Annotated in this window: 110 protein-coding genes and 2 pseudogenes (2 of these 112 only partly in view); 64 read left to right on the plus strand and 48 right to left on the minus strand. The window is 69.7% G+C overall.

Going from position 1 to position 112,010, the window contains the following annotated elements:
• The 3 genes in view from M3Q35_RS00875 to M3Q35_RS00885 are tightly spaced (at most 1 nt apart) and all read right to left on the minus strand, a layout consistent with a single transcriptional unit that may run on beyond the window.
• Window positions 1-522 carry the 5' portion of a DinB family protein gene (locus M3Q35_RS00875; RefSeq protein ID WP_273939629.1) on the minus strand. 27 nt of this gene lie to the left of the window's left edge, so only the first 522 of its 549 coding nucleotides appear in the window; its start codon is at window positions 520-522; the stop codon falls past the left edge of the window.
• Window positions 519-1,328, minus strand: coding sequence for a DinB family protein (locus M3Q35_RS00880; RefSeq protein WP_273939630.1), 810 nt, complete (start codon window positions 1,326-1,328; stop codon window positions 519-521). The genes M3Q35_RS00875 and M3Q35_RS00880 overlap by 4 nt, the downstream gene beginning before the upstream one ends.
• A 1-nt stretch (window position 1,329) precedes the next feature.
• Window positions 1,330-1,749 (minus strand): nuclear transport factor 2 family protein, encoded by a 420-nt coding sequence (locus M3Q35_RS00885; RefSeq protein ID WP_273939631.1) that lies wholly within the window; start codon window positions 1,747-1,749, stop codon window positions 1,330-1,332.
• A 177-nt stretch (window positions 1,750-1,926) separates the two neighbouring features.
• Here M3Q35_RS00885 and M3Q35_RS00890 point away from each other — a divergent pair, with 177 nt between their 5' ends.
• Both M3Q35_RS00890 and M3Q35_RS00895 read left to right on the plus strand, forming a co-directional pair.
• A complete protein-coding gene (locus M3Q35_RS00890) occupies window positions 1,927-2,628 on the plus strand; it encodes an SDR family NAD(P)-dependent oxidoreductase (RefSeq protein WP_273939632.1) in 702 nt (233 codons plus the stop codon).
• Between the two features lie 2 nt (window positions 2,629-2,630).
• Complete coding sequence (locus M3Q35_RS00895; protein ID WP_273939633.1) at window positions 2,631-2,978, plus strand: nuclear transport factor 2 family protein; 348 nt, start codon at window positions 2,631-2,633, stop codon at window positions 2,976-2,978.
• Here M3Q35_RS00895 and M3Q35_RS00900 read toward each other — a convergent pair.
• Entirely contained in the window at window positions 2,957-3,655 is a 699-nt protein-coding gene (locus tag M3Q35_RS00900; RefSeq protein WP_273939634.1) for an alpha/beta fold hydrolase, read from the minus strand. The genes M3Q35_RS00895 and M3Q35_RS00900 overlap by 22 nt on opposite strands.
• A gap of 280 nt (window positions 3,656-3,935) precedes the next feature.
• On the opposite strand from M3Q35_RS00900, the gene M3Q35_RS00905 reads away from it, so the two are divergent.
• On the plus strand, window positions 3,936-5,792 hold the full coding sequence (locus M3Q35_RS00905; protein WP_273939635.1) for a hypothetical protein: 1,857 nt from the start codon (window positions 3,936-3,938) through the stop codon (window positions 5,790-5,792).
• Between the two features lie 295 nt (window positions 5,793-6,087).
• Window positions 6,088-6,672, plus strand: a complete 585-nt coding sequence (locus tag M3Q35_RS00910; protein WP_273939636.1) for a CGNR zinc finger domain-containing protein — start codon at window positions 6,088-6,090, stop codon at window positions 6,670-6,672.
• A gap of 573 nt (window positions 6,673-7,245) precedes the next feature.
• On the opposite strand, the gene M3Q35_RS00915 is transcribed toward M3Q35_RS00910, so the two are convergent.
• Window positions 7,246-7,572 (minus strand): MazG-like family protein, encoded by a 327-nt coding sequence (locus tag M3Q35_RS00915; protein WP_273939637.1) that lies wholly within the window; start codon window positions 7,570-7,572, stop codon window positions 7,246-7,248.
• Window positions 7,573-7,837: 265 nt separating this feature from the next.
• On the opposite strand from M3Q35_RS00915, the gene M3Q35_RS00920 reads away from it, so the two are divergent.
• Together M3Q35_RS00920 and M3Q35_RS00925 are read left to right on the plus strand one after the other, a co-directional pair.
• A complete protein-coding gene (locus M3Q35_RS00920; protein ID WP_273939639.1) occupies window positions 7,838-9,262 on the plus strand; it encodes an alpha/beta fold hydrolase in 1,425 nt (474 codons plus the stop codon).
• The gene (locus M3Q35_RS00925; RefSeq protein ID WP_273939640.1) at window positions 9,259-10,425 is read left to right on the plus strand and encodes a serine hydrolase domain-containing protein; all 1,167 of its coding nucleotides are present in this window, start codon (window positions 9,259-9,261) and stop codon (window positions 10,423-10,425) included. The genes M3Q35_RS00920 and M3Q35_RS00925 overlap by 4 nt, the downstream gene beginning before the upstream one ends.
• On the opposite strand, the gene M3Q35_RS00930 is transcribed toward M3Q35_RS00925, so the two are convergent.
• The 3 genes from M3Q35_RS00930 to M3Q35_RS00940 all read right to left on the minus strand — a co-directional run bounded on the left by M3Q35_RS00930 (window position 10,404) and on the right by M3Q35_RS00940 (window position 12,571).
• Window positions 10,404-10,826: a VOC family protein gene (locus M3Q35_RS00930; protein WP_273939641.1), complete on the minus strand. Its 423-nt coding sequence runs from the start codon at window positions 10,824-10,826 to the stop codon at window positions 10,404-10,406. The genes M3Q35_RS00925 and M3Q35_RS00930 overlap by 22 nt on opposite strands.
• A 107-nt stretch (window positions 10,827-10,933) precedes the next feature.
• A complete protein-coding gene (locus M3Q35_RS00935) occupies window positions 10,934-11,836 on the minus strand; it encodes an acetoacetate decarboxylase family protein (RefSeq protein ID WP_273939642.1) in 903 nt (300 codons plus the stop codon).
• 129 nt (window positions 11,837-11,965) lie between these two features.
• Entirely contained in the window at window positions 11,966-12,571 is a 606-nt protein-coding gene (locus tag M3Q35_RS00940) for a TetR/AcrR family transcriptional regulator (RefSeq protein ID WP_273939643.1), read from the minus strand.
• Window positions 12,572-12,644: 73 nt separating this feature from the next.
• Here M3Q35_RS00940 and M3Q35_RS00945 point away from each other — a divergent pair, with 73 nt between their 5' ends.
• The gene (locus M3Q35_RS00945; protein ID WP_273939644.1) at window positions 12,645-12,872 is read left to right on the plus strand and encodes a hypothetical protein; all 228 of its coding nucleotides are present in this window, start codon (window positions 12,645-12,647) and stop codon (window positions 12,870-12,872) included.
• Here the strand turns inward: M3Q35_RS00945 and M3Q35_RS00950 are convergent.
• Window positions 12,869-14,734 (minus strand): ABC transporter ATP-binding protein, encoded by a 1,866-nt coding sequence (locus M3Q35_RS00950; protein ID WP_273939645.1) that lies wholly within the window; start codon window positions 14,732-14,734, stop codon window positions 12,869-12,871. The two genes, M3Q35_RS00945 and M3Q35_RS00950, sit on opposite strands and share 4 nt — an antisense overlap.
• A 61-nt stretch (window positions 14,735-14,795) precedes the next feature.
• On the opposite strand from M3Q35_RS00950, the gene M3Q35_RS00955 reads away from it, so the two are divergent.
• Window positions 14,796-15,677 carry an N-acetylglucosamine kinase gene (locus M3Q35_RS00955; RefSeq protein ID WP_273939646.1) on the plus strand — a complete coding sequence of 294 codons (882 nt, stop codon included), beginning with the start codon at window positions 14,796-14,798 and terminating at the stop codon, window positions 15,675-15,677.
• Between the two features lie 70 nt (window positions 15,678-15,747).
• Here M3Q35_RS00955 and M3Q35_RS00960 read toward each other — a convergent pair whose 3' ends face one another.
• From M3Q35_RS00960 to M3Q35_RS00970, 3 genes are read right to left on the minus strand one after another with little or no spacing between them, the layout of a single operon-like run.
• Window positions 15,748-17,349, minus strand: a complete 1,602-nt coding sequence (locus M3Q35_RS00960; RefSeq protein WP_273939647.1) for a phospholipase C — start codon at window positions 17,347-17,349, stop codon at window positions 15,748-15,750.
• Window positions 17,350-17,369: 20 nt separating this feature from the next.
• Window positions 17,370-18,563 (minus strand): iron uptake transporter deferrochelatase/peroxidase subunit, encoded by a 1,194-nt coding sequence (efeB, locus tag M3Q35_RS00965; RefSeq protein ID WP_273939648.1) that lies wholly within the window; start codon window positions 18,561-18,563, stop codon window positions 17,370-17,372.
• On the minus strand, window positions 18,560-19,702 hold the full coding sequence (locus tag M3Q35_RS00970; protein ID WP_273939649.1) for an EfeM/EfeO family lipoprotein: 1,143 nt from the start codon (window positions 19,700-19,702) through the stop codon (window positions 18,560-18,562). Before M3Q35_RS00970 ends, efeB begins: the two co-directional genes overlap by 4 nt.
• Before the next feature lie 141 nt (window positions 19,703-19,843).
• On the opposite strand from M3Q35_RS00970, the gene M3Q35_RS00975 reads away from it, so the two are divergent.
• The 3 genes from M3Q35_RS00975 (at window position 19,844) to M3Q35_RS00985 (ending at window position 24,663) form a co-directional block, all read left to right on the plus strand.
• Window positions 19,844-22,123 carry a hypothetical protein gene (locus M3Q35_RS00975; RefSeq protein ID WP_273939650.1) on the plus strand — a complete coding sequence of 760 codons (2,280 nt, stop codon included), beginning with the start codon at window positions 19,844-19,846 and terminating at the stop codon, window positions 22,121-22,123.
• Entirely contained in the window at window positions 22,120-23,172 is a 1,053-nt protein-coding gene (locus M3Q35_RS00980) for a glycoside hydrolase family 88 protein (RefSeq protein ID WP_273939651.1), read from the plus strand. Before M3Q35_RS00975 ends, M3Q35_RS00980 begins: the two co-directional genes overlap by 4 nt.
• A gap of 279 nt (window positions 23,173-23,451) precedes the next feature.
• Window positions 23,452-24,663: an acyltransferase gene (locus M3Q35_RS00985; protein ID WP_273939652.1), complete on the plus strand. Its 1,212-nt coding sequence runs from the start codon at window positions 23,452-23,454 to the stop codon at window positions 24,661-24,663.
• A gap of 162 nt (window positions 24,664-24,825) precedes the next feature.
• Here the strand turns inward: M3Q35_RS00985 and M3Q35_RS00990 are convergent, their stop codons facing one another.
• A complete protein-coding gene (locus M3Q35_RS00990) occupies window positions 24,826-24,963 on the minus strand; it encodes a hypothetical protein (RefSeq protein ID WP_273939653.1) in 138 nt (45 codons plus the stop codon).
• Window positions 24,960-25,619: a methyltransferase domain-containing protein gene (locus tag M3Q35_RS00995; protein WP_273939654.1), complete on the minus strand. Its 660-nt coding sequence runs from the start codon at window positions 25,617-25,619 to the stop codon at window positions 24,960-24,962. The genes M3Q35_RS00990 and M3Q35_RS00995 overlap by 4 nt, the downstream gene beginning before the upstream one ends.
• Before the next feature lie 99 nt (window positions 25,620-25,718).
• On the opposite strand from M3Q35_RS00995, the gene M3Q35_RS01000 reads away from it, so the two are divergent.
• Entirely contained in the window at window positions 25,719-27,542 is a 1,824-nt protein-coding gene (locus M3Q35_RS01000; protein WP_273939655.1) for a glycoside hydrolase, read from the plus strand.
• On the opposite strand, the gene M3Q35_RS01005 is transcribed toward M3Q35_RS01000, so the two are convergent.
• Both M3Q35_RS01005 and M3Q35_RS01010 read right to left on the minus strand, forming a co-directional pair.
• A complete protein-coding gene (locus tag M3Q35_RS01005; RefSeq protein WP_273939656.1) occupies window positions 27,532-28,263 on the minus strand; it encodes a hypothetical protein in 732 nt (243 codons plus the stop codon). The genes M3Q35_RS01000 and M3Q35_RS01005 overlap by 11 nt on opposite strands.
• Window positions 28,251-28,865: an RNA polymerase sigma factor gene (locus M3Q35_RS01010; protein WP_273939657.1), complete on the minus strand. Its 615-nt coding sequence runs from the start codon at window positions 28,863-28,865 to the stop codon at window positions 28,251-28,253. Before M3Q35_RS01010 ends, M3Q35_RS01005 begins: the two co-directional genes overlap by 13 nt.
• Window positions 28,866-28,875: 10 nt before the next feature.
• Between M3Q35_RS01010 and M3Q35_RS01015 the strand changes: the two genes are divergently transcribed.
• Window positions 28,876-29,547, plus strand: coding sequence for a L,D-transpeptidase family protein (locus M3Q35_RS01015; RefSeq protein ID WP_273939658.1), 672 nt, complete (start codon window positions 28,876-28,878; stop codon window positions 29,545-29,547).
• Between the two features lie 158 nt (window positions 29,548-29,705).
• Window positions 29,706-30,140, plus strand: coding sequence for an OsmC family protein (locus tag M3Q35_RS01020; protein WP_273939659.1), 435 nt, complete (start codon window positions 29,706-29,708; stop codon window positions 30,138-30,140).
• Window positions 30,141-30,199: 59 nt separating this feature from the next.
• Here the strand turns inward: M3Q35_RS01020 and M3Q35_RS01025 are convergent, their stop codons facing one another.
• From M3Q35_RS01025 to M3Q35_RS01035, 3 genes are read right to left on the minus strand one after another with little or no spacing between them, the layout of a single operon-like run.
• Window positions 30,200-33,817, minus strand: coding sequence for an ABC transporter ATP-binding protein (locus M3Q35_RS01025; RefSeq protein WP_273939660.1), 3,618 nt, complete (start codon window positions 33,815-33,817; stop codon window positions 30,200-30,202).
• Window positions 33,810-34,232 (minus strand): MarR family winged helix-turn-helix transcriptional regulator, encoded by a 423-nt coding sequence (locus M3Q35_RS01030; RefSeq protein WP_273939661.1) that lies wholly within the window; start codon window positions 34,230-34,232, stop codon window positions 33,810-33,812. The genes M3Q35_RS01025 and M3Q35_RS01030 overlap by 8 nt, the downstream gene beginning before the upstream one ends.
• Window positions 34,233-34,273: 41 nt before the next feature.
• Window positions 34,274-34,849, minus strand: a complete 576-nt coding sequence (locus tag M3Q35_RS01035; protein ID WP_273939662.1) for a class I SAM-dependent methyltransferase — start codon at window positions 34,847-34,849, stop codon at window positions 34,274-34,276.
• Window positions 34,850-34,961: 112 nt separating this feature from the next.
• Between M3Q35_RS01035 and M3Q35_RS01040 the strand changes: the two genes are divergently transcribed.
• A complete protein-coding gene (locus tag M3Q35_RS01040; RefSeq protein ID WP_273944215.1) occupies window positions 34,962-35,636 on the plus strand; it encodes an AraC family transcriptional regulator in 675 nt (224 codons plus the stop codon).
• Here the strand turns inward: M3Q35_RS01040 and M3Q35_RS01045 are convergent.
• The 5 genes from M3Q35_RS01045 to M3Q35_RS01065 all read right to left on the minus strand — a co-directional run bounded on the left by M3Q35_RS01045 (window position 35,624) and on the right by M3Q35_RS01065 (window position 40,746).
• Entirely contained in the window at window positions 35,624-36,565 is a 942-nt protein-coding gene (locus M3Q35_RS01045) for an NAD-dependent epimerase/dehydratase family protein (RefSeq protein WP_273939663.1), read from the minus strand. The two genes, M3Q35_RS01040 and M3Q35_RS01045, sit on opposite strands and share 13 nt — an antisense overlap.
• Window positions 36,562-38,187, minus strand: a complete 1,626-nt coding sequence (locus M3Q35_RS01050; RefSeq protein WP_273939664.1) for a DUF885 domain-containing protein — start codon at window positions 38,185-38,187, stop codon at window positions 36,562-36,564. The genes M3Q35_RS01045 and M3Q35_RS01050 overlap by 4 nt, the downstream gene beginning before the upstream one ends.
• Complete coding sequence (locus M3Q35_RS01055; protein WP_273939665.1) at window positions 38,184-39,137, minus strand: S1C family serine protease; 954 nt, start codon at window positions 39,135-39,137, stop codon at window positions 38,184-38,186. The genes M3Q35_RS01050 and M3Q35_RS01055 overlap by 4 nt, the downstream gene beginning before the upstream one ends.
• A gap of 72 nt (window positions 39,138-39,209) precedes the next feature.
• Window positions 39,210-40,193: a Gfo/Idh/MocA family protein gene (locus M3Q35_RS01060; RefSeq protein WP_273939666.1), complete on the minus strand. Its 984-nt coding sequence runs from the start codon at window positions 40,191-40,193 to the stop codon at window positions 39,210-39,212.
• Between the two features lie 37 nt (window positions 40,194-40,230).
• Window positions 40,231-40,746 carry a hypothetical protein gene (locus M3Q35_RS01065; protein ID WP_273939667.1) on the minus strand — a complete coding sequence of 172 codons (516 nt, stop codon included), beginning with the start codon at window positions 40,744-40,746 and terminating at the stop codon, window positions 40,231-40,233.
• A gap of 150 nt (window positions 40,747-40,896) precedes the next feature.
• Here M3Q35_RS01065 and M3Q35_RS01070 point away from each other — a divergent pair, with 150 nt between their 5' ends.
• The 3 genes from M3Q35_RS01070 (at window position 40,897) to M3Q35_RS01080 (ending at window position 44,273) form a co-directional block, all read left to right on the plus strand.
• Window positions 40,897-41,655, plus strand: a complete 759-nt coding sequence (locus tag M3Q35_RS01070; RefSeq protein ID WP_273939668.1) for a phosphatase PAP2 family protein — start codon at window positions 40,897-40,899, stop codon at window positions 41,653-41,655.
• 69 nt (window positions 41,656-41,724) lie between these two features.
• Window positions 41,725-43,743, plus strand: a complete 2,019-nt coding sequence (gene thrS, locus M3Q35_RS01075; protein ID WP_273939669.1) for a threonine--tRNA ligase — start codon at window positions 41,725-41,727, stop codon at window positions 43,741-43,743.
• Window positions 43,740-44,273: an HIT family protein gene (locus M3Q35_RS01080; protein ID WP_273939670.1), complete on the plus strand. Its 534-nt coding sequence runs from the start codon at window positions 43,740-43,742 to the stop codon at window positions 44,271-44,273. Before thrS ends, M3Q35_RS01080 begins: the two co-directional genes overlap by 4 nt.
• 94 nt (window positions 44,274-44,367) lie before the next feature.
• Here M3Q35_RS01080 and M3Q35_RS01085 read toward each other — a convergent pair whose 3' ends face one another.
• Window positions 44,368-44,907 carry a YceI family protein gene (locus M3Q35_RS01085; RefSeq protein WP_273939671.1) on the minus strand — a complete coding sequence of 180 codons (540 nt, stop codon included), beginning with the start codon at window positions 44,905-44,907 and terminating at the stop codon, window positions 44,368-44,370.
• A gap of 98 nt (window positions 44,908-45,005) precedes the next feature.
• Here M3Q35_RS01085 and M3Q35_RS01090 point away from each other — a divergent pair, with 98 nt between their 5' ends.
• From M3Q35_RS01090 to M3Q35_RS01110, 5 genes are all read left to right on the plus strand, one after another.
• Window positions 45,006-45,488, plus strand: a complete 483-nt coding sequence (locus M3Q35_RS01090) for a MarR family winged helix-turn-helix transcriptional regulator (protein WP_273939672.1) — start codon at window positions 45,006-45,008, stop codon at window positions 45,486-45,488.
• A 91-nt stretch (window positions 45,489-45,579) separates the two neighbouring features.
• Window positions 45,580-46,191, plus strand: a complete 612-nt coding sequence (gene pgsA, locus M3Q35_RS01095) for a phosphatidylinositol phosphate synthase (protein WP_273939673.1) — start codon at window positions 45,580-45,582, stop codon at window positions 46,189-46,191.
• Window positions 46,192-46,244: 53 nt separating this feature from the next.
• Window positions 46,245-47,072: a phosphatidylinositol mannoside acyltransferase gene (locus M3Q35_RS01100; protein WP_379793828.1), complete on the plus strand. Its 828-nt coding sequence runs from the start codon at window positions 46,245-46,247 to the stop codon at window positions 47,070-47,072.
• The gene (locus tag M3Q35_RS01105) at window positions 47,069-48,127 is read left to right on the plus strand and encodes a glycosyltransferase family 4 protein (RefSeq protein WP_273939675.1); all 1,059 of its coding nucleotides are present in this window, start codon (window positions 47,069-47,071) and stop codon (window positions 48,125-48,127) included. The genes M3Q35_RS01100 and M3Q35_RS01105 overlap by 4 nt, the downstream gene beginning before the upstream one ends.
• 6 nt (window positions 48,128-48,133) lie before the next feature.
• Window positions 48,134-48,559 (plus strand): hypothetical protein, encoded by a 426-nt coding sequence (locus M3Q35_RS01110; protein ID WP_273939676.1) that lies wholly within the window; start codon window positions 48,134-48,136, stop codon window positions 48,557-48,559.
• 58 nt (window positions 48,560-48,617) lie between these two features.
• On the opposite strand, the gene M3Q35_RS01115 is transcribed toward M3Q35_RS01110, so the two are convergent.
• A complete protein-coding gene (locus M3Q35_RS01115; RefSeq protein WP_273939677.1) occupies window positions 48,618-49,244 on the minus strand; it encodes a DUF4360 domain-containing protein in 627 nt (208 codons plus the stop codon).
• 251 nt (window positions 49,245-49,495) lie between these two features.
• Between M3Q35_RS01115 and M3Q35_RS01120 the strand changes: the two genes are divergently transcribed.
• On the plus strand, window positions 49,496-50,455 hold the full coding sequence (locus M3Q35_RS01120; RefSeq protein WP_273939678.1) for an NUDIX hydrolase: 960 nt from the start codon (window positions 49,496-49,498) through the stop codon (window positions 50,453-50,455).
• A 19-nt stretch (window positions 50,456-50,474) separates the two neighbouring features.
• Here the strand turns inward: M3Q35_RS01120 and M3Q35_RS01125 are convergent, their stop codons facing one another.
• Window positions 50,475-52,601: an elongation factor G-like protein EF-G2 gene (locus M3Q35_RS01125; RefSeq protein WP_273939679.1), complete on the minus strand. Its 2,127-nt coding sequence runs from the start codon at window positions 52,599-52,601 to the stop codon at window positions 50,475-50,477.
• Between the two features lie 186 nt (window positions 52,602-52,787).
• Between M3Q35_RS01125 and pdxS the strand changes: the two genes are divergently transcribed.
• Window positions 52,788-53,687 (plus strand): pyridoxal 5'-phosphate synthase lyase subunit PdxS, encoded by a 900-nt coding sequence (gene pdxS, locus M3Q35_RS01130; RefSeq protein ID WP_273939680.1) that lies wholly within the window; start codon window positions 52,788-52,790, stop codon window positions 53,685-53,687.
• Between the two features lie 65 nt (window positions 53,688-53,752).
• On the opposite strand, the gene M3Q35_RS01135 is transcribed toward pdxS, so the two are convergent.
• Window positions 53,753-54,256 (minus strand): maltokinase N-terminal cap-like domain-containing protein, encoded by a 504-nt coding sequence (locus tag M3Q35_RS01135; RefSeq protein ID WP_273939682.1) that lies wholly within the window; start codon window positions 54,254-54,256, stop codon window positions 53,753-53,755.
• Window positions 54,253-55,818: an L-lactate permease gene (locus M3Q35_RS01140; protein WP_273939683.1), complete on the minus strand. Its 1,566-nt coding sequence runs from the start codon at window positions 55,816-55,818 to the stop codon at window positions 54,253-54,255. The genes M3Q35_RS01135 and M3Q35_RS01140 overlap by 4 nt, the downstream gene beginning before the upstream one ends.
• 91 nt (window positions 55,819-55,909) lie before the next feature.
• Between M3Q35_RS01140 and M3Q35_RS01145 the strand changes: the two genes are divergently transcribed.
• A complete protein-coding gene (locus M3Q35_RS01145; protein ID WP_273939684.1) occupies window positions 55,910-56,659 on the plus strand; it encodes an enoyl-CoA hydratase/isomerase family protein in 750 nt (249 codons plus the stop codon).
• Between the two features lies 1 nt (window position 56,660).
• Here M3Q35_RS01145 and M3Q35_RS01150 read toward each other — a convergent pair whose 3' ends face one another.
• The 3 genes from M3Q35_RS01150 to M3Q35_RS01160 all read right to left on the minus strand — a co-directional run bounded on the left by M3Q35_RS01150 (window position 56,661) and on the right by M3Q35_RS01160 (window position 59,794).
• Window positions 56,661-57,305: a polysaccharide lyase family 7 protein gene (locus M3Q35_RS01150; protein ID WP_273939685.1), complete on the minus strand. Its 645-nt coding sequence runs from the start codon at window positions 57,303-57,305 to the stop codon at window positions 56,661-56,663.
• Between the two features lie 99 nt (window positions 57,306-57,404).
• Window positions 57,405-58,865 carry an adenosylhomocysteinase gene (gene ahcY / locus M3Q35_RS01155; protein ID WP_273939686.1) on the minus strand — a complete coding sequence of 487 codons (1,461 nt, stop codon included), beginning with the start codon at window positions 58,863-58,865 and terminating at the stop codon, window positions 57,405-57,407.
• Between the two features lie 371 nt (window positions 58,866-59,236).
• On the minus strand, window positions 59,237-59,794 hold the full coding sequence (locus M3Q35_RS01160; protein ID WP_273939687.1) for a helix-turn-helix domain-containing protein: 558 nt from the start codon (window positions 59,792-59,794) through the stop codon (window positions 59,237-59,239).
• A gap of 66 nt (window positions 59,795-59,860) precedes the next feature.
• On the opposite strand from M3Q35_RS01160, the gene M3Q35_RS01165 reads away from it, so the two are divergent.
• The 14 genes from M3Q35_RS01165 to M3Q35_RS01230 all read left to right on the plus strand — a co-directional run bounded on the left by M3Q35_RS01165 (window position 59,861) and on the right by M3Q35_RS01230 (window position 73,622).
• On the plus strand, window positions 59,861-60,547 hold the full coding sequence (locus M3Q35_RS01165; protein ID WP_273939688.1) for an AzlC family ABC transporter permease: 687 nt from the start codon (window positions 59,861-59,863) through the stop codon (window positions 60,545-60,547).
• Window positions 60,544-60,852, plus strand: a complete 309-nt coding sequence (locus M3Q35_RS01170) for an AzlD domain-containing protein (protein ID WP_273939689.1) — start codon at window positions 60,544-60,546, stop codon at window positions 60,850-60,852. The genes M3Q35_RS01165 and M3Q35_RS01170 overlap by 4 nt, the downstream gene beginning before the upstream one ends.
• 239 nt (window positions 60,853-61,091) lie before the next feature.
• Window positions 61,092-62,447: an amino acid permease gene (locus M3Q35_RS01175; RefSeq protein WP_379793829.1), complete on the plus strand. Its 1,356-nt coding sequence runs from the start codon at window positions 61,092-61,094 to the stop codon at window positions 62,445-62,447.
• Window positions 62,448-62,489: 42 nt separating this feature from the next.
• A complete protein-coding gene (gene pdxT / locus M3Q35_RS01180) occupies window positions 62,490-63,107 on the plus strand; it encodes a pyridoxal 5'-phosphate synthase glutaminase subunit PdxT (RefSeq protein ID WP_273939691.1) in 618 nt (205 codons plus the stop codon).
• Between the two features lie 50 nt (window positions 63,108-63,157).
• Window positions 63,158-63,910, plus strand: coding sequence for a YebC/PmpR family DNA-binding transcriptional regulator (locus M3Q35_RS01185; RefSeq protein WP_273939692.1), 753 nt, complete (start codon window positions 63,158-63,160; stop codon window positions 63,908-63,910).
• Between the two features lie 82 nt (window positions 63,911-63,992).
• Window positions 63,993-64,517 carry a DUF4262 domain-containing protein gene (locus tag M3Q35_RS01190; RefSeq protein ID WP_273939693.1) on the plus strand — a complete coding sequence of 175 codons (525 nt, stop codon included), beginning with the start codon at window positions 63,993-63,995 and terminating at the stop codon, window positions 64,515-64,517.
• Window positions 64,518-64,691: 174 nt separating this feature from the next.
• Complete coding sequence (ruvC, locus tag M3Q35_RS01195; protein WP_273939694.1) at window positions 64,692-65,264, plus strand: crossover junction endodeoxyribonuclease RuvC; 573 nt, start codon at window positions 64,692-64,694, stop codon at window positions 65,262-65,264.
• Complete coding sequence (gene ruvA / locus M3Q35_RS01200; RefSeq protein WP_273939695.1) at window positions 65,261-65,860, plus strand: Holliday junction branch migration protein RuvA; 600 nt, start codon at window positions 65,261-65,263, stop codon at window positions 65,858-65,860. Before ruvC ends, ruvA begins: the two co-directional genes overlap by 4 nt.
• A complete protein-coding gene (gene ruvB / locus M3Q35_RS01205) occupies window positions 65,857-66,906 on the plus strand; it encodes a Holliday junction branch migration DNA helicase RuvB (protein ID WP_273939696.1) in 1,050 nt (349 codons plus the stop codon). Before ruvA ends, ruvB begins: the two co-directional genes overlap by 4 nt.
• 77 nt (window positions 66,907-66,983) lie before the next feature.
• Window positions 66,984-67,361, plus strand: a complete 378-nt coding sequence (yajC, locus tag M3Q35_RS01210) for a preprotein translocase subunit YajC (protein ID WP_273939697.1) — start codon at window positions 66,984-66,986, stop codon at window positions 67,359-67,361.
• Between the two features lie 185 nt (window positions 67,362-67,546).
• Window positions 67,547-69,313 (plus strand): protein translocase subunit SecD, encoded by a 1,767-nt coding sequence (secD, locus tag M3Q35_RS01215; protein ID WP_273939698.1) that lies wholly within the window; start codon window positions 67,547-67,549, stop codon window positions 69,311-69,313.
• Between the two features lies 1 nt (window position 69,314).
• Window positions 69,315-70,547 (plus strand): protein translocase subunit SecF, encoded by a 1,233-nt coding sequence (gene secF / locus M3Q35_RS01220; RefSeq protein ID WP_273939699.1) that lies wholly within the window; start codon window positions 69,315-69,317, stop codon window positions 70,545-70,547.
• Window positions 70,544-71,071, plus strand: a complete 528-nt coding sequence (locus M3Q35_RS01225; protein WP_273944217.1) for an adenine phosphoribosyltransferase — start codon at window positions 70,544-70,546, stop codon at window positions 71,069-71,071. The genes secF and M3Q35_RS01225 overlap by 4 nt, the downstream gene beginning before the upstream one ends.
• Before the next feature lie 250 nt (window positions 71,072-71,321).
• Window positions 71,322-73,622, plus strand: a complete 2,301-nt coding sequence (locus M3Q35_RS01230; protein WP_273939700.1) for a RelA/SpoT family protein — start codon at window positions 71,322-71,324, stop codon at window positions 73,620-73,622.
• A gap of 49 nt (window positions 73,623-73,671) precedes the next feature.
• On the opposite strand, the gene M3Q35_RS01235 is transcribed toward M3Q35_RS01230, so the two are convergent.
• Entirely contained in the window at window positions 73,672-74,529 is an 858-nt protein-coding gene (locus M3Q35_RS01235; RefSeq protein WP_273944218.1) for a peptidylprolyl isomerase, read from the minus strand.
• Window positions 74,530-74,659: 130 nt separating this feature from the next.
• On the opposite strand from M3Q35_RS01235, the gene M3Q35_RS01240 reads away from it, so the two are divergent.
• From M3Q35_RS01240 to hisS, 3 genes are read left to right on the plus strand one after another with little or no spacing between them, the layout of a single operon-like run.
• On the plus strand, window positions 74,660-75,355 hold the full coding sequence (locus tag M3Q35_RS01240) for an MBL fold metallo-hydrolase (protein WP_273939701.1): 696 nt from the start codon (window positions 74,660-74,662) through the stop codon (window positions 75,353-75,355).
• 3 nt (window positions 75,356-75,358) lie between these two features.
• A complete protein-coding gene (locus M3Q35_RS01245) occupies window positions 75,359-75,991 on the plus strand; it encodes a hypothetical protein (RefSeq protein ID WP_273939702.1) in 633 nt (210 codons plus the stop codon).
• Between the two features lie 30 nt (window positions 75,992-76,021).
• Complete coding sequence (gene hisS, locus M3Q35_RS01250) at window positions 76,022-77,275, plus strand: histidine--tRNA ligase (protein WP_273944219.1); 1,254 nt, start codon at window positions 76,022-76,024, stop codon at window positions 77,273-77,275.
• Here the strand turns inward: hisS and M3Q35_RS01255 are convergent, their stop codons facing one another.
• On the minus strand, window positions 77,276-78,874 hold the full coding sequence (locus tag M3Q35_RS01255) for a YibE/F family protein (protein ID WP_273939703.1): 1,599 nt from the start codon (window positions 78,872-78,874) through the stop codon (window positions 77,276-77,278).
• 87 nt (window positions 78,875-78,961) lie between these two features.
• Between M3Q35_RS01255 and M3Q35_RS01260 the strand changes: the two genes are divergently transcribed.
• A complete protein-coding gene (locus M3Q35_RS01260; protein ID WP_273939704.1) occupies window positions 78,962-80,890 on the plus strand; it encodes an intein-containing Rv2578c family radical SAM protein in 1,929 nt (642 codons plus the stop codon).
• 3 nt (window positions 80,891-80,893) lie between these two features.
• On the opposite strand, the gene M3Q35_RS01265 is transcribed toward M3Q35_RS01260, so the two are convergent.
• Window positions 80,894-81,709, minus strand: coding sequence for an SAM-dependent methyltransferase (locus tag M3Q35_RS01265; protein ID WP_273939705.1), 816 nt, complete (start codon window positions 81,707-81,709; stop codon window positions 80,894-80,896).
• Window positions 81,710-81,928: 219 nt separating this feature from the next.
• On the opposite strand from M3Q35_RS01265, the gene M3Q35_RS01270 reads away from it, so the two are divergent.
• The 4 genes from M3Q35_RS01270 to M3Q35_RS01285 all read left to right on the plus strand — a co-directional run bounded on the left by M3Q35_RS01270 (window position 81,929) and on the right by M3Q35_RS01285 (window position 84,903).
• Window positions 81,929-82,834: a helix-turn-helix domain-containing protein gene (locus tag M3Q35_RS01270; RefSeq protein ID WP_379793787.1), complete on the plus strand. Its 906-nt coding sequence runs from the start codon at window positions 81,929-81,931 to the stop codon at window positions 82,832-82,834.
• A 245-nt stretch (window positions 82,835-83,079) separates the two neighbouring features.
• Window positions 83,080-83,406 carry a hypothetical protein gene (locus M3Q35_RS01275; RefSeq protein WP_273939707.1) on the plus strand — a complete coding sequence of 109 codons (327 nt, stop codon included), beginning with the start codon at window positions 83,080-83,082 and terminating at the stop codon, window positions 83,404-83,406.
• A gap of 97 nt (window positions 83,407-83,503) precedes the next feature.
• Window positions 83,504-84,436, plus strand: coding sequence for a lysylphosphatidylglycerol synthase transmembrane domain-containing protein (locus M3Q35_RS01280; RefSeq protein WP_273939708.1), 933 nt, complete (start codon window positions 83,504-83,506; stop codon window positions 84,434-84,436).
• Between the two features lie 125 nt (window positions 84,437-84,561).
• Entirely contained in the window at window positions 84,562-84,903 is a 342-nt protein-coding gene (locus M3Q35_RS01285; protein WP_273939709.1) for a DUF4259 domain-containing protein, read from the plus strand.
• Here the strand turns inward: M3Q35_RS01285 and M3Q35_RS01290 are convergent.
• The 7 genes from M3Q35_RS01290 to M3Q35_RS01320 form a co-directional block, all read right to left on the minus strand.
• A complete protein-coding gene (locus M3Q35_RS01290; protein ID WP_273939710.1) occupies window positions 84,885-86,075 on the minus strand; it encodes an RNA polymerase sigma factor in 1,191 nt (396 codons plus the stop codon). The two genes, M3Q35_RS01285 and M3Q35_RS01290, sit on opposite strands and share 19 nt — an antisense overlap.
• The gene (locus M3Q35_RS01295; protein ID WP_273944220.1) at window positions 86,072-86,410 is read right to left on the minus strand and encodes a YciI family protein; all 339 of its coding nucleotides are present in this window, start codon (window positions 86,408-86,410) and stop codon (window positions 86,072-86,074) included. The genes M3Q35_RS01290 and M3Q35_RS01295 overlap by 4 nt, the downstream gene beginning before the upstream one ends.
• Before the next feature lie 77 nt (window positions 86,411-86,487).
• Window positions 86,488-87,093 (minus strand): maleylpyruvate isomerase family mycothiol-dependent enzyme, encoded by a 606-nt coding sequence (locus tag M3Q35_RS01300; RefSeq protein WP_273939711.1) that lies wholly within the window; start codon window positions 87,091-87,093, stop codon window positions 86,488-86,490.
• A gap of 44 nt (window positions 87,094-87,137) precedes the next feature.
• On the minus strand, window positions 87,138-87,554 hold the full coding sequence (locus M3Q35_RS01305) for a MarR family winged helix-turn-helix transcriptional regulator (protein WP_273939712.1): 417 nt from the start codon (window positions 87,552-87,554) through the stop codon (window positions 87,138-87,140).
• Window positions 87,555-87,567: 13 nt separating this feature from the next.
• Complete coding sequence (locus tag M3Q35_RS01310) at window positions 87,568-87,996, minus strand: SRPBCC family protein (RefSeq protein ID WP_273939713.1); 429 nt, start codon at window positions 87,994-87,996, stop codon at window positions 87,568-87,570.
• 30 nt (window positions 87,997-88,026) lie between these two features.
• Entirely contained in the window at window positions 88,027-89,148 is a 1,122-nt protein-coding gene (locus tag M3Q35_RS01315; protein ID WP_273939714.1) for an MFS transporter, read from the minus strand.
• Window positions 89,149-89,151: 3 nt separating this feature from the next.
• Entirely contained in the window at window positions 89,152-90,354 is a 1,203-nt protein-coding gene (locus M3Q35_RS01320; RefSeq protein ID WP_273939715.1) for a metal-dependent hydrolase family protein, read from the minus strand.
• A 156-nt stretch (window positions 90,355-90,510) separates the two neighbouring features.
• Here M3Q35_RS01320 and M3Q35_RS01325 point away from each other — a divergent pair.
• The 7 genes and pseudogenes from M3Q35_RS01325 to M3Q35_RS01355 all read left to right on the plus strand — a co-directional run bounded on the left by M3Q35_RS01325 (window position 90,511) and on the right by M3Q35_RS01355 (window position 99,358).
• Window positions 90,511-91,121, plus strand: a pseudogene (locus M3Q35_RS01325) (TetR/AcrR family transcriptional regulator).
• On the plus strand, window positions 91,118-91,975 hold the full coding sequence (locus tag M3Q35_RS01330) for a TIGR03084 family metal-binding protein (protein ID WP_273939716.1): 858 nt from the start codon (window positions 91,118-91,120) through the stop codon (window positions 91,973-91,975). Before M3Q35_RS01325 ends, M3Q35_RS01330 begins: the two are co-directional and overlap by 4 nt.
• Complete coding sequence (locus M3Q35_RS01335) at window positions 91,905-93,551, plus strand: acyclic terpene utilization AtuA family protein (RefSeq protein ID WP_273939717.1); 1,647 nt, start codon at window positions 91,905-91,907, stop codon at window positions 93,549-93,551. The genes M3Q35_RS01330 and M3Q35_RS01335 overlap by 71 nt, the downstream gene beginning before the upstream one ends.
• A complete protein-coding gene (locus M3Q35_RS01340) occupies window positions 93,548-94,690 on the plus strand; it encodes an acyl-CoA dehydrogenase family protein (protein WP_273939718.1) in 1,143 nt (380 codons plus the stop codon). Before M3Q35_RS01335 ends, M3Q35_RS01340 begins: the two co-directional genes overlap by 4 nt.
• Window positions 94,690-96,288, plus strand: a complete 1,599-nt coding sequence (locus M3Q35_RS01345; protein ID WP_273939719.1) for an acyl-CoA carboxylase subunit beta — start codon at window positions 94,690-94,692, stop codon at window positions 96,286-96,288. Before M3Q35_RS01340 ends, M3Q35_RS01345 begins: the two co-directional genes overlap by 1 nt.
• A 5-nt stretch (window positions 96,289-96,293) precedes the next feature.
• Window positions 96,294-98,204 (plus strand): ATP-binding protein, encoded by a 1,911-nt coding sequence (locus tag M3Q35_RS01350; RefSeq protein WP_273939720.1) that lies wholly within the window; start codon window positions 96,294-96,296, stop codon window positions 98,202-98,204.
• Complete coding sequence (locus M3Q35_RS01355; RefSeq protein WP_273939721.1) at window positions 98,201-99,358, plus strand: acyl-CoA dehydrogenase family protein; 1,158 nt, start codon at window positions 98,201-98,203, stop codon at window positions 99,356-99,358. Before M3Q35_RS01350 ends, M3Q35_RS01355 begins: the two co-directional genes overlap by 4 nt.
• Window positions 99,359-99,412: 54 nt before the next feature.
• On the opposite strand, the gene M3Q35_RS01360 is transcribed toward M3Q35_RS01355, so the two are convergent.
• The 3 genes from M3Q35_RS01360 to M3Q35_RS01370 are packed head-to-tail and all read right to left on the minus strand — an operon-like array spanning window position 99,413 to window position 101,466.
• Window positions 99,413-99,922, minus strand: coding sequence for a hypothetical protein (locus M3Q35_RS01360; protein WP_273939722.1), 510 nt, complete (start codon window positions 99,920-99,922; stop codon window positions 99,413-99,415).
• Window positions 99,923-99,942: 20 nt separating this feature from the next.
• Window positions 99,943-100,821: an SMI1/KNR4 family protein gene (locus M3Q35_RS01365; RefSeq protein ID WP_273939723.1), complete on the minus strand. Its 879-nt coding sequence runs from the start codon at window positions 100,819-100,821 to the stop codon at window positions 99,943-99,945.
• Between the two features lie 60 nt (window positions 100,822-100,881).
• Window positions 100,882-101,466, minus strand: a complete 585-nt coding sequence (locus tag M3Q35_RS01370) for an ATP-binding protein (RefSeq protein ID WP_273939724.1) — start codon at window positions 101,464-101,466, stop codon at window positions 100,882-100,884.
• A gap of 163 nt (window positions 101,467-101,629) precedes the next feature.
• Between M3Q35_RS01370 and M3Q35_RS01375 the strand changes: the two genes are divergently transcribed.
• From M3Q35_RS01375 to M3Q35_RS01385, 3 genes are all read left to right on the plus strand, one after another.
• On the plus strand, window positions 101,630-102,220 hold the full coding sequence (locus M3Q35_RS01375; RefSeq protein WP_273939725.1) for a dihydrofolate reductase family protein: 591 nt from the start codon (window positions 101,630-101,632) through the stop codon (window positions 102,218-102,220).
• 107 nt (window positions 102,221-102,327) lie between these two features.
• Window positions 102,328-102,978, plus strand: a complete 651-nt coding sequence (locus M3Q35_RS01380; protein WP_273939726.1) for an alpha/beta hydrolase — start codon at window positions 102,328-102,330, stop codon at window positions 102,976-102,978.
• A 113-nt stretch (window positions 102,979-103,091) separates the two neighbouring features.
• A complete protein-coding gene (locus tag M3Q35_RS01385; protein WP_273939727.1) occupies window positions 103,092-104,831 on the plus strand; it encodes a sigma-70 family RNA polymerase sigma factor in 1,740 nt (579 codons plus the stop codon).
• Here the strand turns inward: M3Q35_RS01385 and M3Q35_RS01390 are convergent.
• A complete protein-coding gene (locus M3Q35_RS01390) occupies window positions 104,828-105,337 on the minus strand; it encodes an SMI1/KNR4 family protein (RefSeq protein WP_273939728.1) in 510 nt (169 codons plus the stop codon). The two genes, M3Q35_RS01385 and M3Q35_RS01390, sit on opposite strands and share 4 nt — an antisense overlap.
• A gap of 119 nt (window positions 105,338-105,456) precedes the next feature.
• On the opposite strand from M3Q35_RS01390, the gene M3Q35_RS01395 reads away from it, so the two are divergent.
• The 3 genes from M3Q35_RS01395 (at window position 105,457) to M3Q35_RS01405 (ending at window position 109,263) form a co-directional block, all read left to right on the plus strand.
• Window positions 105,457-106,692 (plus strand): styrene monooxygenase/indole monooxygenase family protein, encoded by a 1,236-nt coding sequence (locus M3Q35_RS01395; RefSeq protein ID WP_273939729.1) that lies wholly within the window; start codon window positions 105,457-105,459, stop codon window positions 106,690-106,692.
• A 60-nt stretch (window positions 106,693-106,752) separates the two neighbouring features.
• Window positions 106,753-108,489: a carbohydrate-binding module family 20 domain-containing protein gene (locus M3Q35_RS01400; protein ID WP_273939730.1), complete on the plus strand. Its 1,737-nt coding sequence runs from the start codon at window positions 106,753-106,755 to the stop codon at window positions 108,487-108,489.
• 123 nt (window positions 108,490-108,612) lie between these two features.
• Window positions 108,613-109,263 (plus strand): hypothetical protein, encoded by a 651-nt coding sequence (locus M3Q35_RS01405; RefSeq protein WP_273939731.1) that lies wholly within the window; start codon window positions 108,613-108,615, stop codon window positions 109,261-109,263.
• A gap of 106 nt (window positions 109,264-109,369) precedes the next feature.
• Here M3Q35_RS01405 and M3Q35_RS01410 read toward each other — a convergent pair whose 3' ends face one another.
• Entirely contained in the window at window positions 109,370-110,098 is a 729-nt protein-coding gene (locus M3Q35_RS01410; RefSeq protein WP_273939732.1) for a hypothetical protein, read from the minus strand.
• Window positions 110,099-110,318: 220 nt separating this feature from the next.
• Between M3Q35_RS01410 and M3Q35_RS01415 the strand changes: the two genes are divergently transcribed.
• The 3 genes and pseudogenes from M3Q35_RS01415 to M3Q35_RS01425 all read left to right on the plus strand — a co-directional run bounded on the left by M3Q35_RS01415 (window position 110,319) and on the right by M3Q35_RS01425 (window position 111,974).
• Window positions 110,319-110,795 carry a hypothetical protein gene (locus tag M3Q35_RS01415; protein WP_273939733.1) on the plus strand — a complete coding sequence of 159 codons (477 nt, stop codon included), beginning with the start codon at window positions 110,319-110,321 and terminating at the stop codon, window positions 110,793-110,795.
• Between the two features lie 376 nt (window positions 110,796-111,171).
• Window positions 111,172-111,450: pseudogene (locus M3Q35_RS48725) on the plus strand (lanthionine synthetase LanC family protein); the annotation flags it as partial.
• Window positions 111,451-111,548: 98 nt separating this feature from the next.
• A complete protein-coding gene (locus M3Q35_RS01425) occupies window positions 111,549-111,974 on the plus strand; it encodes a lanthionine synthetase LanC family protein (protein ID WP_273939735.1) in 426 nt (141 codons plus the stop codon).
• A 1-nt stretch (window position 111,975) separates the two neighbouring features.
• Here M3Q35_RS01425 and M3Q35_RS01430 read toward each other — a convergent pair whose 3' ends face one another.
• Window positions 111,976-112,010 carry the end of an acyl-CoA dehydrogenase family protein gene (locus M3Q35_RS01430; RefSeq protein ID WP_273939736.1) on the minus strand. 1,114 nt of this gene lie beyond the right edge of the window, so 35 of the gene's 1,149 nt are visible here — the last part of the coding sequence; its start codon lies beyond the right edge, outside the window — the gene reads right to left on this strand; its stop codon occupies window positions 111,976-111,978.

Consider the following 112,010-nt stretch of genomic DNA (forward strand, 5'->3'; position numbering starts at 1 on the left):
GTCGATCGTCTCGCGGATCAGGTCGGCGTGCCCGGTGTGCCGGGCGTACTCCTCGATCATGTCGGTGAGCAGCCGGCGCAGGCTCGGCGTGCCCCAGCCGGGGAATTCGTGCCCCTTGGCCCGGTCCAGGCCGCCGTCGGCCAGCGCCTCGGCGACGAGTTGCCGCGAGCGCGAGACGGCGGCGCGCCAGTCCGTCCAGGTCTGCTCGACGTCGCTGTCCGGACCCCATTCCCAGTCGGAGGCCCATTCCGCGGGGGTGGGGGCCGGGCCGCCGTTGAGCTTCCACACGAAGGTCGACGCCTCGCAGCGGGTCAGGTGCCGCAGCAGCCCGCCGAGCGTGATCGCCGACGTGCCGACACGGGTCGACAGGGCCGTGGCGTCCAGGTCGGCGCACTTCCAGGCCAGCGTCCTGCGGTTGCGTTCGAGGGTGCCGACCAGCGTGGCCAGCTCGTCGCCGTCCACCGGCGGCTCGGCTTCCACGCCGTCGAACAGGACGTCCTCGAAATGCGCGGTCTCGGTCATGCCGACACCGTAGGACCAGTTCCGGACGATCCGCTGCCGGAATTCAAGGCGGTCAGATCCCGTTCGGCGTACAGCCGGTGCTCCCACTCCTCGTTGAGCACGGTCAGCAGGCACTCCCGCACCGGGAAGCTGCGCCCGGCCGGCGGCCAGCCGACACCGTCGACCGGCTCGGTGTCGCCGGCCAGGAACTCCTCGGTCAGGTCGTCGACCAGCTCGCGCACCGTGGCCATCCGGTCCCGCCGCAGCTCCAGCACCTCGTCCAGCGACGGCCGCACGGCGCGGTCACGGGGCACGCCCGGGGTGTCCGGCATCTCGTCCCATGGCAGGGAAAGCTCGTGCCACGGCGCCGGCTGGCCGAGAATGCCGCGGTATATCCAGCACTCGGTGGCGAACACCAAGTGCCGCAACGTTTCGATGAACGACCACTCGCCGTCGACCGACTCGTGGAGCAGCGCGGGGTCGACGCTGCGGGCCCGTTGCACGGTGCCGTCCCACAGCCGTTCGACGGTGTCCCAGGCGAGGCGGAAACCGGCCGGGTCGGTCGGCCGCATCTTCGCCCGATCGGGGTACCGGCGGTCCAGTTCGGCCTCGACCAGCGGGCCGATGTCGACCCCGTTCACGGTGACGCCGACCAGCTCGCCGGTGATGTCCACATTGCACAGTTCCAGGCCGTGCAGGGTGGCGTCCTTGACCAGCGCGCCGCGGATCCGCACGTCGGTCAGGTTCACGGCACGGAATTCGGCCCCGATCAGCCGGACACGCTCGAACCGGGAGCCGCTGAGGTCCTCGCGGATGAACTCGGGCATGTCAGGACTGTAGGTGCCGGCTCAAGTCCCCACGGAGGTGGATGCTCACCTCCCGCCGCGCGAACCGCCACCGGCCGTCGGCCCGCGCGAAGCGGTCGCGGTAGCGGCCGGCGGCGACGCATTGCAGCGGAAAGTCCGGCAGGGCCTGGAAAATCGTCACGTACGCCTGCGTGGTCGCGGTGTCCCGGTCGACCTCGATGATCAGGTTGGTGGTGGCGTGCTGGGTACCGGGCGTGCCGTCCGCGTAGCGGATGACGGAGCGCTCGAGCATGCCGGTGACGGCCTCGCGGCCGGTGAACTCGGCCGCCCCGACGAAGGTGGCGTCGGCGAACAGGTCGCCGACGCCGGCGAAGTCGCCGGTGTCGACCAGGAGGGCGTAGCGGGCGATCAGGTTCTGGATCGCCACGTGATCGTCGGACATGCCGCCATCATCGTCGACCGGGCATCGGCCGCTCCTTGGCCACGCGAAGTTGGCGCGAAGTGAGCGGCCTGGGAGGTTGCGGCTAGCACAGCCTAGAAAAGTGGTCGTGGTAACCGGAATCTTGTTGGAGCACCATCGAACTAGTCAGGGAGGAACCGCTCGGAAAGCGAGATTCACATGAGCAAGGTCGCTGTTGTCACCGGTGCTTCGCAGGGCATCGGCGCGGGTCTGGTCACCGCCTATCGCAAGCTCGGCCACCGCGTCGTCGCCGTTTCCCGGAGCATGCCGGAATCGGACGATCCCGAGGTGCTGGCGATTCGCGCCGACCTTTCGGAAGCCGGTCGGGGCGTCGAGGTCGTCGAGCAGGCGCTGGCCCGGTTCGGTCGGATCGACACGCTGGTGAACAATGCCGGCATATTCGTGGCCAAGCCGTTCACCGAGTACACCGCCGAGGACTACGACGCGGTCACCGGCATCAACCTGCGCGCATTCTTCGACGTCTCCCGCGGCGCGGTGGCGGCGATGGTCGAGCAGGGCGGCGGACACGTCGTCACGGTGTCGACCACGTTGGTCGATCACGCCCTCGCGGCCGTGCCGTCGGCCCTGGCCTCGCTGACCAAGGGCGGCCTCAACGCCGTGACCAAGGCGTTGGCCATTGAATACGCGGCCCGCAACGTGCGGGTCAACAGTGTGGCGCTGGGCATCATCCGCACCCCGATGCACGCCCCGGAAACGTACGACTACCTGGCCGGCTTGCACCCCGTCGGTAGGCTGGGCGAGATCGACGAAGTTGTCGACGCCATTCTCTTCTTGGAGCACAACCGGTTCGTCACCGGCGAGATCCTGCACGTCGACGGCGGCCAGAGCGCGGGGCACTGAGCATGAACGCAGAAGAGCAGCTCCTGACCACGGTGCTGAACCGGTGGAAGGACGCGGTCGACTCGCACGAACCCGAGCGCGTGGCCGAGAACTTCACCGAGGATGCCATTTTTCAGGGCCTGCATCCTTACACGATCGGCCCCAAGGGTGTCGCCGAGTACTATCATTCCCAGCCGATCGGTATGAAGGCGAACTACGAGATCCAGGAAACGCGCCGGCTGAGCGAGAACCTGGTTCTAGGCTACCTGCACGTCGATTTCACCTTCACCGATCGGGACACCGTGAGCGTGCAGCTGAGCATTCTGCTCGACGGTGAGAAGATTCGGCACTACCAGGTATCGCGGCTCTGAAGAAACGGCACCACCACATCGCGGAACTGGTTCGGGCACCGGCTGTGCACGCGGTGCCCGGCCGCGATCGCCACCAGCCGGCCGTGCGGCAGCCGCCGGGTCATCTCGGTGATGTGGTCCAGGCGCACGTGACTGCCGGGTCCGCCGTGCACGAGCAGCGTCGGCGCGACGACGGCCGGCAGCCGTGACCACCAGTACGGGTCCGGCGTGCGGATCTGCGTGATCACCGACGGCGCCATGGTCCGGTCGAACGTCCGCCACCAGAACGTCGGTGTGATCGGCGGATCCGGTTCGTGCGGCGGCGGGGCGGTGTCCTCGAGGACCAGCCGCCGCACCCGGGCCGGCGATTCCAGCGCGATCATCGCCGCCACCCGGCCGCCGAGGGCATGACCGACCAGGTCCACCCGGCCTAGGCGCAGTTCGTCCAGCAGGCCGACGATGTCGTCCCGGAATCCGGCCAGCGGATAGCCGGCCACGCGGGAACTCCGGCCGTGGCCGCGCAGGTCCGGCATGATCACGCGGCGGTCGGCCAGGCACGCCGCCAACCGCCGCCAGGTGGTTCCACGACTGGCCATGGCGTGCAGCAACACCACCGGCGTCCCGTCCCGGCAGCCGGTTTCCCGGTAGGCGATGTCCACGTCCCCGACGCGCACGGTCGGCAGCTCGGTGACGGGCATCGACCAACTCTAACGGTGACCGCCCGATCGCGGTGCGTGGTCACTCGAACGCCGCAGCGGGGCCTTCCGGTCGGTAAATCGCGGCGACCGTGGCGTTACGGCGACCGACGGGGTAGAACTAGCCAACCTCCCATCACAACACCACATGCGGACCCGTCCGGCCGTTCGAGAGAGCGCTCCCACCGGATCAGGTCCAAGGCTTGGAAGGGGCCTTCCTCCACTCCGAGTGGAGGAAGGCCCCTTCCAAGCCGAACTTGGCCCCCGAGACAAGGACGACTCGATGACCATGGCCCGAAGACTTGGCCGGGCGCTCGTGCTCGGCATCGCGCTGGTGGCGGCCCTGCCCGCCATGGCCCTGCCCGCTGCGGCGGCCGGGGCTGCCGCGCCGCAGTACCACCCCGGCGGCGCCCAGGATCTCGGCCCGAACGTGACGGTGTTCGACCCGTCGATGCCGGTCGGTCAGATCCAGGCGGCGCTGGACGCGGCCAGCACGCAGCAGGTCGACAACGAGATGGGCACGCAGCGCTTCGCGTTCCTGTTCAAGCCGGGCACCTACGGCACCGCGACCCAGCCGCTGCAGATCAAGGTCGGCTACTACACCGAGATCGCCGGCCTCGGCGCGTCCCCGACCGACGTCGTGATCAACGGCAAGATCGAGACCTACAACCGCTGCCTCGAGGGCGGCGGCACCAGCAACTGCCTGGCGCTGGTGAACTTCTGGCGCACGGTGTCCAATCTCTCGCTCAACATCAACGCCACCGGCCAGGACGGCTGCCGGGCCACGGCCAACTTCTGGGCCGTGTCGCAGGCCGCGTCGGTGCGCCGGGTCAACGTCACCGGCAACACCCTGTCGCTGATGGACTACTGCACCGCCGGCCCGCAGTACGCCAGCGGCGGCTTCATCGCCGACTCCAAGCTGCCGTCGGTGGTCAACGGCTCGCAGCAGCAGTGGCTGATCCGCAACAGCGAGGTCGCCGGCTGGTCCAACGGCGTGTGGAACCAGGTGTTCTCCGGCGTGGTCGGCGCGCCGGCCGAGACCGGCTTCCCCAACCCGCCGTACACCACGCTCGACACCACGCCGGCCAGCCGCGAGAAGTCGTACCTGTTCGTGGACTCGCACGGCCGGTACAACGTGCGGGTGCCGTCGGTTCAGCACAACAGCAAGGGCATCACCTGGGCCAACGGCATGACGCCGGGGCGGACCGTGCCGCTGTCCGACTTCTTCGTGGCCAAGCCGTCCGACCCGGTGTGGCTGATCAACGCGGAACTGGCGCTGGGCAAGAACCTTCTCCTGACGCCCGGCGTCTACAACGTCGCGCAGAGCATCCACGTGTTCCGGCCCGACACCGTGATCCTCGGCCTCGGGCATGCCACCCTCACCGCCGATCGCGGCGCGATTCCGCTGGACATCGCCGGCGTGCCCGGCGTGATCGTGGCCGGCGTGACCTTCGACGCCGGCGCGCAGAAGTCCCCGGTGCTGCTGCGGGTCGGCCGTGAGCACGGCTTCGGCTTCAGCTCGGCCGGCGACCCGACCACACTGTCCGATGTGTACTTCCGCGTCGGCGGCCCGCACGTCGGCAGCGCCGACACCGCGCTGGAAGTCAACAGCGACAACGTGATCATCGACAACACCTGGGTGTGGCGGGCCGACCACGGCGTGGAGAACCTGACCGACACCCAGCGCTGGAACACCAACATCGGCCGGCTCGGCGCGGTGATCAACGGTGACCACGTGACCGCGACCGGCATGTTCGTCGAGCACTTCCAGACCTACAACACGGTCTGGAACGGCAACGACGGCACCACGATCATGTACCAGAACGAGCTGCCCTACGACCCGCCGACGCAGGCCGACTGGATGAACGGCAGCACGTTGGGCTACGGCGGGTACAAGGTGGGCGACAAGGTCAAGACGCACCACCTGTACGGCGCCGGGGTGTACGTGTTCAACCAGAACAACCCGGCCATCCACACCGCCAACGGGTTCGAGGCCCCGAACCGGCCCGGTGTGCAGCTGCACCACATCATGACGGTCAACCTCAGCGCCGGCACCATCGACCACGTGGTCAACGGCGTCGGCGGCCCCGCCGACACGACCAAGGTCGGCCAGCCGGTCTTCGTGACCGACTATCCGTGACGGCCGGCGTTCGGGGGAAGCCCTGCTTCCCCCGAACGCCTGGCCACCAACACCTTGGTCACGTGTCCGTCCTCGCGCACGGCCCACACATCGAAGCGATTCTCTTCGTAGACCGGGAAATCCGGTGGAACCGGGCCCGGGCGTCCGATTCGGACAGTGCGCCGTCGCCCACGTGGCGGTTGACCACCTCGTCGACCATCGGCGTCACGGCCGGAGGCTGGCGCCGCGGTGGCACCGCTGCCGCATGTAATACCTGTACCCTGTTATGGGTCTTACATCGAGAGGCGGTGCGCGCATGTGGCCGGCGAACGGGCGGTTCGGGATGGAGGTCGCCCCGGCGGGCCTGGCCTTCGTGCACGACCTGCTCAACACCCTCCCGGCCGGCAAGCCCCGGGCGGCCGACCTGTTGGGCTCGCTGGACGAGGCCCGCCCGTGGCTGGACGGCGCGCTGACGGCCTGGGCCGCGGAAACCGGCCGTGAGCAGCCCGTGGTTTCGCTGACGGAACGTGATCTGGGGCAGATCCGCGGCCTGCGCGAGGAGATCAAGAACGTGCTGACCGGGGGCGAGGGTGCGCCGGAGCGCCCTTCGGCCGCGCTCGAGCTGTCTTCGGCGGCGTTGCGGCTGGAAACGGACGGCCGGGTCGTGATCGAACCGCGTGGGACCGGTGCTCAGCTGGTGTCGTCGGTGGTGATGATCGAGATGCTCACCGCGCAGCAGGCCGACACGTGGCGGCGGCTCAAGGTGTGCCGCAATCCGCGGTGCCAGGTCGCATTCTTCGACCGCTCTCGTAACAACAGCGGGGTGTGGCACTCCACCAAGGCCTGCGGCAACGTGGAGAACCTGCGGGCCCACCGGGCCCGGGCCAAGTCGACGGCGTGACCGGATCTCCGTCGGGCCGCTCATCCGTGCCGTGTGCGGGTGACCGGTGACGGCGATGGTGCAGGACTCGCGCCGTTCCTTATTCACGAGTGTGACGAAAATGTCCGGTCAAGACAGCTGGTACACCAGCGTACTGACCGCCCGGAAATCCGGCCCAACCTGGCGAATTACCGTCCCCCGACAATGGTCGCGCGGGAATCGTCCGAAGCGCCCGATCGGGGTGATCAACTCGGCATCGTCCCAGCAAGCGGATGCCCCGACGAATGACGGTAGCCGCCCACTCGGTGCTGGGTTACACTGACCGGCGAATCGGGAGAAAAGCGTTTCTGCATGGGGAAACGAGCCGGGGAGGGTGACCCCGCTGGGGGTGAGTCACCCTCCCCTTCCGGTAGTCGCCGATTCAACTTTCTCGCCGTCCGGCTGTGACGAAAAGGCGCGAATTCAGCTCCGAATCGCGGCCGGTGCCGTCGAACAGCTCGGCGAGGCTGAGGTGGTGCACGGTGGCAACGGCTGGATGGTCGGCGTCGCCCCGTGGGCGTTGGGGCGAGGGGCGCGCCGAGCAGCCGTGGGAGGTCACCGCGGCGATGCTTCGCGCCAGCCGCGGGTGAGCACGATGTTGGCCTTCTCGTCGATGGCCTGCTCGAGGTCGATGCCCAGCTCCTCGGCCGTGGCGAAGGCCGTGATGATCACGTCGGCCAGCTCGGCCCGCATCTCCTCGGCCGTGCCGCTCCGGCGGGCCTGTCCCGACCAGCGTCGATAGGCGCCGACGAACTCGCCGCACTCCTCGGCCAGCGCCAGCACCTGCCGGTTGGCCCCGCCCTCGGCCGGAAAACCGTTGGCGTGCAGGTGTTCCACGATCACGCGGGCCAGGTCGCGAAGGTTGCCGGTGTTGATGTCCACGGAGGAGATCCTGCCGCAAGTCTTGCCGGGGTCCGGGGCGGAGCCCCGGCGTGGGGTGTGGGGGCCGGGCCCCCACAGGGCACCGCGAGCGACCTGGTTCGTGCTGTCCGCGGACATAGGTCCGCGGAGTTGGCGAAAGGGCGAGCTGTGACTTCCCCTCACGGCTCGCCCTCTCATGGATAACTGTAGCACAACATCGAACGTCTGTTCGACCGGCCGTGGTTCAGGTCACGCGGTAGGGTCGACGGCCTAAGGGGGATACCACATGATCGTCAATGTCAACGGCGTCGAGATCGAGGCGGACACGTTCGGGGAGCCGGGGCGGGCGGCGGTGTTGCTGCTGTCCGGCGCGACCGACTCGAAGGAGTTCTGGCGGCCCGAGTTCTGCCAACGCCTGGCCGAGAAGACCGGGCTGGTCATCCGCTACGACATGCGGGACACCGGCCAGTCGACGACGTACCCGGTGGGCGAACCGGGCTACACGCTGCACGACCTGGCCGCCGACGCGGTGGCGCTGCTGGATCACTTCGAGGTGCGGCGGGCCCACGTGGTCGGCTTCTCGATGGGCGGCGCGGTGGCGCAGATCCTCGGCATCAGCCACGCCGACCGGGTGGCCTCGCTGACGCTGATGGCCACCAGCTCCGGCGAGCCGGACCTGCCCGAACCGACCGACCGCATCAAGGCGTTCTTCGACGCGGACAAGCCGACCGACGGGGTCGAAGCGGCGCTGGCCGGCTGGCGCGCCCACGCGGCGCAGTCGGTGCCGTTCGACGAGACGGCGGCGCGGGAGCGCATCCGCCACGATCGGGCCCGGGCCAAGAACATCGAGGCCGCGACCAACGTGTTCAAGACCGAGCGCATCGACAACTGGTACCCGCGGCTGGGCGAGATCGGTGCGCCGACGCTGGTCATCCAGAACGACGAGGACCCGCTCTTCACCGCGGCGCACGGCGAGTCGCTGGCCAAGGCGATTCCGGGGGCGGAGCTGCTGACGCTCAAACAGGTCGGGCACGAGCTGCCGCCCCGCGCGTGGGACACGGTGATCGACGCGATCGCCGAGATGGCCACCGACGACTGGGACCTGCGTGCCGATCGCCTTGCCGCGCAGTCGATCGCGGTCGGCGACCCGACGGGATGGTTCGACCGCCTGTACGGCGAGGGCGTGCGCGGCGAGGTCCTGATGCCGTGGAACCGCCAGCACCCGCACCCGATCCTGGCCGAGTACCTCGACGGCAAGACCGGCAAGGGCAAGGGTCTTGTCGTCGGCTGCGGGCTCGGCGTCGACGCGGAGTTCCTGCGCGGCAAGGGGTTCGACACCACGGCGTTCGACGTCTCCGAGACGGCGATCGAGGTGGCCCGCGAGCGGCATCCCGGTATCGACTTCCAGGTCGCCGACCTGTTCAACCTGCCGCCGGAGTGGTTGCGGGCCTTCGACTTCATCGTCGAGATCTTCACCGTGCAGGCCCTGCCGGAGTCGGTGCGGGACAAGGCAACCGCCGCGGTCGGCAGCCTGCTCGCGCCCGGCGGCACGCTGTTCGTGGTCGCCGTGTCCCGTGACGAGGGCACGATCGCGGACGGCCCGCCGTGGCCGCTGACCCGAAGCCAGGTCGACGGGTTCGCGGTCGACGGCGTCACCCCGGTGTCCGTCGAGGAACGCGACCAGCGCTGGATCGGAGTCTTCACGCGATGAGCCTGTCCAGCCGGGGCCTGGCCCGCCTCTACGACACGCTCCGCCGGCATGTCGACGGCGGTGCCTGCCCCGGTCTGGTCAGCGTGATCAGCCGCCGCGGCGAGACCCACGTTGACGTGATCGGGGACGTCCAGCGGGACACCGTCTTCCGGGTCAGCTCCATGACCAAACCGATCACCGCGGCGCTGGCCATGGTGCTGGTGGAGCAGGGCCGGTTACGGCTGGACGACCCGGTCGACGAGCTGCTGCCCGAGCTGGCCGACCGCCGCGTGCTCACGTCGATCGACGCCCCGCTCGACGACACGGTGAAAGCCGACCGCCCCATCACGGTGCGGGACCTGCTGACGTTTCGCCTCGGCTGGGGCGGCATCTTCGCCCCGCCCGGCACCCATCCCGTGCAGGCCGCCGCGGCGGAGCTGAAACTGGGCCTCGGCGATCATCCGCCGCGCCCGGCCGAGCCGCCCGAGCCGGACGAGTGGCTGCGCCGGTTCGGCACGCTGCCGCTGCTCAGCCAGCCGGGGGAGCGGTGGATGTACCACGCGGGCTCGGAGGTGCTGGGCGTGCTGCTGGCCCGCGCCACCGGGCGCACGCTCGGCGAAGCCATGCGGGAGCACCTGTTCGAGCCGCTGGGCATGATCGACACCGGTTTCCACGTGCCGGAGCACAACCTGCACCGGCTCAGGACGAGCTACGGCGAGGGCGGCCAGGTCTTCGATCCCGTCGACGGCCAGTGGAGCCGGCCGCCGGCGTTCGAGGCCGGCGGCGGCGGGCTGGTCGCCACCGCCGACGACTACCTGGCCTTCGCGACCATGTTGCTGCGCAACGGAAAGAACGGCCGGGACCGGATACTGTCCCGGCCTTCGGTCGAGCTGATGACCACCGACCACCTCACCGCCGAGCAGCACGCCACCGACGGCTTCTGGCCCGGTTTCTTCGGCGAGTACCGGGGTTGGGGCTTCGGCGTGCAGGTCGTCACCAAACGTGACCAGCTGTGGGCCACGCCCGGCCGCTACGGCTGGGACGGCGGACTCGGCACGTCCTGGCACAACGACCCGGCCGAGGAGCTCACCGCCGTGCTGATGACCCAGCAGACCGCGTTTCCGCTGACTTCCGCGCTGTACCTGGACTTCTGGAACGGCGTCTACGCCTCACTGGACGACTGATAGCCCTTCTCCTGCAACACCCACGTGTTGCCGTCCGGGTCGGCGAAGTCGGCGAACGAGTTGTAGTCGGTGTGCTCCGGGTCGACGCCGGGCTGCCAGCCGTCCTTCATGTGCCGGACCTCGCTGACGGCCAATCCCTTGGCCGCCAACGATTCCCGTACCGCGGCGAGGTCACTCACGACCAGGTGCAGGCCCTTGACCGTGCCCGGTTCGGCGTCGGTGATGCCGACGCCGAACGCGATCGAGCAGGCCGAGCCCGGCGGATCCATCTGCACCACCCGGAAGGTGTCGCCGGCCCGGTGGTCGACGTGCACGGCGAAGCCGCACTTCTCGGCGTAGAACGCCTTGGCCCGGTCAACATCGGCAACCGGCAGCAACACGAGCTCCAGCTTCAGTTCCACGCGGCCAAGCGTGCCACATGCGCTTCCTATGTGGCATCAGGCGCCACATAGGAAGCGCATGTGGCGGAACAGGCGGGGGTGTGGCGGGGGCGGGAGTAGGCTGGAGGTCAGCCGGCGTCCGGGCCGGTGAGCATCTTCAGCGTCGTCACCGTGTAGGACAGCGAGCCGCGGAAGCCGGCGCCGGTGCGCACGGGCGCCAGGTCGGCCAGTTCCTCGCCGGGCGCGGCGAAGAAGGTCAGCGAGCTGGTGCCGCTCCAGTTGTTGCCGACGACCGGGGTGTCCAGCACGGACTGGGTCAGCTCGTGCACGGACGGGTTGCGGTACTGGCCGGCGAGCAGGCGCGGGAAGTGGCGCAGGTTCACGATCGGCCGGCCCAGCGCGGGCAGCGTGGCCGACGGCGACTGGAGGGTGATCTGCGCTTCGGCCAGCCGCCGCCCGTTGGCCGACAGGCTGGCGCCGAAGCGGCCGCCGGGGCCGACGATCGGGGATGCCTGGCCCGGCACGGCGAACGCCCGCGTCTGCCGGATCGAGCCCATCTTTTTTGGGAAGCCCTGGAACCAGCCGCGGGCCAGCGCCGCGTCGTTGTCCACCCAGATGTACGGGCACCAGGCCACGGCCCGGCCCTGGAACTGGGCGTCCATCAGGATCAGGAACTCGGAGTACTGGCTGCGCACCGGATCCAGGTACTCCTGCTGGGAACCGGCCCACTGCCAGTCGATGAACAGCGCGTAGGCGTGGCCGCTGGTGGTGGGGTCGGGGGTCAGCCCGGCCGGCAGCGCGGCCTGCGCGGCGGCCGGCGTGGTCCAGAACTCGACGCCGACCACGTCGCCGGCGTAGTGCCACGGCGGCTCGGGCACGATGTTGGCCGTGCCCTTCGGGCTCAGCGGCAGGCTGTAGCCGAGCAGTTCGTTGGGCGGCAACGGGTCGGCCACGGCCGGCGCCGCCATCGCCGCGGCGCCGACGGTGGCGATGCCGCTCGCCAGCACGCTCCGTCTCCCGATCTCGGACACGCGTTCCTCCTTGTGCGGGTGGGACTACGCCGCGAAACTACCCGCGGCGGCGGACCCGCCCTGCGGTGATCGACTGCTCGATGCCTTACCACTGCCCGAAAAGCCGACACCACCGGAGAACCGGCCGAGTCAGTCCACCGGCGGGAAAACGCGATCCAGGTTGTAGTCCAACGTGGCCAGCACCTTCTCGGCGGTCGCGGTCCCGACCAGCACGTCCGGCCCCATCCCGTTGGCCACGGCGATCAGCGTCGCCACCTCACGTTCGGGATCCAGCCACGCCGGCGAGGCGCCGGCGGCCTGGGAATCCCTGATCAGGCCGGCAAAGAAGGCCGCCAGCTCGTCCGTGCCGTCGCCGCGGAACGCCTCGCCCATGTCCGGATCATTCAGTGCCCGCACGAAAAACGCGATGAACACCAGGGAAACCATCCGCCCGTGCTCGTCGACCGGCACGAGTTCGAGCAGCGAGGCCCGGATGATCTCCCGGGCCGTCGGCTCGCGGCCGAGGTCCAGCCGGGCCCGCACACGTTGTTCCAGCACCTCGTTCAGGTGCTTGAGCGCGTACAGCAGCATCCCGTGCTTGGTCTCGAAGTAGTACTGCACGAGCCGCATCGAGACGCCGGCCTCGGCCGCGACCTGGCGCAGGCTCACCGATTCCAGCCCGGACGTGCTGGCCAGCCGCCAGACCGCCGCGGCGATCTCCTGCCGCCGCTGCTCATGGTCGACCACTTTCGGCACCCGCGGCTCCTCACGATCTGTTATGGTGCGATCGCACCATAAAAACACGTGTCGATCAAACTCGGGGGAGAACATGAGCAAGCAGACCTGTGACGCGCTCCAGACCGTGGCCGCGCTGATCGGCATCCACAGCGGCGTGCTGCCGTTCGTGTTCAGGCTGATCGGCCGCGGCCCGTCCGGCCTGGCCCTGCCGCTCTACCTGCCGGACCCGGCCGCGCTGATCGTGGCCGGGTCCGTGCTGGTGGCGAGCGTCGCGGCGCTGTGGCTGCTGGAGAACGCCAAGAAGCGCGCGGTCTCCTAGACCGCTGCCGTCGGCTCCTCGCGGAACTGCGTGTTGTGCAGGTCCGCATAACGTCCGCCGGCGGCCATCAGCGCGGCGTGGGTGCCCCGCTCCACCACCGTGCCGTCCTCGATCACCAGGATCTGGTCGGCGCTGCGGATGGTGGACAGGCGGTGCGCGATGACCAGCGCGGTCCGGCCCTGCAATGCCTCGGTCAGCGCGGCCTGCACCGCGACCTCCGACTCGGAGTCCAGGTGCGCGGTCGCCTCGTCCAGGATCACCACGCGGGGCCGGGCCAGCAGCAGCCGGGCGATGGTCAGCCGCTGCCGCTCGCCGCCGGACAGCCGGTAGCCGCGTTCACCGACCACGGTCTCCAGGCCGTCGGGCAGGCTCCGGATCAGGTCGCCGAGGCGGGCCCGCTCGATCGCGTCCCACACCTCGTCGTCGGTGGCGTCCGGCCGCGCGTAGCGCAGGTTGGCGTCGATGGTGTCGTGGAACAGGTGCCCGTCCTGGGTCACCACGCCGACCGCGCCCCGCACGTCGTCGAACGACAGCCGGCGAACGTCCACATCGGACAGCCGAACCGCGCCCGAGTTCACGTCGTACAGCCGCGGCACCAGCGAGGCCAGTGTCGACTTGCCGGCGCCGGAGGACCCGACCAGCGCCACGAGCTGCCCGGGCTCGGCCCGGAAACTGATGCCGTGCAACACTTCCTGGCCGCCGCGGGTGTCCAGGTTGGCCACCGCCTCCAGCGAGGCCAGCGACACCTGGTCGGCCGACGGGTAGCCGAACCGCACGTCGTCGAACTCGACCGACACCGGGCCCGTCGGCAGCGGCTCGGTGCGCTCGGCCTCCTGGATCATCGGACGCACGTCCAGCACCTCGAAGACCCGCTCGAACGACACCAGGGCGGTCATGATGTCCACGCGGGCGTTGGCCAGCGCGGCCAGCGGCGTGTAGAGCCGGGTCAGCAGCAGCGCCAGCGACACCACGGTGCCGGCGGCCAGCTGCCCGGTCAGCGCCAGCCAACCGCCGACGCCGTACACGACGGCCTGGGCCACGGTCGGCAGCAGCGACATGCCGGTGAGGAACCAGCGGGTGGCCATCGCCGACTTCACGCCGATGTCCCGCACCCGGCGGGCCTTGTCGCCGAACTCCTCGGCCTCGGCCTTGGGCCGGCCGAACAGCTTGACCAGGGTGGCCCCCGGCGCGGAGAAGCGCTCGGTCATCTGGTTGGTCATCGACGCGTTCAGCCCGGCGGCCTCCCGCTCCAGCCCGGCCATCCGGGTGCCCATCCGCCTGGCCGGCAACAGGAACGCCGGCAGCAGCACCAGCGCCAGCAGCGTGACCTGCCACGACAGCGACAGCATCACGACCAGCGTCAGCACCAGCTGGATCACGTTGGTGACCAGGCCCGACAGGGAGGACGTGAACGCGCGCTGCGCGCCGATCACGTCGTTGTTCAGGCGGCTGACCAGTGCGCCGGTCCGCGTCCGGGTGAAGAAGGCGACCGGCATGCGCTGCACGTGCTCGAACACCGTGCGGCGCAGATCGTAGATCAGGCCCTCGCCGATCCGTGACGACTGCCAGCGCTCGACCAGGCTGGTGCCCGCGCTGACCAGGGCGACCAGCGCGATCAGCAGGGCCAGTCCGACCACCACGCCGATGGCCGCCCTGGTGATGATCGCGTCGACCACCCGGCCGGCCAGCACCGGCGTGCTCACGGCGAGGAACGCGTCCACCACCGTCAGCGCGAGGAACACCCCGAGCTTGCCCCAGTGCGGGCGGGCGAACTCCAGCACCCGCCGCAGGGTCCCGCGGCGCACCTGGCTGGGCGTGTCCGCCCTGGCCATCGCCCCGCGCATCAACATCCAGGAATCCATGATCCCCCCGACCTCGAGTGTTCCGACGACCGGGGAACCGGGCCGTCTACCCTTCTATTCCATGTACCTCGGCGTCGACGCTGGCGGCACCAACACGAGGGCGGTGCTCGTCGACGCGGACGGCGCCGTGCTCGGCACCGGCAAGGCCGCCGGCGCCAATCCTGTGGCCCACGGCGTCGAGCACGCCGGCCGGCAACTGGAGTCGGCGCTCCGGCAGGCCTTGGGAGACTTTACTGCCGCCCGCGTCACTTCCGCCGTGATCGGTCTCGCCGGCGGGCCCACGGCCGGCCGCCCGCTGCTCGACGAGGTCGCCCGCGTGGCCCGTGACCTGGGCATTGTCGTGCCGCGGGTGGTCAGCGACGTGGAGGTGGCCTTCGCCGCCGGCAGCGAGTCGCCGTCCGGGGTGGTGGTGCTGTCCGGCACCGGCGCGGCCGCCGCCGAGGTGCGGGACTGGCAGATCGTGCGGCACGTCGACGGCAACGGCTGGCTGGTCGGCGACGACGGCTCCGGCTTCTGGATGGGGCGACAGGCGGTGCGGGCCGTGCTGCGCATGATCGACGGGCGCGGCCGGCCGACCAAGCTGGTCGACGTCATCTGCTACGCGTTGGCCGCCGAGCCGGACATCGCCTCGCTGGAGGCCGCCGTCTACAACGAGCCGCCGCTGCGGCTGGCCGCCCTCGCGCCGTTGGTCACCGCGCTGTACCGGGACGACTCCGTGGCCGCCGAGATCGTCACCGAGGCGGCGGAGCTGCTGTTGGCCGCCGTCGCCGCGCTCGGTCCCGTCGCCGCCGGCTACCGCGAGGCCGTGCTGGCCGGCGGCCTCCTGCTGGCCCGCGGTCCGCTGCGTGACCTGGTCGCCGGCGGCATCGAGGACCGTTACGGCCTCACCGCCCGCTTCGCCGACGACGGCGCCTTAGGCGCCTCCCGCCTCGCCCGCATGTAACGCCTGAAACGCTTGGAAGGGGCCTTCCTGCACTCGGAGTGCAGGAAGGCCCCCTTCCAAGCGAAGGTCGCTACTTGACGACGGCCCCGGTCTTGGGGTCGAGGATCAGCTTCTTGTCGCTCGGGCGCTGCCAGAAGTTGAACATGTCGCACAGCGAGCCCGCCCGCTGGTCGAACGAGTGGTCGCCGATCTGGCCGGTCCGCCAGTTCTCCTCGATGAACTTGAGGATCGAGGTCTGGTCGGTCAGCGAGTGGTCGACGTGGTTGGTCTTGGCGTACGGCGAGACCACCAGCAGCGGCAGGCGCGGGCCGTAGCCGCAGCGGTCGGCGTAGCCGCCCGACACCGGCTTCTTGCCGCACAGCGCGGACTGGTCGAGCGCGGCGTCCTTGGAGCCGTTCACGCTCGGCGGCAGCACGTGGTCGTACCAGCCGTCGGAGTCGTCGTAGGCCAGGATGACCGCGGTCGACGACCACTCCTTGGACTTCTGCAGCTGGTTGATCTCACGCACGACGAACGCCTGCTCGTCCAGCGGATCCGAGTAGGCGCCGTGACCGTCCTGGTACGAGCCGGCCTTGAGGAAGCTGACCGACGGCAGGTTGTTCGCGGCCAGCGCCGCGTCGAAGTCCGAGGTGTCGTACTGGTGGTTGGCCTGGTCGGTGCGGCCGATCATGTTCACCGACGACGGCGGCAGGTGCTGCGGGTTGGCCGTCGACTTGTAGTACATGAACGGCTCGTGGTGCGGGCTGTAGTCGTTGGACGAGTTGCCGCCGATGTTGGCGTGCGTCGCGCCGCAGACCGCCTTGCCGTCGGCGCTCTTCGAGGTCGGCTTGAAGCCGCCCTGGAACCAGCCCCACGTCACGTGCTTCTGGTTGAGCAGGTCGCCGATGTTCTGCCCGTGCATGACGGCCAGGTTGTTGGACGACTTGCCGTTGCTGTTGGAGCAGTCGTCGTAGAACGGGTCGGGGTCGTTGGTCATCGTCCCGATGCCGTTGCTGTCCGGCGACTGCACCGTGTACGAGTCCGTGGTGGGCTTGCCGGTCTTCGGGTCGTACGCCTGCACGCCGTGGGTGTTGCCGGAGATCAGGTTGATCGCGCCCGGGGACGACGGGCCGTACACCGTGTCGAAGGAGTTGTCGCTCAGCGCGTAGTGCTGGGCGTAGTTCCACATCGCGGTGACGGTGTTGCCGTCGTAGTAGTCCATCACCAGGCCGGGTTCGCCGAACAGGATCGGCTGGCCGGTGCACTTGTCCGTCTCGGTGCTCTCGACGAACTTGTCCATCTTGCCGCCGTTGACGGCCTTCTGCTCCGGCCCGTAGCTGTGGTTCTGGTCGCAGGTCAGCGCCTGCGACGGGGCCAGCCGCTTCGGGTTGTAGGCGTTGGGGTTGTTGGTCAGCAGCTGCTTGGACAGCCCGTTGACGTGCGGGGTGCCCGGCGCCGCCTTGAACGGCGTGCCGTCCGCGTTGGTGGCGTTCGGGTAGGTGCCGAAGTAGTGGTCGAACGAGATGTTCTCGCCGAAGATCACCACCACGTGCTGGATCGGCGTCGTCGGATGGACGAGCTGGTACGACTCGGCGGCGTTGGCCACCTGGTTGGCGTCACCACCGCTGCACGCGGCCAGCAACAGCCCCGTCGCGGCCACGGCGGCCGTGGCCAGGACACGGCGTCTAGGCATGCCTTTTCCTCCTGAGTGACTCATGCGAGCAACGACCGTCCGAAGTGGTCGCCGCTGTCCCGAACACCGGGAAGCGCGAAGAAGTAGCCGCCGCCGACCGGCCGGATGTAGTCGACGAGGGGCTCGTCGGCCAGCCGGGTCTGCACGGCCTCGAACTGCCGGGCGATGTCCTGCTGGTATCCGCAGAACAGCAGCCCCATGTCCAGGTCGCCGACGGAGTCGGTGCCCCTGTCGTAGTTGTAGCCCCGCCGCAGGAACTGGCTGGACGCCGTCTCGGCGGTACGCGGGTTGGCCACCCGGATGTGGCTGGTCAGCGGGATCGCCGTGCCGGTCGGGTCGGCCGGGTAGTTCGGCACGTCGGTCTCGCTGTTGCCGTCCAGCGGTGCACCGGAGTCGCGCCGCCGGCCGAACATGTTCTCCTGCTCGCTGACGTCGACCCGGTCCCAGAACTCCACCAGCATCCGGATCTGGCGCAGCACCTGGTAACTGCCGCCCTCGACCCACGACGGCTCGCCGTTCCCCTTGCCGACCCAGACGAGCTTGTCGAAGTCGGCCGGCACGGGTTTGACGATGCCGTCCTTGAAGCCCATCAGGTTGCGCTGCGTGCCGGACGGGCGGGGCGGGCTCTGGAAACCGTCGACCCGCCAGCGCAGCTGCATGCCGCCGCGGGTGTGCCGGGCGATGTCCCGCAGCGCGTGCAGCACGGTGTCGGTGTCGGTGGCGCACAGCTGGAGGCTGAGGTCCCCATGACACTGGCTGTCGTCCAGGGTGTCGTTGGGGAACGTCTTCATCGCGGTCAGCTTGGCCGGCTTGCGGTCCTTGAGACCGTAGCGGTCGTCGAACAGCGAGGCGCCGACGCCGACCGTGACGGTCAGGTCGTCGCCGGGCATGTCCGGGCCCAGCACGCCGGAGTCGGCCGGCGGCGCGGTAATGCCCAGCGGCGGCAGCGCGCCGCCGGCGGTGAGCAGCCGGGCCCGGTCGGTCAGCGTCTGCAACAGGTCTTTCAACTCGCCCTTGTCGGCGGCGATCACGTCGAAGCTGGCGAAGACGGCTTGTCGCTGCGGCGGGGTGTCAATGCCGGCCTGGTGAATGCCGTGGAAGGGCACGGAGTTCGAGGTCGCGGCGTCGGCCGTCACCGTCATGCCGGTCACCGCCGCAGCGCCCGCGCCGACGAGCGCGCCGCGCAGGAAGGAACGGCGGCCGACGCCGGTCATGAGCTTCTCCGAACTTCGCAGATGGCGGCGACCGGGGCGAGCTTCTCCAGCAGCTCGCCGACCGCCCCGTTGAGCTGTTGCCGCGTGGTCCGGTCGAGCTGGCCGACCGGCGTGTTCAGGTGCGCGGTCAGCAGCGCGCGGGTCCGGTCCGACCACTTCTGCACGGCCGGCAGGTCCGGGTAGCGGGGCTTGAGCACCGGATCGAGGATCGCCAGCACCTTGGCGGTGCCGTCCAGGTTGGCCAGCGCGGTGTTCAGCGTGGTGCCGCTGCCCTGGTCGTTCTCACCGGTCAGCTCGAACTGGAGGGCGTTCTCCATGATCTCGTGGGCCCGCAGCCCGAGATCGTTCGGATCCACCTGATCGTTGGGCAGCTCGTTCTGGAGTCCGTGCACGTCGGTGGCCAGCTGGTCGGCGACCGGCTTCAGGTCGGCGGCCGATGCGTTGTGCCACAGGCCCTTCTCCAGCGGATGGAAGCCCGCGTCGGAGCCGTCGATCTTGTCCGAGAAGTCGCCGAAGGCGTCATAGGCCGCGCCGAGCGAGTTGTACGCCAGGTGTGCCGGCAGCCAGTCGGCCCGGGCCGCGTCCAGGTTGCCGGCGTCGACGTCGTCCCGCAGCTTGTCGGTCTTGGCCGCCAGGTCGGCGACACCGGTGGCCACCGCCGCCTCGTACTGCTTGACCAGCGGCAACAGGTCGTTCTTGGTCACCGGGACGACGGCCGGGCCGCCCTTGGCGTCGCCCTGGAGCTGCGTCACCGGGCCAGTGATCGGATCGGTGTCCTCGATCAGGCAGCGGAACGCGAACTGCCCGGCGCCCAGCTGCACGTCCATCGGCGCGCTGGTGTTCGGGCCGAGGCCCTCGACCTCGGCGTACACCTTGTTGCTGGCCACCTCGACCAGGTCCACCTCGGCCGCCGCGTCACCGGTGTTGTGCAGCGTGAAGGTCTGGCGGCCGGTCTTGGGCCCGGTCCAGCCCTGGCCGCACTGGCTGCGGGACACGGTGATCTGCGGCGGGGCGCCGGCCGCGTCGGCCGTCGACTCCCAGGGCCGCCAGACCGCCACCGCCACGACCGCGCCGACGCCGATCACCGCGATCGCCGTCGGCAGGGGACGGAGGGTCGGCACAGGGTCGCTCCTGGTCATCGGAGGTTTCTATCGTGGGGAATCCTAAGGGTGCCGTCCGGAGAGTCCAGCAGTGTTGGCACGCTGGTCACTCAGTGTTCGTCCTAGTCGGACAGAATAGGCATTGTGCCCTCGAATGGACGCACCACTCATCTACTGTCGGTGACGGGTTCGGTACGGGATTGGCTGGTTCGGCCGGTGGTCACCGCGCCGGTGCCCGAAGACGATCTCGGGTTGGCCGCTTCGGGTTCGCCCTGGGGGCCCGACGGCCGATGGGTCCTCACGAACGGTCCGGACGTCACGCCGCTGAAGCGCCGGCTCTACCTCGCCCGGCCGTTGGACAGCGCCGGGCCGGTGCCGGAAGTTGTTGAGGGGGCGGAGTTTCGTCGTATTCATACCGGTGCGGACGGTTTGGTCGATTGGAGCGAATTCTGCTTCACGCCGACCTACCGGACCGCCGTCGCCGGCACCGCGTTCGAGGTCGACCAGGCCGAGTGGCGGACGTTGTGCGTGGCCAGCACCGGCCCGTTCTTGCTGCATGTCAACGGTGAACTCCTTTTGCACGCCGACACCGTGAGCTACATGGAGCCGGTCGAGCACTCGGTCCGGGTGTGGTTGCCGTCCGGCGTCTCGCGGGTCGTGATCACGTCCTGGCAGGTCGGTTTCCGGGAGTGCCGACAGGTCGTGCGGCTGCGCGTCGGCGGCCTGCCGGTGCGGGTGGTGATCCCCAGTCCCGGCGCGGACGAGCGTGCGTCGGCCGCGGCGGAGCGGATCCTGTCGGCCGTTGGCACGCCTTCCTGGGGAACGGTCAACGGTGAGGTCGCGTTGACGGGTCCTTCCGGTGCATCGGTGCGGGTCGGCCGCGAGCTCGTGACCTTTGTCGACGGCCGGGCTTCCGTGCGGCTGGACTCGTCGGCCGAAGGGGCCGTCGGATCGGCGTCGATGCTGGCCAGCGGCGAGGTCGTGCTGCGGGTGTCGGTCGACGGCTCGCCGGTGTTCCGCGAGTTCCCGATCGCGGTGCTGCCTCCGGCGTATCGGGGCGAACCCGTTGGCTCACCGGCCCAGTGGCGGTCGGAGCTGCTGGCACACGTGCGCTCGACTCCGCCGAGCGTGGCGACCGCGTTGGCGTCCGGGCAGGTATCCGCTTCCGCGTTGGAGCGGTCGCTGTGGATGATCGGCAGCCGGGCCGACTGCGCCGACTTCGAGGCGGTCGGGCTGCTCACGGCGCTGCACCGGGTTTCCTCGTGGGAGCCCGGCCTGCGGGACACCGTGCGGGCCGCGTTGCTGGGGTTCAAGTACTGGATCGATCAGCCCGGCCTGGACGCCATGTGCTACTTCACCGAGAACCACCAGCTGGTGTGGCACACCGCCGAGCTGCTGGCCGGCGAGCTGTTCGCCTCCTCGACGTTCGGCAACACCGGCTGGACCGGCGCTCAGCATGCCGCCCATGGCGGTGAGCTGGCCGCCGAGTGGATCAGACGACGGTTGGCCGGCGGTTTCAGCGAGTTCAACTCCAACGCCTACCTGGCCATCGACGCGCTGGCCCTGGTGTCCATTGTGGAATTTGCCGCGGATTCGTCGCTGGTGGCATCGGCTCGGGAGCTGCTGGACCGGATTCTGACCGGGTTGCACGCGACGTCCTGGCGGGGCATCAACGGTGCCGCGCACGGCCGTTCGTACGTGAACACCGTGCGGTCGTCGCGGTTCGAGGAGACCGCGCCGATCTTGTGGCTCTGTTACGGCGTCGGCGCATTGAACGCCGCCGTGTTGCCCGCGACGGCCCTGGCCACCGCCGTCCGGTACCAGCTGCCGGCGGCGCCTGACGGTGTTGAGCTCGCCCGCATCAGTTCGGCGGGGGAGTACCGCTTCGAGCACGACCTGCTCTCCCGGCCGTACGACTCGGACATCGTGGTGTACAAGACTCCTGACGTGATGTTGTCCACAGTGGAGGATTACCGGCCGGGGCTGCCCGGATTGCAGGAGCACATCTGGGGCGCGACGCTCGGGCCGGAGACGCAGGTCTACGTCACGCACGCGCCCAATTCCTCGACCAGCTCATCGGCCCGGCCCAATGCGTGGGCCGGCAACCGGATCCTGCCTCGGGCCCGGCAGTTCCGGGACGTCGTGCTGGCGCTGTACCGGATTCCGCCGGACGACCCGATGGGCTACACCCACGCCTGGTTCCCACTGTCTACTTTGGACTCGTGGGAGCAGCGCGGGGTGTGGACGATCGGCCGGCGCGGTGCCGGCATCGTGGCCCTGGCCTGCGAAGGCGGGGCTCGGATCGTCACCTCGGGGCCGGACGCCTATCAGGAGCTGCGGCCCAACGGTCCTGGCACCGCGTGGGTGTGCGTGGTCGGTGATCCGTCGCCGGCCGAGCCGGAATTCTGGCCTGGTGGCGTGAAATACCGGTCGCATTCGTTGGATTGGGAGGGACCGTGACCGGGCTGGATCCCAGTTCCTCGCTGTACGCCGAGCCTCCGCTGCCGCCCGTCGATCCGTCGACGTTGACAGTTGACGTGCTGGCCGACACCGGGCGTCGGATCGCCTTGCGGGCCATCGACATGGGCTTGACGCGGTGGTTCTGGGGCGAGGGCGTGGTGCTGCTCGGGATGCTCCGGCTCGCCGAGGCCACCGGTTCTCCGACGCCGCCGTTCGTGATCGAATTCGTCGAACGCCGGCTGGCTTCGGGCATCATGCCCGATCACGTCAATTCGATCATTCCCGGCGCGGCTTGTGCTTGGCTGTACCGGGAAACCGGCGATCCCCGCTACGCCGACGCCTGCTCGGGGTTGTTGGACTGGCTGTCCTCGCGGATCGGTCCCGGGCCGTTGGAGCACTGGCCCGGCGGCGTGTGGGCGGACACCGCTTTCATGGCCGGCGTGTTCCTCGTCCACTGCGGACGCGCTTTGGACCGTCCCGAGCTGATCGCCGAGGCCGCTCGGCAGTGGCTGTTGCACGCCGAGGTGCTCGGCTCCGAGACCGGTTTGTTCGCGCACGGCTCGCACCGTGGCGAGACCATCTGGTGCTTCTGGGGCCGGGCCAATGCGTGGCTCGCCTTGGCCGGCGTCGAAATACTCGAAGCCGACCCGAGCCTCGATCACATCCGTGAACGCCTTACCGCGCAGTTGACCGCTTTGGTGTCGCTCCAGCCCGCGCACGGCGTGTGGGATGTTCTGGTCGACGGGCACCCGGAAACCCGGGGCATCATCGAGACCTCCGCCACAGCCGGCATCGCCGCCGCCCTGTTCCGGGCCGCCGCACTGGGTGTTTCTGCTGAAACGTTCAGGTCATCGGCCTGGCGCGCCTTGGCCGGCCTGCATCCGTACGTGACCTCGGACGGTTCGGTCACCAGAACCAGTGCGGGCACGGTGTTACAACTCGTGCCGTTCGGGTACTCCGTTATTCGTGACGACCGCGTTCAGCCTTGGGGTCAAGGTCTGGGGCTGCACGCGTACGCCGCCGCCCTGGTCACCCGGACGTGTCGCTGATCCCGTTCGCTACGGTGAACCAAGACGGGTCGCGCGGCGTGGTCCCCACCGGGAAGCCTGGGCGTCAGCTGTCGAGATGCTGAAGGTCACCTGTCCGGCCCGGCGTAACGGGTCGGCGGGAATCCCCTGGTCAGAAGGGACATGCGCGGATCGTGGGAGAGCTCGCGGGGCCATCGAAAGCTTATCGACAGGCAACAAAACGCCCATCCTTAATCCACTCTCAGGTCGAGGTTGTTAGCTAGTCACCGATCACGAGAGGGACGAGGGAGGACACGCCCGATGAGCGTTCAGCTGCTCCCCGCCGCGCCGGCGGCCACCACCACGGCGAAGGCGGGCAAGGGACACCTCAACCAGGTCGACCTGGTCCGAGTGCTGACCTTCGCCAGCGTGATCGCCGTGCACGTCATCACGTACACCAATGACGGCGCCAGCGTGACCGCGTACGGGACGCTCACCCTGCTGCACTTCACCCGGTCCGTGTTCTTCTTCCTCACCGGCTTCGTGCTCGTCTACACCTATCGCAGGCGCCCGCTGGCCCCCGGCAACTTCTGGCGGCGGCGGATGTCGCTGGTCGGAATTCCGTACCTGGTGTGGACCGGGTTCTACTTCGGCATCATCCAGCAGGTCGGCATGCCCGCGCTGCCCGTCGGCGAGTTCCTCGACTACCTGTGGGGCTGCATCTACAAGGGCATCGGCTGGTACCACCTGTACTTCCTGCTGGTGTCGCTCCAGTTCTACATCCTGTTCCCGTTCGTGCTGGCCGCCCTGAAGGCCACCGTCCGGCACCACAAGAAGATCCTCATCGGCTCCGCGGTTTTGCAGCTCGGCATCTCGCTGGCCGAGACCTACCTGCCCGCGCCGTCCGACGGCGACTCGCTGCTGGGGCAGCTGTGGGGCAACCAGGGCACGCTCGTCGTCAGCTACCAGTTCTTCCTGATCGCCGGCTGCATCGCCGCGTTCCACTACGAGGCGTTCCAGGCGTGGATCACCGCCCACAGCCGCCTCATCTGGTGGGGCCTCGGCCTTTCCGCCGCTTTCGCCCTCACCTGGTACGGCGTCAACCTCGCCTACGGTCACACCCCCGGCGACGCCACCGGCGTGCTCCAGCCCGAGATGCTGCCGTGGTACGCCTTCGTCGTGCTGGCCCTCTACCTCGTCGGCTCCCGGTGGGCCTCCCGCCAGGCCACCGGCTCCCGTTGGCAGCGCATCGTCGCGGCGGCGTCGCAGCGCTCCTTCGGCGTCTTCCTCGTGCACCCCGCCATGCTCTGGGTGTTCCTCAACGAGTTCGACATGTGGTTCCCCAACCACCTCGACCAGGGCCTGCCCCTGACCTTGTCCGCCTACGTCTTCGCCGTGGTCACGTCCCTGATCTTCGTCGAGATCGTCATCAGGACCCCGTTGGCCAAGGTCCTCATCGGCCGGGCCCGCATCCCGTTCGGCAAGCCGGTCAAGGCCGCCGCGAAGCCCGAGCCCCAGCCCGCCGCCGCGTAGCCCCCGTGAGTCCCGCCCAGCGTCACCCCGAAACCTGCTTTCCCGCAGCCCCCGCCACATGCGGTCCGGATGTGGCGCTGGGAGGCAAGTACGGCGCGCATGTGACGTTCGGATGTGCGCGACAGCGGATTTCGGTGTGCTGGAGAGCGGGACTCGCGGGGGTTATACGGTGGTCCAGGCGGCGATCAACTCCGGCGAATAGAACACGCCGTCCACCTCGGCGATCTCGTCGCGAAGACGGGAGTACAAGGTCTCAGGCCCGACCTCCTCGACGGTGGCGAGGCCGGCCTTCTCGATCATGGGGATGAGGGAGACGGCGGTGGCGGCGGCGTGCACGACGTTGACGGAGTCGGCGTTGCCGGCGGGGCGGGAGCTGGAGAGGTCGGGGAGGGGAAGCCGGCGTCGCGGAAGATGCGGTAGAGGTCCTCGCCGGGGTTGGGGGTGATGCCGCCGGCCCGCATGGAACCCCGGATCCAGTCCAGACAGCGGGTGGCGAGCGCTGTGGGCGGGGCGGCGCGGCAGGTGTCGAGCTCGAAGTCCTGGAAGGTGACGACACCGCCGGGACGAACGTGCCGGGCCAGCTCCCGCACGGTGCCGGCGGGGTCGGCGAGGTGCATGAGGATCAAACGCCCGACGACGGCGTCGACGGGACCGGCGAGCTCGACGGAAGGCAGCACGGCCTGGCGGAACTCGACGTTGGGGAGGCCCTGGGCCCGTGACCGGGCGACGGCCAGCACGGCGGGATCGGCGTCGATGCCGAGCACGGAACCGGTGGGACCGACGAGGTCGGCGATGAGCAAGCTGATGTCGCCGGCACCGCAGCCGACGTCGAGGACCCGCATGCCGGGAGAGATGCCGGCCAGGGTGAACAGGTGCCGGCTGTGCGGCCGATAGAGCTCGGCTTGCAGCATCAGCCGCTCGGTCTCCCGGTCGTTGCGCCCCATCGCGTAGTCCATACGGCCCATTCTCACGGCACCGGGACAAGCCGCAATTCCGGACAGTGGCAACCGAACGGCCCTACCGGCAAGTAGCGATCACTCCCTACCGTCAAGTCCATGCGTGGGGCGATGATCCTGGCAACGGCGCTGGTCATGACGGTCACGGGCGCGCCGGCGGTGGCGGCGCCGCAGGCGGCGGCGGAGGTGTCGGGCACACCGGCGCAGTCGGTGCAGGGCTTCGGCGCATCGGGCGCCTGGTGGGTGAACGACCTCGCGAACTTTGCCCCGACGGTCCAGCAGCGGGTCGGCGATCTGCTGTTCGGCCCGGACGGACTGAACCTGAGCGTCTACCGCTACAACGTGGGCGGCGGCGGGGTCGGCGTGACGAATCCGCCCCGCGCGCCGCAGACGGCGCTGGTCAGCCCGGGCGTCTACGACTGGTCGAAAGACCCGGGCGGCACGACGTTCGTGAAACAGGCGGCGCAGCACGGGGTGCCGGACATCCAGGCGTTCGTGAACAGTGCGCCGCCGGTGTGGACGACGAACGGCAAGAGCTGCGGCGGCTCGCTGAAGAGCGGCAGCGAGGCGGCGTACGGGCAGTTCCTGACCGACGTCGTCACCCACTTCCAGCAGCAGGGCGTGACGTTCTCGCAGGTCAGCCCGATGAACGAGCCGGACAACAGCTTCGGCGACTGCGGCCAGGAGGGCATGTCGGTCGGCACCGGCCAGCGCGGTCCGATCGTCCGGGCCCTCGGCGCGGCCCTGGCCAACGCCGGCTCGCCGGCCCAGGTGCTGGCCGACGAGACCAGCTGGGCGCTCCAGGACATCTTCGAGCTGCCGGCCTGGGCCGGCGACGCCACCACCCAGCGCTACCTGGTCGCGCTGGCCCACCACACCTACGACTTCCCGAGCAACGCCACCCTGAACACGCTGCGGGCCAGCGCCAAGAACTACGGCAAACCGTTGTGGGCCACGGAGATCTGCTGCTCCAACGGCGGCGGCTACGGCCAGGGCTACGACCCGACGATCGACGGCGGCCTGCGCATGGCCGACCTGATCCACCAGGACCTGACCGAGGCCAACGACGCCCAGTTCGACTGGTGGACGGCGCTGTCGCCGGTGTTGGGCTGCGACCCGGTGGCCGCGCCGAGCTGCCCGAGCACCAAGAACGGCAACGGCTGGAACGACGGCCTGATCTACTACGACCCGAACCACGCGAGCAACGGCAACCAGAATCTCTATGTCACCAAACGGTTCTGGGCGCTGGCCAACTTCAGCCGGTTCGTTCGCCCCAACGCGGTGCGGTTCCCGATCAGCGGCATGCCGTCCGGCGTGTGGCCGGTGGCTTTCGAGTCCGGCGGCACGTGGACGGTCGTGGCGATCAACGACAACGCCGCGGACACCGCTTTCCCGCTGCACTTCGGCGCGACGAACGGCCAGCTCACCGCCACCGGCGCGTACCGGACGTCGGCCACCGAGGACCTCGCGTCGGTGGCGTTACCGAGCGTCAGCGGCAGCACGGCGACGGCCACGCTGCCGGCCCGCAGCATCACCACGTTCACCTTCAGCCAGCCGACAACCGTTGTCTCAGGCCACAACTACCTCATCCAGGCGGCCAACGGCTCGTCGGCCGACGTCGCCGGGGCGTCCACTTCGGACGGTGCGGCGGTGATCCAGTATCACACCACCGGTGACGCCAACCAGCGTTTCACCGTGCAGGCCAACGGAACGATCACCGGCGTGCAGAGCGGCAAGTGTCTGGACGCCAGTGCGGCAACTGTCGTGCAGCGGACCTGCAACGGCTCGGCGGCCCAGCAATGGACCATCGCCGGCGGAGTGATCTCCAACCAGGGCAGGGGATTGACAGCAGTGTCCACAGTGGACGGTGTGCAGCTGACCGTCGGTGCGAACCAGCAGTGGACGCTGAACGCTACCGGTTGACGATGGTGTTCTTGTCCATGGACAGCAACGTGTACGTGTCCATGTCGATCACCAGCTGCAACGACAGCGGCCCGACGTCGAGCACGTAGAGCGCGCCCGACCGGCCGGTCAGGTCATAGGCCTTCGACGAGTCGAGCAGGCCAACTCCATGCTGCCCCAACAGAACTTTCACGGTCAGTTGGCGCATCTCCGGGCTCAGCCCCGGCTTGCTGAGCAGGTCGCCCAGCACCTCGCCCTCGTACTTGCCGTTCTGCTTGGCCACCATATGTACTGCCGCGTTCAGGTCGGTCTCGGTGCGCGGCAGGCCGGCGACAACGGTGCGCTGGTCGGCCACCAGCACGTCCGGCGACATCCGCGCGAACTCGGCCGGCATGCCCGGTCGGTTCAGGGCGATCGGCTCCGGCACGTCGGTGAAGGTCCGGTCGAAGTCCGGCGACTTGAGCCGCACGGTGTGGTGCACGTCGTCGATCCACACCTCGTCGGCCCGCTCGCGGTTCGGGCCGTCGGCCGGGCTGAGCCAGCGCAGGTAGCGGATCGGCGTCGGCGGGCTCGCCGTCGACATCTCGGTCGGAGCCGTCGGCCGCACCACCGTCAACACGAGCAGAGCCGCCGCCGCTGCCGCCGCACCGACCACCGGCAGCCAGCGCCGCTTGCGCCGGACCGGCTCGGCCTGTCTCAGGCCGGCCAGCAGGCGCTCCTCGAGCGGGGTCAGCTCAGGCACGTGGACCCCTCCGCCAGCGGCGTCAGCTTGCGCCGGGCCCGGGTCAGCCGCATCCGGGCCGCCGACGGCGAGATGCCCAGCACCTCGGCCGCCTCGATCGGCGTCAGCTCGTCCAGGCTGACCAGCAGGAACAGCTCCCGCTCGGCCGGCGGCAGGTCGTCGAGGCCGGCCAGCACGGCGGTCGCGGCGTTGGCGGCGTCCACGCGTGCCTCCAATTCGGCGAAGTCGTCGGCGGCCAGTGTGCGTTGACCGTAGACCCGCTGCAACGCCCGGTACTCGGCGCTACGCCGCCGGCCACGGGAGGCGATCATGTGCGCCGCGATGCCGAACAGCCAGGCCCGCGGCGTGCCGCGGGCCGGGTCGTAGCCGCCCGGCCGTTCCAGCACGGCCAGGAACACCGCCGCGACCACGTCCGCCGCCTCGTTGGGATCGCCGAGCCGGCGCGCGGCGTACCCGAGCAGCGCGTGCACGTGCTCCCGGTACAGCGATTCCAGGTCTTCCACGGGGTGGTCGACGAGCGAGTGGCGAAAGAAGTTGCGCGGCCGCATGCTCGTGCCAATCCCCAGTGACGCCGTTCGTTCGCTCAAGGGGTCCGTGTTCATGTTCCGAAGCGTGAAAGTGCTGGTCACAGGCTCGGCCGTGCTGTTGGCCGCCGCGTGCGGCCAGGCCGAGTCGGCACCAGCGCCGGCGGCGCACACTGTGACGTCAACCACAACCACGACGCCGCCCAAGCCTGCCTTGCCCTCCACCTCCGAGGTGCAGCGGGCCTTGTTCACGCTGGGCTACCAGACCCGTCAGGTCACCGGCCAGGTCGACGATGAGACCAAGCACGCCATCGTCGCGTTTCAGAAGGTGCAGGGCTTACCTCGCACCGGCGTCGTCGACGACGCCACCGCCGCCGCGCTGCGCGCACCCAAGACGATCACCCCTCGCACCACCGCCGCTGGCACCCACCTTGAGGTAGACATCGCCCGTCAGGTCGCCTACGTCGTCGCCGACGGCCAGGTCACCAAGATCTACGACGCCTGCACCGGCGACAACGTCGGCGACCGCGTCACCCCGCTCGGCGACTTCCACGTCTACTACCAGATCAACTTCGTGGAGTACGCGCCGCTGGGCAACCTCTACCGCCCCAGCTACATCACCACCACCGGCATCGCCGTGCACGGCGGCGAGCCCGTCGAGGCCGTGCCGGCCAGCAATGGCTGCGTGCGCCTCACCGACCCCTCCATCGACGAGGTCTTCCCCTTGCTGCACCCCGGAACCGAGGTCCTCATCTTCTAACCGCCCCGAGCGGCACATGCGGTCCGGATGTGCCGCTGGGAGGCAAGTATGGCGCGCATGTGACATTCGAATGTGCTGGACTGCGGTGATGCATTGCGCACGATTTAAGAGTGCGCTATGGTTCCTGGCAGGCAACCACCACCGAGGGAGGCACCACAATGCCCAGTCGCGACGCCACCACCCACTGGGAAGGCGGACTGCAGGACGGCAAGGGGACGGTCACGTTCGACTCCTCGAACGCGGGTCAGTTCGACGTGTCGTTCCCGACCCGCACGGGGAACCCGGACGGGCAGACCTCGCCGGAAGAGCTGATCGCGGCGGCGCACAGCTCGTGCCTGGCGATGAACCTGTCGGGCGTGCTGGGCGCGAACGGCCTGACGGCGGACGCGATCGACGTGAGCGCGGAGGTGACGCTGGGCCCGGACCCGGCGGGTGGCTTTGCGATCACGAGCGTCGCGGTGACGGTCAACGCCAAGGTGCCGGGCCTGGACGCGGCGAAGTTCGCGGAGCTGGCGCAGACGGCCAAGGACACCTGCCCGGTGAGCAAGGCCCTGGCCGGCACCACGATCACGCTGGACGCGAAGCTGGTGTGACTGCGAAAGCCGGCCACGAGCGGGGAGGTGGTCGCCGGCCACCTCCCCGGAGGCGATCATCACGCCGAAGCTGGTGTGACTGCGAAGGCCGCCCACAACCGGGCGTAGTGGTCGCTCTCGGCGAGCAACTGTGAGTGCGTGCCGACGGCGACCACGCGCCCGGCGTCCATCACCACGATCCGGTCGGCGCCGCGAGCGGTCTGCAAGCGGTGCGCGACCAGGATCGTGGTGCGGCCGTCGGCCAACGTGGACATGGCGGCCGAGACAACGGATTCCGTGGCCAGGTCGAGGTTGGCGGTGGCCTCGTCCAGCAGCAGCAACACGGGATTGACGATCTGGGCCCGGGCCAGGCAGAGCAACTGTCGCTGCCCGGCGGACAAAGAGCCGCCCCGCTCGCCAATCTCGTGCAGGTAGCCGCCGGGCAGCTTGGCCACGAACTCGTGCGCGCCGATGGCCCGGGCGGCGGCCTCGACTTCGGCGTCGGTGGCCGAAGGTCGACCGTAGGCGATGTTGTCCCGGATGGTGCCGGGGAACAGGAACGCCTCCTGCGGCACGTAGCCCAGCTGCCGCCGGAACTCCGACGGATCGAGGGAACGCAGGTCCAGGCCGTCGATGGTGACGGATCCCTTGTCGGGGTCGTAGAACCGGGCCAACATCTTGACCACAGTGGACTTTCCGGCACCGGTCTCGCCGATCAACGCGACGGTTTCCCCCGGCTCCACAACGAGATCCACGCCTTGCAGCACGTCGCTGTCCACGCCCGGATAGCGGAACCACACGTCCTGCAACGCGATCCGCCCGCGCAACCGGCCGGGATGTGTCGGCGAAGCGGCGGTCGGCGTGAGGTCGGGCTCGGCCAACAGGTCGTTGATCCGGGTCATCGACACCCGCGCCTGCTGCCAGTCGTCGAACACGCCGGACAGCTGCTGGATGGGGGAGAAGAACAACCCGAGGTAGAGCACGAACGCGATCAGCTCGCCGGCGGTCAACTCGTTGCGGGCAATGAGGAAGTACCCCGCACCGAGCACCAGCGCCGCGCCGAGGTCGGACAGGAACTCCAGGAACGGGAAGTACGCCGAGATCAGCCGCTGCGACTTCATCCGGGCGTCCAGATAGCCCCGGGTGAGCCGCTTGAACTCGGTGTGCCGCCGCCCCTGCTGCCCGAATGCCTGCGATTCCCGCACGCCGGCCAAGGTTTCCTGCAATCCGGCGTTGACGTCGGAGATCTTCTCCCGCGCCTGCACGTAACTGCTCTTGGACAGCCGCCGGAACACGGTGGTGGCCAACACGAACGGAATCAGCACCAGCGCGGCCACGCCGGTCAGCTCGATGTTCATCACGGCCATCGCCACCAGCACCCCGGTGAACGTCAGCACGCTGGCCGCGGCCTGGAGCAAACCGTTCTGTAGCAACGAGGAGAACGAATCGGTGTCGGTGGTCATGCGGGTCATGACCTGCCCGACCATCTCCCGGTCGTAGAACGAGACCGGCAGCCGCAGCAGCCGCTTGAACACACGGACCTTCAGCGCCATCAGCAAACGCTCGCCGGTACGGCCGTTGACCAGCGTCATCGCCACCGACACGGCCAGGTCGCCGAGGACAACGGCGAGGAAAATGCCGGCCGACAAGAACAACGCGCCGGCCGAGCCGTTGAGCACGCCGTTGTCGATGCCCTCACGGGAGAAGTACGGCCCGGCGGCCGTGGCGACGGCGTCCAGCAGCACCAGGAACAGGCCGAGGCCCAACGCCGTGCGGTGCCGCCAGACGAAGCGGCGGAACGAGAATCGGGGCTCGTCGTCGCCGACGGTGTCGATGTCGGCGCGATCGCGGGCCGGCGGCAGCAAGAGCAGGCCGGCGGCCATCTCGGACGGCGTCTCCATGATCGCCAGCTGCTTGCGCTTGCCGCCGTCGGCCTGCCACGCCTCCTCGGTCACACCCGTGGTCACCTCGACGTCGATGTCCTCGTCGGTGCCGGCCAACAGTCGCCGGTACAGCGGACTGGCGGCCATCAGTTCCTCGTGACTGCCTTGTGCGACAACACGTCCCTTGTCCACCACGACGATCCGGCTGGCCAGTCGCAACGTGGAGCGGCGGTGGGCGATGAGCAGCGTGGTGCGGTCGACCATCACGCGCCGCAGGGTGGCGTGAATGCCCTCCTCGATCCGGGCGTCCACCGCGCTGGTCGCGTCGTCCAACACCAGGATCCGGGGATCGGTCAGCAGCGCCCGCGCCAGCGCGATGCGCTGACGCTGACCGCCGGACAGCGTCAGTCCGCGCTCGCCGACCTGCGTGTCGTAGCCCTCCGGTAGGGCTGTGATGAACTCGTGTGCCTCGGCTGCCCGGGCCGCCGCCTCGATCTCCTCGTCGGTGGCGTCCGGCCGGCCGTAGCCGATATTGGCCCGAACGGTGTCGGAGAACAGGAAACTCTCCTCGAAGACCATGCCGACCTGGCTACGTAACGTGTCGACCGTTACGTCCCGGACGTCATGCCCGTCGATCTTGACGCTGCCGGCCTGCACGTCGTGGAACCGGGCCAGCAGCATGGCCACAGTGGACTTCCCCGAACCCGAAGTCCCCACCAGGGCAACGGTTTCACCCGGCTGAACGTGCAGGCTGAACCCGTCGAGCACCGGTTCCGAGCTGAGGTAGCCGAATCGCGCGTCCGTGATGGCGATGTCACCGCTGACCGGCGGCAACGGCGAGGCGTCCTGCTTGTCCGTCACGGCCGGCACCGAGTCCAGCAGGTCGAAGATCCGCCGGGCCGAGATGCCGGCCCGCTGGGTGGCGCTGATCATCGCCGCGAACATCTGCGCCGGCCCGATCACCTGCGACAGATACGTGGCGAAGGCCAGGAACGTGCCGACGGTGATGTTGCCGTGCAACGCCAGCCAGCCGCCCAGCCCCAGCAGCAGCACCTGCCCGATGGCCGGGATCGCCTGTAGCAGCGGCTGGTACTTGGCGATCAGCCGCACCGACCGGATGCGCGCCCCGTACAACTTCTGGCTGGCCTCGACGAACCGGTCCAGCTCGTGGTCCTCCTGGCCGAACGCCTTGACCACGCGGATCCCGGACACGGTCTGGGTGACCGTCTGCGTCACCTCGGCCCCGCGCTGCTGACTGTCCCAGGTGGCCGGTCGCACCTGCCGTCGCATCCGGTAGACGATGATCACCAGTGCCGGCACCACCAGCGCGCTGATCAACGCCAGCAGCGGCGACAGCACGATCATGACCACCAGCGACACCACGATCAGCAACACGTTGCTGCTCAACGCCGGCAGGTACGACAGCACGCGGACCATCACACCGGCGTCGGTGGAGATCCGCGACACCAGCTGGCCGGTCGGCATCGCCTGGTGGCTGCCGATGTCCAGGCGCTGCAACTGTTCGTGCACCGCGTTGCGGATCTGGTACTGGACCTCCAGCACCACCTTGGCTGCCCGGTAACGCCTGATGCGTGACGCCACGAAGGTCAACACGCCGACGGCGACCAGCGCACCCAGCCACGGCAGCAGCGCCGAGCGGTGCGTGAGGATGACGTCGTCGACGATGTGCCGCTCCAGCAGCGGCGTGACCGCGGCCAGCCCGGCCCCGGCCAGCGCGGCGATGAAGGTCAGCACCATGCTCCGGCGCTGGATCTTGAGGAACGGCAGCAGCCGGCGGATCCAGTGGTCAGTCATCGGCCAGCCGATCCATCAGCTCGGCCGCGTCGGCCAGCAGCTGACGTTCGGCCGGCGACAGCCGGATGTCCATCGCCTTGGCCAGCCAGAGCTCACGGGCCTGCATGTCCTCGGACAATGCGGCCAGGCCCTGCTCGGTGATGCCGATGACCGCCTGCCGGCGGTCCAGCGGGTCCGGCCGGCGCGCGATCAGGCCGTCGGCCGCCAGCGACGCCAGCGTCCTGGTCAGCGACTGCGGCTGGATCCGCTCCAGGTCGGCCAGGTCGCCTGCGCACATCTCGCCGTTGCGCCAGAGCTGGGCAAGTACACTGATCTTGGTTGGGGCCAGCGCGTCGGCCGGCCGCTCGGCGCGCAGCCGGCGGGACAGCCGGACCACCGCCGACCGGATCCGGCGCACGTTCTCGTCACGAGGCACATTAGTACGCTACGTCGTACTAACGCCCCGGCGCGACCGGTTTACGGTATCGACGGCTTTCTGGCCTGGAACCGGAAGGCCCCCTCCCGGAGCGTGACTTCCACGTCCTCGAAGCCGGCATGCCGCAGCCGCTCCGGCAGCTCGTCCGGGTCGACGATGTTCATCGTGTCACCGATGTGCAGCAGCCGGAACCGCAGGCTCAACCGGCTGTCGCTGCCGGCGAACACCCCGCCCGGCTGCAACACGCGGAACGCCTCGGCGAAGATCCCGTCCTGCATCGGCCTGGTCGGCACGTGATGCAGCATCGTGAAGCAGACGACCGAGCTGAACTCCTGGTCCGGCAACGACATCCGGCTGCCGTCGCCGTGCAGGATCGTGGCCTTGCCGTCGAATTCCCGTTGCAGATCCTGGGCCGATCGACCGTCCACCTCCACCGCCGTCACGTTCGGCGCCAGATCGACCAGCACTCGGGTCGTGGCCCCGTAGCCCGGCCCGATCTCCAGCAGGTTCGCGCCCAGCTCCACGCCGGTCAGCGACCACGGCAGGCTGCGCTCACGCACGTTCTTGGCCCAGTCCTGGGAAGAGCAGATCCTTCGGTGCATGAAGTTCATCGGCATGTCGTCGACGCTAGGACCCTCGAACGTTGTCCGCTACCGAGTAGGCTGACATACGATGTCGCGAGACGGACATAGCCCAAAGCAACAAGCACTGATGGTGCTCAGCGTGACCATGCCCAAGGGGGAATGGTTCGACTGGCACCTGCATCCCCAGCATCAGTTCGCGTGGGCCGCCGAGGGCATGCTCACCGTGCAGATCGGCGACGCCGCCTATGTGCTGCCGCCGTCCCGCGCCCTATGGATCCCGGCTGGCATCCTGCACCGCACCGGCGCCGCCAGCACGTCGTCCATGCACAGCATCTACTTCGGCGGGCGGCAGTGGGTCGAGCCGACCGTGGTCGCCGTCGGACCGCTGCTGGCCGAGCTCATTCAGTACCTCGCCGACCTCACGTTGCCCAGCGCTCCCCGCCGCCGCGCCGAAGCCGTGCTGCGGGATCTGCTCGTGCCGGTGCCGGTCTCCACCATCCATGTCCCGACGGTGTCGAAACGCCTGTCGTTGATCGCCCAGGCCTTGACCGACGACCCCGCCGACGACCGCGACCTGGCCGCCTGGGGCCGTCTCGTCGGCGCCTCTTCTCGTACGCTGGCAAGGGCTTTCGTCGCCGAGACCGGCATGACGTTCGGCGCCTGGCGCACCCAGGTCCGCCTGCTCGCGTCACTGCCGCTGCTCGCCGCCGGCATGCCCGTCGCCACCGTCGCCCGCCGCGTCGGCTACGCCACCCCGAGCGCCTTCGTCGCCGCCTTCCGCCGCGTCACCGACACGACACCGGGCGCCTACTTCAGCTGAGCGTCCAGTTCGCCGTGCTTGATGAGCCAGCGTACGGATTCCAACACGGCCGCCTCAGGCTCGTACCGAGGCGCATAACCCAGCAGCCGCACGGCCTTGTCGATCGAGCAGACCTGGCTACGCATCAGGTGCGCCCAGCTGGCGTCGGCGTGCTCAGCCGAGGTCGACGCGCGGAAGTCCTCCCACGACACGGATTCCAGGTTCGCGGTCTGGCCGAACCAGCCGGCGGCGATCTCGGCATAGCCGCGGAGGTTCAACGCCGTCGCGGCCACCACGTTGAAGTCCTCGCCGGCCGCGGCGTCACGGTTGGCGATGGCCAGCTCGAAGGCCTGGGCAACGTCGTCGGCGTGCACGTGGTTCAGGTGCTCGGCCCCGATTCCCGGCACCCGCAACGGTTCTCCGGCTGAAAGCGCTTGCCAGACCGCCGGGTCCAAGTTGCCGAGCGGGCCGATCGGATGCCAGCCGGGACCGACGATGTGCCCGGGGTGCAGCGACGTGGTGACGAGATCGGTCTCGGCCTTCAGCATGCGGGCGATGGCGGCCTTGTTGATGCCGTACTCGCCGATCGGCGGCGTGCCGGCGTCTTCGAAGATCGGGGCCTTGTGGCTTGGGCCGTAGCGCCAGATCGAACCGCAGTGCAGGAGATGCCCGACCTCGCCACGCAGCCGCTCGACCAGCCCGGCCGCCGATTCCAGCGTGAAGCAGATCAGGTCGACGACCACCTCGGGCCGCAGCTCGGCCACCCGGTCGTCGAAGCCGTCCTGCGACCGATCGGCGGCGATCTGCCGCACCTGCTGCCATTCTGCTGCCTCGACATACGCCGACCGCGTGCCGCGGCTCAGGTTCACGACCTCGTGCCCGGCGCGCACCAGCCGCGGCACGAGGAAGGTGCCGATGTGCCCGCTGCCACCAATGACCACGATCTTCACGTCAGCAACCCCGCCAGCTCGGAAGTCAACAGGTCGAGGCCCATCGGCCCGAGGTCCAACGCGGTGCTGTGGAACGTCCGCAGGTCGAAACGGGATCCCTGACGGGCACGGGCGTCGGCCCGGGCGGCGAGCCAGGCCCGCTCGCCGACCTTGTACGCGATGGCCTGACCGGGCAGGCCCAGGTAGCGGTCGACCTCGAAGCGGGCGAACTCGATGCCGCCCATGGCGCCGGACCGGGCGGCGACGAACTCGACGGCAAGCTCCGGCGTCCACACGGCACCGTCGTGGAAACCCACCCCGGCCGGGATCGGCAGTTCGAGATGCAGTCCGATGTCGACGACGACCCGGGCGGCCCGAAGTTGTTGCCCACCGGCGAACATGCCCATCCGGTACGCCGGCAGCTCGTAGTAGCCGAGCTCGTCCATGAGCTTCTCGGCGTAGAGGCCCCAGCCCTCGCCGTGCCCGGGGTGCAGCTCGGCGCTCAGCCGCTGGAACCGGTTGAGGGTACGGGTGTTGAGCACGTTGAGCCCCAGCTGGAGGTGGTGCCCGGGCGCGCCCTCGTGGAACATCACGGACGGCACCGACCAGGTGGCCGGCTCGTCGGACGTCATGGAGTACCACACGGTCCCGGGCCGGCTGAGGTCCTCGGCCGGGGCCAGGTAGTAGACGCCGGTGTTGGTCGCCGGCACGCGGCAGTCCAGCCGCCGCAACGGTTCCGGAATGTCGAAGTGGGTGCCGTCCAGGTCGGCGATGGCCTTGTCGGCCAGCTCCTGGATCCGCCCCCGGAACTGCTCGGCCCCGCGCACCCGGTGCGCCGGATCGGCGTCCAGGGCGGCCAGCACGGCCGGCAGCGGCTCGCCGGGCAGGATCTCCGCGCCGACGGTGCGCATCTCCGCCTCGAGCCGGGCCAGCTCCTGCCAGCCCCATTCGTACGTCTCCAGCAGATCGACCTTGCTGCCGAGGTGGTTGCGCGCCTCCAGGGCATAGCGCTCACGCCCGACGGCGTCGCGCCGAGGAGCGTTCGGGGCCAAATCATCGGCCAGGTAGGACGCGAACTCGACCAGCGCCACGCCGGCCCGCTCGGTCTCGGCCCGGTACGTCGAGGGCAGCGTGCCGAGATAGTCGGCGAATTCCTTGCTCTGCCGGGCACAGTTGACGACCTGGCGCACCGCCGACACACGCCCCTGCTGCCGGCCTCGCTCCAAGGACGCCCGCAGCCCGGAAAGCGCTTGCGGGATGCCCGCCAACCGCGACCGCATGTCCGCGACCACGGTGCGTTCGCCCTGGTCCAGCACCTCGATCGCCTGCCGCAGCAGCTGCGGCGGGCTGGTGATGGTGTTCAGGTCGGCGTCCACGTAGCCGGCGGCGAACCGGGCCAGATCGATCTCCAGCCGGTCCCGCAGCACCGCCGCGGCCCGCCGCTGCGCGTCGGTGTGGACGGGCGTGGTGTTCAACTCGGCGAGAGTCCGCTCGGCCAGCTCGTGCCGGGCCGAGAAACCCTCCGGGCCGTAGTCGGTCAGCTCGCCGTCATGGCCGGCAATGCCCATCATGGCCGCGGCACAGGGGTCGGCCGCGGCGAACTCGCCCACGTACCGGTCGGACAGCGCATCGACGTCGCTCACCGGAGCGAGCATAGGTGCTCGACGCCGCGCTCGTGGCTAATGGTGCCGGCGACGAGTTGCTGGGCCACGGATTTGGCCGTGTTGCCGGGAATGGCGAAGCCGATGCCGACGCTGCCCTTGTTGGGCGAGTAGATGGCCGAGTTGATGCCGATGACCTGGCCCTGCATGTTGAACAAGGGGCCGCCGGAGTTGCCCGGGTTGATCGGCGCGTCGGTCTGGATCACGCCCTTGTAGTTGGTCTGCGACGCGCCGGACTGCGCGTACGGGCTCTGGTTGCCCTCGCCGGCGCTGATGTTCCGGTTGAGCGCGCTGACCACACCGGACGTGACGGTGCCCTGAAGGCCCTCGGGCGAGCCGATGGCCACCACCTGGTCACCCACCTTGACCTGCGAGGAGTCCGCGAACGTGGCCGCCTTCAGCCCGCTGACGCCCTGCACCTTGAGCACCGCCAGGTCGGTCGACGGGTCGGTGCCGACCACGGTCGCCGGGTGCTTGCTGCCGTCGTTGAACGTGACGGTGAACGAGCCGCCGCTGGACACCACGTGGTTGTTGGTCAGGATCAGCCCGTCGGAGCTGATCACCACGCCGGAGCCGATGTCGTTCTGGTTGGCGATCTGCACCACCACCGGCAGTCCGGCCGCGGCCACCGAGCTGATCGAGCCGGTCGCGGTGTTGTTGGCCGCCGGCGTGCCGGAGGTGGTGCCGCCGGCCGTACTGACCACAGTGGACGGTGCCGCGGCGGAGCTGGTGATCCACGCGCCGGTGCCGCCGCCGACCACCGCCGCCATCACCGCCGCGCCGACCAGGATCGCCGTTCCCTTGCGGGACTTGCGTGGCGGCTGTGGTTGGGGCGGCACGAACAGCGGGTTCGGGAAGCCGGTCGGCGGCGTCGGCGTGTCGTCGGTGAAGACGGCGGTGGCGGGCTCAGGGGTGCGGGGCGTCTCGGTCATGGCTCAACTGTGGGGCCCGCACATATGAGGAACCTGAGGCGAAGGCGTGTGCTCCCCAAGAGTTTCCTGGCGTTATCTGGGGGATAGGCCGGCCTTGCGATAGATCTCGTCGATCACGGTCATGTTCCGGACCGAATCGGACGGTGGCGTGAGCACCGGCCGGCCGCGCAGCACCGCGTCGCAGAAGGCGTCCAGCTGATAGCTGTAGGACGGCCGCCTGGACAGCCGCTCCACGCGCTTGCCGGTGGCCGTGCGCACGGTCAGCCGGTGATAGGCCTGCGGCTGGACGAAGTTGAAGACGTCGATGCGGCCCTTGTCGCCCTGCGCCGAGGCGGTGATCTTGAGGATGTCGGACGACCACAGCGACGCCACCAATGAGCCGGTATGTGCGCCTGGGAACACCAATGTGGCTTTCATGGCGCGGTCCACGTCCGGCTTGTGCAGCTTGGCCTGAGCGGAGACGACCGTCGGCTCACCGCCGCCGAGCAGCCGGGTCATGTGCAGCGCGTAGCAGCCGGCGTCCATCATCGCGCCGCCGCCGAGCTCGCGGTTGTAGCGGATGTCGGAGAACTTGGGCAGCGGGAAGCACAGCGCGGCCTGCACATGCTTGAGCGTGCCGATCTCGCCGGACTCGATGATCTCGGCGAGGCGCGCGGCCAGCGGGTGGTAGCGGTAGTGGAACGCCTCCATCACCACCAGACCGCTCTTGTCGGCGGCGTCGGCCACGGTCTGGGCCTCGACGGCGTTGCTGGTGAACGGCTTCTCGCACAGCACGTGCTTGCCGGCATCGAGCGCCGCCAGCGTCCACTGCGCGTGCAGGGCGTTGGGCAGCGGGTTGTAGACGGCGTCGATGCCGGGGTCGGCCAGCAGCTCCTCGTAGCTGCCGTGCACGGTGGCGATGCCGTGCTTGGCCGCGTACTCGGCGGCGCGGCCACGGTCCCGCGCCGCCACCGCGACCACCTCGGCCTCGGCGTTGTCCCGGGCCGGCGCGATCAGGGCGGTCGGCGCGATACGCGCCGCGCCGAGCACCCCGATGCGGACTTTGTTCGTGCTCATGGGGCGATGATGCCCCATGGTTGGTAAACAGGTGTAACTAGCCCTGCTGGGTGCCGTTCTGCGGGCCCGGGCCGTGGTTGCCGCGCGGGCCGAAGCCGCCCTGCGGGCCGTTGTACTGGCCGTTGAACGGCCGGTGCACGCCCGGTCCGTAGCCCCCGCCGTGGTGGGAGCCGATGAGGCCGCCGATGCCGCCGCCCACGATCAGGCCGACCACCAGCGCGGCCACCACCTGCGTCACCCGGTGCCGGGCGAAGTTGGCGAACTTGCCGGGCGGCCGCTGCACGTAGATCACCTGCGGCTGCGGCTGGCCGGGCGGGGGCGGCGCGTAGGACGGCGACTCGGCCGCGAACGCCTGGGTCTGCGGCTCCTCGGCCGCCACCGGCTCGGGCTGGGCCTGCGGCGGCGTCGGTGCCGCCGGCGCCTCGGCTGCGGGCGCGGGCTGGTGTTCGGCCGCGGGCTCGGCCGCGGTCGGCTGCTGCTGCGCGTCGGGGCCGGCCACGGGCCGCTGGTGCTGCTCGGTCGGCTGCTCGTCTGGGTTCTTCGGCTCGGACATCTGGCCTGCTCCTGGGGTCCACTCGAAACTGCTCTCCACCAGACTGTGCGAGCGGGCTGTGCCTGCGCTGAGCGGAACCTGTCGAAGTCGTAGCGAAACCATGACACCGCACGCACAGTTCACACACAGGACACGGGCAGTGTCGATCTCATGAGGCTGCTGTCCGTGGTGGGGTGCGTGTTCGGGTTGGTGCTCGCCTACGTGGTTTTCGTGGTGTCCCCGAGCGGACGCGCGCTGGAGGACGCCACGCTGCCGGCCCCGAGCAACGGCGGCCCGATCGCGGCGATCAGCCCGCAGCTGATCGGCGTGGGCATCATTCTCGTGCTGGCGATCGGGGCCTCGCAGCGCCGCTGGCGGCAGACCGGTGCCGCGGCCGTGCTGATGGCCGGCGCGATCGCGTCCGCGCAGCTGCTGAAGGTGTCGCTGCTGTACCGCCCGGGCCCCATCGCCAACAGCTTCCCCGGCGGCCACGTCACGGCCTGTGCCGCGATCGTGCTGGCCCTGCTCCTGGTGCTGCCGCTGGACCTGCGGCCGTTCGCCCTGATCCTCGGCGCGGTGCTGACGGCCTATGTCGCTGCCACGACCACGGAGCTGGGCTGGCACCGGCTCAGTGACACGATCGGGGCGTTGTCGCTGTGCGGGGCCTTCGCGGTGGCCGTCTCGGACGTCGAACCGGTGTGGTGGGCGACCCTGATGGCCGCCGCCGCGCCGGCCACCGCCGTCGTCGCCGGATATGTGGTAGCCGCCCTGACCACCCGCACCGACCTGGTGATCGTCGCCACGGGAGCGATCACCGCCGGCGTGGTCGCGGCCGTCGCGCTGCCGCTGTGTGCCCAGCCGAGGGCTACGGCGAACGCCGAGGTGTCCGCTGGATACGATGGGGAGCCGACAAGGCCGTATCCAGTGTGAAGCCGTGTCCCGGATGAAGGAGTTACTGTGTCGCAGCCGCGTCCCTCAGGCCCAGGAGCAGCACCCCGTGTGACGGTGCCGGCCGGGACGACTGCGGGCACGGCGGTCCGCGAGGCGGGTCTGCCGGGCAAGGGTTCCGACGCGATCGTCGTGGTGCGCGACGCCGACGGCAAGCTGCGCGACCTGTCCTGGGCCCCGGAGGCCGACGTCGAGGTGGAGGCCGTCGCCGCCGACACCGACGACGGCCGCAGCGTGATCCGGCACTCCACCGCGCACGTGCTGGCGCAGGCCGTCCAGCAGGCCTTCCCCGAGGCCAAGCTGGGCATCGGCCCGCCGATCAAGGACGGCTTCTACTACGACTTCCAGGTGGACAAGCCGTTCACCCCCGAGGATCTGGCCGACCTCGAGAAGCGGATGAAGCAGATCATCAAGGGCTCGCAGCGGTTCTCCCGCCGCGTGGTCGAGTCCGTCGACGCGGCGAAGGACGAGCTCAAGGCCGAGCCGTTCAAGCTGGAACTGGTCGACATCAAGTCCGACGTCGACACGTCCGAGGTGATGGAGGTCGGCGCCGGTGAGCTGACCATCTACGACAACCTCGACCCGCGCTCCGGCGACCGGGTGTGGGGCGACCTGTGCCGCGGCCCGCACGTGCCGACGACCAAGCACATCCCGGCGTTCAAGCTGACCCGCTCGGCCGCCGCCTACTGGCGCGGCAGCGAGAAGAACCCGCAGCTCCAGCGGGTGTACGGCACCGCGTGGGAGTCGCAGGAGGCGCTGGACAAGCATATGGAGCTGCTGGCCGAGGCCGAGCGCCGCGACCACCGCCGCCTCGGCACCGAGCTCGACCTGTTCAGCTTCCCCGACGAGATCGGCTCCGGCCTGGCCGTGTTCCACCCCCGCGGCGGCATCGTGCGCCGGGCCATGGAGGACTACTCGCGCCGCCGGCACGAGGAAGAGGGCTACGAGTTCGTCTACTCGCCGCACATCACCAAGGGCGCGCTGTTCGAGACCTCCGGCCACCTCGACTGGTACCGCGACGGCATGTACCCGGCGATGCACCTGGACGCCGAGCACAACGAGGACGGCTCCCTGCGCAAGCCCGGCCAGGACTACTACCTCAAGCCGATGAACTGCCCGTTCCACGACCTGATCTTCCGGTCGCGCGGGCGCTCCTACCGCGAGCTGCCGCTGCGCATGTTCGAGTTCGGCACGGTCTACCGGTACGAGAAGTCCGGCGTGATCCACGGCCTGACCCGCGTGCGCGGCATGACGCAGGACGACGCGCACATCTTCTGCACCCCGGAGCAGGTGCAGGAGGAGCTCAAGTCGCTGCTCGGCTTCGTGCTCGGGCTGCTGCGCGACTACGGCCTCGACGACTTCTACCTCGAGCTGTCGACCCGCAACGACGAGAAGTACGTCGGCTCGGACGAGGTGTGGGAGCAGGCCACCGCGGCGCTGCGCGAGGCGGCCGAGGACTCCGGCCTCGAGCTGGTGCCGGACCCGGGCGGCGCCGCCTTCTACGGCCCCAAGATCTCCGTGCAGGCCAAGGACGCGCTGGGCCGCACCTGGCAGATGTCGACCATCCAGCTGGACTTCAACCTGCCGGAGCGGTTCGAGCTGGAGTACACGTCCAGCGACGGCAGCCGGCAGCGGCCGGTCATGATCCACCGCGCGCTGTTCGGCTCCATCGAGCGGTTCTTCGGCGTGCTCACCGAGCACTACGCCGGTGCGTTCCCGGCCTGGCTGGCCCCGGTACAGGTGGTCGGCATCCCGATCGCCGACGAGCACGTGGACCACCTGCTCCAGGTGACCAAGGCGCTGCGGGCCAAGGGCATGCGGGTCGAGGTGGACGCCTCCGACGACCGGATGCAGAAGAAGATCCGCAACCACACCATGCAGAAGGTGCCGTTCATGCTGGTCGCCGGCCAGAAGGACGTGGAGGCCGGCGCGGTGTCGTTCCGCTTCCGTGACGGCAGCCAGGTCAACGGCGTGCCGGTGGAGCAGGCCGTGGACGCGGTGGTGAACTGGGTGCAGCGTCGCGAGAACGCCTCGCCCAGTGCCGAGTCCTTCACGGTGGCCACCGCGTGACGGTGCCGCAGGAGGGCGTGGGGGTCCCGGACGCGTTGCAGCGGCTGTGGACCCCGCACCGGATGGCCTACATCCGGGGCGAGAACAAGCCCGAGGGCGACGAGCCGGCGGGCTGCCCGTTCTGCGCCATCGTCAACCTGCCCGACGAGCAGGCGCTGATCCTGGCCCGCGGGCAGCTGGTGTACGCCGTGCTGAACCTGTACCCGTACAACGCCGGGCACCTGATGGTCGTGCCGTACCGGCATGTCGCCGACTACACCGACCTGAACGCGGCCGAGACCGTGGAGCTGGGGGAGTACACCCAGACCGCGATGCGCGTGGTGCGGAGCGTGTCGGCCCCGCACGGCTTCAACATCGGCATGAACCAGGGCGCGATCGCCGGCGCCGGCATCGCCGCCCACCTGCACCAGCACGTGGTGCCGCGCTGGGGCGGCGACGCCAACTTCATGCCGGTCATCGGCCAGACCCGCACCATCCCCCAGCTGCTGGGCGAGACCTGGGACCTGCTGTCCAAGGCCTGGCCCCGCTAACCCCGCGAGTCCCGCCTAGCGTCACACCGAATGTGTGAATCGGATTCAAACATTCGGTGTGACGCTGAGCGGGACTCGCGGGGGTGTGGGGAGGTCAGGCCTGCAGGCCGGCCTCGACGTCCAGCTCGATCTTGATCTTGTCGCTGACCACGGCCGACGGGATGCCGCCGCCGACGCCGAAGTCCGAGCGCTTGATCTCGGTGCTGGCCGACACGCCCAGGACCTTGCTGTTCGGGCCGTCGCCGAAGCCGCCGAGCTCGCCGGTCAGGGTGACGGACTTGGTCACGCCGTGCAGCGTCAGGTCGCCGTCGATCTCGATGTCCTCGCCGTCGATGCGCACCGCGGTCGACGTGAAGGTCAGGTGCTCGTGCTCCTCGACGTGCAGGAAGTCGGCCGAGCGGACGTGACCGTCGCGCTGCTCGTTCTTGGTGTCCACGCTGTCGGCCACGATCTGGGCGGTGACCGACGACTTGGTCGGGTCCTCGCCGGTGACGATCGTGCCGCTGATGGTGTTGAAACGACCGCGAACCTTGGACACGCCGAGGTGGCGGACGATGAACGCGACCTCGGAGTGCACCGGGTCGATGGTCCAGGTGCCGGCGACATATCCGGGGATCTGGGTTGCGGCAGTCATCTTTCGGTCCTCCATGAGCAGGTTCAGAGCCTTGGTTGAACTCTCAACTGAACCCTAGCACTGAGATTGAGCGTTCAACAACAGGTATGATGTGACTCATGAGCGAGCCGCGGTGGTTGTCCGATTCCGAGCAGCAGGTGTGGCGGGCGTACACCGCCGCGACCAAGCTGGTCAACGAGCGTCTGGACCGCCAGCTGCAGCGTGACTCCGGCATGCCGACCACGTACTACGAGATCCTCGTCGCACTCTCCGAGTCCCCCGATCGTCAGCTGCGGATGAGCGAGTTGGCCGAGTTCACCAAATCCTCCCGCAGCCGGCTGTCGCACGCGATCGCCCGCCTGGAGGAGAACGGCTGGGTGCTGCGGCAGTCCTGCGCCACCGACAAGCGCGGCGCGTTCGCCGTGCTCACCGACGACGGCCTGGCTGCGGTTGCCGCCGCCGCACCCGGGCACGTCGGCGAGGTGCGCAGCGTGCTGTTCGACGGGCTGAGCGAGGAGCAGGTGTGGCAGCTCGGCCTGATCTGCGAGGCCATCACCACCCAGGCCAGCAAGGGCTGCCCCACCAACCCGTGTGACGAATGAGACGCGGGGTGTCGCTGGCACACCGCTCACCCTCGCTGGTTAGGCTGGTCCTCCCAGGTCCTGACGTGCAGGTAGGTGCCGCCGCCGCCCCATGCTGAACATCTTCGCTCGCGCCTCGGTCTCCCGCGTCACCGATCCGGTCGGGACGTGGCTGCTGCGACGCGGTGTCACGCCCAACGCCGTCACGATCATCGGCACCGCCGGCACCGTGCTCGGCGCACTCTGGTTCCTGCCGCGCGGCGAGCTGTTCGCCGGCACGCTCGTGATCACCTTCTTCGTGCTGTTCGACCTGCTCGACGGGGCCGTCGCGCGGGCCAGCGGGGCCGGCACCCGGTTCGGCGCGGTGCTCGACGCCAGCTGCGACCGCATCGCCGACGGCGCCCTGCTCGGGGCCATCGCGTGGTGGTGCCTGGCCGTGGCCGGTGACCGTCCGGCCGGCGCCGCCGCGTTGATCGCCCTGGTCGGGGCCCAGGTCATCTCGTACGTCAAGGCGCGGGCCGAGGCCACCGGCCTGACGGCTGACGGCGGCCTGGTCGAACGGGCCGAGCGCATGATCCTGGCCCTGGTCGGCACCGGGCTCGCCGGCCTCGGCGTGCCGTACGCGCTGGATATCGCGCTGTGGGTGTTGGCCCTGCTGGCCGTCATCACCGTCGGGCAGCGCATCGTCGCCGTCCACCGATCGGCCAAGGAGCAGACCGGGTGAAGGGTCTGCTGATCACCGCCGCCTACCGAGCCGGTTGGGCGTTCGCGCGGATCATGCCCGAGCAGGTCGCCGCCGGCGTCTTCCAGTGGGGCGCCGACCTCGCGACCCGGCGCAACGGGCCCGGGGTCGCGCAGTTACGCCGGAACCTGGCCCGGGTGGTTCCCCGCGCCGGGGCCGCCGAACTGGACGAGCTCGTTGCGCGGGGCATGCGTTCGTACGCCCGCTACTGGTGCGAGACGTTCCGGCTGCGGCGCGGCGACGTCGCCGCCGTGCACGAGGCGGTCGAGCGCACCGCCACCGGCCAGGAGAACCTGCACGCCGCGTGCGCCGAGGGCAACGGCGTGATCCTGGCGTTGCCGCACTGCGGCAGTTGGGACCTGGCCGGCGTGTGGCTGCTCGGTCACACCGACCAGGTCAGCGTCGTGGTGCAGCGGCTGCGGCCCGAGTCCCTGTTCCGGAGCTTCACGCGGGCCCGTGAACGGCTGGGGTTCGACGTCGTGCCGTCTTCCGGCGGTTCCTCGCGGCCCACCGAGCACCTGGCCCAGCGGCTGCGGGCCGGCGGGGTCGTGTGCCTGTTCGCCGACCGGGACCTCACCGCCAACGGCGTGCCCGTGTCGTTCTTCAACGGCACCACTCGCATGCCCGCCGGGCCGGCGTATCTGGCCGCCACCACCGGCGCGGCGCTGCTGCCCGTCGGCACGTGGTTCACCGAGACCGGGTGGGGGATGCGGGTGCATCCGCCCGTCAAGGTCAACGGCATCGACGGCATCCCGGCGGCAACGCAGGCTTTGGCCGACGTGTTCGCCGCCGACATCGCGGCCCATCCCGAGGACTGGCACATGCTCCAGCGGCTGTGGTTGACCGAGGACCTCTTCGAGTGAGGATCGGCCTGGTCTGCCCGTACTCGCTGGCCGTGCCGGGCGGGGTCCAGGCCCACGTCACCGGTCTCGCCGCCGCACTTCGCGGGCTCGGCCACTCCGTGTCCGTGCTGGCCCCGTCCGGGCGGGCCTTCGCCGTGCCGTTCAACGGTTCCGTCGCTCGCTTGGCCTTCGGTCCTCGCGCTTACCTTCGCGTTCGGCGTTGGCTCCGTGACGGCGACTTCGACCTGCTGCACCTGCACGAGCCCATCGCCCCCAGCCTGTCCTTCCTGGCTTTGACCTTGGCTCGCGGTCCCGTCGTCGCCACCTTCCACACCTCTTTCGACCGTTCGTGGATCTTGTTGGCCGCCCAGGGCGTTCTTCGTCCTCAGCTGGAGAAGGTCACCGCCCGGATCGCCGTGTCCGAGCCCGCTCGGCGGGTGCAGGTCGAGCATCTCGGCGGCGATGCCGTCGAGATCCCCAACGGCGTGGATGTCGGGTTTTTCGCGGGTGCCTCGCCCCTGCCTGGTTATCCCCGCTCCGGCGGCACCATCGGCTTCGTCGGCCGGTTCGACGAGCCCCGCAAGGGCATGTCCGTTCTCGTCGATGCCGTGCGCTATTTGGACCGCCCCGGTTTGCGCCTGCTCGTCGCCGGCCGCGGCAACGCCGCCGCTCTGCGGGCCGCTTGTCCCCAGGCCGAGGTCCTCGGCGAGGTTTCCGACGCCACCAAGGCGTCTTTGCTCCGTTCCGTCGATGTGCTGTGCGCCCCCAACACCGGCGGCGAGAGCTTCGGCATCGTCCTCGCCGAGGCCCTCGCCGCCGGCACCCCCGTCGTCGCCTCCGACCTCGACGCCTTCCGCCGCGTCCTCGGTCCCGCCGCTTCCTTCTCCCCACCCGGCGACCCCGCCGCCTTGGCCTCGTCCTTGGCTTCGATGCTCGACGATCCCCTACGCCGCAGGGAATTCGCTTTCGCCGGCGCTTCCCGCGCCCTAGCCTTCGACTGGTCCGTGGTCGCCGACTCCGTACTCCGCGTCTACGAAGCCGCCACATCAGCTTCGCCGCTACCGTCCCGAATGTAGGTGGGCATGCCTCAGGGCTACTCCGGCCGTTTCCTCGGCATCGGCACCGAGCGCTACCGCTGGTCCCTGCGGCACACCCATGCCGACCTCCCCGATCCCACCGAGCGCGACAAGACCTGCCGCGAGATCGTCTGGTTCCGCCGCGAGGGATCCCAGGCCACCGTGCAGGTGGTCTTCCGCCCCGGCAACGGTTTTTTCGTGCCGGAGGGCATGTTCCTGCACTCAGGCATGGTCCGGCACGCCGACCGCCGGGGCCTCAACCTCAACACCCCCGGCATGGCCCGCGCCCTCCTCGACGCCGCCATGGCCGCCGGCTGGGATCCCCTCGGCGACGGCACCACCGAACTCGACGGCTGGTCCCTCTTCGACGCCGCCTTCGCCAACGCCACCTCCGGTCAGTACCACCCGCGGCCCGCTACCTCCGACGGCTGAGCCCTTTCCGGTTCGCTGGAGTGAGCCACCTCCCGGGCGGGCGGGAGGTGGCGTCGATTCACGGGCACGTTTTCCAGGCGAAGTGATACGTCGTCTTGATTCCGCCGTCCGTCGAGAACATCTGGATGAAACTCGTCGTCTGCGGATCGGAGGTGCCCAATCCGACCCGCAGTTCGGTGTTGATGTTGAAGTTGCGTTCTTCCCCGCACGGCAGGTAGACGAGGGTGGCGATATCCGTGGTGTCGGTCTCCTGCCAATCGTCGTCAAGTGGACTGTCCAACGAATGGGCGACCGACGTCGTCTGCGGCATACCCTGGAAGTAGTAGTTCGCCTTCTCTCGCCCGGTCGCCCCCGGCTCCAGATGGCCGTATCCGCGGTAATCGGCCTCCGCGATCGCGTACGTGAAGCCCTGCGGCACGTGCACCCGCAGGTTGAGCTGGCAATTCTTGATGAAGTCGGTCGGCCCGGCCCCCTTGCCCACCTTGGCCATGAAGGCGCTGTACGTCACGGTGAACGACGTGTTGTCCGTCGAAACGGCCACCGCGGCCGTAGTGGCCGGACAGCCGGATCCGTTCACCGTCGCTACATCGATAACGATCTTGTCCGGTGGCGGCGGCGAGTTCCAGTGGGGTGACATCGTCGACATGGATAACAATGCGCCGACCGTGACAATCGCCTTGAGCATGAATTCCCTCCCGCACTTCATGGCATGATCGCGAGCGCATCTCACCTTATCGCGATAACGTTTTCACGCCACCCACTAAACGGCGTAAGTGTCCTCATTCGCGGATCATCCGACGTTCGGTGATCCTCGTCGCCGACGTCTGGTCCTCGATGGACGTCGGAGCCGAGGGGACAGCAAGCCGGCAATCGCGCGGCGCGGGCACCCCGCGCGACCACAGGACCTCCGTCCCCCGTCCGGCGTAGGGTCGGGCGGTGATCTTCGAGGGGGTGGCGGCGGGCCTGGCGGTGCTCGGTGTCCTGGTGGCCAGGACGATGCGCCTGACCAGCCGGCTGGACCGCCTGCACATCCGGACCGATGCGGCCTGGGCGGCGTTGGATGCGGCATTGGCCCGCAGGGCGTTGCTGGCGCGGCTGGCGAGCCCGAAGTTGCACGAGGCGACGGGGCAGGCCGAGAAGGCGGAGAAGGGTGACCGCGAAGCGGCGGAGAACGAAGTGAGCCGGCTGCTGGGGGAGCTGGATCGGGAGGCGCTGCCGGCGGAGATCGCGACGGAACTGGCCGACGCGGAGCATCGGCTGGTGCTGGCACGGAGGGTGCACAACGACGCGGTGCGGGACACGTTGTCGTTGCGGCGTAAGAAATCGGTGCGGTGGCTGAGGCTGGCCGGGAAAGCGCCGCTGCCCAGCTACTTCGAGATCGCGGAGCCGATGGCGCCGGAGAGTGGCGAGCAGGCGATGGTGCCGCGGGCGTCGGCCCGGATTCTGCTGGTGGACGACGACAAGCGGGTGCTGTTGTTCCGGGGTGGCAATCCGCCGCCGAACAACACGGAGCAGTGGTGGTTCACGCCGGGTGGTGGCGTTGAAAAGGGCGAGGCGCTCCGGGAAGCGGCGGTCCGGGAACTGGCGGAGGAGACGGGAATCCGTTGCGGTGAAGCGGATCTGACGGGGCCGGTGTGGCTGCGCCGCGTCACGTTCTGCTTCGACGGCCGGTGGTTTCTCGGTGAAGAGTGGTTCTTCCTGTTGCGCACCAACGCGGATGCCATCGACACGTCCGGTTTCACGGAGCTGGAGCACGACACCGTGACGGGCCACCGCTGGTGGACCACGCAAGAACTGGCGAAGTCGGACGAGCTGATCTACCCGCCGCTGATCGGCCCACTGCTGGACGACCTGCTGACCACGGAATGGGACGGGACGGTGCGGCCCGTGCGGTGAGGCACGGGCCGCGCCGACGTCACGCCTTGGCCGCCAGGTTGTCGGGCAGCGGGTCGTACCGAGCGAAGTGCCGGGTGAACGTGGCGGTGCCCGACGCCAGGGAGCGCAGCTCGACGGCGTAGCGAACGAGCTCGGTCGCGGGCACCTCGGCCCGGATGAGCGTCCGCCCGGGCGTGATGTCGGCCTCGGTGCCCAGCACCCGAGCCCGCCGACCGGACAGGTCGCCGAGCACGGCCCCGAGATAGTCGTCGGGCAGTCGGATGGTGACCTCGTCCATCGGCTCCAGCAGCGAGATCCGGCTGTTGGCGGCGGCCTCCTTCAACGCCATCGCGCCGGCGGTCTGGAACGCGGCGTCGGAGGAGTCGACGCTGTGGGCCTTGCCGTCGACCAGGGTCACGCGCACGTCGACGCACGGACGGTCGCTGTGCAGACCCCGCGCGAGCTGGGCCCGAACGCCCTTCTCCACGCTGGGAATGAACTGGTGCGGCACCGACCCGCCGACGACCCGGTCCACGAACTCGAAACCGGAGCCACGCGGCAGCGGCTCCACCTCCAGATCGCACACGGCGTACTGGCCGTGCCCGCCGGACTGCTTCACGTGCCGGCCGTGTCCCTTGGCGGCCTTGGCAAAGGTCTCCCGCAGCGGCACCCGGACGTCCTCGGTGTCGACCTCGGCCCCGCCGGCCCGCAGCCGGGCCAGCACGACGTCGGCATGGGCCTCGCCCATGCACCACAACACCATCTGGTGCGTCTCGACGTTGCGCTCCAGCCGCAGCGTCGGATCCCCGGCGACCAGCCGCGCGAGGTTGCGGGCCAGGGTGTCCTCGTCGCTACGTTTGCGAGCGACGATCGCCACCGGCAGCAGCGGCTCGGGCATCAGCCACGGCGACATCAGCAGCGGCTGGTCGGGGCTGGACACGGTGTCACCGGTCTCGGCCGAACCCAGCTTGGTCAGCGCGCAGAGATCACCAGCCACGCAGAACGGCACTTCCCGCAGCTGCGATCCCAACGGCGAGTAGATGTGCGCGACGCGCTCGTCCTCGTCGTGGTCCTCGTGCCCGCGGTCGCTCATGCCGTGCCCCGACACGTGCACGGACCGCTCCGGTCGCAGCGTCCCGGAAAACACCCGGACGAGCGACACCCGACCGACGTACGAGTCGACGGCGGTGCGCACGACCTCGGCCGCGAGCGGACCGTCCGGGTCGGTGCTGATGTCCAGCACGACACCGCCGACCGGGTCGGTCACCGACGGCAGCGGATGCTCGAGCGGGGACGGGAAGGCGCGCACGATGCCGTCCAGGATCTCGGCCAGCCCGAGCCCGGTGCCGGCGCACGCCGGCACGACCGGGTGGAACGACCCCCGGCTGACCGCGGTCTCCAGGTCGGCGATGAGCACGTCCTGGTCGATCTCCTCGCCGCCGAGGTAGCGCTCCATCAGGGTCTCGTCCTCGCTCTCGGCGATGACGCCCTCGATCAGCGCGTTGCGGTGGTCGGCCATGAAGTCGGTCAGCGCGGCGTCGGGCTCCTGGACCGTGGGCGGATAGCCGTCGGCGTAGTCGAAGACGCGCTGGGTGATCAGGCCGACCAGCTTGGTGTTGTCCGAACCGGGGACCGGCAGGTAGAGCGGCAGCACGCCGGCGCCGAACGCGGCCTGGCAGGCGGCCAGTTCGGCGTCGAAGTCGGCGCGGTGGTGGTCGAGCCGGGCGATCACGACGCCGCGCGGCATGCCGACGGCCGCGCATTCCTCCCACAGCGCCATGGTCATGGCGTCGACGCCCTCGGCCGCGCCGACCACGAAGATCGCCGCGTCGGCCGCCCGCAGGCCGGCCCGCAGCTCGCCGACGAAGTCGACGTATCCGGGCGTGTCGATGAGGTTGATCTTGACGTCCTGGTGGACCAGCGGTGCCACCGCCAGCCCGACCGAGCGCTGCTGGCGCTGGGCCGCGGGGTCGTGGTCGCACACGGTCGTGCCTTCTGTGACGGACCCGGCCCTGGTCAGCACGCCGGAGGCGGCCAGAAGCGCCTCGGTGAGCGTGGTCTTGCCGGCCCCCGACGGGCCGACCAGCACGACGTTGCGGACCTTGGCCGGGTCGCTTACAGCGACCGCGCCGCCGGAATGGGTGTTGTCGGTGTTCTTGGACCCCATGGGGTCACCTCCCGTACGAACGGAATACACCTCGGTGTGGTCGATCTCACACCTGATCCGCTGGTCGGACAAGCCCGCCGGCGAAGTGGCCTTCGGAGATTCCGTCAAATTGGCCTCAAACACCAGGCCACGTCCGACCTAGCATGAATGGCGTACCCATCCCGTCATCCTCGAAAGGTCGGCACGGTGAACATCGAGCCCACTCCCGCCACCGGCACCGCGCGGGTCAAGCGCGGCATGGCCGAGATGCTCAAGGGCGGTGTGATCATGGACGTGGTCACCCCCGAGCAGGCCAAGATCGCCGAGGACGCCGGCGCCGTCGCCGTCATGGCGCTGGAGCGCGTGCCGGCCGACATCCGCGTGCAGGGCGGCGTCGCCCGGATGAGCGACCCCGACATGATCGACGGCATCATCGGCGCCGTCTCCATCCCCGTGATGGCCAAGGCTCGCATCGGGCACTTCGTCGAGGCCCAGGTGCTCCAGTCGCTCGGCGTCGACTACATCGACGAGTCCGAGGTGCTCACCCCGGCCGACGAGGCCAACCACATCGACAAGTGGCCCTTCACCGTGCCGTTCGTCTGCGGCGCCACCAACCTGGGCGAGGCCCTGCGCCGCATCGCCGAGGGCGCGGCCATGATCCGCTCCAAGGGCGAGGCCGGCACCGGCAACGTCGTCGAGGCCACCCGGCACATGCGCCAGATCCGCGCCGACATCCGCCGGCTCTCCGTCCTCGACGAGGCCGAGCTGTACGCCGCCGCCAAGGAGCTGCGCGCCCCGTACGAGCTGGTCAAGGAGATCGCCACCACCGGCAAGCTGCCGGTCGTGCTGTTCACCGCCGGCGGCATCGCCACCCCGGCCGACGCCGCCATGATGATGCAGCTCGGCGCCGAGGGCGTCTTCGTCGGCTCCGGCATCTTCAAGTCCGGCGACCCGGCCCAGCGCGCCGCCGCCATCGTCAAGGCCACCACCTTCCACGACGACCCCGACGTCATCGCCAAGGTCTCCCGCGGCCTCGGCGAGGCCATGGTCGGCATCAACGTCTCGGAGCTCCCCGAGTCCCAGAAGCTCGCCACCCGCGGCTGGTAACCCTCAGCAACCCCCGCTTTGGTTGGGAAGGGGCTTTCCCGCACTCCGAGTGCGGGAAAGCCCCTTCACGCCATTCGGCGGCGGATCGTGGCCATGTGGTGGTCACCGGCGGTGACGATGCCGACAATGTCATCGAACTGGGCCGGGTCCGTGAGGATCCGGGCCAGTTCGATGTGCACGTCGTCATCGGCGAAGTCGGCCAGCAGTGTGCCGTGCACCGCGAAGTCTGATCCCCGGCCGGCGGTGGCGTTCTCGCGGACGAGGCGGAGAAGTTCGTTGCGCCACACCGGATCCGTCTCGGCCTGGTAGATCCAGCGGGGGCCGAGCACGCTGTGCTCGGCGGTCACGATCAGCGCCCCGCCGGCCAGCGGCGCACCGCGATAGGTCATCGGGATCTGGTACGTCACGCCGCCGGCCTCGAGAACGTGCGTTTCGATACCGACCTCGCCGGCCGGGTCCTCGAACCGGAAGAACCCGACCGAGGCCGGTGCGCCGCCGCGGAACCAGGGCTGCCGGGTCAGCCAGGCCGGCAGGAACTCGCGGAAGGACGGTGTGAGAGTGGGCTTCACACCACCATCCAACTCAGGACCGGCGTCGACTGCAGGTAAACCAGCAGACACATGATGGCCAGCAGGATGAGGCTCCACAGGAAGACGCGGCGGAACAGGTCGCCCTCGCGGCCGGCCATGCCGACGGCGCCGGCGGCGATGGCCAGGTTCTGGGGGCTGATCATCTTGCCCAGGACACCGCCGGAGGAGTTGGCGGCGGCCATCAGGGTGGGACTGAGGCCGGCGTGCTGGGCGGCGGTCACCTGGAGCGCGCCGAACAGGGAGTTGGACGAGGTGTCGGACCCGGTGACGGCCACGCCGAGCCAACCGAGCACGGGCGACAACAGGGCGAACAGGCCGCCGGCGTTGGCCATCCACGTGCCGAGGGTGGTGGTCTGCCCGCTGGCGTTCATGACGTAGGCCAACGCCAGCACGGCCATCACGGTGACGATGGCGGTGGCCAATTGCCGGTAGGTGCCGCCGTAGGTGCGCAACGCCGCGCCAGGGCGGATGCGGATCACGGGCACGGTGATCAGGCCGGCGATGATCAGCAGGCTGCCGGCGGCGGCCAGCCAGTCGAACTTGAACTGGGGCAGCGTGGACGGCTTGCCGCTGATGGTGTTCAGGTGCAGGCCGGGCCAGTTGAACGTGACGGTGACGCCCGACAGCGCCGCCTTGATCGCCGGGATCTGAGCCAACGCGAAGACGGCGATGATGATCGCGTACGGGGCATAGGCGCGCAGCACCTCGGCCCGGCTGTCGGTACTTTCGGCCCGACTGCGCCGCCGCACGACGATGATCACGGCCAGCGCGCTGAGCAGCGAGGCGACGATGTCCGTCAGCGGCGCACTGAAGAAGTTGGCGGTGGCGTACTGCGCGACGGCGAACACCACGCCGCAGGCCAGCGTCGCCGGCAGGGTCTCCCGCACGCCGCGCCAGCCGTCGATGATGCCCACCAACACCATCGGCACGAACAACGCCAGCACCGGCGTCTGCCGCCCGACCATCGACGCCAGGTCGTGCAGCGGCAGCCCGGTCACCGTGGCCAGGGTGGTGATCGGCACCGCCAGCGCGCCGAACGCCACCGGCGCGGTGTTGGCCACCAACGCTACGGTGGCGGCCTTGAGCGGTTGGAACCCCAGCGCTATGAGCATCACGCTGGTGATCGCGACCGGCGTGCCGAAACCGGCCAGCGCCTCCAGCAGCGCGCCGAAGCTGAAGGCCACGATCACGCCCTGGATCCGCTGGTCGTCGCTGACCCGCTCGAAGGACCGCCGCAGCACGTCGAAATGTCCGGTGTGGACGGTCATGTTGTAGATCCAGATCGCGTTGACCACGATCCACAGGATCGGGAAGAAGCCGAACGCCGCGCCTTCGGTGGCGGCCAGCAGCGCCGGGCCGATCGGCATCGGATAGCCGAGCACCGCGACCAGCAGGCTGGCCAGCAGGGAGATGGCCGCCGCCAGCCAGGCCCGCATCCGGAACACGCCCAGCAGCACGAACAGCACCAGCAGGGGCAGGGCCGCGAGCAGGGCGGACAGGGTCAGTGAGCCGGCGATCGGGGCAAGGACCGGGGTGTACATACGTCACCACCTCGCCGTTGAGGGTGCGCTAGACGCTAGTTCACGGTTGCCTTGGTAGACCAGGGATCCACAGTTGACGGATGGAGATCCGGTGTCGGCGAACGTGACGGTGCACAGCTCGGGCAGCCACGCGGAGGTGGTGCTCGGTTCCGGCGGCAGCGCCAATGCCCTGGGGCACGACGACTGGCGTGCCCTGGAACTGGCCTTTCGAAACCTTTCGGAGGACATCCGCGTAGTGGTCGTGCGGGGGAGTGGCAGCACCTTCAGCGCCGGCTCCGACCTGCGGGAGTGGGTCCACGCCGCGCCGCACGACGTGGACCGGGCCTTCGCCGCGATGGAAGCCGCGTGCACGGCCATCGAGGAATGCCCGACGCCGGTGATCGCCCAGGTCAACGGGGTCGCCGCCGGTGCCGGCTGCCAGCTGGCCCTGGCCTGCGACCTGCGGGTCTTCGCCGACGACGCCCGTATCGGCATGCCCATCGCCCGGCTCGGCATCCTGGTCAGCCCGGCCTTCGCCGCCCGGCTGGCGCTGCTGGCCGGGCACGGCCTGGCCCGTGAACTCCTCTACACCGGGCGGCTGCTGTCCGCCGCCGAAGCCGTCGCTTCAGGCCTGGCCAACCGGCGCGTGCCGGCGTCGGAGCTGTCGGCCGCGACCGCGGAGCTGGCCGCCGCCGTGGCCGCCCAGCCCCGCGCCGCGTTGGTCGCCGCGAAACAGGCCGTCAGCGTCGGGCTGTCCCCGACCCGCGCCGCCGCCGACAGCTTCGCCAGCGGCCCGGCAGTGTCCTATGAGGACTTCCAGCGCGGCGTGACGGCTTTCCTTTCACGGAGCCGTCATCAGTAGGTCACTTCGTCCAGAACGTGATGTTCTTGAAGTGGGCCTCGGACTTGGCCGAGCGGGTGTTGTAGACGCCGTTCTTGAAGTACCAGACCTTGCTGGCCGGGGCGTCGTAGTGGTCGGAAAGCACCTGCTGGCCGTTCACCCACACCCGGAGGTTGCCGTTGGCCGGGTTGAAGTCGGCGTTGAGGTGGAACCACTTGCCCCACAGACCGGTGGCGATCGGTTTGTCGATCACGCTGTTGTACAGGTTGCCGTTGCTGTGCACGTTCAGGTAGATCGCCTCGCCGCCGGTGGAGCCCTTGACCTGCATGATGCAGGCGCCGTCGGTGCCCGAGTCGACCAGGACGTCGGCTGAGAACTGGTGCTCGATCTGTGACCACGTCCGGTGCCAGCGCATCTCGGTGCGCGGACCGGTGGGGGAGCCTTCCTTGAATGCCTTGTCGCCCTGCTGGATCCAGGCGTTGTACACCGGCCCGGCCGAGGTCGAGAAGCGGTCGGACGTCGCGAGGTTGTACGGCTTCTGCACACTGAAGTCGTCGCTGTACTGCTTGAGCCCGGCCGTCGGGTCGGCCTGCGGCGCCGCGAGCGCCGCAGGCCCTCCCGTCACGGCCGCGCCGGCGATCGCCAGCGCGGCAAGGAACTTCCTCATCGCCTCACTCCACTGAAACGTCGTTGCAAACGTTTACGCGGCGGCGGGAGGCGACTGTACCAGCGGGTGCGGCCGTTCGGCTGGAGCCGATCGGCCACATCAGTAGCGGTAGTGCTCCGGCTTGTACGGGCCGGTCACGTCGACGCCGATGTACTCGGCCTGCACCTTGGACAGCTCGGTCAGCCGCACGCCCAGCGCGTCCAGGTGCAGCCGGGCCACCTTCTCGTCAAGGTGCTTGGGCAGCCGGTAGACCTGGCGCTCGTAGTCGCCGGGCTTGGTGAACAGCTCGATCTGCGCGATCACCTGGTTGGAGAACGAGTTCGACATGACGAAGCTGGGGTGGCCGGTGGCGTTGCCCAGGTTCATCAGCCGGCCCTCGGACAGCACGATGACCGCGTGCCCGTCCGGGAACACCCACTCGTGCACCTGCGGCTTGATCTCGACCTTGCGGATGCCGGCGACCTTGGCCAGCCCGGCCATGTCGATCTCGTTGTCGAAGTGGCCGACGTTGCCGACGATGGCGTTGTGCTTCATCCGGGCCATGTGCTCGGTCATGATGATGTCGCGGTTGCCGGTGGTGGTGATGAAGATGTCGCCCTTGTGCACCACGTCGTCCAGGTGCACCACCTCGAGGCCCTCCATCGAGGCCTGGAGCGCGCAGATCGGGTCGACCTCGGTCACCACGACCCGTGCGCCCTGGCCGCGCAGCGCCTCGGCCGCGCCCTTGCCCACGTCGCCGTAGCCGCAGACCACGGCCAGCTTGCCGCCCAACATCACGTCCGTCGCCCGGTTCAGGCCGTCGGCCAGCGAGTGCCGGATGCCGTACTTGTTGTCGAACTTGGACTTCGTCACCGAGTCGTTCACGTTGATCGCCGGGAACAGCAGCTCGCCGTCCGCGGCCAGCCGGTACATCCGGTTCACGCCGGCCGTGGTCTCCTCGGTGACGCCGATCATCTGCTCGGCGACCCGGGTGAACCGCTTCGGGTCACGCGCCATGCTGGCCGCGATCGTCGCCAGCAGGATGCCGTACTCCTCAGGGTCGTTCTCGCCCGGCTGGGGGACCGCACCCGCCTTCTCGAACTCGACTCCCTTGTGCACCAACATGGTCGCGTCGCCGCCGTCGTCGACGATCATGTTCGGCAGCTCGCCGTCGGCGAAGGTGAACAGCTGGTCCGTGCACCACCAGTACTCCGCCAGCGACTCGCCCTTCCAGGCGAACACCGGCGTGCCCTTGGGCTCGTGCACCGTCCCGTCGCGGCCCACCACCACGGCCGCCGCCGCCTCGTCCTGCGTGGAGAAGATGTTGCACGACACCCAGCGCACCTGCGCGCCCAGGTGCACCAGCGTCTCGATCAGCACCGCCGTCTGCACCGTCATGTGCAGCGAGCCCGCGATCCTGGCCCCCGCCAACGGCTTGCTCTCGCCGAACTCCGCCCGCAGCGCCATCAGGCCCGGCATCTCCAGCTCCGCCAGCCGGATCTGGTGCCGCCCCGCCTCGGCCAGCGCCAGATCGGCCACCGCGAAGTCGATCCCGTTGACCTGCCTCAGTTTCCCGCTCATTCCGGTTTCCTCCGCATGCTCAGCAGGGAGGTCGCCCCTTCACGACGAAGGGCGCCTCCCGCTTGGGGAGGCGCCCTTGTGACGTTCACTCGGAGCCGAGCGTGGCGGACCTCCGTCCGCTGCAGCGCCTCTCGACTCCACCGACGAAGTTAGCCACGCCGTGCCGACCCTGTCAACGAACCCCGGCGAGTCCCGCTCTGCGGCACACCGAAACGCGGTTTCCGGCACATTCGAATGTCACATGCGCGTCGTACTTGCCTCCCAGAGGCACATCCGGACCGCATGTGACAACGGAGGAGGGTGGGGAGACGCGTGGCTCAGGTCTGCTTGAAACCGTATTTCGGGGTGTCCCGGAGCGGGACTCGCGGGGATTACACGTGCTCCATCACCATGACGGTGACGCTGTCGGGGAGCAGGGCCTGGTACAGGTGGGGGATGTCGCCGGGGTACGAGAGGTAGTCGCCGGGGCCGAGTTCGACGGGGTCGTCGGCGGGGCCGGCGAGGACGCGGCCGGCGGAGACGACGAGGTGCTCGACGGTGCCGGCGTTGTGGGGCAAGGAGTGGCGGCCGGCGTCGGTGCTCATGGTGGCGAGGTAGATGTCGCGGCGGGCGCCGGGGGGACAGGCGGAGAGCAGGGCGGCGGAGTAGTTGGACTCCTCGGAGTGCAGGTAGTTGCCCTCGCCGAAGCGGACGACGCGGACGGGGGGCCGGGGCGGGTCGACGAGGCGGGAGAAGGGCACGCCGAGGGCGACGCCGAGGGCCCAGAGGGTCTCGACGGAAGGATTGCCGGCGCCGGACTCGAGCTGGGAGAGGGTGCTCTTGGCGATGCCGGCCCGCTTGGCCAGCTCGGACAGGGACAGGCCGACACGGTCGCGCTCCCGGCGTAGCGCGGCGGCGATGACGTCCAGCGGGGCGGTGCTGCGATCCACGTGTTCGTTCCATCGGTCGGGACGTTCGGCTTGACGAACGCCGGGGTGGGGTGTTCAGCTTGCACTATGGTTCGTTCGATCTGGCGAACATTAGACCCGACTGTGGTCCGCAATGTCTCGCCCATCGCCCTGACGGCGTTCGTGACCGGTGCGTCCTTCGGCGCCATCGCGGTGGCGGCGCACATCCCGGTGGCCCTGGTCTGCGCGATGTCGCTGCTGATCTTCGCGGGCGGCTCCCAGTTCATGGTGGTCGGCATCGTCGCGGCCGGCGGCAGCCTGCTCGCGGCGGTGTTCGCCGGCCTGCTGCTCAACGCCCGCCACCTGCCGTTCGGCCTGGCCATCGGGGACGTGCTCGGCCGGCGCCTGGCCACCCGGATCATCGGCAGCCACATTCTGATCGACGAGTCGGTGGCCTTCGCGATGGCGCAAGGCGACCGCCGCAAGGCCAAAGCGGCCTACTGGACCTGCGGTCTGGCCCTGTTCCTCACGTGGAACACCGGCACCCTGCTCGGCGCCCTCATCGGTCAGGTCATCGGCGACCCCAGCCGCTTCGGCATGGACGCGGCGTTCCCGGCGGCGATGTTCGCGCTCATCCTGCCGGCATTGAAGGAGCGCAAGACCCTCACCGTCGCCCTCCTCGGCGCGGCGATCGCCGTTGCCACGACGCCGTTCCTGCCGCCGGGAATTCCGGTCGTGCTGGCGGCATTGGGTGTCGTCGCGGCGCTGCCGACCCGGCAAAAGGTGGCGGCATGAACATCGCGATCGTCCTCGCCCTCGGCCTCGGCACCTATGCCATTCGCTTCGCCGGACCCCAACTCCGCAATCGCATCACCGTGCCGCCGCGCGTGCAAATGCTGCTGTCAATGGCCGCAACGGCGCTTCTTCTTGCCCTTGTCGCGGTCAACGCGTTCGTTCCCGGCGGGAAATTCGGCGGCTGGGCACTGCTCGGCGGCGTCACCGTCGGAGCGCTCGCGGCCTGGCGGAAAGTGCCGTTCGTGCTGGTAGTCATCCTGGCCGCCGGCACAACGGCGGTGCTGCGGCTGATCGGCGTCGCGTAAACGGTGTCGCTCGTCACATCAAGGCTTGCTCAAACGGAATAGAACGCTGCTCCGAACGCTGGCTAGAGTCCCGATCTCATCAGGGGTGTGGTCCGCCTCACCCCGAGGTCGAGTTCTCCAGCACCGGAGCCGGGGGCGGTTTCGGTGCCATTTCGCAGTACCGAAGGGAAACCGTTTCCGTGGATTCTTCCCACGACGGCGAGGGCTACGCTAAGTCCCTCGGCAACCGCCAGGTGCAGATGATCGCGATGGGCGGCGCCATCGGCGTCGGCCTGTTCCTCGGCGCCGGCGGCCGCCTGCACGCCGCCGGCCCCGGCCTGATCCTGTCCTACGCGCTGTGCGGCGCCGCCGCCTTCTTCGTCATGCGCGCGCTGGGCGAGCTGGTGCTGTACCGGCCGACGTCGGGCAGCTTCGTCACCTACGCCCGCGAGTTCATCGGCCCGTGGGCCGGCTTCACCGCGGGCTGGATGTACTGGCTCAACTGGGCCATGACCGGCGTCGCCGAGATCACCGCGGTCGGCATCTACGTGCAGCGCTGGCTGCCGAACCTGCCGACCTGGATCACCGCGCTGATCGCGCTGGTCGCGCTGCTGACCATCAACCTGGTCTCGGTGAAGCTGTTCGGCGAGCTGGAGTTCTGGTTCTCGGTCATCAAGGTGACCGCGATCATCGCCTTCCTGCTGGTCGGCATCTTCCTGGTGGCCTCGTCCACGAACATCGGCGGCCATACGGCCAGCCCGGGCAACCTGGTCGCCGACGGCGGCTTCTTCCCGCACGGCATCGGCGTCGCGCTGATCGCCCTGCAGGCCGTGATCTTCGCGTACTCGGCGATCGAGCTGGTCGGCATCGCCGCCGGCGAGACCAAGGACGCGCACAAGGTCATGCCCAAGGCGATCAACGGCGTGATCTGGCGGATCGCCATCTTCTACGTCGGCTCGGTGACCTTGCTGGCCATGCTGCTGCCCTCGGTCATGTACAAGTCGTCGGAGAGCCCGTTCGTCACGGTGTTCAGCGCGCTCGGCCTGCCCTGGGTCGGCGACCTGATGAACGCCATCGTGCTCACGGCCGCCCTGTCGTCCTGCAACTCGGGCCTGTACTCGACCGGCCGGGTGCTGCGCTCGCTGGCCGACAAGAAGGAGGCCCCGGCCTTCGCCGGCAAGATGAGCAGCCGCCACGTGCCCTACGGCGGCATCCTGTTCACCAGCGTCGTCTACGTCGCCGGTGTCGCGCTCAACCAGTTCAAGGGCGCCACCGCGGCGTTCGACATCGCCACCGCCATCGCCTCCCTCGGCGTGGTCGCCACCTGGGCCACGCTGGTGTTCTGCCAGATGCGGCTGCGGCAGAAGGCGCTGGCCGGCGAGATCGAACGCCCGGCCTACCGGATGCCGGGCGCGCCCTGGACCGGCTGGCTGACGCTGGGCTTCCTGGCGCTGATCGTGGTGATGATGGGCTTCGCCGGCGGCGCCGAGCAGATCGCCTTCTACTCGATCCCGGGCATTGCCGTGGTCATCGCGGTCGGCTGGTGGGCCGTCGGCCGACGGCGGAAAGCCGACGAGTCCGACCCCACCAGCGCGGTCCCGGTCGGCGGTCAATAAGCTGAGGGTCCAGGTACTGCCCGTCCAGGAGGTCGCTCGCCCGTGCCCGCCCAGCCCGTCATCGGTGTGCTCGCCCTGCAGGGCGACGTGCGTGAGCACCTCGTGTCGCTGGCCGAGTGCGACGTGATCGCGCGACCGGTGCGCAGGCCCGAGGAGCTCGCCGAGGTCGACGGCATCGTGCTGCCCGGCGGCGAGTCGACCACCATGAGCCGGCTGCTGGAGACCTTCGAACTGCTCGAGCCGTTGCGCAAGCGGCTGGCCGACGGCCTGCCCGCGTACGGCTCGTGCGCCGGCATGATCCTGCTGGCCGGGACGGTCGTCGACGGCCGTCCCGACCAGCAGCAGCTGGCCGCCGTGGACATGGTGGTCCGGCGCAACGCCTTCGGCCGGCAGGTCGACTCGTTCGAGTCCGAGCTGACGGTGACCGGGGTCGACGGCGGCCCGGTGCACGCGGTGTTCATCCGCGCCCCCTGGGTGGAGTCGGTCGGCGATGGTGTCGAGGTACTCGCCCGGGTGCCCGACATACCGGCTTCCGGCGCCGCCGCCGGTAGGATCGTCGCAGTTCGGCAGGGGTCCGTGCTCGCGACCGCTTTCCATCCCGAGCTCACCGGCGACGAGCGCGTGCACCGCCTGTTCGTGGAGACTGTCCGCGCGGCCTGAGGGCGTGGGAACGGTCGTCGAAGGTCGTCGAGTCTGACGGAGGAAGTTTCATGAGCGGCCACTCCAAGTGGGCGACTACCAAGCACAAGAAGGCCGCGATCGACGCCAAGCGCGGCAAGCTGTTCGCGCGGCTGATCAAGAACATCGAGGTCGCGGCGCGGACCGGGGGCAGTGACCCGGACGGCAACCCCACGCTGTTCGACGCGATCCAGAAGGCCCGCAAGAACTCGGTCCCGCTGGACAACATCGAGCGGGCCCGCAAGCGGGGCGGCGGCGAGGAGGCCGGCGGCGCCGACTGGCAGACGATCATGTACGAGGGCTACGGGCCCAACGGGGTCGCCGTGCTGATCGAGTGCCTGACCGACAACCGCAACCGGGCGGCGTCCGAGGTGCGGACCGCGATGACCCGCAACGGCGGCAACATGGCCGACCCGGGCTCGGTGGCCTACCTGTTCTCCCGCAAGGGCGTCGTGCTCATGCCGAAGAACGAGCTGTCCGAGGACGACGTGCTGATGGCCGTGCTCGACGCGGGTGCCGAGGAGGTCAACGACCTCGGCGAGAGCTTCGAGATCGTGTCCGAGGCCGGCGACATGATCCCGGTGCGCAAGGCGCTGCAGGAGGCCGGCTACGACTACGAGTCGGCCGAGGCCAACTTCCTGCCGTCCATGACGGTGCAGCTGGAGGCCGAGGGCGCGCGCAAGATGTTCAAGCTGATCGACGCGCTCGAGGACTGCGACGACGTGCAGAACGTCTTCGCCAACTTCGATGTCAGCGACGAGGTCATGGCCGAGGTCGACGCCTGAGCTTGACAGATTTCTGTTGCCCGGCAACGAGAGTTGCCGGGCAACACTTTGTCTTGACACGTTTTGTGTGCAGAATGGCCGCGTGCCCGTTAACCCTGCGTTGAACAACCTCTCTCAGTCCGACCGCGATCTGCGGCAGTGGCTGCTCAAGCAGGCGGAGGACCACGGCAACGCGGTGGTCGAGGTGGCCGGCGACGAGCACGGTGCGCCGTACTGCTTCACGGTCGGCGCCTGGCGGCGGTTCGGCGTGGCCGAGGCGGTCGTCATCGGGCTGCCGCTGGAGCTGGGTCGGGTGCTCATCACCGCGTACGTGAACGAGGCGCGCCAAGGCGTTCGGTTCCAGCCGGGGCAGCTGTACGGGCAGTTCTTCAACGGCGTGCCGATCACCGTGGAACGGGTCGCCCGCGGCTACTACCCCGAGTTCTTCGGCAGCGCCTTCCTGTTGTACCCCAACGGTGACTTCCCCGCGGTGCAGCTGATCGTGCCGTCGGAGGGCGGCTACTGGCCGTGGCACCCCCAGGCGCCGCAGGGCTTCGCCCAGTGGCAGCCGGTGCTGACCCCGAGCGGCCGCCCCGAGTCCTGGCGCCCGGGCATCGACGGCGCCTGATTGTCAGGAAGGGCCCCTTCCTGACGTTGAACGTCAGTAAGGGGCCCTTCCTGACGTTCAACGTCAGGAAAGGTCCCTTGGCGTGGGTACTGCGGCGTGTTGCCGTCCGAGCCGATCTTCGGGCCCGGTAGTGTCCCTCCTCGAACGGGTGTTCGGCGATGGAGGCGGGACGAAGTGCGGGTGTTTGGCGTCGACCCTGGACTGACGCGCTGCGGTCTGGGCGTGGTCGACGGCGGCCCGGGGCGCACGGTGCGGCTCGTCGAGGTGGGCGTGGCCCGGACCCCGGCGGAGGACGACCTGGCCAACCGCCTGCTCCAGCTGTCCGAGGTGGTGGAGGACTGGCTGGACCGGCACCGCCCCGGGGTGGTGGCGATCGAGCGGGTGTTCAGCCAGCACAACGTGCGTACGGCGATGGGCACAGCCCAGGCCGGCGGGGTGGTGGCGCTGCTGGCGGCCAAGCGGGGCCTGCCGGTCGCGTTCCATACGCCGAGCGAGGTGAAGGCGGCGGTCACGGGCTCGGGCACGGCGGACAAGGCGCAGGTCACGGCCATGGTGACCCGCCTGCTGGGGCTGACCGTCGCGCCGAAGCCGGCCGACGCCGCCGACGCGCTGGCGCTGGGCATCTGCCACCTGTGGCGGGCCCCGCTGATGGCCCGGCTGGCGCAGGCCGAGGCCCGCGCCGCGGAACTGCAACGTCGACACAAGGCCCGGCTGGCCGAGGCCGCGAACAGGGGAGTCGCCCGGTGATCTCGTCGGTACGTGGACCGGTGCTGTCCATCGCCCTGGACCATGCCGTCATCGAGGTCGGCGGCCTTGGCTACGCCGTGCTGGCCACGCCGACGACGCTGGCGGGCCTGCGCCGCGGCGACGAGGCGATGCTGCACACCGCGCTGATCGTGCGCGAGGATTCGCTGACCCTGTACGGCTTCACCGACCCGGACGCGCGCGGGCTGTTCGGCCTGCTGCTGACGGTGTCGGGCATCGGCCCGAAGATCGCGCTGGCCACGCTGGCCGTGCTGGAGCCGGACAAGCTGCGGGCGGCGCTGGCCGAGGGCAACACCTCGATGCTGACGCAGGTGCCGGGCATCGGCCGCAAGGGCGCGGAGCGCCTGATCATCGAGCTGCGGGACAAGGTCGGCGCGCTGACCAGCGGCACCCCCGGCCCCGAGGTCGCGGCGGACGCCGAGCTGGTGCGCGCGCAGGTCACGGAGGCGTTGCTGGGCCTGGGCTTCGCGGCCAAGCCGGCCGAGCAGGCGGTGGACGCGGTGCTGGCCAAGGACGGCGCCCAGAACACGGCGGCGGTGCTGCGGCAGGCCCTGACCTCGTTGGGGCGCAAGCGATGAGCGACTACGACGAGCACGGCCCGCTGTCCGCGCTGGCGGAGCCGACCGAGCGGGACGTGGAGTCGACGCTGCGGCCGCGGCGGATGACCGAGTTCGTCGGCCAGCCGCGGGTCCGCGAGCAGCTGGAGCTGGTGCTGCGCGGCGCGCAGATGCGCGGCCAGCCGCCGGACCACGTGCTGCTGTCCGGCCCGCCCGGGCTGGGCAAGACCAGCCTTTCCATGATCATCGCCGCCGAGCTGGGCAGCTCCATCCGGATCACCTCGGGCCCGGCGCTCGAGCGGGCCGGCGACCTCGCCGCGATGCTGTCCAACCTGGTCGAGGGCGACGTCCTGTTCATCGACGAGATCCATCGCATCGCGCGCCCGGCCGAAGAGATGCTGTACCTCGCGATGGAGGACTTCCGGGTCGACGTGGTCGTGGGCAAGGGCCCGGGCGCGACCTCGATCCCGTTGGAGATCGCCCCGTTCACGCTGGTCGGCGCGACCACCCGGTCCGGATCGCTGACCGGTCCGCTGCGTGACCGTTTCGGCTTCACCGGTCACATGGAGTTCTACACGCCGGAGGAATTGCAACAAGTTCTGCACCGTTCGGCCTCGATCCTGGGCATGGATCTGCCGGGTGACGGCGCGGCCGAGATCGCGCGGCGGTCCCGCGGCACACCCCGTATCGCCAACCGGCTGCTGCGCCGGGTCCGTGACTACGCCGAGGTGCGGGCCGACGGCGTGATCAGCACCGACGTCGCCCGGGCCGCGCTGGCCGTCTACGACGTGGACGACCTCGGCCTCGACCGGCTGGACCGCGCGGTGCTGAACGCGCTGGTCAGGAGCTTCCACGGGGGTCCGGTGGGGGTGGCGACGCTGGCCGTCGCGGTGGGGGAGGAGCCCACCACCGTGGAGGAGGTCTGCGAGCCGTTCCTGGTCCGCGCCGGCATGCTCGCGCGCACCCCGCGGGGCCGCGTCGCGACGGCCGCCGCGTGGCAGCACATGGGTCTGACGCCGCCGGCCGAGGCGCCGGGCGAGCCCCCAGCCACGGGTTATGGCCGATAAGCGGTGTGGCAGACTCAATGGGCATACCCAGCATGTGACGCCCGCCGAAGGTATGGGCCGTCGCCGAACGGAGAATGATGGACCCCTCGAACCTGCTGCTTCCGCTTCTGATCATCCTGGTCGGCGGCATGCTCTTCTTCGGCAGCCGTCGCCAGCGCAAGGCGGTGGCCGCGCAGCAGCAGCTGCAGACGTCGCTGACCGTCGGCGACCGGGTGATGACCACGTCCGGCCTGTTCGCCACGGTGGCGGGTGTCGACTCGGAGACCGACATCGACCTGGAGATCGCGCCGGGTGTCGTGACGACCTGGCTGCGGGCCGCGGTCCGCGAGAAGGTGAACCCGACGACCGACTCGGACGTCGTGGAGTCCGAGGACGCGGACGAGGAGCAGACCGCGGGCGAGCCGGCGAGCACCGCCGAGATCGCTCCCCCGCTGGAGAGCAAGACCAAGAGCTGAGCCGTCCGGCCGGTGCGGGGTCGCCCACGCAGGGGCGACCTCGCACAGTGACGCGCGCCTCACACGGTGGGGAGTACGCTGCGACCTCGCCCGCACTCTGACCGCCACGTGAGGGCACCCTGTCGCCCGGCCCGGGCCTCGGGGTACACCACCGACAACTATCAGCACGAGGAGACCGACCGACCGTGGCACCTCCGGCCGGGCAGATCCGCCCAGTGCGTTACCTGGGTGTCTTCGCCCTCATCGTGGTCGTGCTCTACGCCTTGGTGTTCTTCACCGGCAGTGGACAGCCGACGCCCAAACTCGGTATCGACCTGCAAGGGGGCACGCGGGTCACGCTGACCGCGATCTCCCCGGACGGCAAGCCACCGGCACAGGACTCCCTCAACCAGGCCCGCCAGATCCTGGCCGACCGCGTCAACGGCAACGGCGTCTCCGGCGCCGAGATCGTCCAGGACGGCAGCAACCTGGTCATCACCGCGCCGGGCAACGACGGCGACCAGCTGAAGTCGGTGAGCCAGCCGGCCGTGCTGAAGTTCCGGCCGGTGCTGATCGACGCCCAGTCGAACCAGCCGATGATCGTGCCGGTCGCTCCGCCGAGCACCTCGAGCAAGCCGACGACCAGCGGCAACACCGCCAAGCCGAGCGGCTCGACCACGCCGACCAGCACCTCGGCCACGTCGACCTCGACCTCGGCCAAGCCGCAGGGCATGCCGGTGCCGATGAAGCAGGCCGCGCCGACCACGACGACGAACCCGTCGCCGTCCACGTCGGCCTCCTCGACCACCACGACCGGCCCGCCGCCCAGCGTGAGCGGTGTCGCGGACCCGAACCAGGCCAAGGCGATCCAGCAGGCCAAGGCGGTCCGGCAGAACCCGGCCGTGGTCAGCGACCCGACCGCGCAGCAGGCCGCGCTCGCCGCGCTCGACTGCTCCAAGCCCGACCCGATGGCCGGGTACGACGACTCGGACAAGCCGCTGGTCACCTGCGACCGCGACCACCAGAACAAGTACATCCTCGGCCCGTCCTTCCTGGAGGGCAAGGAGATCGCCTCCGCGCAGTCGCAGTTCGACTCGCAGCAGGCGCAGTGGATCGTCACGCTGACCTTCAAGGCCGACGGGGCCAAGACCTGGGCCGACTACACCGGCAAGAACGTCGGCCAGTACGCCGCGTTCACGCTGGACGGCCAGGTGCAGTCCGCGCCCAAGATCAACCAGCAGATCATCGGCAACACCGAGATCAGCGGCTCGTTCACCCAGGCCTCGTCCAAGCAGCTGGCCAACTCGCTGAGCTACGGCTCGCTGCCGCTGTCGTTCACCGTGTCGGAGAACCAGACGGTGTCGGCCACGCTGGGCCTGTCCTCGTTGCAGGCCGGCCTGCTGGCCGGCGGCCTCGGCCTGCTGCTGGTGATCATCTACTGTCTGTTCTACTACCGGGCGCTGGGCGTGCTGACCCTGCTCTCGCTGATCTGCTCCGGCCTGGTCGTGTACGCGATCCTGGTGCTGTTCGGGCGGTGGATCAACTACAGCCTCGACCTGCCCGGCATCGCCGGTTTCATCATCGCCATCGGTATCACCGCCGACTCCTTCGTGGTGTTCTTCGAACGCATGAAGGACGAAGTGCGCGAGGGCCGGTCGTTCCGGTCCGCGGTGCCACGGGCCTGGGTCCGCGCCCGGCGCACCATCCTGTCCGCCGACGCGGTCAGCTTCCTCGCCGCCGCGGTGCTGTACACGCTGGCCGTCGGCGACGTGCGCGGCTTCGCGTTCACCACCGGCATGTCCACGGTGATCGACCTGCTGGTGGTCTTCATCGTCACGCACCCGTTGGTGGCGCTGGCCTCCCGCTCCAAGACCCTGTCCAAGCCGGCCTTCTCCGGCCTCGGCGCCGTGCACGACGCCGGCGTGGAGCTGCGTGCCGCCGAGCGCGCCGCCAACCCCGTGAAGGAGGCGTGACGTGTCGACTCCAGTGAAGCCGCCGAAGCACGGTGTCCTGCACAACCTGTACGTCGGCACCGGCGCGTTCGACATCATCGGCAAGCGCAAGCGCTGGTACATCGCGTTCGCCGTGCTGATCGCGATCTGCCTGGGCTCGATGGCCATCAAGGGCTTCAACTACGGCATCGAGTTCAGCGGCGGCACGCAGATCCAGATGCCGGTGAAGGGCCAGTCCGGCAACGCCACCACCGATGACGCGCTCGCGGTCTACAAGCAGGCCATCGGCCACGACGCCGAGCAGGCCCAGACCGTCGGCTCGGGCGAATCGGCGACGATCCAGCTGCGCTCGGTGCCGCTGGACGGCACGCAGGTGGTCAAGCTCAAGGAAGCGCTGTTCGCCAAGTTCAAGCCGCTGGGCACCAACGGGCAGCCCAACCAGCAGTCCATCAGCGACAGCGCGGTCAGCTCGTCCTGGGGCGGCGAGATCTCCCAGAAGGCGCTCATCGCGCTGGCCGTGTTCCTGGTGCTGGTGACCATCTTCCTGACGTTCTACTTCGAACGCGCGATGGCCATCGCCGCACTGGGCTCGCTGGTCAACGACCTGATCGTGACCGCGGGCGTGTACTCCATCGTCGGCTTCGAGGTCACGCCGGCCACGGTGATCGGCTTCCTGACGATTCTGGGCTTCTCGCTGTACGACACCGTTGTCGTGTTCGACAAGGTCCGGGAGAACACCCGAGGCCTGCTCAAGCTGACCCGGCGCACCTACGGCGAGGCGGCCAACCTGGCCGTCAACCAGACCCTGATGCGCTCCATCAACACCTCGCTGATCGCGCTGCTGCCGGTGCTCGGCCTGCTCGTGGTCGGCGTCGTGCTGCTGGGCGTCGGCACGCTCCAGGACCTGGCGCTGATCCAGCTCACCGGTATGTTGGTCGGCGCGGTCTCGTCGATCTTCCTGGCAACCCCGCTGGTGGTGGACCTGAAGATGCGCGACCCGAAGTACAAGCAGCAGGCCGAGCGGGTCGCGCACCGCCGCGCCAACCTGGCCCGCAAGGCCGAGCTGGCCGCCCAGGGGGAATCTGGCCAGGGCATCGAGGACGGCGGGGACTTCGACCCGAGCGACGACGAGGCCCTGAGCGCCGAGATCCGCAAGGAGAAGGCCATGGCCGCGGCGGCCAGCACGCCGTCGCGCACGCCCAAGGCGCGGCCGTCCGGCAAGAGCGGCCGTCCGACCGGGAAGAGGCGGCACTGAGCAGCACCGCACTCGACGGCGCGCTCGGGCTCATCCGGGAGGTCCCCGACTTCCCCGAGCCCGGCGTGCTGTTCCGGGACATCAGCCCGGTGCTCGCCGACCCGGCGGCCTTCCGCGTCCTGGTGGACGCGATGGCCGCCGGGCTGCCGGCCGGCACCGACGCCGTGGTGGCCATCGAGGCCCGCGGCTTCATCCTCGGCGCGGCCATCGCCTACGCCAGCGGCCTCGGCCTGGTGTGCGTGCGCAAGCCCGGCAAGCTGCCGGCGGTGCGGCACCGGGTCAGCTACGCGCTGGAGTACGGCACCGCCACGCTCGAGCTGCCGGAGGACACCATTCGCGCAGGTCAGCGCGTTGCCATCGTGGACGACGTGCTGGCAACCGGTGGCACCGTCGCCGCTACCCGTGAGCTGGTCGAACACGCAGGCGGCATCGTCACGGGCGTGTCCGTGATCCTCGAACTGGCCTTCTTGAAGGGCCGCGACCGCGTCCCCGGCGTGGACGTCACAGCGCTCGTCACCACCTGACACCCCCGCGAGTCCCGCTTAGCGTCACACCGAAACGCCGAGTTTTTTTCGTGCTTTCGGTGTGACGGTGGGCGGGACTCGCCGGGGTCTGGGGGCCGGTGGGCTGAACAGCGTTGACTAGTGCGGCCGATATTCGTCCCACGTTCGTCGTGTCGAGCGGCACGCTTGTCGTGATCCGGAATCCTCGGGCTCGATCCAGAGTTATCCTCGGTGCAGAAACTTTGCTACCCCGATAGCACCGGGAGTGTGGTTGAGCCAAGACGTCGAACCCGCCGCATCGCCACAGCCGGTGGCTGCTCGGCCACCCTCGGCGACGCGTCGGGTGCGCGCGCGCCTGGCCCGCCGGATCACCGCGCAGCGCGCCGCACCGGTCAAGCAGGTGCTGGAGCCGCTGGCCGCGGTGCACCGCGAACTGCACCCCAAGGCCGACCTGGGCCTGTTGCAGTTCGCCTACGACGTCGCCGAGGAGAAGCACCGCAGTCAGCGGCGCAAGTCCGGCGACCCGTACATCACCCACCCGCTGGCCGTCGCCACCATCCTGGCCGAGCTGGGCATGGACACCACCACGCTGGTCGCCGCCCTGCTGCACGACACCGTCGAGGACACCGACTACTCGCTCGACCTGCTCAGCGAGGACTTCGGCGACGAGGTGGCGCACCTGGTCGACGGCGTCACCAAGCTGGACAAGGTCAAGCTGGGCGCGGCGGCCGAGGCTGAGACCATCCGCAAGATGGTCATCGCCATGGCCCGCGACCCCCGGGTGCTGGTGATCAAGCTGGCCGACCGGCTGCACAACATGCGCACCATGCGCTTCCTGCCGCCGGAGAAGCAGGCCCGCAAGGCCCGCGAGACGCTGGAGGTGCTGGCCCCGCTGGCCCACCGCCTCGGCATGGCCACCGTCAAGTGGGAGCTGGAGGACCTGGCCTTCGCCATTCTGCAGCCCAAGAAGTACGACGAGATCGTGCGGCTGGTGGCCAACCGGGCCCCGTCCCGCGACACCTACCTGCGCAAGGTCGTCGACGAGCTGAACAGCCAGCTCGAGTCGTCCCGGATCAACGCCAAGGTCGAGGGCAGGCCCAAGCACTACTACTCGATCAACCAGAAGATGATCGTCCGGGGCCGCGACTTCGACGACATCCACGACCTGGTCGGCGTGCGCATCATGGTCGACGACGTGCGCGACTGCTACGCCGCCATGGGCGTGGTGCACGCGCTGTGGCAGCCGATGCCCGGCCGGTTCAAGGACTACATCGCCCAGCCCCGGTTCGGCGTCTACCAGTCGCTGCACACCACCGTGATCGGCCCGGACGGCAAGCCGCTCGAGGTGCAGATCCGCACCCACGACATGCACCGCACGGCCGAGTACGGCATCGCCGCGCACTGGCGGTACAAGGAGACCAAGGGCACCCACTCCGGCCGTGGCGTCGAGGTCGACGAGATGGCCTGGATGCGGCAGCTGCTGGACTGGCAGCGGGAGGCCGCCGACCCGGGCGAGTTCCTCGAGGCGCTGCGCTACGACCTGGCCGCCCGCGAGATCTTCGTGTTCACGCCCAAGGGCGACGTGGAGACGCTGCCGGCGGACTCCACGCCGGTCGACTTCGCGTACGCCGTGCACACCGAGGTCGGCAACCGCTGCATCGGCGCGCGGGTGAACGGCCGGCTGGTGGCGCTGGAGCGCAAGCTGGAGAACGGTGAGGTCGTCGAGATCTTCACCTCGAAGGCCGAGGGCGCCGGGCCCAGCCGGGACTGGCTGGCCTTCGTCGCCTCGCCGCGGGCCAAGGCCAAGATCAAGCAGTGGTTCGCCAAGGAACGGCGTGAGGAGGCGATCGAGGCCGGCAAGGAGTCGATCGCCAAGGAGGTCCGCCGGGTCGGGCTGCCGATCCAGCGGCTGGTCACCGCCGACTCGATGGGCGCGCTGACCAAGGAGCTGCGGCTGGCCGACGTCAGCGCGCTGTACCGGGCGGTCGGCGAAGGACAGGTCTCCGGCCGGCACCTGGTGCAGCGGCTGGTGGCGCTGCTCGGCGGCGTCGACCATGCCGAGGAGGAGCTGGCCGAGCGGGCCACGCCGTCCACGGTGGTGCGGCGGCGCGCGCCCGGCGACCCGGGCGTTGTCGTCAAGGACGCCAGCGATGTGTGGGTCAAGCTGGCCCGCTGCTGCACGCCGGTGCCGGGCGACGACATCATGGGCTTCGTGACCCGCGGCGGCGGCGTGTCCGTGCACCGCACCGACTGCACCAACGCCACCGAGCTGCTGGCCTCGCCGGAGCGGCTGGTCGACGTGGAGTGGGCGCCGAACTCGTCCTCGCTGTTCCTGGTGGCCATCCAGGTCGAGGCGCTCGACCGGCACCGGCTGCTGTCCGACATCACCAAGGTGCTGGCCGACGAGAAGGTCAACATCCTGTCGGCCTCGGTGACCACGTCCAAGGACCGGGTGGCGGTCAGCCGCTTCTCGTTCGAGATGGGCGACCCCAAGCACCTCGGCCACGTGCTCAAGGTGGTCCGCGGCGTCGAGGGCGTCTACGACGTCTACCGCGTGACCTCCGCGTCCTGAGGTGAAAAAGGGGCCCCGCCTTTCGGCGGGGCCCCTTTTCATGTCCGGCTCAGGCCGCGACCTGGGACTTGGTGATGGTGACCTTCTTGTTCGGGTGGCCACCGCCGGCGCTGCTGTCGTAGGCGCCGTCGTCACCGGCGCGGGCGATGTCGTCGATCACCTTCAGGCCGGCGTCGGAGATGGTGCCGAAGACGGTGTAGCTGGGCGGCAGCTGCGCGTCGCCGTAGACCAGGAAGAACTGGCTGCCGTTGGTGTTCGGGCCCGAGTTGGCCATGGCCAGGTAGCCGCGGCCGTACTTGATCGAGTCCCACACCTCGTCGTTGAACTTGTAGCCGGGGCCGCCGGTGCCGTCGCCCTTGGGGTCGCCGCACTGGAGCATCTGCAGGCCCGACGTGCTCAGCCGGTGGCAGCTGGTGTTGTCGTAGTAGCCCTGGCCGGACAGGCTCACGAAGCTGTTCACCGCGCACGGCGCGAGCGAGCGGTCCAACGTGAGCGGGATGTCGCCGTCGTTGGTCTTCAGCGTGACCGCCACCGTGCCCTGGGCCGAGACGTTGGCGCCGTTGGGCAGGTTGTTGGCCTTGGCCGCGTCGCCGTCCTTGGTGTACGTGCAGTTCACCGTGGCGCCCAGCGGCGTCGGCCGCTTCGGCGCGGCGGCCAGCGCGGTCGGGATGGTGATCGGCGCCTTCGACGTCGGGGTGGTCGGCGTGGTCGACTGCGACGCCGCGTCGGAGGAGCTGGTGCCGCTGGCGGCGACCGCCCACCAGATGCCACCGGCGGCCAGCAGCACCACCACCGTGGTCACGGAAATGCTGGTCAGGCGGCGGCGACGGGCCCGCTGAGCTCGGCGAACGAGCTGCCGCTCCAACTTCCGCTTCGCGGCCTCGCGGCGCTGTTCGTTGCTCGGCACCTGCGCTCTCCCCATGGTCGTGACGACAAGACTGCCGCGAGTGTAGGACGACGGGGTGTGACCGCTGTGTGGTGGTCCCCGCCCGGTAGGCTTGGCGGGTTCGTCCGCCGCCCAGATGGAGGTTCCGCCCGTGCTCGTCGTCGGGTTCCCGACCGGCGCCCTCCAGGCCAACTGCTATCTGCTGGCGGCCGGCGAAGGCGAGGCCTGCGTCGTCGTCGACCCTGGTCAGGACGCGGTCGAGCCGATCGCCGACGCGCTGCGCAAGCACCGGCTGTCCCCGGTCGCCGTGCTGCTCACGCACGGTCATTTCGATCACGCCTTTTCCGTGACGCCGGTGTGCGACGGCAACGACGTGCCGGCCTGGATTCACCCCGACGACCGCGGCATGCTGTCCGATCCGCTGCGCGGCGTGAGCGCGGAGACGGCCGCGTTCTTCGGCGGCCGCCTGGAGATGCGCGAGCCGTCCGAGGTCCGCGAGCTGTCCGACGGCGTCACCCTTGACCTGGCCGGGCTCCAGCTGCTGGTCGACCACACGCCGGGCCACACCGGCGGCTCGGTGATGTTCCGTGCCGGCACCGAGGAGGGCGGCCGGCTGGTGCTGTCCGGCGACACCCTGTTCGCCGGCTCCATCGGGCGCACCGACCTGCCCGGCGGCGACCACTCGGCGATGCTGGACTCGTTGCGGGACAAGGTGTTGACCCTGCCCGACGACACCGTGGTGCTGCCGGGGCACGGTGGCACGACGACCATCGGGCGGGAACGCGCCGGCAACCCGTTCCTGCTCGGCCTCGACGACCGTCCCTCCGCGCCGCGACGGGGGATGTGAGGCGTGTCCGAGCGCATCCCGCTTGACCTGCTGGAGCCGGCGGTGGTGCGCAAGCGCGCCCGCTTCGTGGTGATCGCCGCGCTGGTGCTGGGCCTGGTCATCGGCGAGGTGGTGGCGCTGCTCGGTGGCTTGATCGCCGGTGGTGTCACGGCGCTGGTGGTGGCCGTGCCGATCATCGTGCTGGCGCTGGTGGAGGCCCGCCGCCGGGTGTGGCTGGAAGGCTCGCAGGTCTGCGTACGGGCGCTGGGCACGCGGACCGTCGACCTGCACGGCCTGACCGACCTGGACCTGATGGTCACCGACGTGCGCGGCAACCGCACCATCGGCCTGCTGGTCACCGGCGCACCCAAGGGCCGCACGATCAACGTCGCGCTGGCCACGTACACCGCGGTCGCCGGGCGCTCGCTGGGCATCCTGGCGCTGCGGCGGCTGGCCGACGGCCTGTCCGGCGCCGGCGACCCCGGCCCGCTGGTCTTCGCCGAGCTGCTGGTGGCCGAACTGCGGGCCGAGGCACGCGGCGAGGACCTGCCCGGCCGGCCGCTATTTCAGTTGGCCGCCGCCGTGCCGGGCGGCAAGCTGGCCCAACGTATCCAGACCGACGCCGTGACCCGATTCGTGGCCACGCTCGACTCCTAAAACACTCGCTGAGGAACCGACACCGTGAAGATGGACAACAGCCCCGCCCGGGGCACCCGTGACCTGCTCCCGTCGGCCGTGGCCACCCGGGACCATGTGCTCGCCACGATCACGGACGTCTACCACCGGTTCGGCTACCAGCGCATCGAGACCCCGGCGCTGGAGGACATCACCCGGCTCACCGGCGGCCAGGGCGGCGAGAACGAGAAGCTGCTGTTCCAGGTGCTGCGGCGGGGGCTGCCGGCCATCGTCGAGGCCGGCACGCCGCTGTCCGAGCTGGTCGACCTCGGGCTGCGCTTCGACCTGACCGTCCCGCTGACCCGGTTCTACGGCAACAACCAGGCCGCGCTGCCGCAGCCGTTCCGGTCCTTCCAGTTCGGGCCGGTGTGGCGGGCCGAGCGGCCGGCCAAGGGCCGCTACCGGCAGTTCTACCAGTGCGACATCGACATGATCGGCGAGGCCTCGGTGCTGGCCGAGGTGGAGCTGATCGAGGCGACCGCGGCGGCGCTGGCCGGCGTCGGCCTGACCGGCACCACCGTCCGGCTGTCCGACCGGCGCTACCTGTCGGCGCTGGCCGCCGCGGTCGGACTGGACGAGTCGGCCTGGTCCGGCTTCTTCATCGGCCTGGACAAGCTGGACAAGATCGGCTGGGACGGCGTGCGGGCCGAGCTGACCGGCCGTGGCCTGCCCGGCGAGGCCGTGGACGCGGCGCGGGAGCGGATCGAGGCCCTCACCGGCCTGGCCGCCGACAAGGTGGCCGACGCGCTGTCCGACACCATCCCGTCGCTGGCCGACGACGTCGTCGCCGACCTCGGCACGGTCGCCGGCTGCCTGGACGACCTGGCCGGGCTCACCTGGGAGTTCGACCCGACCCTGGTCCGCGGCATGGGCTACTACACCGGCCAGATCTTCGAGGTCGGCCACCCGTCGGTGAGCTACTCGCTGGCCGGCGGCGGCCGCTACGACCGGCTGGTCGGCCGTTCGCTGGGCAAGGACGTGCCGGCCTGCGGCTTCTCCATCGGCTTCGAGCGCATCGTCGACATGCTGGGCGAGCTGCCCCGTGCGGACAGCGTCGCCGTGCTGTTCGAGTCCGATGTCCCGCTGGCTCGCGTGTTCGAGGTGGCTCGTGGCGTGCGGGGCGATGGTAGGACCGCCGCCGTGCAGCCCCGTTCCGGCAAGTTCGGCGCGCAGCTGGGTCGGCTGGAGGCCGCCGGCTTCACGTCGTTCATCCACGTCAAGGCCGACACCGTCGAGGTCGAGGAGAGGCCGCTCGGCGGCAAGTGATCAGCGCCGGTCCTCGGCGTTGTACGGACGGTTGCGCAGCTCGGGCGGCGCGGACGGGTGGCCGCCCGGCAGCTCGGGCGGCGGCGGCAGCCGTCGGGTCTGACCCGGCGGCGGCTGCCGCCGCGGGACCTGCCCCTGGCGCGGCGCCATCTGGGTCTGCTGCTCGGGCCGCGGTCGCCGCATGGCTTCCGTGGGCTGATGTTGGTGCGCCCCAGGCGGATTCTGGGGACGTGGGCGCACGGCCTCGAACCGTTCGGTGGGCATGTCGTCCGGGTTGACGCGCTTGCGGCGGGCCGGCTGCTCCGGTTCGGGCTTCTGCTCGGCCTTGGGCGGCTCGGGCTCCGGGACGTCCGCCGGCTCGGCCACTGCCGGCTCGTCGATCTCCTCCTGGCGGGCGATCATGGCTGCGAGGAAGGTCGTGATGGGTACGGAGGCCACCAGGCCGATGCTGCCGACCAGGGTTCGCACCAGTTCCTGGGCGATGGTCTCGGCGGTCAGCAGGTCGGTGAGCCCGCGGCCGCTCGCGGAATAGGCCAGCAGCAGCGGCAGACCCGCACCGGCGTAGGCCATCACGAGTGTGTTGACCGACGAGGACATGTGGTCGCGGCCGATGCGCAGGCCGGCGGCGTACAGGTCGCGCCAGCCGAGCTTGGGGTTGGCCCGCCGCAGCTCCCACACGGCGCTGGTCTGCGTGACGGTCACGTCGTCGAGCACGCCGACCGAGCCGATCACGATGCCGGCCAGCAGCAGTCCGCGGGCGTCGATGCCGTGGCCCAGCACGGAGATCAGGTTCGCGGTGTCCTCGTCGAGACCGGTCAGGTTGGCGACGACGGAGAACAGCCAGCCCAGCACCCCGATCAGGCCCAGGCTGACCAGCGTGCCGACCACGGCCGTGGATGTTCGCGCCGACAGCCCATGGGTCAGGTACAGCACCATGAACATGATCACCGCGGCGCCGACCACGCCGACGGTGAGCGGGTCCTTTCCGGCAACCATCGCCGGCAGTACAAAAAGGACGATGACCACGAAGGTGAGAACCAGCGCGCCCAACGCCTTCAGACCCTGCATCCGGCCCAGGATCAGCACCGCCGCCGCGAACAGCACGCCCAGCAGCGCCAATGGGAAACCGCGCTGGAAGTCCAGCAGCTGGTACGAGCCGGGATCATTGGGATCGGCGCCGTTGTAGCCGAGCACGACCTTGTCGCCAACGGTGAACCGCGGCGTGGACGGCTCGATCGGCATCGGCTCGGTGATGGACTGCTGGTTGTCCAGCTGCACCGTGATGGCCTCGCACTGCTTGCCACCACCGCCACTGTTATCCCCGCCCCCTCCTCCACACGCACTGGCCACCACCTTCGTGACCACGCCGTACTCGGTGACCATGGCCTGCTGGGTGGTGTTCGCGTGGCCGCCCCAGGGGAACAGCACCACGACGCCGACGACCGTCAGGGCGGCGAGCGGCAGCAGCAGGCCGATGACCAGCCTGCGCACCCGGGCCGACGCCGGGGCGGCCGGCTCGTGGCCGTGTCCGTGCCCGTGGCTCATCACCACATCCTGACTGGTCCCCGCTCCGGCCTTGCCGCGGGTGCCGTTCTCCATGCCGGTGCAGACTCCGCTGCCACCTGTTCGGTTGCTCCGAACGCCGATCCGGTTGACGCGCGATCGAACATGTGTTCGACTGCTGGGGTGCGATGGGACGAGCAACGGGTCGACCGTGACGAACCGGCGCTGCTGGGACTGTCCGGCCTCATCAGGTCGGTGCGGTCGCCGGAGTTCAACGGCGTGGTGTTCCACGAGGTGCGGGCCAAGAGCGTGCTGAACCGGGTGCCCGGCGGGTCGCCCATGCCGTTCAGCTGGACCGTCAACCCCTACCGCGGCTGCACCCACGCCTGCGTCTACTGCCTGGCCGGCGAGACGCCGATCCTGCTGGCCGACGGCGGCACGAAACCGTTGGCCCGACTGGAAGTCGGCGACGACATCGTCGGCACGCGGGTGGTCGGGGCCGAGCGGCGCTACGTGCGGACGAAGGTGCTGGCGCACTGGCGAACCAGCAAGCGCGCCTACCGGATCACCCTGCACGACGGCACCGAGATCGTGGCCAGCGGCGACCACCGCTTCCTCGCCGCCGACGGCTGGCGCTACGTCACCGGGGCCATGCGGCCTCATCTGACCGTCGGCGTCCGCCTTGTCGGCACCGGGAGTTTCGCCTTACCGCCGGAGGAAACCGAGGGCTACCAACGGGGTTACCTGTGCGGCATGGTCCAGGGCGGTGGCATGGAAGGCTTTCGGGTCGCGCTGGCCGGCGCCGAGGGCATCGACCGCACCGAGCGCTACCTGTCCGAGCTCGGCACCTCGGCCGTGCCGGAGGAACTACCGCTGGCGCCGGGGTTGGACTGGCACAAGGGTTTGCTGGCCGGCATCTTCGACGCGCGGGGCAGCGTCCGTGACGGCGTGATCCGGATCTTCACCCGGGACCACCGGCTGCTGGACGCGATCGGCCTGGCGTTGAAGGAACTCCACTTCGACCACCACGTGACCGAGGACCGCCGGGCCGTGGTGCTGACCGCGGAGCTGGGGGAGCGGCTGCGGTTCCGGCAGACCGTCGATCCGGCCACCGCCGACCGGCTGGCCCTGGACGGCGAGCTGGTGCCGGCCGCGGACCGGACCGTGACGAGGATCGAACGCCTGGAATCCCGGGGCCTGTACGACATCACCACCGGCACCGGCGACTTCGTCGCCGACGGAATCGTCAGCCACAATTGTTTTGCCAGAAACACCCACACGTATCTTGATCTCGACTCGGGGCACGATTTCGACAGCCAGGTCGTGGTCAAGGTCAATGCCGCGGAGTTGTTGCGGGCCAAGCTTTCCTCCCCGCGCTGGACCCGCGAGCACGTGGCCATGGGCACCAACACCGACCCGTACCAACGGGCCGAAGGCCGTTATCAACTCATGCCCGGCATCATCAAGGCGTTGGCCGACAACAGCACCCCGTTCTCCATCCTGACCAAGGGCACCACCATGTCCCGCGACATCCCATTGCTGGCCGAGGCGGCCAAGCGGGTGCCGGTCGGGTTGGGCGTGTCGATCGCCTTGCTGGACAAGGAGATCCACCACACCTTGGAGCCCGGCACGCCCAGCCCGCAGGCCCGGCTGGAGCTGGTCCGGCGGCTGGCCGACGCCGGGCTGCCGTGCGGCGTGTTCATCGCGCCGGTGCTGCCGGGACTGACCGATTCGGCCGAGCAGCTGGACGACCTGCTGGCGGCGATCGCCGCGGCCGGCGCCACCGGCGTGACCGTGCTGGCGCTGCATCTGCGTCCGGGCGCGAAAGAGTGGTTTGCCGGCTGGCTGAAACGGGAACACCCGCAATTGGTCCCTGGCTACCGCGAGCTGTACGGCACCGGCAGCTATGCGGACCGTCGCTACCGGCGCCGACTCGCGGCCCTGGTGGAACCGTTGGTGCGCAAGCACGGACTCGCGCCCAAGGTCGCCAGGGACGCCCCGTCCGGCGTGCCCGGCGCGGACCAGGACGCGACCTGGCCGGCCGGGGCGCTGCCGGTCGACGCGGTGGCCCCTGCCCACCGCGTCGACCAGGAGCAGCTCACTCTGCTGTAGGACTTACGGCTTGCGGCCGATGCCGCCGACGATGCAGTACTGCACCGGGTCCATCGGCCGGATCTGCGGGCCGTCCGGCCACCAGCGCACGCACTCGACCACGCCCGGCTCCACCATCTCCAGGCCGGGGAACATGCCCTCGATCTCGGCCCTGGTGCGGAACACGCCGCTGCCCATCGGGCTGTGCACGAACATGTCCTCCATGCGGCGGGCCAGCTCGTTGTACTCCTCCGACTCGGGGTCGAAGAAGTGGCTGATGCCCACGTACGAGCCCGACGGCAGCGCGTCAACGTAGGTCTGCATGATCTCGTGCACCCGGTCGCCGGTGTAGTGGTGCAGGGTGCCCATGTGGAACAGGGCCAGCGGCTCGTTGAAGTCGATGTACTTGCGCACCACCTCGTCCTGCAGCACCGACTCCGGGTCGAAGATGTCGGCCGCGCTGAAGTGGGTCTGGTCGTTCTCCTCCAGCAGCGCGCGGCCGTGCGCGATCACCACCGGGTCGTTGTCCACGTAGACGACCTTGGAGTCCGGGCTGAGCCGCTGCGCCACCTGGTGCGTGTTCTCCGCCGTGGGCAGGCCGGATCCGCAGTCGAGGTACTGCGTGATGTTGGTCTGGCTGGCGATGAACCGGGTCGCGCGGATCAGGAAGTTCCGGTTGTCGATGGCGAGCAGCGCGGCCTCGGGCGCGACCGACTTCACCCGCCGGAACACCTCCCGGTCGACCTCGTAGTTGTCCTTCCCGTTCAGGAAGGCGTCGTACACGCGGGCAATGCTGGCCTTGGTCGTGTCGATGTGCACTGGTGCTTTGGGAGTGGGCATCTCCGCCTCGCAGACCGTCAGGGTGGTTCCGACAACCGAGCGAGTAAGCCTATTGGTGCCCGACAACTGCGGTAAACGGCGGTGCGCTGTCGGGCTCGGCCTGCCTCGGTGTACGTTGAGTAGTCGGGTTCGCCGGCAAAAGGCCCTGATGGAAGCGCTTGGGGAGGGGCCGGCGAGCAGGGCGGACCCGGGTGCTGGAGGCGTAAGGGAGGAGCCGGAATGGGCGCGATTGACCCCACCAATTCATCCGAAAGTGGTAACGGCCGCTCGGTTGATCACGGTGCTGGGCCGACCGCGCGGCGGATCGTGCTCGGTTCACAGCTGCGCCGGCTGCGGGAGGCGGCCGAGATCACCAGGGCCGACGCCGGCTACGCCATCCGCGGCTCCGAGTCCAAGATCAGCCGGCTCGAGCTGGGGCGGGTCAGCTTCAAGGAGCGCGACGTCGCCGATCTCCTGTCGCTGTACGGCGTGGACGATCCGGGGGAGCGCGAGGTCTTCCTCGAGATGGTCAAGCGGTCCAACGAGCCCGGGTGGTGGCACCGGTTCACCGACCTGATGCCCGACTGGTTCCAGGACTACGTCGGCCTCGAGGAGTCCGCGGCCCGGATCCAGACGTACGAGGCGCAGTTCGTGCCGGGCCTGTTGCAGACCGAGGACTACGCGCGGGCCATCGCCACGCGCGGCCGGCCCGAGGCGGCCAGCGACGTCGTCGAGCGGCGGGTGCGGCTGCGGTTGAAGCGGCAGGAGCTGCTGACCAGGCCCAACGCGCCGCGGCTGTGGGCCGTGCTCGACGAGTCGGTGCTGCACCGGCCCATCGGCGGCAAGGAGGTGATGCGGGCGCAGCTGAAGCGGCTGATCGAGTTCACCAAGCGGCCCAACATCACCATTCAGGTGGTTCCGTTCGATCTGAGCGGGTACGCGGCCGAGGGATCCTTCACAATGCTGCGCTTCGCCGAGCCGGAGCTGCCCAACCTGGTCTACATCGAGCACCTGACCGGGGCGCTGTACCTGGACAAGCGGCAGGAGATCGAGCAGTACAGCCGGGTCGTCGACCGGCTGATGGTCGACGCCGAGACCCCTGAGCGCAGCCGTCGTTCGCTGGGCGAAGTCATGGACGCCCTTTAGCTTTCGCGCGGAAGATCACCCCACCGGCCCAACTTGCGAGTCGCGCAGATGCACGTGCATGTGAGCGTGCTAGTGTGACGCAGCGCTCAGATGCACGTGCAGCTGCAAGCCCGAATGCAAGTCTGGAGGGTGGGGAGCATGGCCGACGTAGCCGGTGCCGGCTCTCCGGGGACCGCTGCCCGGTGCACGAGCGCGCCCAGCTCCCGCTACCAGGGCCGTGATCGCGGCTGCCCCGGAGGACGGCGATGACCGCACCCAGCTCCACCGACCTACGCCTGGCCGAACTGGTCAGCCGTGGCTTCCGGTTCATGCATCCCCGCAACCCCGACGGCCACGTCGTCGCCGTGATCGGCGTGCGGGCCCACCACAACGTCATCGACGTCGTGTGGCTGCGCGGTGAGGACGACGTCATCGCCACCCGGATGCCGGGCGACGAGACCAACTTCCTCACGCCGGCCCGCATCATCTGGCGCTCCTCCGGCACCGCCGGCGAGGTACTGGACGAGCTGCTCGGCCTGCCCGACGACCGCACCCCCGGCACCGTCCTGCTCCGCCACGCCGTCGCCAGCTGAGCTGTTCGGAACGGACCATTCCTCGACTCGGAGTTTGGCAACGGCGCTTTCATGGCGCCGCCCGGCCGCCGCGGCGGGCTCGAACTACCATCGCCCGATGACCGCGGTGCGCCGGATCAAGATCATCGCCACCGGCCTCGCGCTCGTGTTGCTCGCCGTTGAACTCTGGTACGGGGCGCCCGCTCTCGCCGCCGCGCTCGCCCACCTTCGGACGCCGAACTGGCCGTTGCTCGGTCTTGCCGTGGTCGCCGATCTGGGCTCGATGGGCCTGTTCGCCCGCATGCAGCGCCGTCTGCTGCGCGCCGCCGGCACGCTCGTGCCGATCCAGCGGGCCGTCGCCCTCGCCTACGCCGCCCATTCCCTGAGCGTCACTCTTCCAGGTGGTCCCGTCTTCTCGACCGCGTTCAACTTCTCGCAGATGCGGCGATTCGGGGCGACACCCGCCGTCGCGTCCTGGGCTGTCGCCGTCAGCGGCACGCTGTCCACCGGCACGTTGATCCTCATCGGCGCCGTCGGCGGTGTGCTGGCCCGTGGCGGTCATGGCTGGCTCGCGTTGGCCGGCGACGTCATCGTGGCCATCGGGCTCGCCGTCTGCCTGCGTACCTTCGTGCAGCACCCCAATTGGCTGCTTTGGTTGTGCGGCAAGGTGTTGACCGGTTTCGCGCGGATTACCGGTCGGTCTGTCGAGCGTGGCAACCGGTTGGTCAGCGGCGCCGTCGAGCAGCTGTCCGTGATCCGCATGTCCACCCGGGACCTTCGCATCGCCATGGCTTTCGCCGCCGGCAACTGGCTGCTCGACGCCGTCTGCTTCGGCCTCTGCTGCGTCGCCGCCGGCGTTCCCGGCCTTTCCGTCGCCCAGATCTTCATCGCCTACACCGCCGGCATGGCCGCCGCCAGCTTCCCCCTCGTCCCCGGCGGCCTCGGCGTCGTGGACGGCGCCCTCATCCTCGGCCTCGCCGCCGGCGGCACCCTCTCGACGACGCCGTCGCCGGCGTCATCCTCTACCGCCTCATCAGCCTCGTCCTGGTGATCGGCGTCGGCTGGGTCCTGTGGGCCGTCCTCCGTCGCCGCCACGAAGCCCTGATCGCCGACTGACTTTTTGTCAGGGGTGCCTGGTTGCATGGGCAGCAGCATCGGGTGATCGAAGGAGTGAGCGTGGGGGCATGGGGTGCGGGTCCGTTCGACAACGACGACGCCGCCGACTTCGTCGGCGACATCGGCCGGCTGGGTGAGGCCGACCGGCGAGAGGCGTTGCGTGCCGCATTGACGGCCGCTGTTGCCGAGGAGGGCTATCTCGACGCCGACATCGGGTCGGTCGCGGTTGCCGCGGCCGCCCTCGTGGCGAGTGGCGAGTACGACTTGGGCGAACTCGTCGAGCAGGCGTTGGACCGCGTGCTCGAGGACGACTCCGAGTTGGCCCAGTTATGGGCGGAGCACGGGGACGCCAATCCGTGGCCGACGGAGATCGCGAGGCTGCGTCAGGCGGTCAGCTCCTGAAGTCGCCGCGTCAGGAATGCCTGCTCTGTCGCGTTTTCCGTGAGGCCGATGGCCCGGCGGTAGGCGTCGGCGGCTTCTGTCGGCCGGTCGAGTCGGCGTAGCAGATCGGCTCGGGCCGCGTGGAAGACGTGATAGGCGGGCAGATCCAGGTCGTCGACGATGGCCAGAGCTGTTGCCGGGCCGGACACCTCGGCGACGGCGACGGCGCGGTGCAGTGCGACGACGGGCGTGGGGGTGAAGTGCATGAGCTGGTCGTAGAGCTGCACGATCTGGGCCCAGTCGGTCGGCGGATCGCTGTGCACGGCGTTGATCGCGGCCTGGATCTGGTACGGGCCGGGCCGCCGCCAGCCGAGGCAGCGGCGCACGATGGCCTGGCCCTCGGCGACGAGGGCGGCGTCCCAGCGTCCGCGGTCCTGGTCGTTGAGCAGCACAAGGTCGCCGGCGGCGGTGGTACGGGCGTCCCGGCGGGAGTGCACGAGCAGCATCAGCGCCAGCAGGCCCCACACCTCGGGCTCGTCGGGCATCAGCTCGGCCAGCACGCGGGCCAGCCGGACGGCCTCCGTGCACAGGTCGTCCCGGACCAGTTCGGCGCCGGAGCTCGCGGTGTGCCCCTCGGTGAAGATCAGGTACAGCACCGCGAGCACCGCCCGCAGCCGGTCCGGCAGATCGGCGTCGCGCGGCACCCGGTAGGGGATGCCGGCATCGCGGATCTTGGCCTTCGCCCGCACGATCCGTTGCGCCATGGTCTTTTCCGGCACCAGGAACGCCTTCGCGATCTCCGGCGTCCCGAGGCCGCCGAGCAGCCGCAGCGTCAGCGCCACCCGTGCCGCCGGGGCCAACGCCGGGTGGCAGCACGTGAAGATCAGCCGCAGCCGCTCGTCACGCACGGGTCCCTCCTCAACCGGATCCTCCGCGGCGTGCAGCAGTGCCGCCTGGGCGTGCTTGTCCTGCCTTGACGCCTCTCGCCGCAGGCGGTCGATCGCCGCGTTGCGGGCCGTCGTGATGATCCAGCCCGCCGGGCTCGGCGGCTCGCCCTGCTCAGGCCACTTGCGGACCGCCGTCGCGAAGGCTTCCTGCACGGCCTCTTCCGCGATGTCGATGTCACCGAACGTCCTGATGAGCACCGACACCGCCCGCCCGTACTCCGCCGCGAAGACCCGCTCGATGCTCACTGGAACGGTCGGACCTCGATCGGCAACGTCGTCGCCGCCGCCAACTTGCGTCCCCACACCAGTGCCTCGTCCAGGTCCGCTGCCTGCACGATCGTCAAGCCGCCCAGGTGTTCCTTGCCCTCCACGTACGGGCCGTCCGTCATGCCGACCTCGTCGTCCCGCACCCGGATCACGGTGGCCGTGTCCGGCGGGAACAGGCCGCCGTCGAACACCCACGCCCCCTTCGCCCGCATCTCCTCGTTCAGTGCCGTCAGCGCCGTCATGATCGGCCCCAGCACCTCCGGTCCCGGGATCGGGCCGTCCGGCTGGTACACGCTGAGCAGGTACTTCTTCATGGTGAGCGCCTCCTTGAGGTGGATTCTCACCCCCTACACGAACGGCCCGCACGCCGATCGACACCCGCGTGGGATTTCTATCGGCTGAACCGGTCGCTCGTGAGGCGCCCGGCCGGCAGCTTCCGTCCGCACAACACGAGGAGCAGGTCCTGGGCGCTGCCGTGCAGCGGCTCCCCGTCGCCGTAGGTCCAGTCGAGGTCGTCGGCCACCAGCCGCACCCCGTCGAGGTCCACGCCGAAGAACCCGACCGCCCGGGCATTGATCCCGTCCATCACGGCCCGCATCCGCTCCCTCGGCACCGGCTTGTCGACACCCAGCGCCACCGTGATGTCCAGGCCGTGGATCACGTCGTGCGACAGCGCCCCGACAAAACCGCCGCCCGGCGGCTTCCATGCGTGCTCCGCGTTGTCCCTCATGCTCGCGACAAGGTCGTTCACGGACATGGCTTCCGCATCACGCCGCGCCGTCGTGTCCGCCATGCGGTTCACGTCGCCTCGCGCCTTCAGCATCGCCAGCGCGAACCGTGGCATCGACGTGCGAAACGGCATCGTCAGGTGCGCCACCACCTCGCGTACCCGCCACCCTGCACACAGCGTCGCCGCGTCCCACTCCCGCTCCGACAGCCCCGCCAGCAGTTCCGCCAGCTCACGCCGCTGATCCGCGATCATCGTCCTGATGTCCATCGGGCTCCGTCCCTCGGTGTCATCAGACGTCGAACGGGATCGAGCTACTCGGACGTCCGGAACTCCGCGATGTCACGAAAGGTGGCGCGAAGCCCGGATGCCGCCGAGCCGAAGAGCTGCTCGTCGAGCGACTGTGCCTGTTCGATGGCATCCCGGGCCACGGCACGGCCCTTCGGGGTCAGGCTCACGCGGAGCGAACGGGCGTTGGACTCGTTGGCCTGTCGGGTGATCAAGCCCTGGTCCTGGAGGACGCGGATGACGCGGGAGGTCATTTGACGGTCGGTGCCGGCACCGTCGGCGACCTGCTGCTGGGTGGGCGGGCCGTCGACGTGCTCCAGCCAACCGGCGGTAGCCAGCACCATGAACTGCGTGGGCGTCAGGCCCAGCGGGCGCAGCCGGGCGTCCAACTCGGCCCGCCAGGTCAACGCGGCGTGGTGCAGCCAGAACCCAGCCGACAGCATCGGGCCCGACTCCTCACGCGGCATGGCGTCGGGCCGCCTCTCGCTCCAGCGCGGTGAACGTCTTCAGCATGTCGGCCCGCATGCGCCGGCCGAAGTAGAAGCGAAACAGCGGCGCGAGCGGCCCGTAGACCCGCACTGTCTTGACGCAGCGGATTTTCCCGTCGCCGCGCGGCTCGAAGGTGTTCGTCCCGGCGATCTTCCCGCCGGGCAGGCCGCATTCCGACGCCCAACTCCGGAGCGGGACGACGTCGGTGATGGTCCAGTCCGTTGCGGGGCCGCCGTGCGGCTTGGACCAGCCGGTCGTGCCCGCCTCGAACGGCCCGTCCAGCCGGGCGGCCTGCTCGTGCGGATCCCAGGCCGGCCACCCGTTGACGTCGGCGACCACGGCCCAGGCCGTGGCCGCGTCGGCGGTGATCTCCGCCTGCGCGCTGAACTCGTACATGTGTCCTCCCATTGGTGTCGCGACACCAACCTACTTGGTGTCGCGACACCATGCAACGCTCGCGGCGGCGACCAGCACCAGTCCGGGCAGGACCAGCAGGCTCAGCCGGAGTCCGACGGCCTGCGCCAGGGCCCCGCTGACCAGCGGACCGACGATCTGGCCGAGGCCGGCGACCGTGAGGATCTCGCCGAGGGCCTGGTCGGCGGTGCGATGACTGGCGCTGACGTGCAGGGCCGAGGCCAGCGGGAACGTGCCACCGATGCCGATGCCGGCCACGGCGAGCCCGATCGTCGCGACGGTGGCGTTGGTGGCCGTCAGCAGAATGGGGGAGCCGACCAGCGCGGCGGCCAGGGACAGTTGGAGCACGACCGCGGTGGACAGCCGGCGCGCCAGCCGGCTGGCCAGCAGTCGGCCGACGAGATTGGCCGCGTACAGGGCGCTGACCAGGGCGACGGACGTGTCCTGGGCGATGCCGACGTCGTCGTGCAGGTAGCTGGCGGCCCAGAAGCTGAGGGTGAACTCCAGGGCCACCACGGCGAAGATCGTCAACAGCGAGCGGCCCGGCCGGTGACGGTCGGCGGCGGCGCGCGCTGGCGGGCTCGCCGCCGGCAGTTTGATGGACGCCATGGCCGCCGCGGCGGCGACAACCACCACGGCGACCAGCGCGAAGGAGAACCGCCAGGTCAGCCACGTGGCGGCGCAGGCGCTGACCACCACCGGCGTCAGGATGCCGGCGAGGCTGACCGAGATCTCGCCTTCCGTCATGGCGATGACGCGGTGAACGTGGTGCAGGTCCGACAGCAGCGCCCACATCCGGATCAGCGCCGTGGTGGCGAACGCGCTCAGCAGCAGCGCCGCCATGAGCGTTGCCGCGAACACCTGGCCGTAGCCGAGCAGCAGGGCCGCGGCCGCCGCCCCGATGAGGCCGACGACCGTCGCCAGCCGTCTCGGCACCGTCCAGCGGCTGGCCAGGACGCCGGCGGTGATGCCGCCGACGGCGAAGGCCACCTGGTGCAGCGCGCCGACGACGTACGAGATCTGCTCGGTTTCGCGCAGGTACGGCAGCGCCGGTCCGAGCAGCGCGTTGACGGCGCCGAACGCGAACAGTGCGGCGAAGCAGACCCAGGTCGCGGTGTCACGGCGATAGCTCACCGCTCAGACCACCCGGATCCCGTCCTTCCACACTTCATGGATGTTCGTGGGCAAACTCGGGAAGTCATAGGGATCACCGTTCACCACCACGAGGTCCGCGCGCCAGCCCGGCTCGATGCGGCCCAGTTGGTCGTCCAGGCCCAGCAGTTTGGCCGACGACGAGGTCGTCGCTGTAACGACGTCAGCCGGCGACATGCCGCAGGCGTGCATCAGGGCCAGTTCTTCCAGGTTCGTCCCGTGCGGCCCCACGCCGCTGTCCGTGCCCATCGCGATCCGGACGCCCGCTGCGTGCGCCCGGCGGACCGAATCCCGGTGCGCCACCACGACTTCTCGCGCCTTCGCCACCACCGCCGCCGGCAGATCCACGCCCGCGTCCGCCGCTCGCAGCACGTTCACCGGTGCGACCAGCGTCGGCACCAGCCAGGTCCCGTTGCCCAGCATCAGTTCGATCGCCTCGTCATCCAGGTAGATGCCGTGCTCGATCGACCGCACACCCGCCCGCACCGCGTTCTTGATCCCCTCCGCGCCTTGGGCGTGCGCCATCACCGGGCGGCCTTGCATCTTCGCCTCGGTATTCAGGACATCCAGCTCCTCCGGCGTGAACTGCGAGTGCCGCGGGTCGTCCCTCGGCGACAGCACCCCGCCCGTCGTGCACACCTTCAGCACGTCCGCCCCCGCCCGCAGCAGCGTCCGGGCCACCTTCCGCATCTCGTCCGGTCCGTCCACCCTGCTGTCCGGCCGCCCCGGATGCGGCGGCATCAGCGGCACGGACAGGCCTGACGGATGCCAGGCATCCCCGTGCCCGCCCGTCGGGCTGATCAGTCCCACCGAGATCTGCATCCTCGGCCCCGGAATCAGCCCGTCCTCCACCGCCTGCTTGATCCCCAGATCCGCCCCGGCAGCGTCCCGTACGGTCGTGATCCCTTGCTTCAGCGTCGCCCGCAGATTCCTCGCCGCCTCGTAGAACTGGTACGAGAACGGCTTCTGCACCCTCGCCAGCAGCCCGATGTCCGAGACCGTCACGTGCACGTGGCAGTCGAACAACCCCGGCAGCAGCACCTTTCCGGCGCAGTCCACCCCCTCGTCCCCGTCCAGCCCGGTCCCGACATCGACGATCCGGCCGTCCTCCACCACCACGTCCGCCGGCGCCGGATCCGTGCCCGTCCCGTCGAAGACCGAACCCCCGCTGAACACCGTGCGCGCCATGCCGTCTCCCTCCCGATCATCTCCGGCCTACCCGCCGACGCGTCGGCAGGCAACCCGCCGGACGTTTCGCGTATCCGCCGGAGCGCGTCGACCACGCGGACCGCCAACTAACAATCAGGCTTGACTGTTTGTTAGTTGGCGGGGAGACTTCCTCTCATGGCACCGGAGCTGACGCGGCAGCGGCAGGCCGACCGCAGCCGGGAGACCAGGCGGAAGCTGATGGAGGCGACGGTCGACTGCCTGGTGGAGCACGGCTGGTCGGGCACGACGACGACGCTGGTGGCGGAGCGGGCGGGGGTGTCGAGGGGGCGCAGCTGCACCACTTCCGCACGCGAAACGAACTGGTGACGGCGGCGGTGGAGTACGTGGGCCACGAAAGCGCGGAACAGCTGCTGAGGGAGTCGGAAAGGGTCACGACGGCGCAGGACCGCACCCGCGCGGTGGTGGAGCTGGTGGTGGACTTCTTCGCCAGCCCGATGTTCACGGCGGCGCTGGAGCTGTGGGTCGCCGCCCGGACAGACCCGGAGCTGAAGCCGGTGGTGGTGGACCTGGAGGCCCGGCTGGGCCGGGAGTGCCACCGGCTGACGGTGGAGCTGCTGGCGGCGGACGAGAAGAAGCCGGGAGTGCGGGAAACGGTGCAGGCGACGCTGGACCTGGCCCGAGGGCTGGCGCTGGCCAGCCAGCTGACGGACGACTCGCGACGGCGGGCCCGGATCGTGCGGCAGTGGTCGGCGATGCTCGACGGCGTGCTGAAGGAGCAGTCATGACGGACATCTCCGCCCTGCTGGCGGATCTGGTCGCGGAGAGCGCGAGCGCCGACGCGCTGGTGGCGGAGCTGCCGGAAGAGCGGTGGACGACGGCGACGCCGGCGGAAGGCTGGACGATCGCGCACCAAGTGGCGCACCTGGCCTGGACGGACCGGCAGGCGGCGCTGGCGGCGACCGACGAGGAAGCCTTTGCCGACACGGTGAAGCAGGCGCAGGCCAACCCGACGGGCTTCGTGGACGAGGCGGCCGAGGCCTGGTCGAAGCGGGACCCGGCGGAGCTGCTGCGCGAGTGGCGGCAGAGTAGAAACGATCTGGCGCAAGCGCTTGCGAACGTCCCGAGTGGACAGAAGCTGCCGTGGTTCGGGCCGCCGATGGCCCCGGCGTCGATGGCGACGGCGCGGATCATGGAGACCTGGGCCCACGGCCAGGACATCGCCGACGCGCTGAAGGTCCGCCGCGAGCCGACGGCCCGACTGCGGCACGTGGCCCACATCGGCGTGCGGGCCATGGGTTTCGCCTTCCAGATCCACGGCCTGCCCAAGCCGACCGAGCCGGTACGGGTCGAGCTGACCGGACCGGGCGGCGAGGTCTGGACCTGGAACGACGACGCGGCCGAGAACCGGATCACCGCGCCGGCACTGGACTTCTGCTTCCTTGTCACGCAACGACGGCACCTCGACGACCTGGACATCACCGCCGCCGGCCCGGTCGCCACGGAGTTCGTTCAGGTGGCGCAAGCGTTTGCCGGCCTGCCGGGTGCCGGCCGGAAGCCGGGGAGTTCGCGTGACCTACCGCATTGGCAATGCATCGGGCTTCTACGGCGATCGTTTCGACGCGGTCCGCGAGATGCTTGAAGGCGGCCCGCTTGATGTGCTCACGGGCGACTACCTGGCCGAGCTGACCATGCTCATCCTGGGTCGGGACCTGATGAAGGACCCGACCAAGGGTTACGCGAAAACCTTTCTGCGCCAACTGGAAGGCTCGCTGGGCACGGCCGTCGACCGTGGCGTGAAGATCGTGGCCAACGCCGGCGGACTGAACCCGGCCGGTCTGGCGACGGCGATCCGTGAATTGGCCGACCGTCTTGGGATCGCGGTGAAGGTCGCGCACGTCGAAGGCGACGACGTGCGGTCCAAGTTCGACGGATTCCTTACGGCCAATGCCTATCTGGGCTGCTGGGGCATCGTCGAGGCGCTGAACCAGGGCGCCGACATCGTCGTCACGGGCCGCGTGACCGACGCGTCGCTGATCGTCGGTCCGGCGGCGGCGCACTACGGCTGGGCTCGCGACGACTGGGACGCGCTGGCCGGGGCCACCGTGGCCGGGCACGTGATCGAGTGCGGCGCCCAGGCCACCGGCGGCAACTTCGCGTTCTTCACCGAGATCCCGGACCTGCTGCACGCCGGCTTCCCGATCGCCGAGATCGAGGCCGACGGCTCGGCGGTGATCACCAAGCACGCCGGCACCGGCGGCGCGGTCACCACGGAAACCGTGACGGCCCAACTGCTCTACGAGATCGGTGGCCCGGACTATCTCGGCCCGGATGTGGTCAGCCGCTTCGACACGATCAACCTTGCCCAAGCCGGCCCGGATCGGGTCGGCATCACCGGTGTCAAGGGCACTCCGCCGCCGCCGGATGTCAAGGTGTGCCTGAACAAGCTCGGCGGCTTCCGCAACGCGATGACCTTCGTCCTGTGTGGACTTGACGTGGAAGCCAAGGCAGACCTGGTCAAACGCCAGCTGACCGAGCGCATCGGGTCGGACGGCGTCACCTGGAGCCTGGGTACGGTTGCGCATGATGAGCCGGCGACCGAGGAATCGGCCAGTGCGCTGCTGCACGTGACTATCAAGGACGCTGACGGTAAGCGATCGGGACGAGCGTTCTCGCAGGCTGCGGTCGAGCTGGCGCTGGCCTCCTACCCGGGCTTTCACGCCACCACGCCACCGGGCGACGCGACGCCGTTCGGGGTGTTCTCGGCGGCTTTCCTGCCGCAGCAAGCGATTGCCCACACGGTCGTGTTGCCCGACGGTCGGCGTGTCGAGGTGACACCGCCCGCCCAGACAGCCCCGGCGGCCGAGGCGAAAAGCGTCGAGCCTGACGGCGAACCTGGTGCCACACCAAAGTTCCGCATCGGGGAACGGTTCGGGGCGCGCTCCGGCGACAAGGGCGGCGACGCCAACCTCGGTGTCTGGGCCCGTACCGACGAGGACTACGAGTGGCTGACCCAGACCCTGAGCTCCGCCCGCCTCAAGGAGTTGCTGCCGGAGCTGAAGGACCTGTTTGTCGAGCGCTACCCGCTGCCCAACCTGCGGGCGGTCAACTTCGTGGTCCGCGGCCTGCTCGGTGACGGCGTCGCGGCCAGCACCCGGTTCGACCCCCAGGCAAAGGCGCTGGGGGAGTGGCTCCGATCGGTCGAGGTGAGCGTGTGAGTCCCTGGGAGACTCCGGAACGACGACAGCTGCGCGACACCGTGCGCGCCTTTGTCGAGCGCGAGGTCCGTCCCAATATCGACCAGTGGGAGCGTGACGGCGAGCTGCCGAGATCGTTGCACCGCAAGGCAGCCGAGCTCGGGCTGCTCGGCGTCGGTTTCGACGAGAAGGTCGGCGGCAGTGGCGGCGACCTGCTCGACACCGTTGTGGTGACGGAGGAACTGATCCAGGCCGGCGGCTCGTCCGGGCTGATCGCGGGCCTCATGACGCACGGCATCGCCATCCCGCACATCGTCGCTGCCGGCGACCCCGACCACATCGAGCGCTTCGTCAAGCCGGCGCTGGCCGGCGAGAAGATCGGCTCCTTGGCCGTCACCGAGCCGGACGGCGGCTCGGACGTGGCCTCGCTGCGCACCAGGGCCGTTCGCGATGGCGATCACTACATCGTCAACGGCGCCAAGATGTTCATCACCTCGGGCACCCGCGCCGACTTCGTCACCACCGCGGTGCGCACCGGCGAGGCCGGCTACCAGGGCGTGAGCCTGCTGGTGATCGAACGCGGCACGCCCGGCTTCACGGCAAGCCGCAAGCTGGAGAAGATGGGCTGGCACTGCTCCGACACCGCCGAACTGTCCTTTTCGGACGCTCGCGTGCCGGCGGCCAATCTGGTGGGCCCGGAGAACGGCGGCTTTCCCCAGCTGATGCAACAGTTCCAGGTGGAGCGGCTGTCGCTGGCCGTGCAGGCCTACGCCACCGCGCAGCGTGCGCTCGACCTGACCGTGGACTACGTCCGCAATCGCGTCACCTTCGACCGGCCGCTGATCAGCCGCCAGGTGGTGCGGCACAAGCTGGTCGAGATGACCCAGCGCACCGCGCTGGCCCGCACCTACACCCGCGAGGTCGCGACCAAGGTGGCGGCCGGGCAGGAGGTCATCGCCGAGGTGTCGATGGCCAAGAACGCCAGCACCGACGCCTGCGACTTCGTGGTGAACGAGGCCGTGCAGCTGCACGGCGGCGCGGGCTACCTGCGGGAGTCCGAAGTGGAACGACACTACCGGGACGCGCGCATCCTCAGCATCGGCGGCGGCGCCCGCGAGGTGATGGCCGAGCTGGCCGCGCGCAGGATGGGATTCGCCTGATGAGCGTTATCAAGTCCACTGTGGATCCGAACTCGGTCGAGCACAAGGAGAACCGCGAGGCGCTGCTGGATAAGCTGGCCGGGCTGGACGCCGAGCATGCCAAGGCGCTGGCCGGCGGCGGGCCGAAGTACGTTGAGCGGCACCGCAAGCGTGGCAAGCTGCTGGCCCGCGAACGTATCGAGCTCGTGGTCGACCAGGACGCGCCGTTCCTCGAGTTCTCCGCGCTGGCCGCCTGGGGCAGCGACTACCAGGTCGGGGCCAGCGTGGTCACCGGTATCGGCGTGGTCGAGGGCGTCGAATGCCTGATCACGGCCAACGACCCGACCGTGCGCGGCGGCGCGAGCAACCCGTGGACGCTGCGCAAGACCTTGCGGGCCAACGACATCGCACTGGCCAACCGGCTACCGGTGATCAGCCTGGTCGAGTCGGGCGGTGCCGATCTGCCCAGCCAGGCCGAGATCTTCATCCCCGGCGGCCAGATGTTCCGTGACCTCACCAGGCTTTCCGCCGCGGGGATTCCGACCGTCACGGCGGTGTTCGGCAACGCCACCGCCGGCGGCGCCTACGTGCCGGGCATGTCCGACTACGTGATCATGGTCAAGGAGCGCTCGAAGGTGTTCCTCGGCGGGCCGCCGCTGGTCAAGATGGCCACCGGCGAGGAGGCCGAGGACGAGGCCCTTGGCGGCGCGGACATGCATGGCCGCGTCTCCGGACTGGCGGATTACGTTGCCGCGGACGAGGTCGACGCCATCCGCAACATCCGCCGCGTGGTCGCCCGGCTGAACTGGCGCAAGCGCGGCCCGGAGCCGCGGGCCACCGTGCTCGAACCCCGTTACGACGCCGAGGAACTGCTCGGCCTGGTGCCGACCGATCTGCGGATTCCCTTCGACCCCAGGGAAGTCATCGCCCGTATCATCGACGACTCGGACTTCGACGAGTTCAAGCCGCGCTACGGCGACAGCCTGGTCACCGGCTGGGCCACCCTGCACGGCTACCCGATCGGCATCCTGGCCAACGCCCGCGGCGTGCTGTTCAGCGAAGAGGCGCAGAAGGCGACGCAGTTCATCCAGCTGGCCAACCGCGCCGACACCCCGTTGCTGTTCCTCCAGAACACCACCGGCTACATGGTCGGGGCCTCCTACGAGCAGGCCGGCATCATCAAGCACGGCTCGATGATGATCAACGCCGTGTCCAACTCCAAGGTGCCGCACCTGACCGTGGTGATGGGCGCGTCCTACGGCGCCGGCAACTACGGCATGTGCGGCCGGGCCTACGCACCGCGCTTCCTGTTCACCTGGCCCAACGCCAAGTCGGCGGTGATGGGGCCGGCGCAGCTGGCCGGCGTGCTGTCCATCGTGGCGCGGCAGGCCGCCGCCGCGAAGGGCCAGCCGTACAACGACGAGCACGACGCCGCCATGCGGCAGATGGTCGAGGGGCAGATCGAGTCGCAGTCGCTGGCCGCGTTCCTGTCCGGCCGGCTCTACGACGACGGCGTGATCGACCCGCGGGACACCCGAACCGTGCTGGGCCTGTGCCTGTCCGCGGTGCACAGCAACGACGTCAAGGGCGCCGAGGGCTTCGGCGTCTTCCGGATGTGAGGGCCATGATCACCCGACTGCTGGTGGCCAACCGGGGCGAGATCGCCCGCCGCGTCTTCCGGTCGTGCCGGCTGGCCGGCATCTCGCCGGTGGCCGTGTTCTCCGACCCGGACGCCGACGCCCCATTCGTCGCCGAAGCCGACCACGCCGTGCGGCTGCCCGGCGCCGCGCCGGCGGAGACGTACCTCCGGATCGACGCGCTGATCGCCGCGGCCAAGGCGACCGGGGCCGATGCCGTGCATCCCGGATACGGCTTCCTGTCGGAGAATGCCGGCTTCGCCCGTGCCGTGCTCGACGCGGGCCTGACCTGGGTCGGGCCGTCGCCGGAGTCCATCGAGGCCATGGGATCCAAGGTGGCGGCGAAGAAGCGCGTGGCCGCTGACGGCGTGCCCGTGCTGCGTGAGCTCGACCCGGAGACCGTGACCGAGGACGACCTGCCGGTGCTGATCAAGGCGTCGGCCGGCGGCGGCGGTCGCGGTATGCGGATCGTGCGCGAATTGTCCACGCTGCGTGAGGAAGTCGCCGCGGCCCGTCGCGAAGCCGAGTCGGCGTTCGGCGACGGCACCGTGTTCTGCGAGCCGCTGCTGGAGGGCGCGCGGCACGTCGAGGTGCAGATTCTGGCCGACTCGCACGGCACGGTGTGGGCGTTGGGGGAGCGGGAATGCTCCATTCAGCGGCGGCACCAGAAGATCGTCGAGGAGACGCCGTCGCCGGCCGTGACGCCGGAGATCCGGACGAAGCTGTTCGACGCCGCGGTCGCCGCGGCCCGGTCGATCAGCTACGTCGGTGCCGGCACCGTCGAGTTCCTGCTGTCGGCCAAGGGGACCATCCACTTCCTCGAGGTCAACACCCGCCTCCAGGTGGAACACCCGGTGACCGAGTGCGTGTACGGTATCGACCTGGTTCGCTGGCAACTGGCCATCGCTGAGGGTGGCCAGTTGCCGGCGGACCGCCCATCGCCGCGCGGGCACGCCATCGAGGTCCGGCTCTACGCCGAGGACCCGGCCCTGGACTGGCGGCCGCAGAGCGGGGTGTTGCACCGGTTCGCACTGTCCGATGTGGACGCCGAGTTCGCCGTGCCGCGGGATTTCGGGCTGCGGCTGGACAGTGGCGTCGAGGACGGGTCGGTCGTCGGCGTGCACTACGACCCGATGCTGGCCAAGGTCATCGCCTGGGGCCCGGATCGCGCCGCCGCCGCGCGTCGGCTGTCCGCCGCGCTGGCGTCGGCCAAGATCCATGGCGTGCTGACCAACCGTGATCTGCTGGTGAACGTGTTGCGCAGCAGGGAGTTCCTGGCTGGCGACACCGATACCGGGTTCTTGGACCGGGTCGGCCTCGACGGTCTGGCGAAGCCGCTGGTGTCCAATGTGGACCGTCATGCGCTGGCGGCGGCGATCGCCCTCGCTCAGGAGCGCAAGACGCGCTTCCCGCTGGGCTGGCGGAACATTCCGTCACAGCCGCAGCGGACCGAGTTCGAGCAGGCCGAGGTGACGTATCGTTTCGACCGCAACGGAAAGCTCGTCGAACCGGCCGGCGTCGAGCTGATCAAGGCATCGGCCGACGAGGTCGTGCTGGACGCCGACGGTGTGCGGCAGCGGTACGAGATCGCCCGCCACGGCGACACCGTGTACGTCGGTCCGGTGGCATTGACGCTGGTCCCGCGCTTCCCGGACCCGACCGACAAGGTCGCCGAGGGCGCGACGGTGGCCCCGATGCCCGGCACGGTCGTGCGGGTGTCCGTGGCCGCGGGCGAAACTGTCGAAGCCGGCGCGGAACTGCTCGTGCTGGAGGCGATGAAGATGGAGCACCGGGTGGTGGCCGCCGCCGGCGGGACCGTGGCCGAGGTGCTCGTGCAGGCAGGTCAGCAGGTCGAGGCGGGCGCCGTGCTCGCGGTCGTGGAGGGTGAGCAGGCATGAGCTTTGTCGAGAGCGAGGAGCGGCAGGCGCTGCGCAAGGCCGTCTTCGAGTTCGGGTCGCAGTACGGCGCCGAGTACTTCACCGCGAAGGCCCGGGCCGGCGAGAAGACCACCGAGCTGTGGTCGGAGGCCGGCAAGCTCGGCTATCTCGGCGTCGCCGTGCCCGAGGAGTTCGGCGGCGGTGGCGGCGGCATCGGCGATCTCGCCGCCGTGTGCGAGGAGTTGGCCGCTGCCGGCAGTCCGCTGCTGATGATGGTCGTGTCGCCGGCCATCTGCGCCACCATCATCGCCCGCTTCGGCACCGAGGCGCAGAAGCAGCAGTGGCTGCCCGGCTTCGCCGACGGCACGACCAAGATGGCCTTCGCGATCACCGAGCCCGACGCCGGCTCCAACTCGCACAGGCTGTCCACGTCCATCCGCCGCGAGGGCGACGAGTGGGTGCTCAACGGCCGCAAGACGTTCATCTCCGGGGTCGACGAGGCCGACGCCGTGCTCGTCGTCGCCCGGCACGTCGATTCGAAGGGCCAGCGCCTGCTGCCGTCCTTGATGATCGTGCCCACCGACGCGCCCGGCTTCGAGTGGCAGCCCATCGAGATGGACATCGTGTCGCCCGAGAAGCAGTTCACCCTGTTCCTCGACGAGGTCCGCTTGCCCGCCGACGCTCTCGTCGGCGCGCCCGACGCCGGCATCGGGCAGCTGTTCGCCGGCCTCAACCCCGAGCGCATCATGGCCGCTTCGTTCTCCACCGGCCTCGCCCGCAACGCGCTGGCCCGGGCCACCGAGTACGTCAAGACGCGCAAGGTGTGGGAGGTGCCCATCGGCGCCCACCAGGGGCTTTCCCACCCCTTGGCCCAGTGCGCCGTCCAGATCGAGCTGGCCCGCCTCATGACCCAGAAGGCCGCCGCGCTCTACGACGCCGGCGACGACAAGGGCGCCGGCGAGGCCGCCAACATGGCCAAGTACTCCGCCGCCGAGGCCGCCACCGCCACCGTCGACCAGGCCATCCAGTCCCACGGCGGCAACGGCCTGGCCACCGAGTACGGCCTCGGCGCGCTGCTCGGCGCCTCCCGCCTTGGCCGGATCGCCCCGGTCAGCCGGGAGATGATCCTCAACTACGTCGCCCAGCACACCTTGGGCCTGCCCAAGTCCTACTGAGTCGAGCGGGGCATCCGGGTCGAGCACGGTCGACCCGGATGCCCGGCTTCGAGGTCACCAACTCGGCCCCATCTGCCGGGTCCGCTGGTCCGTGGCCGGAATGAAGCCGGGTGGACAGTGCGCGGTGTGGTGGGCCGAGGCGCGCTCGCCGGCCGCGCCGGTGAAGTACCGCACCAGGAACTCGGCTGTGGTGTACGGGGTCGGCGACCAGTCGTCCCACTCGTGGTTGCCCACCAGCACCGTCCAGTCGTCCGGATCGGACGCGCTGGTGTCCCACCAGAACTCGCACTCGCCGCCGGCGACCGCCGCCCAGTGCAGCAGCCCGCCCTTGTCCGGGAACCAGGTGAAGCCGGGATACGAGCCGTCCGCCTCGTGAACCTCACGGTAGACGTCGACGAGTTCCTCGTGCTGGGCGACAAGATCGGTCGGGAAGTCGCCGGACGGCCAGTGCACCTGGAAGTCGTCGGCGAAGCAGCCATGGCCGTAGCGTTCGGCGATCCACTTGTAGGCCGCGGGCAAGGCTGTGCCCAGCGTTTCCTCCGCCCGGGTCCAGTCGATCTCCATCGGCGGCAGCGGCGGACCCACTATCGACGCGAGGTGGTCAGCGTCGGCTCGGGCACCGAGTACGGGCAGGTCGATCCGACCCGCCCGCCACTGGTCGATGAACTCACTGGCCGTGCACGAAAGTCGTTGCCAGCCAACACCTTCGGCATCGAGTACGACCACGGGCCAGCCGTTGGGGTCCACCACGACGGCGACCACCAGCACGTCTCACCGCTGTCGAAGACGCCCCATGGCACCGCCGGGCTCGGGCCCGCCAACGCCTTCGGCAGCGGCCCGGGTCGCTCGCTGCCGGGCGGGAGCAGTCGCAGAACGCCGCCCACGGGCCCCGTGCCGTGCTCGGCGAGGAGTCGGTCGAAGTCGTCCGGGATGCTGCCGCGGGCCGGTAACGCTTGGGGCAGCGGCGCTTCGAGCCAGGCCACATCGTCCGGCGGGCTCAACTGGTGCACGGTCGCGTCGGCCGCCGCGTGGTCCAGGATGATGTCGGTGGCTCGGCGGTCCACCTCGCGCACCTCACTGCCGTGCCTGGGCACCATGACGATCGGCCACTTTGCGGGATCGGCGTCCGCCCGTCGCCAGTAGTAGCGGTACGCGTCGTCCGCCGCCCACGGGATCAGACCGCCGGCCTCAGGGAACAGCGGATGATCGGCTTCGGGTAAGCCGGCCGGCTCCAACTGCCGCCACAGCCGCGTGCGTTCGTAATCCCACGTGATTCCGGCCTGGAAACCGCCTCGACCGAGTCGTACGGTCGACAGCCTGCCCACCGAGCAGGGGCCGTAGATGTCCATGAACGCCACGAAGTCCGGTGGCAGCGGTCCGCCGACTTGCGCCCGCACGGCGTCCCATCCGATGTCGAAAGCCCGCGACTCCGATGGCCCCAACAGCGCGCGCAACTGCTCCATGTCCCGCCCTCCCCTTCGGCAACGGCCACAGCCTGCCAGCACCCCCTGACAATTCCGGTCTCAGCGCAGGTCGTTGACCTCGACCGACAACTGTGGCGACCACAGCAGCTCGTCCACCTTCACCGTGCCCATCGCGCGCACCGCCTCAGCTGGACGGAACTGGACCGTCGTTCCGGTAGTCCCGTCTGCCTCGATCGGCACGAGATCGGTGATCGGCAGCGCATGTTCGTAGCGCTGGGTCCAGGAACCGTTGTCCCGTCGGTTGGTGTGCACCAGCCATTCGCTCAGCGCGGCCACCACCGAGATGCCTCGGCGCGGGTGGCCGTCCGCCAGACACGGCGCGTCGGGCGCGTCGAAGAACCGCAGATCCCTCGACACCATGACCGGCTTCTTGACGACCTGTCCCTGCCGGTCCACCACGGTGGCGGTCCCCCTCCCGTTGTCCGACACCGTCACCGACCCGTCGGCGTGCAGCGTGATCGAACACCGTCCGCCGCCGTTGGCCGCGGCTTCCTCCTCGGCGTAGGCGACGACCTCGAGGATCAGATGTCCCACCCCGCCCGGGGCGAACAGCGCCGGGGCTCGGCGGATGCGCTCGAGGTGCTCGACGTCGACCTGGCTCGCCCAGTCATGTGTCTGGCCCATCAGCCGAGCATTCCAGGACGTCTGGCGATGAGCAGCCATTTTGCCGTGCCCGCGACAGGGCATCGGAAGACTTCTCGGCGCGAGGTGTCGATCGCGGCGGCGTCCGCTCGACGCAGTCATGACGGCACGGCCGCCGCCGACCGGCAGTGAAAGGGGATTGACGATGAGCAGGACACCACTGCGGCTGTACATGTCCATGTCGGTTGACGGATACGTCACCGGGCCGGACGACCGGCCGGGCCAGGAACTCGGCCGTGACGGCTGGCGGCTGTTCGACTGGCTCGACGACCGGATGTCCGAGGGCGTCAACGGGCAGGTGTACGCCGAGGCCGGCGCGACCGGTGCGGTGATATCCGGACGCCGCACGTTCGAGCTGGCCAAGCGATGGAACGGCGACCACCACGACGGCGTGCCGATCCACGTGCTCACCCATCACATCGACCCGGCCGACGAACCGCCGGGCAGTGCGAGGTTCTTCACCGACGTCAACGCGTGTGCCGACGAAGCCCGAGCAGCGGCGGGAGATCGAGCCGTGCTGGTCCACGGCGCCGGTGCGGCCCAGGCTCTGCTGGCGGCCGGTCAACTCGACGAGCTCGAACTGCACCTCATCCCGGTGCTACTGGGTGCCGGCCGACGGCTGTTCGAGCCGACCGGACTCGGCCACGTCGAGTTGGAGCCCGTCCGCCGCCTTGAAGGCCGTGACGTCACACATCTGCGCTACCGCATAGTCCGTCCAGAAGGGAAACCGGCCTGACCGCCGTTCCCCCGCACACCCGGATCTGCCCGTTCGGCCAGCTCGGGAATGGATTGAGCAACCGTTGAGGTTGTGTTCGATAAAGGTCGTACAAGGGAGGGTGGGCCATGGGCACGACGGCGCAGCTGGGCACGGGATGGCGGCTGGGCGAGCTGGCGGCACGGCCGGGGACGCCCTCCGGGGAACGACTGGCGGCAGGGCGGCACGAGTTCGGGGACGGGCTGCTCCAGGTGCCGGCCGGCGACGGTCCGGTGCCGCTGGTGGTGCTGTTCCATGGGGCGGGCTCGAACCCGGAGAGAGTGCTGGCGGTGATGAAGGACCGGCCGGCCCTGGTGTACGCGCCGAAGTCGGGGGCCAGGACGTGGGATGCGATCCACGGGAACTTCGGGCCGGACGTGGAGGCGCTGGACCGGAGCCTGGCGGAGCTGTTCGAACACTTCGAGGTGAGCAGGGCGGCGATCGCGGGGTTCTCGGACGGGGCCTCGTACGCGCTGTCGCTGGGACTGGTGAACGGGACGCTGTTCGAGCACGTGGTGGCGTTCTCGCCAGGCTTTGTGGTGCCGGGAGCCAGGGCGGGCAAGCCGGAGGTGTTCGTGTCGCACGGACGCCAGGACGGGGTGCTGCCGATCGAGGCGACGAGCCGCCGGATCGTGCCGGCGCTGCGGATCGTGGGCTACCGGGTCGACTACCGCGAGTTCACGGGCGGACACGAGGTGCCGCCGAGCGTGGCCGACGCCGCCTTCCGGCGAATCGTCTGAGGAAAAAAACCGTTATCCGCTGGTGAACGGGCCAGTGGAGTTGAACACATGGAAGCTTCCGGGGCGTAAGTGCGAGAGTGCGGACGAATCCGCATCGCGTCCGGGAGTGTGTGGTGAGCGACGACTGGGACCTGGTGATCGCGGCGCGGAAGGGCCGCGCGGATGCCATCGACGAACTGGTGGCGGCGTACCTGCCGCTGGTCTACAACATCGTGGGCCGCGCGATGGCCGGCCACCCGGACATGGACGACGCGGTCCAGGACACGATGCTGGCGGCCCTGGACGGCCTGCCGGACCTCAAGGACCCGGCGAACTTCCGCTCCTGGCTGGTGGTCATCGCGATGCGCGAGGTCCGCAACCGCCGGCGCACGGGCGACGGTTTCCCGGCGGTGCAACCCGATGACGTGGCGGACCCGGGCGCGGACTTCGTTGATCTGACGATCGACCGCCTGCATCTCGTCGACCAGCGCAAGGACCTGGTGGAGGCGACGCGCTGGCTGGAGGACGACGAGCGCGAGCTGCTGTCGCTGTGGTGGCTGGAGGCGGCGGGCCGGCTGACCCGGTCGGAAGTGGCGGCGGGCCTGGGCCTGACGCCGCAGCACACGGCGGTACGCGTGCAGCGGATGCGGGCCAAGCTGGACGCGGCCCGCATGGTGGTACGGGCGTTGCGGCAGCGCTGCCCGGACCTGTCTTTCCTCACGGCGGAGTGGGACGGCCGGCCGAGTCCGTTGTGGCGCAAGCGAATGGCCCGGCACGTGCGGGACTGCGCCCGGTGCCGGCGGGACGACCTGATGCCGGCGGAGCGCCTGCTGCTGGCCATTCCGCTGGTGCCGATCCCGGCGGACTTCGGGGCGACGGTCCCGACAGCAAAGGCCCCGACACCGGTCAAACACTGGTGGCAGCACGCCGCGACAAAGCCGTTGGTGGCCGCAGCCGCAGCGATCGCGGTTGTCGTGGCAGTGCTGATCCCGAAGCACGCCACGCCCGAACCGGTCGCGGTGGCAGCGCCGATCACCACCACGACCGTCGCGACCACCACAACAACAACTACGACCGTCCCGCCGACCACAACGACGACCAAGCCGGCGCTGAGCACGAAGGCCGTGCCACAACAACAAGCCCGGAAGTCGACGAGGAAAGGCGTCAGCACCTGGGCCTTCGGCGCGGCCACGGCCTCGCTCAAGGATGTCGGCGCGAGCTGGTTCTACAACTGGGACGCCAACCACAACTCGATCCCGGCCCCGGCCGGCGTCGAGTACGTGCCGATGATCTGGGGCCAGAAGTCGGTCACCGTGGACACGTTGGCCCAGGCCAAGAAGCAGGGCACCGAGCTGCTCGGCTTCAACGAGCCGGACCTGGCCGCGCAGTCCAACATGACGCCGGCCCAGGCGCTGGACCTGTGGCCGCAGCTCCAGGCGACGGGGATGCGCCTGGGCAGCCCGGCCGTGGCCTTCGGCGGCGACCGGGCCGGCGGCTGGCTCGACCAGTTCATGTCCGGCGCGGCGAGCAAGGGCTACCGGGTCGACTTCATCACCCTGCACTGGTACGGCAGCGACTTCAGCGCCGCCGCCGTCAACCAGCTCAAGGGATACCTCCAGGCGGTATCCAACCGCTACCACAAACCCGTCTGGCTCACCGAGTTCGCGCTGATCAACTTCTCTGGCGCGCCCAAGTTCCCGACCCAGGCCCAGCAGTCGGCGTTCGTCACCAACGGGACGGCGATGCTGGACTCGCTGCCGTTCCTGGAGCGCTACGCCTGGTTCTCGCTGCCGTCCCAGGGCGAGGACACCGGCCTGTACAACGGATCCGGCCAGCCGACGCAGGTCGGGCTGGCCTACAAGGCCGCGTCCTAGCCGCACGCCTCGTCGATCATCCCCTCGAACTGCGGGAATCGCTGACGGGCCAAGGAGATCACCTCGGCCGCCGACTTGCGGGCGGCCGGGGCGTGCCGCTCGGCGATCGCGGTCAGCTCCGGGTGGGGCCGCGACGGCCGCTCCGGGTCCTCCACGGCCTCGTAAGGTCCGGAACCGTCGGCCAGCAGCCACAGGAAATCGGCCAGGTCGCTCGCGATCACACCGTGCTCGCCCTCGGACCCCATGAACACCACCGGCTGCTCGATGACCGGCACATCCTCGCGGGCCAGCCAGATGACCGCGTAGCCGCCGCTGCCGTCCTGGCCGAACACGAGGAAGTCCCTGGGGTTCAACAGGTCCGTGCCGGTCCACAGCGGCAGCCAGTAGGCGGTGTCCTCGTCCGGCCGAAACTCCTGGTACGGCTCGAAGTCGATGTCGTCGTCGCTGTCGTACGGGAACTCGACCAGGGCGACCTCGGCCAGCGCGGCCGGGAACTCGGTGCTCACCCGCGCACTCTAATGGGCCAACGCTGCCCGATGGGGCAGCGGTCGAGCCCGCAAAGGCGTCACGCCCGCGCCGAATTCGGCCTACGCTGGCCCGAACTGGGGCGGTGGAGGGGTTCTTCGTGCGGCACATCGTGATCGTCGGCGCTGGTCAGGCCGGTTCGCTGCTGGCGCTGGGGCTGCTGGGCGCGGGCTACCGGGTGACCATGATCTCGGAGCGGACCGCCGACCAGATCAGGGACGGACGCATCCTGTCCAACCAGTGCGTCTTCGAGCCGGCGCTGCGGCACGAGCGGGCGCTGGGCCTCAACCACTGGGACGGCGAGGTGCCGCCGGTGATCGGCATCGCCTTCGACGCCGGCATGCCGGGCGCCGCCGATCCGTTCATATCCTGGGTGTCGCCGCTGGACCAGCCGGCCCAGTCGGTCGACCAGCGGCTGAAGATGTCCTTCTGGCTGACCGAGTTCGTGGCCCGCGGCGGCGAGCTCCGCACCGAGAAGGCCACCCCGGAGCGGCTGTCCGACTACGCCCGCGAGGCCGATCTGGTGCTGGTCGCCGCCGGTCGTGGGCCGCAGTTCGACAGCGTTTTCCCGCGTGACGCCGCGCGTTCGCCGTATTCGGAGCCGCAGCGCGGCATCACCCTGCACCTGGTCAAGCACTCCGGCGACTTCTACCAGGGCGTCACGTTCGGCCTGGTGCCCGGCGTCGGCGAGTTCTTCGTGCTGCCGGTGCTCACCGCCGGTGGACCCAAGATGGGCCTGTACTTCTCCGGCATTCCCGGCGGGCCGATGGACGTCTTCGACGGCGTCACCGACGCCGGGCAGCACCTGGAGCTGTGCCGGGAGCAGCTGCGCCGGTTCTTCCCGTGGTCGGCCGGCGCGGCCGAGGACACCGAGTCCGGTGGGCCGCTGGAGTTCCTGACCGGCCGGATCACGCCGGTCGTCCGGCACGGTGTCGGCACGCTGGCCACCGGCCAACACGTGTTGGCCATGGGCGACACCGCCATCACCAACGACCCGATCGCCGGCCAGGGCGCCAACAACGCCGTGCACTGCGCGCGGATCTACCAGCAGCTCATCGTCGAGCAGGGCGACCGCCCGTTCGACGCCGAGTTCATGACCACGTGTTTCGACCGGTACTGGGACTACGCCCGGCATTCCACCCGGTTCAACAACGACCTGCTCGCGCCGCCGCCCGCGCACATCCTGGAGACGCTCCAGGCCGCGCAGGAGTATCCCGAGGTGGCGCACCGGTTCGCGCACCTGTTCAACGACCCCACCGACTACGAGCCGTGGCTCGGCGACGAGCAGGTGGCGCGGGACTACCTCAAGGAAGTGGCCGCCCGGGTCGGCCCTTGACCGATCGCACGGTCACGCGGGACCGTGCCCCGCGCGGGACGCGCGGCTATCGTGCACTGAATGACAACCACGTTGCACTGGGGCCGCGTGGTGATTGTGGCTACCCTGCTGGCCCTGCTGAGCCCGACACCTTCTGCCGTCGCCGCCCCGCCCGGCGGCGGGCACGACGTGATCGCGAACCTGTTCGAGTGGCCGTGGACCTCGGTCGGCTCCGAGTGCACGACTGTGCTGGGGCCCAAGGGATACGGCGGTGTCCAGGTGTCGCCGCCGGAGGAGTCGGTGACGGTGGCCGGCCATCCGTGGTGGGAGGTGTACCAGCCGGTCAGCTATCAGCTGACCAGCCGGATGGGCAACCGCCAGCAGTTCGCCGCGATGGTCAGCTCCTGCCACGCGGCCGGTGTGAAGGTCTACGCCGACGCGGTGATCAACCACATGACCGGCCAGGGCAACACGGGGTACGGCGGCACGACTTTCCCGGACAAGTACGACTATCCGGGCCGGTACTCGTCGGCCGACTTCCATCACTACCCGAATCCCTGCCCGGAGTCGGACGGCCAGATCCACAACTACGGGGTGCAGGCCGACGTTCAAGAGTGCGAGCTGGTCGGGCTGGCTGATCTCTACACCGAGCACGACAACGTCCGCACCTCCATTGCCGGCTACCTGAACGACCTGCTTTCCCTTGGCGTGGACGGGTTCCGGGTCGACGCGGCCAAGCACATCAACCCGGCCGACATCGCCGGCATCGAGGCCAAGCTGACCAAACCGGCCTACCTGTACCAAGAGGTGATCTACGGTGCCGGCGAGGCGGTGCAGCCGCAGCAGTACGAAGGCACCGGCGATCTGCTGGAATTCCGCTACGGCACCAATCTCAAGGCCAAGTTCAACGGCGGCAACATCGCCGATCTGGCGACCTTCGGCCAGTCGTGGGGCATGGAGCCGAGCGCCAAGGCGGTCGTGTTCGTGGACAACCATGACACGCAACGCAACGGCAGCACACTGTCCTACAAGGACGGTGCGGTCTACCGGCTGGCCACGGTGTTCGGCCTGGCCTGGAACTACGGCACGCCGAACGTCATGTCCAGCTTCGACTTCGCCAACAACGACCAGTCGCCGCCGAGCGCCGCCAACGGCATGGTCTCGGCGGTCAGCTGTGGCAGCGGCTGGGAATGCGAGCACCGACAACGGTATGCGGCGAACATGGTCGGCTTCCACAATGCGGTCGCCGGCACGGGAGTCGGCAACTGGTGGTCGGACGGCAGCAACCAGATCGCGTTCAGCCGGGGCGGCAACGGCTTCGTGGCGATCAACAAGGAAGGCGGCACCCTCGCCCGGACGTTCGTGACCGGCCTGCCCGCCGGCAACTACTGCGACGTGCTGCACGGCGATGTCGCCAACGGGACCTGCACCGGCCCGGTAATCACAGTTGACGGCAACGGAAACGCGGCGATCACGGTCGGCGGCATGGACGCCGTGGCCATTCATGCCGGCTCCAAGGTCACCGGCAGCCACGTCCAGGTGACGTTCACCGAAAACGCCACCACGAGCTGGGGCCAGAACGTCTATGTGGTCGGCTCCATCCCGGCGCTGGGCCGCTGGAACACGGCCAACGCCATCGCCCTGTCCTCGGCCGGTTACCCGGCCTGGACCGCGACGACCTCGCTGCCGGTGAACACGGCCTTCCAGTACAAGTACGTCAAGAAGAACTCCGACGGAACGGTCACGTGGGAAAGCGATCCGAACCGGTCGGCGTCGACCGGAACGGGACCGTTGAACCTCTCTGACAGTTGGCGTTGAGGCACTTGAGCACCTACGTGACAACTACTCGACACCGCGGATGAACTGACTCACACGGCGCCGCCGACCGGCCCGGAAGCTGGCTACGGTCCGGGAATTCCCCGTTGCGAGAGAGGAATTCCCATGGGTCGTCACAGTGTGGTCCGGCGGTCGGCGTTCGGCGCCGCCGTCGGTGGTGGGGTGGTCGCGGCGATGATGCTGCTGCCGTTGGCCGGTTCGGCCAGCGCTAGCACGGTCAACGCCGAGCCGACCGACTTCACCGATGCCGGCATCACCGCCGGCGAGCAGCTCGGCTCCGGTATCGGCGGCTTCGCCGGCGGCACGGTCGGCGCGGTGGCCGACGGCATCTTCGGCGTGAAGGACGGTTCCGGGCAGAAGGCCGGTGAGCAGTTCGGCCAGCAGACCGGTTCCGTGCTGGGGTCTACCGCCGGCGGCGGGCTGGGTGGCGCGGTGGACGGCGGCATCGGCGGCGTCACCGGCACCGCAACCGGTACCGCCAAGCCGGGCAGCGACATCGGCAAGGCCGTCGGCGGCGCGGTCGGCGGTGCGGCGGGCGGCGCGATCGGCGGTGCCATCGGCGGCGCGATCGCTCCGCCGGCAGCCCCGATCGGTACGGCCATCGGCACCGCGATCGGCACGGCCGGCGGTCAGCTCGCCGGCGCGGCGGCCGGTGGCGCCGCGGGCGGCGCTTTCGACGGCGCGATCAAGGGCTACGAGGACGCGACCGGCCAGCAGCCGCCGTTCCTCCCGGGACAGCTGGTGCCGCTTACCTGATCAGCTGAAGGGCCACTCAGCTGATCAAGGCGCGGAAGTCCGCTCGGCCCCGCCCCTGCTTCGCCCGGTTGCCGGATTTTTCGAGGTCCGCCACCCACGCGGCCCACTACCGAGCCGATGCGGGCCTCGGAAAATTCGGCAAGGGCGAGGCAGGGGTCACGAGGGGCCGAGCCGCGACGCCGGAGGCGGCGCCATCCAACACGTCCCGGCGGATCTCGTCTCGCAGGAAGCCGGAGAACCGGCCGGCTCCCTGCGATGAGAAGGACGTGCTGCTCAGCACAGCCGGGGCGACGTAGTCGGCGAGATAGTCGTGGTCCGACACCAGCGGCACCCGGGTGTCCAGCGACAGCACGGTTGTCGTGGCGTCCAACAAGTCGAAGTACGACACGCGGCGCAGACCGCCGCGAACGCGGAACCGGCCGTTGTCGGAGGCCAACGCGCGACCGGGCACGTTGAGCAGCGTGGCGGCATCGCGGTGCAGGCCCCAATATGCCGACGCTGCCGCCTTGCGCAGCGCGATGCCGCACGGCAGGCCGACGTTGTGCAGCGCCTGACCGGAGCTGAACCGCACGGTCGCCTCGGACAGGTGCAGCTCCTCGGCGATCATCCGGCTGGCCGCGGCCTGCGCGACGGCGTCGAAGGCGATGTCCCTGCTGTACAACAGGATCTCGCCCGGCCGCAGGATCAGCCACGCGTCCGGCGCCGGCTGGGGAGCGGCGTCGCGCTGGAAGGTGAAGCCGACGGCCAGCGCGCCGGTGGTGCGGGCCCGGCCGAGCCGCGGCTTCCGGCCGCTCGGGGCCAGAGCGGTACGGCAGGCATTGGTGCTGGATTGCATGGGGGCCTCGCAAGAACTGTGCGCGCGATCACACATATTGGTCGTCTTGCTGAGGAATCTACGCCGCCGGAAGCCGGCGGTCGGCCAATTCCGGCCTATCGGTCGGTGATGACTGCCTCATAGTCGATTCGTGTATCTCGCGGGAATTTCCAGGCACCTGTAGAGGTTGCACGCTGGACTCGGCCGTCAGGCCGATGGTGGCCTGTTCTACGCTGGCCGGGTGGTGAACCTGCGCTTGCTCGTCGTGCCCGCCGCCGCACTGCTCCTGGTCACCGCCGGGTGCAGCCGGGAGGCCGGTCCGAGCGGGCCGCCGGTGGCCAAGTACGGGCCGTCCGTCGCCGACCTGAGCGTGAAGGTCGACGCACTCGAGGCCGACCAGTGCCAGACCGTCGATCCGGCCAAGGTCTATCCGGAATGCGAGCGGTACGCGACGCAGGTCGTCAACTTCGGTAACAGCGTGGTCTCGGAGACCGCCGGCAGCAAGCAGGCCGACGCCATCAAGGCCGTCGTGGACAAGTTGCAGGCCGCGGTGGCCGACTACGAGAAGCGCACGTGCGGCGTCGGTACCCAGAATCCGGGCGTGAACAATGCCGATCCCAGCACCGCGGGCCCGAACGCCGCGCCCTGTGCCGCCGCTCTGACAACTGTCAGGGAACAGATCGACGCGATCGGCAGGCTGCTCAAGCAGGTCGGCTAAAACCCGAATTTATTTCACGGAAATCCCCGGCGGTGTCCGTTGGGGCAGCAAGGGCGGGACGATATGCTCCCGCTGTTCTGCCCGGCGATCACCTGGTGCGATTGTGGACGGGTAGCGGTGTTTTCGCAGGCCGGAGGGGGTCCTGCCGGTGATGTCGAGCGGTTCGGTGACAGCTGGTCCGGTGCATCCCGAGGGGGTGCCGGGTGACCGGCTGCTCGACGACGGCATCGTCCAGCTGCTCGATCGGATGAATCCCCGTAAACACAGTGCCTCGGCATTGGGCGCTTTGGTGGCAGCCCTGCCGCGCAACGGCCGCCTGCCCGCTGTGGTGCGTACGGCGGCAAAGCACACCGCCAAGCGATGTGAGCGGGAGTCGATGGTCCTGCCGGGACTGCACTTCGGTCAGTCGGGGGCGGTGTGGGCGCTGCTGGACGCGGCGCGGGCGCTCGACGACCAGAAGCTGATGGCCCGTGCGACCAAGCTGGCCACCGAGATCCCCGTGATGAGCACGAATCCGGACGTCTGCGACGGCTCGGCCGGCGCCGGTCTGACGCTGCTGCACGCGTGGCGGGTCACCGGGGACGGGCAGTTCCTGGCCCGGGCCGCGGAATGCGCGCGGCACCAGGACACCGGGCAGGGCAAGTACGGCTTCGGCCACGGCATCGCCGGCATCGCGGCCTTCCTGCTGGACTACGCCCTGGTCACCGGGGACAAACTCGGCCGGATCAAGGCGATCCGGCTGGCCGACGCGCTGTGCGACGGGGCGATGTGGGACCGGACGGCCGCGCGGTGGCCGTCGGGGCCGGGGAGAGCGTGCCGCTGGGCGGCTGGTGCGGCGACGCCGCCGGTGTCGGCAGCTTCCTGGTCCGAGCCTGGCTCGCCACCGGCGACGAGCGTTACCGCAAGGTCGCCGACGCCGCCGCGGCGGCGGTGCGGGCCGACCAGTGGACCATGGCCACCGCTTCCTGCCACGGCGTGGTGGAGAACGTCGAGTTTCTCCTCGACATGGCCGAAGCCACCGGGGATGCCCGGCACCGCGACTGGGCGTTCAAGACGATCGGCCGGCTGGCCTGGCCGGACGACGCCGCCCTGCCGGTGTTGGTGGCGGCCTTGGTACGCATGGTCGTGCCGGGCGCCGAGCGGCTGTGGATGCCGCCGCTGCGCCCGGCCGACCTCTGATCTACACGAAGGCGCTCAGGCCGGTGATCGCCCGGC

Source organism: Kutzneria chonburiensis, from assembly GCF_028622115.1.
Lineage (GTDB): Bacteria > Actinomycetota > Actinomycetes > Mycobacteriales > Pseudonocardiaceae > Kutzneria > Kutzneria chonburiensis.

Excerpts from the sequence above, each read along its gene's own strand:
- ruvB (WP_273939696.1), top strand. The coding sequence starts at position 65,857 with ATGAGCGACTACGACGAGCACGGCCCGCTGTCCGCGCTGGCGGAGCCG.
- M3Q35_RS00925 (WP_273939640.1), top strand. The coding sequence starts at position 9,259 with ATGAGCCTGTCCAGCCGGGGCCTGGCCCGCCTCTACGACACGCTCCGC.
- M3Q35_RS01305 (WP_273939712.1), bottom strand. The coding sequence starts at position 87,554 with ATGCTGTCGGCTGGGTTCTGGCTGCACCACGCCGCGTTGACCTGGCGG.
- M3Q35_RS00990 (WP_273939653.1), bottom strand. The coding sequence starts at position 24,963 with ATGATCGAGAAGGCCGGCCTCGCCACCGTCGAGGAGGTCGGGCCTGAG.
- M3Q35_RS01000 (WP_273939655.1), top strand. The coding sequence starts at position 25,719 with ATGCGTGGGGCGATGATCCTGGCAACGGCGCTGGTCATGACGGTCACG.
- M3Q35_RS01170 (WP_273939689.1), top strand. The coding sequence starts at position 60,544 with ATGAACATCGCGATCGTCCTCGCCCTCGGCCTCGGCACCTATGCCATT.
- M3Q35_RS01150 (WP_273939685.1), bottom strand. The coding sequence starts at position 57,305 with ATGAGGAAGTTCCTTGCCGCGCTGGCGATCGCCGGCGCGGCCGTGACG.
- M3Q35_RS01175 (WP_379793829.1), top strand. The coding sequence starts at position 61,092 with ATGATCGCGATGGGCGGCGCCATCGGCGTCGGCCTGTTCCTCGGCGCC.
- M3Q35_RS01355 (WP_273939721.1), top strand. The coding sequence starts at position 98,201 with ATGAGCTTTGTCGAGAGCGAGGAGCGGCAGGCGCTGCGCAAGGCCGTC.
- M3Q35_RS01400 (WP_273939730.1), top strand. The coding sequence starts at position 106,753 with ATGACAACCACGTTGCACTGGGGCCGCGTGGTGATTGTGGCTACCCTG.
- M3Q35_RS00945 (WP_273939644.1), top strand. The coding sequence starts at position 12,645 with ATGAGCAAGCAGACCTGTGACGCGCTCCAGACCGTGGCCGCGCTGATC.
- M3Q35_RS01405 (WP_273939731.1), top strand. The coding sequence starts at position 108,613 with ATGGGTCGTCACAGTGTGGTCCGGCGGTCGGCGTTCGGCGCCGCCGTC.
- M3Q35_RS01115 (WP_273939677.1), bottom strand. The coding sequence starts at position 49,244 with ATGCTCAAGGCGATTGTCACGGTCGGCGCATTGTTATCCATGTCGACG.
- M3Q35_RS01070 (WP_273939668.1), top strand. The coding sequence starts at position 40,897 with ATGAGGCTGCTGTCCGTGGTGGGGTGCGTGTTCGGGTTGGTGCTCGCC.
- M3Q35_RS01280 (WP_273939708.1), top strand. The coding sequence starts at position 83,504 with ATGACCGCGGTGCGCCGGATCAAGATCATCGCCACCGGCCTCGCGCTC.
- M3Q35_RS01060 (WP_273939666.1), bottom strand. The coding sequence starts at position 40,193 with ATGAGCACGAACAAAGTCCGCATCGGGGTGCTCGGCGCGGCGCGTATC.
- M3Q35_RS01330 (WP_273939716.1), top strand. The coding sequence starts at position 91,118 with ATGACGGACATCTCCGCCCTGCTGGCGGATCTGGTCGCGGAGAGCGCG.
- M3Q35_RS01090 (WP_273939672.1), top strand. The coding sequence starts at position 45,006 with ATGAGCGAGCCGCGGTGGTTGTCCGATTCCGAGCAGCAGGTGTGGCGG.
- M3Q35_RS01265 (WP_273939705.1), bottom strand. The coding sequence starts at position 81,709 with ATGCCCACTCCCAAAGCACCAGTGCACATCGACACGACCAAGGCCAGC.
- M3Q35_RS00955 (WP_273939646.1), top strand. The coding sequence starts at position 14,796 with ATGTACCTCGGCGTCGACGCTGGCGGCACCAACACGAGGGCGGTGCTC.
- M3Q35_RS00880 (WP_273939630.1), bottom strand. The coding sequence starts at position 1,328 with ATGCCCGAGTTCATCCGCGAGGACCTCAGCGGCTCCCGGTTCGAGCGT.
- M3Q35_RS01110 (WP_273939676.1), top strand. The coding sequence starts at position 48,134 with ATGCCTCAGGGCTACTCCGGCCGTTTCCTCGGCATCGGCACCGAGCGC.
- M3Q35_RS01125 (WP_273939679.1), bottom strand. The coding sequence starts at position 52,601 with ATGGGGTCCAAGAACACCGACAACACCCATTCCGGCGGCGCGGTCGCT.
- M3Q35_RS00950 (WP_273939645.1), bottom strand. The coding sequence starts at position 14,734 with ATGGATTCCTGGATGTTGATGCGCGGGGCGATGGCCAGGGCGGACACG.
- M3Q35_RS01010 (WP_273939657.1), bottom strand. The coding sequence starts at position 28,865 with ATGAACACGGACCCCTTGAGCGAACGAACGGCGTCACTGGGGATTGGC.
- hisS (WP_273944219.1), top strand. The coding sequence starts at position 76,022 with ATGGACAACAGCCCCGCCCGGGGCACCCGTGACCTGCTCCCGTCGGCC.
- M3Q35_RS00970 (WP_273939649.1), bottom strand. The coding sequence starts at position 19,702 with ATGACCAGGAGCGACCCTGTGCCGACCCTCCGTCCCCTGCCGACGGCG.
- M3Q35_RS01295 (WP_273944220.1), bottom strand. The coding sequence starts at position 86,410 with ATGAAGAAGTACCTGCTCAGCGTGTACCAGCCGGACGGCCCGATCCCG.
- M3Q35_RS01040 (WP_273944215.1), top strand. The coding sequence starts at position 34,962 with ATGCCCAAGGGGGAATGGTTCGACTGGCACCTGCATCCCCAGCATCAG.
- pgsA (WP_273939673.1), top strand. The coding sequence starts at position 45,580 with ATGCTGAACATCTTCGCTCGCGCCTCGGTCTCCCGCGTCACCGATCCG.
- M3Q35_RS01300 (WP_273939711.1), bottom strand. The coding sequence starts at position 87,093 with ATGGACATCAGGACGATGATCGCGGATCAGCGGCGTGAGCTGGCGGAA.
- M3Q35_RS00905 (WP_273939635.1), top strand. The coding sequence starts at position 3,936 with ATGACCATGGCCCGAAGACTTGGCCGGGCGCTCGTGCTCGGCATCGCG.
- M3Q35_RS01020 (WP_273939659.1), top strand. The coding sequence starts at position 29,706 with ATGCCCAGTCGCGACGCCACCACCCACTGGGAAGGCGGACTGCAGGAC.
- M3Q35_RS01360 (WP_273939722.1), bottom strand. The coding sequence starts at position 99,922 with ATGGAGATCGACTGGACCCGGGCGGAGGAAACGCTGGGCACAGCCTTG.
- M3Q35_RS01185 (WP_273939692.1), top strand. The coding sequence starts at position 63,158 with ATGAGCGGCCACTCCAAGTGGGCGACTACCAAGCACAAGAAGGCCGCG.
- ahcY (WP_273939686.1), bottom strand. The coding sequence starts at position 58,865 with ATGAGCGGGAAACTGAGGCAGGTCAACGGGATCGACTTCGCGGTGGCC.
- M3Q35_RS01370 (WP_273939724.1), bottom strand. The coding sequence starts at position 101,466 with ATGGGCCAGACACATGACTGGGCGAGCCAGGTCGACGTCGAGCACCTC.
- M3Q35_RS01375 (WP_273939725.1), top strand. The coding sequence starts at position 101,630 with ATGAGCAGGACACCACTGCGGCTGTACATGTCCATGTCGGTTGACGGA.
- M3Q35_RS01025 (WP_273939660.1), bottom strand. The coding sequence starts at position 33,817 with ATGACTGACCACTGGATCCGCCGGCTGCTGCCGTTCCTCAAGATCCAG.
- M3Q35_RS01380 (WP_273939726.1), top strand. The coding sequence starts at position 102,328 with ATGGGCACGACGGCGCAGCTGGGCACGGGATGGCGGCTGGGCGAGCTG.
- M3Q35_RS00900 (WP_273939634.1), bottom strand. The coding sequence starts at position 3,655 with ATGCCCGTCACCGAGCTGCCGACCGTGCGCGTCGGGGACGTGGACATC.
- M3Q35_RS01140 (WP_273939683.1), bottom strand. The coding sequence starts at position 55,818 with ATGTACACCCCGGTCCTTGCCCCGATCGCCGGCTCACTGACCCTGTCC.
- M3Q35_RS01165 (WP_273939688.1), top strand. The coding sequence starts at position 59,861 with ATGGTTCGTTCGATCTGGCGAACATTAGACCCGACTGTGGTCCGCAAT.
- efeB (WP_273939648.1), bottom strand. The coding sequence starts at position 18,563 with ATGACCGGCGTCGGCCGCCGTTCCTTCCTGCGCGGCGCGCTCGTCGGC.
- M3Q35_RS01270 (WP_379793787.1), top strand. The coding sequence starts at position 81,929 with ATGGGCGCGATTGACCCCACCAATTCATCCGAAAGTGGTAACGGCCGC.
- M3Q35_RS01085 (WP_273939671.1), bottom strand. The coding sequence starts at position 44,907 with ATGACTGCCGCAACCCAGATCCCCGGATATGTCGCCGGCACCTGGACC.
- M3Q35_RS00920 (WP_273939639.1), top strand. The coding sequence starts at position 7,838 with ATGATCGTCAATGTCAACGGCGTCGAGATCGAGGCGGACACGTTCGGG.
- M3Q35_RS00995 (WP_273939654.1), bottom strand. The coding sequence starts at position 25,619 with ATGGACTACGCGATGGGGCGCAACGACCGGGAGACCGAGCGGCTGATG.
- M3Q35_RS01320 (WP_273939715.1), bottom strand. The coding sequence starts at position 90,354 with ATGGCGCGCACGGTGTTCAGCGGGGGTTCGGTCTTCGACGGGACGGGC.
- M3Q35_RS01065 (WP_273939667.1), bottom strand. The coding sequence starts at position 40,746 with ATGTCCGAGCCGAAGAACCCAGACGAGCAGCCGACCGAGCAGCACCAG.
- M3Q35_RS00960 (WP_273939647.1), bottom strand. The coding sequence starts at position 17,349 with ATGCCTAGACGCCGTGTCCTGGCCACGGCCGCCGTGGCCGCGACGGGG.
- M3Q35_RS01035 (WP_273939662.1), bottom strand. The coding sequence starts at position 34,849 with ATGCCGATGAACTTCATGCACCGAAGGATCTGCTCTTCCCAGGACTGG.
- M3Q35_RS00895 (WP_273939633.1), top strand. The coding sequence starts at position 2,631 with ATGAACGCAGAAGAGCAGCTCCTGACCACGGTGCTGAACCGGTGGAAG.
- M3Q35_RS01345 (WP_273939719.1), top strand. The coding sequence starts at position 94,690 with ATGAGCGTTATCAAGTCCACTGTGGATCCGAACTCGGTCGAGCACAAG.
- M3Q35_RS01310 (WP_273939713.1), bottom strand. The coding sequence starts at position 87,996 with ATGTACGAGTTCAGCGCGCAGGCGGAGATCACCGCCGACGCGGCCACG.
- M3Q35_RS01350 (WP_273939720.1), top strand. The coding sequence starts at position 96,294 with ATGATCACCCGACTGCTGGTGGCCAACCGGGGCGAGATCGCCCGCCGC.
- M3Q35_RS01275 (WP_273939707.1), top strand. The coding sequence starts at position 83,080 with ATGACCGCACCCAGCTCCACCGACCTACGCCTGGCCGAACTGGTCAGC.
- M3Q35_RS01410 (WP_273939732.1), bottom strand. The coding sequence starts at position 110,098 with ATGCAATCCAGCACCAATGCCTGCCGTACCGCTCTGGCCCCGAGCGGC.
- M3Q35_RS01055 (WP_273939665.1), bottom strand. The coding sequence starts at position 39,137 with ATGACCGAGACGCCCCGCACCCCTGAGCCCGCCACCGCCGTCTTCACC.
- M3Q35_RS01365 (WP_273939723.1), bottom strand. The coding sequence starts at position 100,821 with ATGGAGCAGTTGCGCGCGCTGTTGGGGCCATCGGAGTCGCGGGCTTTC.
- yajC (WP_273939697.1), top strand. The coding sequence starts at position 66,984 with ATGGACCCCTCGAACCTGCTGCTTCCGCTTCTGATCATCCTGGTCGGC.
- M3Q35_RS01100 (WP_379793828.1), top strand. The coding sequence starts at position 46,245 with ATGCCCGAGCAGGTCGCCGCCGGCGTCTTCCAGTGGGGCGCCGACCTC.
- M3Q35_RS00985 (WP_273939652.1), top strand. The coding sequence starts at position 23,452 with ATGAGCGTTCAGCTGCTCCCCGCCGCGCCGGCGGCCACCACCACGGCG.
- M3Q35_RS00885 (WP_273939631.1), bottom strand. The coding sequence starts at position 1,749 with ATGTCCGACGATCACGTGGCGATCCAGAACCTGATCGCCCGCTACGCC.
- M3Q35_RS00890 (WP_273939632.1), top strand. The coding sequence starts at position 1,927 with ATGAGCAAGGTCGCTGTTGTCACCGGTGCTTCGCAGGGCATCGGCGCG.
- M3Q35_RS00910 (WP_273939636.1), top strand. The coding sequence starts at position 6,088 with ATGTGGCCGGCGAACGGGCGGTTCGGGATGGAGGTCGCCCCGGCGGGC.
- M3Q35_RS01255 (WP_273939703.1), bottom strand. The coding sequence starts at position 78,874 with ATGGAGAACGGCACCCGCGGCAAGGCCGGAGCGGGGACCAGTCAGGAT.